Origin of the sequence: Leucobacter manosquensis (assembly GCF_018304845.1) — a bacterium.
In the GTDB taxonomy this organism is placed as follows: domain Bacteria; phylum Actinomycetota; class Actinomycetes; order Actinomycetales; family Microbacteriaceae; genus Leucobacter; species Leucobacter alluvii.
The window spans coordinates 512571-627913 of sequence record NZ_JAFEVO010000001.1 but is presented as its reverse complement, the minus strand read 5'-3'; the positions used below and the strand labels follow the sequence as shown (position 1 = coordinate 627913).

At 67.6% G+C, this 115343-nt stretch carries 103 protein-coding genes and 1 pseudogene (2 of these 104 cut by a window edge); 31 read left to right on the top strand and 73 right to left on the bottom strand.

Annotated features, from left to right (window positions below):
• From JSQ98_RS02875 to JSQ98_RS02860, 4 genes are all read left to right on the top strand, one after another.
• On the top strand, window positions 1-567 hold the 3' portion of the coding sequence (locus JSQ98_RS02875; protein ID WP_211648288.1) for an NAD(P)/FAD-dependent oxidoreductase. 477 nt of this gene lie to the left of the window's left edge; only the last 567 of its 1044 coding nucleotides appear in the window; the start codon falls outside the window, past its left edge; it ends in the stop codon at window positions 565-567.
• 465 nt (window positions 568-1032) lie between these two features.
• Window positions 1033-1260: a hypothetical protein gene (locus JSQ98_RS02870; protein ID WP_211648287.1), complete on the top strand. Its 228-nt coding sequence runs from the start codon at window positions 1033-1035 to the stop codon at window positions 1258-1260.
• A 51-nt stretch (window positions 1261-1311) separates the two neighbouring features.
• On the top strand, window positions 1312-2070 hold the full coding sequence (locus JSQ98_RS02865) for a hypothetical protein (protein WP_211648286.1): 759 nt from the start codon (window positions 1312-1314) through the stop codon (window positions 2068-2070).
• Between the two features lie 88 nt (window positions 2071-2158).
• The gene (locus tag JSQ98_RS02860) at window positions 2159-2755 is read left to right on the top strand and encodes a dihydrofolate reductase family protein (RefSeq protein WP_211648285.1); all 597 of its coding nucleotides are present in this window, start codon (window positions 2159-2161) and stop codon (window positions 2753-2755) included.
• 160 nt (window positions 2756-2915) lie between these two features.
• Here JSQ98_RS02860 and JSQ98_RS15485 read toward each other — a convergent pair whose 3' ends face one another.
• The 9 genes from JSQ98_RS15485 to JSQ98_RS02815 all read right to left on the bottom strand — a co-directional run bounded on the left by JSQ98_RS15485 (window position 2916) and on the right by JSQ98_RS02815 (window position 12536).
• Window positions 2916-3260: a universal stress protein gene (locus JSQ98_RS15485; RefSeq protein WP_211648284.1), complete on the bottom strand. Its 345-nt coding sequence runs from the start codon at window positions 3258-3260 to the stop codon at window positions 2916-2918.
• 28 nt (window positions 3261-3288) lie between these two features.
• Window positions 3289-4710, bottom strand: coding sequence for an MFS transporter (locus JSQ98_RS02850; protein WP_211648283.1), 1422 nt, complete (start codon window positions 4708-4710; stop codon window positions 3289-3291).
• Window positions 4711-4936: 226 nt separating this feature from the next.
• On the bottom strand, window positions 4937-5248 hold the full coding sequence (locus tag JSQ98_RS02845; protein ID WP_090148682.1) for a metal-sensitive transcriptional regulator: 312 nt from the start codon (window positions 5246-5248) through the stop codon (window positions 4937-4939).
• Window positions 5249-5259: 11 nt separating this feature from the next.
• The gene (locus JSQ98_RS02840; protein WP_211648282.1) at window positions 5260-7380 is read right to left on the bottom strand and encodes a heavy metal translocating P-type ATPase; all 2121 of its coding nucleotides are present in this window, start codon (window positions 7378-7380) and stop codon (window positions 5260-5262) included.
• Window positions 7381-7423: 43 nt separating this feature from the next.
• Window positions 7424-8575 carry an FAD-dependent oxidoreductase gene (locus JSQ98_RS02835; RefSeq protein ID WP_211648280.1) on the bottom strand — a complete coding sequence of 384 codons (1152 nt, stop codon included), beginning with the start codon at window positions 8573-8575 and terminating at the stop codon, window positions 7424-7426.
• 160 nt (window positions 8576-8735) lie between these two features.
• Window positions 8736-9008: a hypothetical protein gene (locus tag JSQ98_RS02830; RefSeq protein WP_211648278.1), complete on the bottom strand. Its 273-nt coding sequence runs from the start codon at window positions 9006-9008 to the stop codon at window positions 8736-8738.
• Window positions 9009-9057: 49 nt separating this feature from the next.
• Window positions 9058-11325 (bottom strand): heavy metal translocating P-type ATPase, encoded by a 2268-nt coding sequence (locus JSQ98_RS02825; RefSeq protein ID WP_211648276.1) that lies wholly within the window; start codon window positions 11323-11325, stop codon window positions 9058-9060.
• A gap of 48 nt (window positions 11326-11373) precedes the next feature.
• Window positions 11374-12201 carry a hypothetical protein gene (locus JSQ98_RS02820; RefSeq protein ID WP_249290710.1) on the bottom strand — a complete coding sequence of 276 codons (828 nt, stop codon included), beginning with the start codon at window positions 12199-12201 and terminating at the stop codon, window positions 11374-11376.
• Between the two features lie 125 nt (window positions 12202-12326).
• Window positions 12327-12536: a heavy-metal-associated domain-containing protein gene (locus tag JSQ98_RS02815; protein ID WP_211648274.1), complete on the bottom strand. Its 210-nt coding sequence runs from the start codon at window positions 12534-12536 to the stop codon at window positions 12327-12329.
• Between the two features lie 198 nt (window positions 12537-12734).
• Here JSQ98_RS02815 and JSQ98_RS02810 point away from each other — a divergent pair, with 198 nt between their 5' ends.
• The 6 genes from JSQ98_RS02810 (at window position 12735) to JSQ98_RS02785 (ending at window position 18590) form a co-directional block, all read left to right on the top strand.
• Complete coding sequence (locus JSQ98_RS02810; RefSeq protein WP_249290708.1) at window positions 12735-13412, top strand: ABC transporter ATP-binding protein; 678 nt, start codon at window positions 12735-12737, stop codon at window positions 13410-13412.
• Window positions 13409-14773, top strand: a complete 1365-nt coding sequence (locus JSQ98_RS02805; RefSeq protein WP_211648272.1) for an FtsX-like permease family protein — start codon at window positions 13409-13411, stop codon at window positions 14771-14773. Before JSQ98_RS02810 ends, JSQ98_RS02805 begins: the two co-directional genes overlap by 4 nt.
• A 97-nt stretch (window positions 14774-14870) precedes the next feature.
• A complete protein-coding gene (locus tag JSQ98_RS02800; RefSeq protein ID WP_211648271.1) occupies window positions 14871-15773 on the top strand; it encodes an ABC transporter ATP-binding protein in 903 nt (300 codons plus the stop codon).
• Between the two features lie 27 nt (window positions 15774-15800).
• On the top strand, window positions 15801-16622 hold the full coding sequence (locus JSQ98_RS02795) for an ABC transporter permease (RefSeq protein ID WP_211648270.1): 822 nt from the start codon (window positions 15801-15803) through the stop codon (window positions 16620-16622).
• 64 nt (window positions 16623-16686) lie between these two features.
• On the top strand, window positions 16687-17904 hold the full coding sequence (locus JSQ98_RS02790) for a sensor histidine kinase (RefSeq protein WP_211648269.1): 1218 nt from the start codon (window positions 16687-16689) through the stop codon (window positions 17902-17904).
• Window positions 17901-18590 carry a response regulator transcription factor gene (locus JSQ98_RS02785; RefSeq protein ID WP_211648268.1) on the top strand — a complete coding sequence of 230 codons (690 nt, stop codon included), beginning with the start codon at window positions 17901-17903 and terminating at the stop codon, window positions 18588-18590. Before JSQ98_RS02790 ends, JSQ98_RS02785 begins: the two co-directional genes overlap by 4 nt.
• Window positions 18591-18611: 21 nt before the next feature.
• Here JSQ98_RS02785 and JSQ98_RS02780 read toward each other — a convergent pair whose 3' ends face one another.
• A complete protein-coding gene (locus JSQ98_RS02780; RefSeq protein ID WP_211648267.1) occupies window positions 18612-19259 on the bottom strand; it encodes a LysE family translocator in 648 nt (215 codons plus the stop codon).
• A gap of 106 nt (window positions 19260-19365) precedes the next feature.
• A complete protein-coding gene (locus JSQ98_RS02775; protein WP_211648265.1) occupies window positions 19366-20400 on the bottom strand; it encodes a zinc-binding dehydrogenase in 1035 nt (344 codons plus the stop codon).
• A gap of 173 nt (window positions 20401-20573) precedes the next feature.
• Here JSQ98_RS02775 and JSQ98_RS02770 point away from each other — a divergent pair, with 173 nt between their 5' ends.
• Window positions 20574-21497, top strand: a complete 924-nt coding sequence (locus JSQ98_RS02770; protein ID WP_211648263.1) for an MmyB family transcriptional regulator — start codon at window positions 20574-20576, stop codon at window positions 21495-21497.
• Window positions 21494-22075 (top strand): DapH/DapD/GlmU-related protein, encoded by a 582-nt coding sequence (locus JSQ98_RS02765; protein WP_211648261.1) that lies wholly within the window; start codon window positions 21494-21496, stop codon window positions 22073-22075. The genes JSQ98_RS02770 and JSQ98_RS02765 overlap by 4 nt, the downstream gene beginning before the upstream one ends.
• Window positions 22076-22121: 46 nt before the next feature.
• On the opposite strand, the gene JSQ98_RS02760 is transcribed toward JSQ98_RS02765, so the two are convergent.
• The 3 genes from JSQ98_RS02760 to JSQ98_RS02750 form a co-directional block, all read right to left on the bottom strand.
• Window positions 22122-22541: an arsenate reductase ArsC gene (locus tag JSQ98_RS02760; protein ID WP_211648259.1), complete on the bottom strand. Its 420-nt coding sequence runs from the start codon at window positions 22539-22541 to the stop codon at window positions 22122-22124.
• Between the two features lie 105 nt (window positions 22542-22646).
• Window positions 22647-23060, bottom strand: coding sequence for a Rid family hydrolase (locus JSQ98_RS02755; protein ID WP_090148654.1), 414 nt, complete (start codon window positions 23058-23060; stop codon window positions 22647-22649).
• Between the two features lie 56 nt (window positions 23061-23116).
• Complete coding sequence (locus JSQ98_RS02750; RefSeq protein ID WP_211648257.1) at window positions 23117-23758, bottom strand: phosphatase PAP2 family protein; 642 nt, start codon at window positions 23756-23758, stop codon at window positions 23117-23119.
• A gap of 285 nt (window positions 23759-24043) precedes the next feature.
• Here JSQ98_RS02750 and JSQ98_RS02745 point away from each other — a divergent pair, with 285 nt between their 5' ends.
• Window positions 24044-25204: a Cmx/CmrA family chloramphenicol efflux MFS transporter gene (locus JSQ98_RS02745; protein WP_211648256.1), complete on the top strand. Its 1161-nt coding sequence runs from the start codon at window positions 24044-24046 to the stop codon at window positions 25202-25204.
• Here JSQ98_RS02745 and JSQ98_RS02740 read toward each other — a convergent pair.
• The 3 genes from JSQ98_RS02740 to ku form a co-directional block, all read right to left on the bottom strand.
• Window positions 25201-26901 carry an ABC1 kinase family protein gene (locus tag JSQ98_RS02740; protein WP_211648255.1) on the bottom strand — a complete coding sequence of 567 codons (1701 nt, stop codon included), beginning with the start codon at window positions 26899-26901 and terminating at the stop codon, window positions 25201-25203. The genes JSQ98_RS02745 and JSQ98_RS02740 overlap by 4 nt on opposite strands.
• A gap of 5 nt (window positions 26902-26906) precedes the next feature.
• Window positions 26907-27452 (bottom strand): PadR family transcriptional regulator, encoded by a 546-nt coding sequence (locus tag JSQ98_RS02735; protein WP_090148643.1) that lies wholly within the window; start codon window positions 27450-27452, stop codon window positions 26907-26909.
• Window positions 27453-27547: 95 nt separating this feature from the next.
• The gene (gene ku, locus JSQ98_RS02730) at window positions 27548-28573 is read right to left on the bottom strand and encodes a non-homologous end joining protein Ku (RefSeq protein ID WP_211648254.1); all 1026 of its coding nucleotides are present in this window, start codon (window positions 28571-28573) and stop codon (window positions 27548-27550) included.
• Between the two features lie 69 nt (window positions 28574-28642).
• Between ku and JSQ98_RS02725 the strand changes: the two genes are divergently transcribed.
• On the top strand, window positions 28643-31129 hold the full coding sequence (locus tag JSQ98_RS02725) for an ATP-dependent DNA ligase (RefSeq protein WP_211648253.1): 2487 nt from the start codon (window positions 28643-28645) through the stop codon (window positions 31127-31129).
• Between the two features lie 11 nt (window positions 31130-31140).
• Window positions 31141-31680 (top strand): YaeQ family protein, encoded by a 540-nt coding sequence (locus JSQ98_RS02720; RefSeq protein WP_211648252.1) that lies wholly within the window; start codon window positions 31141-31143, stop codon window positions 31678-31680.
• A 15-nt stretch (window positions 31681-31695) separates the two neighbouring features.
• Here JSQ98_RS02720 and JSQ98_RS02715 read toward each other — a convergent pair whose 3' ends face one another.
• Window positions 31696-32334: a DUF308 domain-containing protein gene (locus JSQ98_RS02715; RefSeq protein ID WP_249290706.1), complete on the bottom strand. Its 639-nt coding sequence runs from the start codon at window positions 32332-32334 to the stop codon at window positions 31696-31698.
• Between the two features lie 108 nt (window positions 32335-32442).
• Between JSQ98_RS02715 and JSQ98_RS02710 the strand changes: the two genes are divergently transcribed.
• Window positions 32443-33093, top strand: coding sequence for a DNA-3-methyladenine glycosylase (locus JSQ98_RS02710; RefSeq protein WP_430413590.1), 651 nt, complete (start codon window positions 32443-32445; stop codon window positions 33091-33093).
• On the opposite strand, the gene JSQ98_RS02705 is transcribed toward JSQ98_RS02710, so the two are convergent.
• The 9 genes from JSQ98_RS02705 to pyrR all read right to left on the bottom strand — a co-directional run bounded on the left by JSQ98_RS02705 (window position 33090) and on the right by pyrR (window position 44001).
• A complete protein-coding gene (locus JSQ98_RS02705) occupies window positions 33090-34091 on the bottom strand; it encodes a DMT family transporter (RefSeq protein WP_336661945.1) in 1002 nt (333 codons plus the stop codon). The two genes, JSQ98_RS02710 and JSQ98_RS02705, sit on opposite strands and share 4 nt — an antisense overlap.
• Window positions 34092-34118: 27 nt before the next feature.
• The gene (gene gmk / locus JSQ98_RS02700; RefSeq protein ID WP_200330954.1) at window positions 34119-35003 is read right to left on the bottom strand and encodes a guanylate kinase; all 885 of its coding nucleotides are present in this window, start codon (window positions 35001-35003) and stop codon (window positions 34119-34121) included.
• Window positions 35004-35074: 71 nt separating this feature from the next.
• Entirely contained in the window at window positions 35075-35944 is an 870-nt protein-coding gene (gene pyrF / locus JSQ98_RS02695) for an orotidine-5'-phosphate decarboxylase (RefSeq protein WP_211648250.1), read from the bottom strand.
• On the bottom strand, window positions 35941-39231 hold the full coding sequence (gene carB, locus JSQ98_RS02690; protein ID WP_211648248.1) for a carbamoyl-phosphate synthase large subunit: 3291 nt from the start codon (window positions 39229-39231) through the stop codon (window positions 35941-35943). The genes pyrF and carB overlap by 4 nt, the downstream gene beginning before the upstream one ends.
• A 4-nt stretch (window positions 39232-39235) precedes the next feature.
• Window positions 39236-40441, bottom strand: coding sequence for a glutamine-hydrolyzing carbamoyl-phosphate synthase small subunit (gene carA, locus JSQ98_RS02685; protein ID WP_211650383.1), 1206 nt, complete (start codon window positions 40439-40441; stop codon window positions 39236-39238).
• Between the two features lie 35 nt (window positions 40442-40476).
• Entirely contained in the window at window positions 40477-41031 is a 555-nt protein-coding gene (locus JSQ98_RS02680; RefSeq protein ID WP_211648246.1) for a PH-like domain-containing protein, read from the bottom strand.
• Window positions 41028-42428 (bottom strand): dihydroorotase, encoded by a 1401-nt coding sequence (locus tag JSQ98_RS02675; RefSeq protein WP_211648244.1) that lies wholly within the window; start codon window positions 42426-42428, stop codon window positions 41028-41030. Before JSQ98_RS02675 ends, JSQ98_RS02680 begins: the two co-directional genes overlap by 4 nt.
• Entirely contained in the window at window positions 42425-43396 is a 972-nt protein-coding gene (locus JSQ98_RS02670) for an aspartate carbamoyltransferase catalytic subunit (RefSeq protein ID WP_090148620.1), read from the bottom strand. Before JSQ98_RS02670 ends, JSQ98_RS02675 begins: the two co-directional genes overlap by 4 nt.
• Complete coding sequence (gene pyrR / locus JSQ98_RS02665; RefSeq protein WP_211648242.1) at window positions 43393-44001, bottom strand: bifunctional pyr operon transcriptional regulator/uracil phosphoribosyltransferase PyrR; 609 nt, start codon at window positions 43999-44001, stop codon at window positions 43393-43395. The genes JSQ98_RS02670 and pyrR overlap by 4 nt, the downstream gene beginning before the upstream one ends.
• Window positions 44002-44312: 311 nt before the next feature.
• Here pyrR and JSQ98_RS02660 point away from each other — a divergent pair, with 311 nt between their 5' ends.
• Window positions 44313-45143: an endonuclease domain-containing protein gene (locus JSQ98_RS02660; protein ID WP_211648240.1), complete on the top strand. Its 831-nt coding sequence runs from the start codon at window positions 44313-44315 to the stop codon at window positions 45141-45143.
• Window positions 45144-45251: 108 nt separating this feature from the next.
• Here JSQ98_RS02660 and nusB read toward each other — a convergent pair whose 3' ends face one another.
• Entirely contained in the window at window positions 45252-45668 is a 417-nt protein-coding gene (gene nusB / locus JSQ98_RS02655) for a transcription antitermination factor NusB (RefSeq protein ID WP_090148616.1), read from the bottom strand.
• A gap of 6 nt (window positions 45669-45674) precedes the next feature.
• The gene (gene efp, locus JSQ98_RS02650; protein WP_090148613.1) at window positions 45675-46238 is read right to left on the bottom strand and encodes an elongation factor P; all 564 of its coding nucleotides are present in this window, start codon (window positions 46236-46238) and stop codon (window positions 45675-45677) included.
• 131 nt (window positions 46239-46369) lie between these two features.
• Here efp and JSQ98_RS02645 point away from each other — a divergent pair, with 131 nt between their 5' ends.
• The gene (locus JSQ98_RS02645) at window positions 46370-46936 is read left to right on the top strand and encodes a thioesterase family protein (RefSeq protein ID WP_211648238.1); all 567 of its coding nucleotides are present in this window, start codon (window positions 46370-46372) and stop codon (window positions 46934-46936) included.
• A gap of 6 nt (window positions 46937-46942) precedes the next feature.
• Here the strand turns inward: JSQ98_RS02645 and JSQ98_RS02640 are convergent, their stop codons facing one another.
• Both JSQ98_RS02640 and JSQ98_RS02635 read right to left on the bottom strand, forming a co-directional pair.
• A complete protein-coding gene (locus tag JSQ98_RS02640) occupies window positions 46943-47806 on the bottom strand; it encodes a hypothetical protein (protein WP_346728706.1) in 864 nt (287 codons plus the stop codon).
• Window positions 47807-47904: 98 nt separating this feature from the next.
• The gene (locus JSQ98_RS02635; RefSeq protein WP_211648236.1) at window positions 47905-49896 is read right to left on the bottom strand and encodes a VWA domain-containing protein; all 1992 of its coding nucleotides are present in this window, start codon (window positions 49894-49896) and stop codon (window positions 47905-47907) included.
• A gap of 56 nt (window positions 49897-49952) precedes the next feature.
• Here JSQ98_RS02635 and JSQ98_RS02630 point away from each other — a divergent pair, with 56 nt between their 5' ends.
• Window positions 49953-51362 carry an AAA family ATPase gene (locus JSQ98_RS02630; protein WP_211648235.1) on the top strand — a complete coding sequence of 470 codons (1410 nt, stop codon included), beginning with the start codon at window positions 49953-49955 and terminating at the stop codon, window positions 51360-51362.
• Window positions 51363-51461: 99 nt separating this feature from the next.
• Here JSQ98_RS02630 and aroB read toward each other — a convergent pair whose 3' ends face one another.
• The 10 genes and pseudogenes from aroB to JSQ98_RS02580 all read right to left on the bottom strand — a co-directional run bounded on the left by aroB (window position 51462) and on the right by JSQ98_RS02580 (window position 62303).
• Window positions 51462-52541 carry a 3-dehydroquinate synthase gene (aroB, locus tag JSQ98_RS02625; protein WP_090148596.1) on the bottom strand — a complete coding sequence of 360 codons (1080 nt, stop codon included), beginning with the start codon at window positions 52539-52541 and terminating at the stop codon, window positions 51462-51464.
• Window positions 52538-53353 carry a shikimate kinase gene (locus JSQ98_RS02620; RefSeq protein WP_211648234.1) on the bottom strand — a complete coding sequence of 272 codons (816 nt, stop codon included), beginning with the start codon at window positions 53351-53353 and terminating at the stop codon, window positions 52538-52540. Before JSQ98_RS02620 ends, aroB begins: the two co-directional genes overlap by 4 nt.
• Window positions 53354-53366: 13 nt before the next feature.
• Window positions 53367-54562: pseudogene (gene aroC, locus JSQ98_RS02615) on the bottom strand (chorismate synthase).
• 32 nt (window positions 54563-54594) lie between these two features.
• Complete coding sequence (locus tag JSQ98_RS15335; RefSeq protein WP_211648233.1) at window positions 54595-55458, bottom strand: shikimate dehydrogenase family protein; 864 nt, start codon at window positions 55456-55458, stop codon at window positions 54595-54597.
• Window positions 55459-56556, bottom strand: coding sequence for an endolytic transglycosylase MltG (mltG, locus tag JSQ98_RS02605; RefSeq protein ID WP_090148585.1), 1098 nt, complete (start codon window positions 56554-56556; stop codon window positions 55459-55461).
• On the bottom strand, window positions 56553-57041 hold the full coding sequence (ruvX, locus tag JSQ98_RS02600) for a Holliday junction resolvase RuvX (protein WP_211648232.1): 489 nt from the start codon (window positions 57039-57041) through the stop codon (window positions 56553-56555). Before ruvX ends, mltG begins: the two co-directional genes overlap by 4 nt.
• A gap of 2 nt (window positions 57042-57043) precedes the next feature.
• Complete coding sequence (alaS, locus tag JSQ98_RS02595; RefSeq protein WP_211648230.1) at window positions 57044-59698, bottom strand: alanine--tRNA ligase; 2655 nt, start codon at window positions 59696-59698, stop codon at window positions 57044-57046.
• 53 nt (window positions 59699-59751) lie between these two features.
• Complete coding sequence (locus JSQ98_RS02590; protein ID WP_211648228.1) at window positions 59752-59961, bottom strand: hypothetical protein; 210 nt, start codon at window positions 59959-59961, stop codon at window positions 59752-59754.
• A 157-nt stretch (window positions 59962-60118) separates the two neighbouring features.
• Window positions 60119-60748: a 30S ribosomal protein S4 gene (rpsD, locus tag JSQ98_RS02585; RefSeq protein WP_090148577.1), complete on the bottom strand. Its 630-nt coding sequence runs from the start codon at window positions 60746-60748 to the stop codon at window positions 60119-60121.
• Between the two features lie 268 nt (window positions 60749-61016).
• Window positions 61017-62303 carry a replication-associated recombination protein A gene (locus tag JSQ98_RS02580; RefSeq protein ID WP_090149733.1) on the bottom strand — a complete coding sequence of 429 codons (1287 nt, stop codon included), beginning with the start codon at window positions 62301-62303 and terminating at the stop codon, window positions 61017-61019.
• 153 nt (window positions 62304-62456) lie between these two features.
• Here JSQ98_RS02580 and JSQ98_RS02575 point away from each other — a divergent pair, with 153 nt between their 5' ends.
• On the top strand, window positions 62457-63704 hold the full coding sequence (locus JSQ98_RS02575) for a DUF349 domain-containing protein (RefSeq protein ID WP_430413589.1): 1248 nt from the start codon (window positions 62457-62459) through the stop codon (window positions 63702-63704).
• 213 nt (window positions 63705-63917) lie between these two features.
• Window positions 63918-64487, top strand: coding sequence for a hypothetical protein (locus tag JSQ98_RS02570; RefSeq protein ID WP_211648226.1), 570 nt, complete (start codon window positions 63918-63920; stop codon window positions 64485-64487).
• Here the strand turns inward: JSQ98_RS02570 and JSQ98_RS02565 are convergent.
• The 7 genes from JSQ98_RS02565 to leuA form a co-directional block, all read right to left on the bottom strand.
• Window positions 64484-66730: a RelA/SpoT family protein gene (locus tag JSQ98_RS02565; protein WP_090148569.1), complete on the bottom strand. Its 2247-nt coding sequence runs from the start codon at window positions 66728-66730 to the stop codon at window positions 64484-64486. The two genes, JSQ98_RS02570 and JSQ98_RS02565, sit on opposite strands and share 4 nt — an antisense overlap.
• Before the next feature lie 159 nt (window positions 66731-66889).
• Window positions 66890-67936 carry a protein translocase subunit SecF gene (gene secF, locus JSQ98_RS02560; protein ID WP_090148566.1) on the bottom strand — a complete coding sequence of 349 codons (1047 nt, stop codon included), beginning with the start codon at window positions 67934-67936 and terminating at the stop codon, window positions 66890-66892.
• 2 nt (window positions 67937-67938) lie between these two features.
• Window positions 67939-69726, bottom strand: coding sequence for a protein translocase subunit SecD (gene secD, locus JSQ98_RS02555; protein ID WP_211648224.1), 1788 nt, complete (start codon window positions 69724-69726; stop codon window positions 67939-67941).
• Window positions 69727-69786: 60 nt separating this feature from the next.
• A complete protein-coding gene (gene yajC / locus JSQ98_RS02550; RefSeq protein ID WP_249290704.1) occupies window positions 69787-70233 on the bottom strand; it encodes a preprotein translocase subunit YajC in 447 nt (148 codons plus the stop codon).
• Between the two features lie 113 nt (window positions 70234-70346).
• Window positions 70347-71351 (bottom strand): Holliday junction branch migration DNA helicase RuvB, encoded by a 1005-nt coding sequence (gene ruvB, locus JSQ98_RS02545; protein WP_200329134.1) that lies wholly within the window; start codon window positions 71349-71351, stop codon window positions 70347-70349.
• A complete protein-coding gene (gene ruvA / locus JSQ98_RS02540) occupies window positions 71348-71980 on the bottom strand; it encodes a Holliday junction branch migration protein RuvA (protein WP_211648223.1) in 633 nt (210 codons plus the stop codon). The genes ruvB and ruvA overlap by 4 nt, the downstream gene beginning before the upstream one ends.
• 216 nt (window positions 71981-72196) lie before the next feature.
• A complete protein-coding gene (leuA, locus tag JSQ98_RS02535) occupies window positions 72197-73966 on the bottom strand; it encodes a 2-isopropylmalate synthase (RefSeq protein WP_211650381.1) in 1770 nt (589 codons plus the stop codon).
• 206 nt (window positions 73967-74172) lie between these two features.
• On the opposite strand from leuA, the gene JSQ98_RS02530 reads away from it, so the two are divergent.
• Window positions 74173-75993: a DUF2207 domain-containing protein gene (locus tag JSQ98_RS02530; protein ID WP_211648222.1), complete on the top strand. Its 1821-nt coding sequence runs from the start codon at window positions 74173-74175 to the stop codon at window positions 75991-75993.
• A gap of 50 nt (window positions 75994-76043) precedes the next feature.
• On the opposite strand, the gene era is transcribed toward JSQ98_RS02530, so the two are convergent.
• The 7 genes from era to JSQ98_RS02495 all read right to left on the bottom strand — a co-directional run bounded on the left by era (window position 76044) and on the right by JSQ98_RS02495 (window position 82221).
• Window positions 76044-76985, bottom strand: coding sequence for a GTPase Era (gene era / locus JSQ98_RS02525; RefSeq protein ID WP_090148546.1), 942 nt, complete (start codon window positions 76983-76985; stop codon window positions 76044-76046).
• A complete protein-coding gene (locus tag JSQ98_RS02520; RefSeq protein WP_090148544.1) occupies window positions 76982-78271 on the bottom strand; it encodes a hemolysin family protein in 1290 nt (429 codons plus the stop codon). Before JSQ98_RS02520 ends, era begins: the two co-directional genes overlap by 4 nt.
• Window positions 78268-78729: an rRNA maturation RNase YbeY gene (ybeY, locus tag JSQ98_RS02515; protein ID WP_211648221.1), complete on the bottom strand. Its 462-nt coding sequence runs from the start codon at window positions 78727-78729 to the stop codon at window positions 78268-78270. The genes JSQ98_RS02520 and ybeY overlap by 4 nt, the downstream gene beginning before the upstream one ends.
• Entirely contained in the window at window positions 78726-79682 is a 957-nt protein-coding gene (locus JSQ98_RS02510; RefSeq protein ID WP_211650379.1) for a PhoH family protein, read from the bottom strand. Before JSQ98_RS02510 ends, ybeY begins: the two co-directional genes overlap by 4 nt.
• A gap of 79 nt (window positions 79683-79761) precedes the next feature.
• Window positions 79762-80112 (bottom strand): HIT domain-containing protein, encoded by a 351-nt coding sequence (locus JSQ98_RS02505; protein WP_211648220.1) that lies wholly within the window; start codon window positions 80110-80112, stop codon window positions 79762-79764.
• Between the two features lie 31 nt (window positions 80113-80143).
• Window positions 80144-80866 (bottom strand): response regulator, encoded by a 723-nt coding sequence (locus JSQ98_RS02500; RefSeq protein ID WP_249290702.1) that lies wholly within the window; start codon window positions 80864-80866, stop codon window positions 80144-80146.
• A complete protein-coding gene (locus JSQ98_RS02495; protein WP_211648219.1) occupies window positions 80863-82221 on the bottom strand; it encodes a sensor histidine kinase in 1359 nt (452 codons plus the stop codon). The genes JSQ98_RS02500 and JSQ98_RS02495 overlap by 4 nt, the downstream gene beginning before the upstream one ends.
• Window positions 82222-82404: 183 nt before the next feature.
• Between JSQ98_RS02495 and JSQ98_RS02490 the strand changes: the two genes are divergently transcribed.
• Window positions 82405-83784, top strand: a complete 1380-nt coding sequence (locus JSQ98_RS02490; protein WP_211648218.1) for a cation:dicarboxylate symporter family transporter — start codon at window positions 82405-82407, stop codon at window positions 83782-83784.
• Between the two features lie 16 nt (window positions 83785-83800).
• On the opposite strand, the gene JSQ98_RS02485 is transcribed toward JSQ98_RS02490, so the two are convergent.
• The 6 genes from JSQ98_RS02485 to lepA form a co-directional block, all read right to left on the bottom strand.
• A complete protein-coding gene (locus JSQ98_RS02485; RefSeq protein ID WP_211648217.1) occupies window positions 83801-84577 on the bottom strand; it encodes a 16S rRNA (uracil(1498)-N(3))-methyltransferase in 777 nt (258 codons plus the stop codon).
• 2 nt (window positions 84578-84579) lie between these two features.
• Window positions 84580-85683, bottom strand: coding sequence for a molecular chaperone DnaJ (gene dnaJ, locus JSQ98_RS02480; RefSeq protein WP_090148524.1), 1104 nt, complete (start codon window positions 85681-85683; stop codon window positions 84580-84582).
• A 53-nt stretch (window positions 85684-85736) separates the two neighbouring features.
• Window positions 85737-86774 (bottom strand): heat-inducible transcriptional repressor HrcA, encoded by a 1038-nt coding sequence (gene hrcA, locus JSQ98_RS02475; RefSeq protein ID WP_090148521.1) that lies wholly within the window; start codon window positions 86772-86774, stop codon window positions 85737-85739.
• 143 nt (window positions 86775-86917) lie between these two features.
• Window positions 86918-88144, bottom strand: a complete 1227-nt coding sequence (hemW, locus tag JSQ98_RS02470; protein WP_211648216.1) for a radical SAM family heme chaperone HemW — start codon at window positions 88142-88144, stop codon at window positions 86918-86920.
• Between the two features lie 48 nt (window positions 88145-88192).
• Window positions 88193-89149, bottom strand: coding sequence for a DUF1990 domain-containing protein (locus JSQ98_RS02465; protein ID WP_211648215.1), 957 nt, complete (start codon window positions 89147-89149; stop codon window positions 88193-88195).
• Window positions 89146-90999, bottom strand: a complete 1854-nt coding sequence (lepA, locus tag JSQ98_RS02460) for a translation elongation factor 4 (protein WP_211648214.1) — start codon at window positions 90997-90999, stop codon at window positions 89146-89148. Before lepA ends, JSQ98_RS02465 begins: the two co-directional genes overlap by 4 nt.
• 92 nt (window positions 91000-91091) lie before the next feature.
• On the opposite strand from lepA, the gene JSQ98_RS02455 reads away from it, so the two are divergent.
• Together JSQ98_RS02455 and rpsT are read left to right on the top strand one after the other, a co-directional pair.
• On the top strand, window positions 91092-92009 hold the full coding sequence (locus JSQ98_RS02455; protein WP_211648213.1) for an MOSC domain-containing protein: 918 nt from the start codon (window positions 91092-91094) through the stop codon (window positions 92007-92009).
• A 170-nt stretch (window positions 92010-92179) separates the two neighbouring features.
• Window positions 92180-92440, top strand: coding sequence for a 30S ribosomal protein S20 (gene rpsT, locus JSQ98_RS02450; protein WP_200329152.1), 261 nt, complete (start codon window positions 92180-92182; stop codon window positions 92438-92440).
• Window positions 92441-92514: 74 nt separating this feature from the next.
• On the opposite strand, the gene holA is transcribed toward rpsT, so the two are convergent.
• From holA to leuS, 4 genes are all read right to left on the bottom strand, one after another.
• Complete coding sequence (gene holA / locus JSQ98_RS02445; protein WP_211648212.1) at window positions 92515-93546, bottom strand: DNA polymerase III subunit delta; 1032 nt, start codon at window positions 93544-93546, stop codon at window positions 92515-92517.
• A 9-nt stretch (window positions 93547-93555) separates the two neighbouring features.
• Window positions 93556-96111 carry a ComEC/Rec2 family competence protein gene (locus tag JSQ98_RS02440; protein ID WP_249290701.1) on the bottom strand — a complete coding sequence of 852 codons (2556 nt, stop codon included), beginning with the start codon at window positions 96109-96111 and terminating at the stop codon, window positions 93556-93558.
• Window positions 96108-97109 (bottom strand): ComEA family DNA-binding protein, encoded by a 1002-nt coding sequence (locus JSQ98_RS14935; protein ID WP_249290700.1) that lies wholly within the window; start codon window positions 97107-97109, stop codon window positions 96108-96110. Before JSQ98_RS14935 ends, JSQ98_RS02440 begins: the two co-directional genes overlap by 4 nt.
• A gap of 247 nt (window positions 97110-97356) precedes the next feature.
• The gene (gene leuS / locus JSQ98_RS02430; protein ID WP_211648210.1) at window positions 97357-99897 is read right to left on the bottom strand and encodes a leucine--tRNA ligase; all 2541 of its coding nucleotides are present in this window, start codon (window positions 99895-99897) and stop codon (window positions 97357-97359) included.
• Window positions 99898-100145: 248 nt separating this feature from the next.
• On the opposite strand from leuS, the gene JSQ98_RS02425 reads away from it, so the two are divergent.
• Window positions 100146-100685 (top strand): SRPBCC domain-containing protein, encoded by a 540-nt coding sequence (locus JSQ98_RS02425; RefSeq protein WP_211648208.1) that lies wholly within the window; start codon window positions 100146-100148, stop codon window positions 100683-100685.
• Between the two features lie 21 nt (window positions 100686-100706).
• Here the strand turns inward: JSQ98_RS02425 and JSQ98_RS02420 are convergent, their stop codons facing one another.
• Window positions 100707-102125 carry an anthranilate synthase component I family protein gene (locus JSQ98_RS02420; RefSeq protein WP_249290699.1) on the bottom strand — a complete coding sequence of 473 codons (1419 nt, stop codon included), beginning with the start codon at window positions 102123-102125 and terminating at the stop codon, window positions 100707-100709.
• 34 nt (window positions 102126-102159) lie between these two features.
• On the opposite strand from JSQ98_RS02420, the gene JSQ98_RS02415 reads away from it, so the two are divergent.
• Both JSQ98_RS02415 and JSQ98_RS02410 read left to right on the top strand, forming a co-directional pair.
• On the top strand, window positions 102160-102882 hold the full coding sequence (locus tag JSQ98_RS02415) for a maleylpyruvate isomerase N-terminal domain-containing protein (RefSeq protein ID WP_211648207.1): 723 nt from the start codon (window positions 102160-102162) through the stop codon (window positions 102880-102882).
• Window positions 102879-103697 carry an aminotransferase class IV gene (locus tag JSQ98_RS02410; RefSeq protein ID WP_211648206.1) on the top strand — a complete coding sequence of 273 codons (819 nt, stop codon included), beginning with the start codon at window positions 102879-102881 and terminating at the stop codon, window positions 103695-103697. The genes JSQ98_RS02415 and JSQ98_RS02410 overlap by 4 nt, the downstream gene beginning before the upstream one ends.
• On the opposite strand, the gene cydC is transcribed toward JSQ98_RS02410, so the two are convergent.
• From cydC to JSQ98_RS02390, 4 genes are all read right to left on the bottom strand, one after another.
• Window positions 103672-105384, bottom strand: coding sequence for a thiol reductant ABC exporter subunit CydC (gene cydC / locus JSQ98_RS02405; RefSeq protein WP_249290698.1), 1713 nt, complete (start codon window positions 105382-105384; stop codon window positions 103672-103674). The two genes, JSQ98_RS02410 and cydC, sit on opposite strands and share 26 nt — an antisense overlap.
• Complete coding sequence (gene cydD, locus JSQ98_RS02400) at window positions 105384-107090, bottom strand: thiol reductant ABC exporter subunit CydD (RefSeq protein WP_211648205.1); 1707 nt, start codon at window positions 107088-107090, stop codon at window positions 105384-105386. The genes cydC and cydD overlap by 1 nt, the downstream gene beginning before the upstream one ends.
• Window positions 107091-107195: 105 nt before the next feature.
• Window positions 107196-108224, bottom strand: coding sequence for a cytochrome d ubiquinol oxidase subunit II (gene cydB, locus JSQ98_RS02395; RefSeq protein WP_211648204.1), 1029 nt, complete (start codon window positions 108222-108224; stop codon window positions 107196-107198).
• A gap of 9 nt (window positions 108225-108233) precedes the next feature.
• Complete coding sequence (locus JSQ98_RS02390) at window positions 108234-109688, bottom strand: cytochrome ubiquinol oxidase subunit I (RefSeq protein ID WP_211648203.1); 1455 nt, start codon at window positions 109686-109688, stop codon at window positions 108234-108236.
• A 263-nt stretch (window positions 109689-109951) separates the two neighbouring features.
• Between JSQ98_RS02390 and JSQ98_RS02385 the strand changes: the two genes are divergently transcribed.
• From JSQ98_RS02385 to JSQ98_RS02375, 3 genes are read left to right on the top strand one after another with little or no spacing between them, the layout of a single operon-like run.
• The gene (locus JSQ98_RS02385) at window positions 109952-110635 is read left to right on the top strand and encodes a VTT domain-containing protein (protein WP_090148486.1); all 684 of its coding nucleotides are present in this window, start codon (window positions 109952-109954) and stop codon (window positions 110633-110635) included.
• Between the two features lie 9 nt (window positions 110636-110644).
• Window positions 110645-111694 (top strand): App1 family protein phosphatidate phosphatase, encoded by a 1050-nt coding sequence (locus JSQ98_RS02380; RefSeq protein WP_346728705.1) that lies wholly within the window; start codon window positions 110645-110647, stop codon window positions 111692-111694.
• On the top strand, window positions 111691-112764 hold the full coding sequence (locus tag JSQ98_RS02375) for an FUSC family protein (RefSeq protein ID WP_211648202.1): 1074 nt from the start codon (window positions 111691-111693) through the stop codon (window positions 112762-112764). The genes JSQ98_RS02380 and JSQ98_RS02375 overlap by 4 nt, the downstream gene beginning before the upstream one ends.
• Before the next feature lie 56 nt (window positions 112765-112820).
• On the opposite strand, the gene JSQ98_RS02370 is transcribed toward JSQ98_RS02375, so the two are convergent.
• From JSQ98_RS02370 to JSQ98_RS02360, 3 genes are all read right to left on the bottom strand, one after another.
• Complete coding sequence (locus tag JSQ98_RS02370; protein WP_090148477.1) at window positions 112821-113378, bottom strand: YceI family protein; 558 nt, start codon at window positions 113376-113378, stop codon at window positions 112821-112823.
• A 105-nt stretch (window positions 113379-113483) separates the two neighbouring features.
• A complete protein-coding gene (locus JSQ98_RS02365) occupies window positions 113484-114212 on the bottom strand; it encodes a type 1 glutamine amidotransferase (protein WP_211648200.1) in 729 nt (242 codons plus the stop codon).
• Window positions 114209-115343: the 3' portion of a Mur ligase family protein gene (locus tag JSQ98_RS02360; RefSeq protein WP_211648199.1), read on the bottom strand. Its footprint extends 200 nt past the window's final position; the window shows 1135 of its 1335 coding nt (coding positions 201-1335); its start codon lies off the right edge, out of view — the gene reads right to left on this strand; the stop codon is at window positions 114209-114211. Before JSQ98_RS02360 ends, JSQ98_RS02365 begins: the two co-directional genes overlap by 4 nt.

The following is a 115343-nucleotide window of genomic DNA, read 5'->3' as shown; positions in this document are numbered from 1 at the left end:
CGCCGCATCGGTATCGTCGCAAGCTGTGAGGACTCCATCAAGCAGGCACTGACCTTTCACCAGTGGAGTGACGACGTGACTTTTCTCGCGAACGGGCGAACAGTCGATGCTGAGGATCGCCTTCGCCTGCGTGCAGTGGGAATCTCGATTGTTGATGACGCCCTCGCAGAGGCAATTATCGACAGTGAGGGAATTCGATCGATGCGACTCGAGGATGGCAGCGAAATCGAATGTGACGCCTTAGGTGTGTCGCCGAGCTCCGACGCGCACCTCGACATGCTCGAAGAGCTCGGAGTGCATTGGGAAACGCACCCCCTCGGCCGCTTCATCGAAACCGACGCAGCCGGTCGCACGGCCGTTCACGGCGTCTGGGCTGCGGGCAACTGCGCGAATCTCTCCGCCCAAGTCGGATGGGCGGCGGCGCACGGTGCGCTCGTGGCGCAAGACATCAACGCCGACCTGATCAGGACAGACGTGGAGCACGCGGTGGAGAACCTCCGGGAGCGGGAGAGCTGGGCAGAAGAAGACGCTGGGCGCGGCGAGCATACGGGCCTTCTGCAGGAGTAGGCGACACCAGGCAGAGGAAGTTGGGAGCGGACAGGGGCGCGCGAAGCAGCAGAAGCTCAACTCCACGAAGCGTCATCATCAGCTTGCCGCCCCACGGCTTGTACTCATACTCAGGCGGAACTGGCCCAGCTCCTTGGTGTCTCCCGCGCTACCGTGTATCGCGAGTGGCAGCGCGCTCAGAAGCTCACCGCAATCTCGTGTTGCGAAAAGAGCGACCCGCCGACAAGCAACCGCGACGTCGACCTGTGCTGGCCCGCCGATGAGAGGAACCCCGGCGAGGAGCGCAGAACTCGACGCCGGATAACCGGTCGCACCGTCGAAATCAAGGCGAGTGGGTTCGGCCCGTGCAGACCGTACACTCGAAGCCCAGCCGCATCGGAATCCGGCGTTGGACAGCCGTCGCATCGTACGCTCCGCTGCGCGAACGACTCCCTGCAATGAAATGCCGAACGAAGGAGCCCGAGAATGAGTGACCAGCAACCGGCGGAAGACAGCGCGCCCGAGCTCGATGAGTCGAGTGCATCCGACGTCGATGCAATCGCGGGCATCGTCGTGGAGGTGCGCGACACCGCGGGCGCGTCTCACGCCGATGAAATCGAAGCGATGCTGCGACGGCGACTTGCGGAGTCGTCCGTAGAGGTGAGCGAAGACGATGTCCAGAACCTCGTACAGCAGATCCGCGAGGGCGACTGAGGCGACTGCCCACCTCGGGCTCGGCTGGGCGCGCGTTGGTAGGGTGACGGCATGGCTTCTGCGCGTACTCGAATCTGGTCCATCAGTGCTGCGGCACTCGTTCTCGGGCTGAGCGCCTGCTCCTCAGGAGCCCCGTCATCGAGCGAACAGCCCGCGGACGGCGGGGTCGATCCGATCGAGATCGTGTCGCAGCCTGAAAGAGTCGGTGAGCCGATCAGCCTCGACCTGCCGCTCGACGAATCGGGAGCGTTCGCGTTCGATCAGTGGCCGTCGGCATGCGCATTCGCTGACGAGACGACGCTCTCGGCGATCTTCCCGCAATCCGATGAGATCGCGCAGTCGGGCACCGATCGGTCGCTGTCGATCCTGCAGGTCGGTGCGGCGGGCACGCGGGAGGTCACCGTACCCCAGGCCGACTGCACCACAAAGGTCGGCTTCCCCGTGGACGAGCTCAGGGCTTCCGACCAGAGCGTCGTGTTCTTGCTCACCACGAGTGTCGAGGCGGCTGGCGATGCCGAATTCGTGGAGCGGAACGCGACCCCGAAGAGCGGTGACGAGGTGCAGGTCGGTGACGCGACCTGCGTCGTAGCTCCGAGCGGGCTCCGGTACGACTGCTCAACGCCGCAGATCGCATTCAGCGTGACGCTCGACGCGCGCCCGTACGGGCAGTACTTCGGTGAGAGCGAGAGCAGCTACGTGGTCGACGGCGAGGAGCAGGTGTACTCCGACGACGTGGATGCCTTCCTCACCATGGCTCAGGAGAAGATCCTGCTGCCAGTGGTGACGGCGAACGTCGACCGGCTGGCCTGATCGAGACCTCGCACCGTTCCGCATCGCGGTTTCGCCGGACGGGCACCCCCAGCCGGATGATGATTGCAGTGCGCGAGAGGAAGATGCCGTGAAGATCACCGTGAGTCTCCAAGTCACGCTCGACGGCGTCGCGCAGGCGAACGGCGGGAACAACGAGGTTGTCGATCCTGGTTTCACGCGCGGCGGCTGGGCGCTCCCGCTCGGTGATGCAGAGAGCACGCGATCCATTCTCGAGACATGGAGACGTCCCGACGCGTTCCTCCTGGGCCGCAAGACATTCGACATGTTTTCGGCCTACTGGGGTGAGCGCGGGGACGACGGCGGATTCGGGGAGGCGATCTGCTCGACGCCCAAGTACGTCGCCTCGAACACGCTGGTCGACCCCGGCTGGGGGCACACGACCGTCATCTCTGGCGATGTCGTCGCACAGTTGCGCGAGATGAAGGCCCAGCAGAGCGGAGAACTGCTCGTGGTCGGCAGCGTGCAACTTGCCCGTCACTTGCTCGAGAGCAAGCTCGTGGATGAGCTGAATCTGGTTCAGTTTCCCGTCATCGTCGGCGAGGGCGAGCGCCTGTTCCCACACGACGGGTCCGACTTCGGACTCGAACTCCTCGAGGCCCAGGTGTTCGGCACCGGAGTCATCGACCTGACATACCGCGTGCTGGGCCCGCCCGAGTACGCCTGAGCGGAGCCTCCAGCAAGTAGCAGTGCCGGATCGACAGGGTCAGTCATTCGAAGCGGGCCGGCCACCCGTCTCACACCGAGAATGATGTGAGAGGCCGACCGACCGAACTGCATCGACGCGATAGCCATGGAACACGTCACATGGCGCGCGAGGGTGGATGTCAGCTGGAAACGACTGGCACCCGTTGTGCTGAGCGTGCTCGCGCCACCGCTTCGGACGGAATCACCAGGGTCGGAATCGTGGCGTGGTGGAGCACATTCGACGAGGTGCTGCCGAGGACGGTGGCTGAGAAACCGCGCAGTCCGCGAGAACAGATGCTGATGAGGTCCGAATTGAGCCTGCCGGCTGTGTCAAGGATGGCTTCATAGGCACTCGAAGGCGCTGAAGGCCGTACGACCGCTTCTGCCGGGAAACTCCGGAAACGGATTCGACGGCGTACTTCGCATTGGGTGAGCCGTCGTAGGCGATCAGGAGTCGTGGTCTGGTCATGGAGCTCTTCTCTCATTCGGTGGTCGGATACAGGCGCAACTGCGTTATGAAACCGGCAGAGCACGGGCGGGGCGCTTGGTGCGGAAGAAGCTCGAAACGACGATCGCACCGGCGAGGGCGATGGTCCCGGCCGCTATGAATGCCGCCGAGTAGCCCTGAGTGAGCGCTTCCGGGTCCCCGATCTGACCAGCGCCGAACCCCGCAGCGACGGCAGACACCGCGGCGAGGCCGATCGCCGAACCGACCTGGTAGCTCGTGTTCACAATGCCGGATGCGAGACCGCCTTCCTCAGGCGGGGCTGCGGAGATCGCGACTTGCAGCGAGGGAATGAAGGCGAGCGCTTGCCCGAACGCGACGACGAGCGAGGGTCCGAATGCGTCGATCCAGTAATTTCCGTCGGGTCGGATGAATGCCATCCAGCCGAGCCCCGCGGAGAGGATGACGAGCCCGAGCACGATGGGCACCTTCGGGCCGACGGCTGCGATGATTCGAGGGGCGAGCATGATCATGCCGACCATGATCAGAATGGTCATCGGCAGAAGGGCGGCGCCAGCCGGGAATGCGGAGAACCCGAGGACCTGCTGCAGGTACAGGTTCAGGAAGAACCACATGGGAACCCATGCCCCTCCGAGCAGCACCTGAGCGAGGTTCGCGGCGCCCAGATTCGGCGAACGGAAGATCGAGAGTCGCATCAGAGGTTCACGCTTCACACGCTGGAGGATGATGAACGTCACGATCAGGACCACGCCGATCCCGATCGCCACCCACGTCTCCATGGATGCCCAGCCAGCGACTTCAGCGCGCACAATGCCGTAGACCAGCGCGGCAAGGCCCAGGGTCACGGTGAGCGCACCCAGAACGTCTACCGATCCGCGTGCGTCGAGCTTTCCGCCGGGAAGCACCTTCCACATGACCAGCAGAACGAGCGCAGCTATGGGCACGTTGATGAGGAATACCCACGGCCAGGAGGCGAATTCCGTGATCACGCCTCCCAGAAATACCCCTGCAGTGCCTCCGGCAGGAGCCGCTGCGCCGTAGAACGCCATTGCCTTCGTGAGATCTTTCGGGTTCGACCCGAACAGCATCATCAACAGTGTGAGGGCGGCTGGCGCGATGAGCGCAGATCCGGCGCCTTGGAGAACCCGGCCGATGAGCTCGACGGGCACATTGCCGGCGAGGCCTGCGACGAGGGATCCGATGGCGAGGATCACCCAGCCGATCGCGAAGATCCGGCGGGGGCCGAAGAGATCGGACAGCCGACCGCCGAGCAGCAGGAGACCGCCGAGTGCGATCACGTATGCGTTGAATACCCAGGAAAGATTGTTCGGGCTGAATCCCAGTTCGATCTGCATTCGCGGCAGGGCAACGCCGATGATCGAGGCATCCATGATGACCATGAACTGAGCGAGTGCGATGAGGAAGAGACCCCACCACCGGGCCCTGCTGGTCGGAGGTGACGAGGACATGGTGTACTCCATTCGAGATTGCGTTGGACGTGAGTGTCGAACGTCTCGAACCTATACCCTAGGGGGGTAGGGTAGCAACCTCGGTGCAGCCAGAAACTTGAGAGTGGCAGATCCACCGAAAACCGGAGCGCGGGACGCACTACACGGCGATTCCGGGCAGCGAGAAGTTGCCGGTCGCTCCAGGCAAAGCGGAGCGCGGGATCTCACATCTCGCGGAGCTTCAGCCTCAGGAACGAACGAGGCGGTTGATCGCGTCGGTGGCTTCCTTGATCTTCTCCAGGCCGGCGTCGTCGCTGAGCTTCGCTGCATCGAGGACGCAGTGCTTGAGGTGATCGTCGAGCAGGCCCGTTGCGACTCCTTGCAGGGCACGGGTGAGCGCGCTGACCTGCGTGAGGATATCGATGCAGTACTTCTCCTCATCGATCATCTTCGCGATGCCGCGCGCCTGGCCCTCGATGCGCTTCATGCGCTGCAGGTACTGATTCTTGTCGTCGATGTACCCGTGGTGACCGGCACTCAGGTCGTTCTCCGATGACATGGAACTCCTTCTTACTGCCGTTCCAGAATGGAACGTGTACTGGCTGCGGGGGTGAGGTCAGTGCGGCGCAGCAGTTGCGCGTTGAGCGCGACCACGATCGTCGACAGCGACATCAGAATCGCACCCACGGACATCGGGAGCACGAAACCGACCGAAGCCAGAATACCGGCCGCCAGCGGCACCGAGAGGAGGTTGTAACCGGCCGCCCACCACAGGTTCTGCTTCATCTTCCGATACGCAGCCCGGGACAGCCCTATCACTGAGAGCACGGCACGGGGATCGGAGCTTGCGAGGATGACTCCAGCGGATGCGATCGCGACATCGGTCCCCGCGCCGATGGCGATGCCGACGTCGGCCTGAGCCAGCGCAGGCGCATCGTTCACGCCATCGCCGACCATCGCCACCTTCTTCCCTTCTCGTTGCAACGAGGAAACTCTGGCCGCCTTGTCCTCGGGTCGCACCCCCGCGAAGACTCGGTCGATGCCGAGCTCGCGCCCGACGTCGGTCGCCACGGCCTCAGCGTCTCCCGTGATCAGGACGACCTCGATATCGAGCCGATGAAGTGCTTCGACGGCTTCACGGGACTCCGGTCGGATCTCATCGGCCAGGCGGAGTCCGCCGACCACGACCCCGTCGCGGAGGACGTGGAGGATGATCGCGCCCTCGGCCCGCCAAGTGTCGGCGTCAGGCACCTCGGGTTGTCCGGTCTCTTCGAGCAGTCGCGGCCCGCCCACTCGAATCTCGTGGCCCGCGACCATTGCGGTGACGCCCACCGCCGGAGACGACGCAAAACCGCTCGCCCGGGTTACCGAGAGGCCGCCTTCTTTCGCCGAAGCGACGATGGCTTTCGCGAGCGGATGCTCACTATCAGCCTCAGCCGACGCTGCGAGCGCAAGGACCTGATCCGCGGTGAGTTCGCCCACCGGCGCCACACGGGTGACCGTCGGGTCGCCCTTCGTCAGAGTGCCGGTCTTGTCGAAGAGCACCGCGTCGACCTCGCGCATGGATTCCAGCGCGAGACGATCCTTGATGAGCACTCCGCCGCGCGCGGCCCGCTCGGTCGCGATCGACACGACAAGCGGGATCGCCAGCCCGAGCGCGTGCGGGCAGGCGATCACGAGGACCGTGATGCTGCGCACGACGGCGGCGTCGGTGTCACCGACCAGTGCCCACACGGCCGCCGTGATGACGGCCGCCCCCAGGGCGAACCAGAACAGCATCGCCGCGGCGCGGTCAGCTATTCGCTGGGCGCGGGAGGACGAGTTCTGCGCCTGGGAGACGAGACGGTCGATCCCCGCGAGCGCGGTGTCGTCTCCGGTCGCGGTGATCTCCACGCGCACCCCGGAATCGGTCGCAACAGTGCCCGCAGTCACGAGGTCGCCGACGGTCCGCGTGACCGGTCGCGACTCGCCGGTGATCATGGATTCGTCCATGTCCGCCCTGCCGTCGACGATACGACCATCAGCGGGCACGCTCCCTCCGGGGCGGACGATAACGACGTCGCCGACCTGCAACGCTGCAGGTGCGACGGTGACCACTTCGTCGCCCTCGACGCGCTCTGCTGCATCGGGGAGCAGACCAGCCAGGGAGTCGAGGGCGGAGGTGGTCTGCGCGAGGGATCGCATCTCGATCCAATGCCCGAGCAGCATGATGACGACCAGCAGTGCGAGCTCCCACCAGAACTCGAGTTCATGATGCACGAGACCGAGCGTCGCCGCCCATGACGCGAAGAACGCCACCGTAATCGCGAGGGCGATCAGCAGCATCATCCCGGGTGTGCGGCTCTTGAGTTCACTCCATGCCCCAGCGAGGAACGGCCGTCCGCCCCATCCGTACATGACGGTGCCGAGCACGGGTGCGATCCACATCGCCCAAGCCGGCACCTCATAGTCGAGCAGCATCGCGAACATCGGAGAAGCGGTGACAACCGGTACCGCGATGACGAGGCTGATCCAGAACAGATTCCGGAACTGGCTCGCGTGGTCTGCGTGGCCGCCGTGGCCGGCGTGGTCTGCGTGGCCGCCGTGGCCGGCGTGGTCTCCGTGGCCGCCGTGGCCGCCGCGGTGATCCACCTGAACGTCGGCGCGGGCAGGGGAACGATCGTGATGCTGGTGCGCATGAGGTTCGGTCATGATCTGCTCCTTATTGTGCGAGTGGGCCGGTCTCGGAAAGATCTCAGGCGGGCGAGCCATGGAGTTGACTCCCCCACTGGTACACCGTTCCCACCGCATCGATGCCGGTCACTCCGGTCACCGTACCTCCGGCCTCGTGCCGGACGACGAACTCGTCGGTGTCCTCGAGATGACTTTCGGCACCGCCGATGTAGCCGACGCCGGAGACCATCCGACCATGGATCATCGCCATGTAGGGACTGCGCGGCAGATACGAGCCCGGGTCTTCCCCGAGACCGAGTTCGCTCGCAGCAGCTTTCGCGGCGTGAGTTCCTTGGGCGGCGGCATCTTCCCAGTGGTCGATGCGCCGCGGGTCGAACGATTCGTGATGGAGCGTGGCAACACCTCCGGCGGCGTATACACGGTCAGGTTCGGCGCGCAGACGCTCATCGACATCGACCCCTGCAGTCCACGGGGCGGGCGCTGCCGCGATGGTGCCCAGTGCCACCAGCAGGAAGTCTGCGACGAGGGGCGTGCCGTCGTCAAGGGTGATGGCAACCCCGAATTCGCTGCGATCCACGTACTGAACGATGCGACCGAAATGGGTGTGCACGGTAGCGGCATGATCGGCGGCGATGCGTTCGGCGACGAGGGCGCCGAACGCCCCAACGCCGGGTGTGTGACTGCGGGAGATCACCGCCACCTGGTGTCCGGCGGCGTGCAGGAGCGATGCCGTCTCGGCCGCGATCAGCCCGCCGCCGTAGATCGCCACGCGTGCAGGCCGCCCGCCGCGCGTCAGCAGTTCACGGATGCGCAGCGCATCCGCCAAGGAGTGCATCGTGCTGACCCGGCTCCCCGTTGCGGTGGTCGCACCTCGCACGACGCCAGCGGGGAGGGTCCGAGGCTTGCTGCCGGTGGCGACGATGAGCGCGTCGTATGGCAGCCGCGCACCAGTGGCGAGCTGCACCGTCCGGGCAGAGGGATGCACGTCGACGACGGTATCGGCGACGACTTCGACCTGTGGGAGAGGAAGCGCGATGAGATCCGGAGGCGTCGGCCCCAGTGCCACGCCGCTGATGAGCATCCGCGTGTAGGGAGCCTCACCCGTTTCCGTCACCAGCGTCACGCGTACGTCGTCTCGGGCGGCGAGACCGCGCGCGGCGGCGGACCCGGCAGCTCCTGCGCCGAGAATGAGAATGTGGGGCGTAGTGGTCATCTGGGGAGCTCCTGAGCGTCAGGCGGAACGGTGCCGGTGTCATGCGCGCAGGGCGGGCGACGGCATCCGTGGCTTCGGTGATCTTCACGTCGGCGGAGGGCCCCGGCGACGACGACGAGAACGCCGCGACGCCGGTGGCCGCCCCGCACGCGAGCGAGATCTATGCCATGTTCGCGGCGAACTTGGCGGGATCCGCGTCGAACGCGGGGCCGCAGCCGGCGCAGCAGAAGTAGTAGCGCTGACTTTCGAAGTCGCGGAACAAGCCGACGCTCTCGGCGGCCTGCTTGCTGACGGGGCTCCCGACCATGACCGGGCAGGTGGTCAGGTCGTCAGCGCCACCGCCGAGAAGGTTGTCGTGACCGGTGCTCGTCGCGGCCGGGTTCGGTGAGCTGGTGCTGCAGCAGCTGGAGGCCGCCTGAGTGTCGTTTGCCATGATGGATTGTCGCCTTTCGTATGAGTGCCGATTGGAATGGTTCCGGATGCTACTGCGCAGTGATGCTTCTGAACCCGCGCAGTCGGAGGCTGTTGCCGACGACGAAGACGCTGGAGAACGCCATCGCCGCACCGGCGAGCATGGGATTGAGCATGCCCAGGGCTGCAACCGGAATGGCCGCGATGTTGTAGGCGAACGCCCAGAACAGGTTCGTCTTGATGGTCGAGAGGGTCTTCCGAGACAGCCGGATCGCATCGACGGCGGCCCGCAGGTCGCCGCGCACGAGGGTGATGTCTGATGCCTCGATCGCCACGTCCGTGCCGGTGCCCATCGCCAACCCCAGATCGGCCTGAGCGAGCGCGGGGGCGTCGTTGACGCCGTCACCGACCATCGCCACCGTCCTCCCCTCCTGCTGCAGCCGGACGATGACGTCGACCTTGTCCTTCGGGAGGACTTCGGCGATGACTTCATCGATGCCGACCTCGGCCGCGATCTGTCGAGCGACAGCTTCGTTGTCACCGGTCAGCAGCACCGGGGTCAGGCCGATTTCCTTGAGGCCCCGGATCGCTTCAGCGCTGGTCGGTCTGACCGTGTCGGCGACGACGACGATGCCGCGAGCCTGCCCATCCCAGCCGACAGCGACAACCGTCTTGCCCTCGTTCTCCGCGCGCGCCTTCGCCCGCGCAACCTCTGGGGAGAGGTGCTGCGACCAATCCGCGAGCAGCGACTCGCGGCCGACCACAACCGGAATGCCGTCGACGATTCCCTGCACCCCCTTCCCCACGACGTTCGCGAAGTCCTCCGGAGTCGGCAGCGCGCCAACCTCCTGAGTGGCGGCCTTCGCGATCGCCTGCGCGATCGGGTGTTCGGAGGCGTCCTCGAGCGCGCCCGCAAAGCGGAGAAGATCCGCACGCTCCACGCCCGACTCGGTCGCGACGTCGACAAGAGCCATCTTGCCGATGGTGACGGTACCCGTCTTATCGAGCACTACCGTGTCTACCTTGCGCGTCGATTCCAGCACCTCCGGGCCCTTGATGAGAATGCCCAGTTGGGCGCCTCGTCCGGTGCCGACCAGCAGCGCGGTCGGGGTCGCGAGCCCGAGCGCGCACGGGCACGCGATGACGAGGACCGCGACAGCTGCGGTGAACGCGGCGGTGACCGGGAACCCGGCGCCCAACCATGCACCGAGAGCGACAACCGCGATGACGATGACGATGGGCACGAACACGCCGGAAATGCGATCGGCGAGGCGCTGAACCTCAGCCTTGCCGGTCTGGGCGTCCTCGACGAGCTTCGCCATCTGCGCGAGCTGCGTGTCCGCCCCGATGCGCGTCGCACGCACGACCAGACGACCGCCGGCATTCACCGTCGCGCCGGTCACCGGGTCGCCCTCGCCGACCTCGACGGGTACCGATTCTCCGGTGAGCATGGACGCGTCAACAGCGGAAGTGCCGGAAACGACGATGCCGTCGGTGGCGATCTTCTCTCCCGGACGAACGACGAACGCGTCGCCGACCTGCAGTTCGGAGGTCGGAATCTTCACCTCGGCACCGTCACGCAGCACCGCTACTTCTTTCGCACCAAGTTCCAGCAGGGCACGCAAGGCCGCCCCTGCTTGGCGCTTGGAGCGCTTCTCGAAGTAACGACCCGCGAGGATGAACATCGTGACACCCGCTCCGACTTCGAGATAGATGTTCGCCGCTCCGTCGGAGGGCGCGATCGTGAACTCGAACGGATGGGTCATGCCAGGAACGCCGGCGGTGCCGAAGAACAGCGCGTACAACGACCACAGGAGCGCGACGGAGGTGCCCATGGAGATGAGCGTGTCCATTGTGGCGGTCCCGTGTTTGAGGTTCGTCCAGGCCGCCCGATGGAAGGGCCAGGCCGCCCAGATGATGACCGGTGCAGCCAGCGCGAGCGATGCCCACTGCCAGTAGGTGAACTGCAAAGCAGGAATCATCGCCATCGCGATCACCGGCACCGTGAGCAGGATCGATCCGATGAGGCGGTGCCGCAGCTGGGTGAGCTCCGTGTCCTCCCCATCCGACGCGGGATCCGACGCACCCGCCGGTGCGTGCTTCAGCTTGGGCAGAGCGGCCGTGTAGCCGGTTTTTTCGACCTCAGCGATCAACAATGCCGGGTCGTACCCTTCGGGCACTGAGACTTTGGCCTTTTCCGTGGCGTAGTTAACCGTTGCCTCGACGCCGTCGAGCTTGTTCAGCTTCTTCTCGATCCGGTTCGCGCAGGAGGCGCAAGTCATCCCCCCGATCTCCAGTTCGAAGCCGGGCCCGCCTGTTGGGGGCGCTGATGTACTCATCGTCTTCCTTCCTTGAGCATTGTCGTCGCGGTGGCCGTACCCAACGGGTCAGTGGCTGTCGGCATCGTCCGAATGGGTTTCGTCACTCGCGCCGTGCATCTCCCCGCGGCCGGCGTCGACGACGAATTCGGCCGAGTGCACGGTTCCATCGACTTGGAAGTCGAAGTAGAGGAGATAGCGGCCAGCAGTGGGCGCCTCTGCCATGAATCCGATTTCAGGGCCTGCCGTGCTGCCAACGCGAGGCGCGTCGCCCTGAGCGTGGACGTGCAGATACGACAGATCCCCATCGCGAAGCGCGACCAAATGGCCGAATGCTCCGAGGTACGGCTCGAGCGCAGTGACCGGCTTCCCGTCGCGTGCTACGGAGACCGTGACATCACTCGTGGTTCCGGCGGTGAGATCTCCGTCGAGGGTGACGTCGAAGCCGTCGACCTCTGCAGTGCGCCGCACCTCTGACGTGACGGGAGCGAAGGTGCCGGCGACCTCTACCGTGCGCGTCAGCGTGACTCCCTCTGCTCCCTCCGTCGCGGGGGTGAAGTCGGCATAGACACGGTACGTGCCGGCAGAATCCCATGTCCACGGCAGAGACCAGGTCCCAGTGGCCTCATCGAGTTGCGGGTGGACGTGACGGAACTCGGCGCCGTCCGTGCGGACGACGATGAGGTGCAGGTCCTTTTCGTGCGCTTCAGCGAATTCTGTGGTCGCTTCACCCGAGAGTGTCTGCACCTGAAAGCTCAGCTCACCTCGTGCGCCGACGGCTCCTGGCGCGGCTATCGGCGCGAGCACGAAGCCGCCCGCTTCGATGGAGACGCCGTTCGGGGTGCGCTCTTCCGTCTGCGCCTCGTTCGTACTCTTGCCCGCATCATGCTGGTTCATTTCGCCTCTATCCGTCCACCCTGCAACAACACGGTCTGGAATGACGGCTCCGGCGGCCGCGAAAGCACCGCCGAAGGCCACTGCTAACCCCGCACCGTAGAGCGCGAGGCGTGCGCCGGCACGCATCAGGCTCTCACCGCCGTGTAACCGGCCTCCGCGACCGCAGCAAGCACCTGCGCGTCGTCGATCTCACCCCGACCGGACACGACGAGCTCGCCCGTCTGTGCGCTGATCGCGATCTCCGCGATGCCGGGGATCTCATCGACTTCTTCTCGAATCGACATCTCGCAGTGCCCGCAGGTCATGCCGGTCACTTGGAAACGGTTCACATTCATCGATTGCGCCTCCTCATTTTATACCCCCATGGGGTACCAATACGGCCCACAATATACCCCCTGTAGGTATATCGCAAGGTCAACCCCCGGTTGGCATCGTCCCGAGATCGACTCGCCTAGCGTCGAAGCATGACCGTGGATCCTCTCTCCCCCGCCCTTCCGGCGCCACAGCAATCCTCCCCTCTGGGAGCAGTCCGGTTGTCTGCCACGGGCCTCCGCGTCCGCTACGGCGAAGCGGTGGCGCTGGACGGCGTCGATGTGGAGGTGCGTGACGGCGAGTCCGTGGCGATCATGGGTCCCTCCGGATCGGGGAAGAGCACCCTGCTCTATGCGATGGCGGGAATCATCAGGCCAGCAGAGGGAACGGTGACGCTTCGCACACGCGAAGGGGCCGAAGAGCTCGGGAGCCTGTCGGATGCAGCTCGGTCGGCGGTGCGCCTGCGGGAGTTCGGCTTCGTGTTTCAGCAGGGCATGCTGATCCCCGAACTCACGGCGACGGAGAACGTCGCGATACCTCTGCTCCTGATCGGCATGGGGAAGCGGGCCGCGATGGAACGCGCGACATCCCTCTTGGAGGACCTGGGTCTCTCGGGCCTCGCCGGGCGCAGGATCGGCCAGCTTTCAGGCGGTCAGGCGCAACGCGTGGCAATCGCTCGGGCCCGCGCGACGAACGCTCAAGTCGTCTGCGCCGACGAGCCGACCGGCGCGCTCGACTCGAAGACGGCGTCGGAGGTCCTGGATGTACTGCTCGCCGAGACCACAGCACAGGGGCGGGCGCTGATCATCGTGACGCACGACGAGGACGTGGCACGCCGCTGCTCCCGGGTGGTTCGACTGCGGGACGGTCGCGTCGTCGTCGACGGCGAAACGCGATGAGCGCTCGTCGAGCCCGAGTGCACGCCCGACTGTCCGCGCTGTGGTTGCTGGTGAAGCCCGCTCGCCACGGTCTCCCGGCATTGCCGATCCTCGCGTATGCAGTGATCACTGCGGTGGCGCTGAGCGTCGTCGTGTTGGCCCGGGCCTACTGGAGCGCCCCGGACCCCGAAGGCGTTGGGCAGTACCGGATCCTCGCGGCGGCCATGATGGCGGCGCTCGTGGTGCCCATCGGGACTCTCGGCGCGACCGCGGCCCGACTCTCCGCCAGGCGCCGCGAAGATCGGCTTGCGACACTGCGGTTGATGGGCGCCTCATCGACCTGGGTGCGAGGAGTCGCGCTTGTGGAAGCTGCACTGATCGCGGGCGGGGGCGCTCTCGCAGGTCTCATGCTCTACGTGCCGCTGGTGCCGTTCCTCTCGCACATCGAGGTTACCGGCAGCCCGCTGGGTGCGGATCGCGCATGGCTCTCGTCGCCGCTCGTCGTAGCGCTCCTGCTCAGTGTCGTGGTGATCGCGATAACGAGCGCAGGTGCGAGTCTGAGACGAGCCTTGATCTCACCGCTCGGGGTACGCATGCGCCATGATGCGCCGCGGATGCACTGGCTGCGCGTCGTGATCGCGGCGCTCGTGGTGGGAGGCTCGGTGCTCGTACTGCAGTTGACGTCGGTGAGTTGGGGAGTCATCGGTATCACGGCGGCACTCGTCGCGGCATTCGTCGCAGTGATGGCCGCGCTTCACACTATGGGCCCCTACCTCGTGGCGCGGCTCGCTCGGCGCAGACTCGCACGTTCGCACGATGCAGCAACCCTGATTGCTCTGCGCGGTGTGCTCGAGTCGCCGCAGGCGGCGTGGAGACAGGTGTCAGGGGTGGCGTTAGCCAGCTTCATCGCTGTTCCCGCTGGATCCGCACTGGGCTTTCTCGATACCGTGCAGCGCCTCTCCGAGGCGGTGACGCCGGAGCAGATCCTCTTCTTCGGCGACATCCGCCTGGTGGTGGTGGCGGCGGTCGCCGTGTCGTATCTCCTCGTCGCCTGCTCAGTCGGTGTCATCCAGGTGGCCGCGGTGCTGGAACGAAGAACCCTGTACGTGAGTCTCGACCGCCTGGGCATGCCGCTCGCCGTGATGACGCGCTCGCGGCGCCTCTCGGTGAGCACCCCGCTGCTCGTGGCGGCCATCGTTCCGGCGTGCATCGCCGCCCTGCTCGTCGTCCCCGTCGTGGGGGTATCGGTGGTCACCGCCCCGCTCTTCATCGTCACGGTAGCCGGTTGCATCGCCGCCGGCACGGTGATGGTGCAGCTGGGAGTCGTCGCGACCACGTCGGTGCTGCGGCGCGTGCTCGCAGAGCCGGATCGCGAGCTGTGATCGGCTGCAGTTCAACCCAGGGTTGGCATCCACCCGCACCTGCGCGCCCGTAGCGTCGAGAGCACGAAGCACCCCAGACGAACAGGAGCACGACGCCATGACGATCGAAGTTGAGGCTTTGACCAAAACCTATGCGGGCACCCACGCCGTCCGTGAAGTGAGCTTCACGGTCCAGCCGGGGAAGGTCACGGGATTCCTGGGACCGAACGGAGCAGGCAAGTCCACGACGATGCGATCGATCGTCGGTCTCGACCGCCCCACCTCTGGCCGAGCCCTCATCGCAGGCACCGAGTACCGGGAGTTCGCGGCTCCGCTGCGGGAAGTGGGTGCGCTGCTCGACGCGAAGGCAGCGCACAGATCCCGCACGGCAGCGAACTACCTCGCGTCGATCGCAGCGACACATCGCATCCCGCGCTCACGGGTCGACGAGGTTCTCGAGGCGACGGGCCTCACTGCGGTCGCGAGAAAGAAGGTCGGCGCGTTCTCCCTCGGCATGGGCCAGCGCTTGGGCATCGCCGCGGCGCTGCTCGGTGACCCGGGCACGCTGATCCTCGACGAACCCGTGAACGGCTTGGATCCGGAGGGGGTGACGTGGGTACGCGAGCTACTGGCCCGTCTGGCGACCGAGGGCAGAACGGTCTTCCTCTCCTCCCATCTGCTGAGTGAGCTCGCGCTCATCGCGGACCATGTCATCATCATCGGTCGCGGCGAGATCATCGCGGACGCGCCGATCAACGCGCTCACCGAGCAGGGCGGCAGCCGCGTCCGCGTACGCACGACCGATGCCCCAGCTCTCACTCGCCGGATCAGCGCCCCGGGCGTGACCATCGTTTCGAACGAGCTGGGTCTGCTGGACGTGGAGGGCCTTACCGCCGAGCAAGTCGCCCGCGCCGCCCACGAGGCGGGCGTCCTGCTGACCGAGCTGACGCCGCTGCGCCAGACACTCGAAGAGGCGTACAACCAGCTCACCCGAGACTCCGTCGAGTATGTCTCAGCCTGATTCACCGCTTTCGAAAGGACGTTCCTCATGAGTACGACCACCGGCACCGCCGAAGCCCGCGCCGTGCGCGATTCAACGGTGCGCAATGTCAGCCTCGGCGGCGCGATCGCCTCCGAATGGATCAAGTTCCGCGGGCTGGCCTCGAACCACATCCTCGCAGGATTCACCCTCCTGCTCCTGCTCGCGAACGGAATTGCGATGCCCTGGGCGTACGTCTTCCGCGACCGCGGCTCACCTCAGGCGGACTACGACCCCTACCCCGAGATGATCGTCGACAAGACCGGTTATGTCGGCGTCGTCCTCGCCGTGCTCGCAGTCCTGATGATGGCGAACGAGTACCGTTCCGGGCAGATCAGCACCACGCTGCTCTCGGTCCCGCGCCGGACGCCGGCACTGGTCGCAAAGGCGGTGATCGTCGCGTCCATCGGTTTCGGCATCGGTGTCGTGAGCTCGGCCATCGGCTTCGCCATCGCACCGACCGTCCTCGGCGGTGGTGGCTACAGCTACGCCTTGGACACACCCGTCCTGCTCCGACTCGTCGTCGGGTCGGGCCTGTACTTGGCCGCCATCGGCATGATCGGTCTCGCGCTCGGCACCATCATTCGCAACGTCATCGCCGCGGTGCTTGCGACGCTCGTGCTCCTGCTGATCGTGCCCGTGATCCCGCAGATCTTCTCGGCACACGGCGCCGAGATCACCCGCTTCTTCCCGATTCAGGCCGGCTCGCTGCTCCTCGCCCCAGCCGGAACGGACCCGATGGGCCCGTGGGTCGGTTATGGCGTTCTGCTGATCTGGATGCTGGCGCTGTTCCTCGCCGCGGCGATCACGCTCAAACGCCGAGACGCCTGAACGGGTGCCCGGGCCGAGCGTGGGGAAGAATGAGAGCACAGCTCGGGAGGGAGTCGGCGAACGTATGAGTACTCATGCAACCCAGCCGTGGGTGGCTGCCGAGGAGGTCGACCGCGTCCTCGGTTCCCGGATGCTGCGCTGGCTCAGCGCACATCAGAGCGTGGTCGACGGCCTCGTCGCCGTGATGTGTCTCGTGGTTCAAGCGCTCGTGCTCGTGCTGCCGCGTGCGCAACCGCTTTGGCCGGGCCTGCTCCTGGCGATCGTCTCGAGCGCGATGCTGCTCGGTCGACGCCGGTATCCGCGGGCGGTCCTCGTGGCCATCGCGCTCGTCAGCACGGCGGGTGCCCTCGTCCCCACCCCGGTCGCACTGCTGGGACTGCCCGCGGCTGTGGCGCTCTACACCGTCGCCTCCCTGCTGCCCACCGGGACCGCACTCATGGGGTACGCGGTCCTCGTGGGCGTACCTGCACTCGGAGCCCTCGTTCGCTTCCTGATCACCGGCGCGCCTCAGACACCCTCATTGCTCGACCCGTTGGCGTTGCTCGCTCTCGCTCTGGGTATCGCCGCACGCAGCGCGGCAGGGCGCCGTGAGGCGCTCACGGAACTCGTCAACCAACGGCTCAGCACCGCGCGGATCGTCGAACGGCAGCGCATCTCCGCTGAGATGCACGACATCGTCGCCCACTCGCTGTCGACGATGATCGCCCTCGCGGACGGCGCATCAGACGCCTGGCAGAAGCACCCCGAGCGGTCAGCTGCGGCACTCCGCAGATTGGGCGACGTCGGGCGAAGCTCATTGTCCGACATGAAGCGAGTCCTGCAGGTACTCCGCGAGGAGGACGCGAAACTCGACGAGAGCCTGCATCGCTCAGGGCACAACGCTCCAGATCTGGAGGACGTCATCGAAGTCTTTCGCAGCACCGGAATGCCTGTCACGCTCTCACGCTCCGGAACGGCACTGCCCGATGATCCTGCCCTCTCGACGTCGGTGTACCGGATCGTCCAGGAAGCGCTCACGAACGTGCTGCGCTACGCCAACGGCGCCACACACGTCGAGGTCGGCATCGACGTCGCGGGCAGCACCGTGACGGTGCAGGTTGCCGACGACGGGCTCGCCGCCCCTCAAGCGGGCCGGGCTCCGAGTCAAGGCAGCGGCCGGGGGCTGCTCGGCATCGCTGAGCGGGCAGCGACGTACGGCGGCAGCAGCGCAGCTGGCCCGCGCCCTGGGGGTGGCTGGAAGGTGCATGCCACATTCATGATCGGCGAGGGAGCGCGTCCATGAGCGCAACCGGTTTGCCCAGGATCAGGGTCCTCTTGGTCGACGATCAAGAGTTCGTGCGGATGGGCACCGCGCTCGTGCTCGACTCCGCCGACGATATGGAGGTGGTCGGCGAGGCGGCCTCGGGAGAGGAGGCGATTCGCCGCTCCCGGGAGCTGAAGCCCGACGTCGCACTCATGGATGTGCGCATGCCCGGCATGGGTGGCATCGAAGCCACGAGGATCATCACTGCCATGCACGCCGCCACCCGGGTGCTGGTGCTCACCACGTTCGACATCGACGAGTACGCCTTCGGCGGCCTCGAGGCCGGCGCCAGCGCGTTCCTCCTCAAGAGCACCCCGCCGGACCGGCTCCGTGAAGCCGTTCGAACGGTGCATTCGGGTGAGGCTGTGGTCGAGCCGAGAATCACCCGGCAACTGATCGACCACTACGCATCCCGCGGGTCACTGCGTGAGCAAGCGCGAGCGACCGAGAAGAACGATCCGCTCGACCAGCTCAGTCCACGGGAACGCGACGTCTTCGCGTGCATCACCGCCGGCCTCTCGAACAGCGAGATCGGCGAGGCCCTCCACCTCTCTACGGCCACGGTGAAGACGCACGTGAACCGGATATTCGCCAAGCTGCATCTGCGTGACCGCGTCCATGCGGTGATCCTGGGGTATGAGCTGCGCGGGAGGCGAGCACCGTAGCGGCGAAACCCGGCGGGCGGGCTACGGTGCGGCAGCGGGGGCCGGGGCGTCGATCGCGAGCTTCACGCCGATGGCTCCCAGCAGGGTACCCGTGACCCATTTCTGCCATCGCATCCACGTGGGCTTGCGCTGCAGGACCGTGGCGACTGAGCCGGCGGCGACGATGATCGCGCCGTTGATCGCGACGCCGACGAGAATCTGGATCGCGCCGAGCTGGAAGCCCTGTGCGACGACGCTGCCGGCGCTGGGGTCGATGAACTGCGGGATGAGCGCGAGGTAGAGGATCGCGACCTTCGGGTTGAGGAGGTTCGTCAGCAGACCCATGCGGAAGAGCTTGCCGAATGAATCGCGTGGCAGGTCTGCGGTCTCGAACAGGGATCTGCCTCCCGGGCGAATCGTCTGGAAGGCGAGCCAGAGCAGGTACGCGGCTCCGGCGACCTTCAGCGCGATGAACAACCAGGGAACGACGAAGAACACTGCGGCCAACCCGAGATTCGCCATCATCATGTAGGCCACGAAGCCGACGGCAGTCCCCGAAAGCGACATCATCCCGGCACGCCAACCTTGGCTGATGCTGCGAGAGACCAGGTACATCATGTTCGGTCCGGGGGTCAGTGCAAGCCCGAGCTCGACGAGAGCTATTCCGGCAGCTGCCGACAACGAGATCATGCGCGATCCTCTCGTGACTCGGGCTGGGCGAGCGTTTCCTCCGTGCCGCACTGCGCCCAGTCTCCCATTCCCGAGCATGGGTCGCACGGGGACGGGGATATTTGCCTCACGGCCGGATGAGCACCTTCAGCGCCTCGCGCGAGTCCATCAGGCGGTACGCTTCGGCGATCTCATCGAGAGGCAGTTCCCGATCGAAGACTCTGCCGGGATCGATGGTCCCATCGAGAACCTGCGGGAGCGCCGCCTCGATATACGCCCGGACGGTCGCGGGCCCGCCCGTCAATGTCGCATTCTTGCCGAACAGCGATCTGAAGCCCACGGGCGCTTCTTCGTATTGGGGGACGCCGACGCGGGAGATCGTGCCGCCTGGGCGCACCACGCCGTAAGCCTGCTCATACGCCGGCAGGTGGCCGACGGCTTCGAGGACGACGTGCGCGCCCTCCCCGCCCGTGATCTCGATCACCTGTGCGATGCCCTCTGCTCCCCGTTCCGCGACGATGTGCGTCGCGCCGAACTCACGCCCGAGGGCGGTGCGGTCTTCGTGCCTGCCCATGAGGATGATCGTCGCTGCTCCCATGAGACGGGATGCGAGCACCGCGGAGAGACCGACGGCGCCGTCGCCGATGACGACGACCGTGTGTCCCGTCGCGACTCCGCCGGTGCGAGCGGCGTGGTACCCCGTGAGGTACACGTCGGAGAGCGTCAGCAGTGACGGCATCAGCGATTCTTCCGTTCCTTCGGGGATGACGACCGCGGTGCCGTCAGCTTGAGGAACGAGCAGCTTCTCCGCCTGCGTCGCCGAGGGTGCGCCGTCGAAGAAGCCGCCGTGCAGGCACGAGGTGGTCACGCCGTCGCGGCAGAAGGTACAGGTGTTGTCTGACCAGGCGAACGGGACGATCACCGTGTCGCCCACCCGCACATGTTCGACCGACGATCCGACCTGCTCGACAACGCCGATCGCCTCGTGCCCCATCCGCCGCCCCCCGGGAGTCTCCTCCAGAGAGTGATACGGATGGAGATCGGATCCGCACACGCAGGCATAGGTCACCCGGATGATGGCGTCGGTCGGGCGTTGCAGCGTGGGTTCGGGAACTTCGACGACACGGACGTCGCCGGCAGTGAACATCAGGGTGGCTCGCATGAGCGGTCCTCTCGTGTGGGTGGTGAGGCGGGGTGAGGCTGCGCCGCAGTCGCGGATGAGTCGTTGTGCAGCAGTGCCAGTGAAGCCTGCTCTCCGCCGCGGGGGAAGGCTCTGGCGAGAGGTGTACTACTGGTGCATCCTTCACTGCCTCCGGGCGTCCTACTGTGGACGGTATGGACAACAAGGCCGAAGTGCGCGAGTTCCTCATGTCGCGGCGTGCACGCCTCTCACCTGCGGATGTCGGGCTGACGGCTGGGTCGAATCGGCGAGTCGCCGGGCTTCGCCGGTCCGAAGTGGCGATGCTCGCCGATGTGAGCGTCGAGTACTACGCGAAGCTCGAACGTGGAGATATCGCCGGCGCGTCCTCCGCCGTGCTGGAGTCACTCGCCGAAGCCCTGCTTCTGGATGCCACTGAACGCAGGCATCTCCTCGATCTCGCTCGGGCGGCCGACGGCATTCCGGCGTCAGGACGCCCGCGCAGGCACACGGCCGCGCAGCAACCCGCTCGCCTCGCGCTCCAGCGCACGCTCGACGCGATCACCGGCGGCCCCGCTTTCATCCGCGACCGTCACCAGAACCTCATCGCGACGAACGACTTCGGCGCAGCGTTCTACTCACCTGTGATCGGAACCGGCGGGCGAACTCCGAATCTGGCGCGCTTCCAGTTCCTCGACCCGGCATCGCGCGACTTCTATCCGGACTGGGACCTGTTCGCAGAGATGTGTGTCGGGATCATGCGCGTCGAGGCCGGCCGCGACCCGCACGATCGAGCTCTGCAGGACCTGGTCGGAGAACTCTCCACGCGGAGCGAGGCCTTCGCCCAGCTCTGGTCGAGGCACGACGTGCGCACCCATGGGAGCGGCAGCAAACGCTTCCACCATCCGCTCGTCGGCGAGCTCACACTGCTCTACGAAGAGCTCGCGGTCACCTCCGACGAGGGCCTCAGCCTCATCGTCTACACCGCAGAACCCGGGTCGGCTTCCGATGAGCGGCTGCAACTCCTCTCGAATTGGAACGCCGTCCCTCCCGCTCCCCAAACGCCCAGCGACGCAGACGCCGGGCAGAGACCTGCTCACTGGTCTGGAGACCCCGAATGAATCTGAACGAACTCCTCAACGCACTCGATTCGGGCGAGATCATCGCCGGCGGTTCGCCCGGGCACGCGGCCATGCATGAGGCCAGTCAAGCGTCCCTCCGCATCGCAGGTGAGCTCAATACCGGCTACCACCCTCCAGCGCGCGTGAGAGCGCTGCTTGCCGAGCTGACCGGATCGCCCATTGACGAAACCGTGACGCTCTTTCCGCCGTTCACCGCTGATTTCGGCAGGAACATCAGGCTCGGCAAACGCGTGTTCATCAATTCGGGCTGCCGTTTTCAGGACCAGGGCGGGATTTCGATCGGAGATGACTGCCTGATCGGTCACAACGTCGTCATCGCAACCCTGCAGCATGACGTGGCGCCCAGTCGACGCAGCGATCTGATCCCGTCGCCCGTCATCATCGGGAGGAACGTGTGGTTGGGTGCCAACGTCACGGTCCTTCCAGGGGTCTCGATCGGCGACGATTCCGTCATCGGCGCCGGTTCTGTGGTGACCGCCGACGTGCCCGCGGGAGTCATCGCCCTGGGCTCCCCCGCGCGCGTCGTTCGCGCCGTCGACGAGCACGTGCAGGGGTAGCGGGTGCCGGTCGCGCGAGCGCCGTTGGCCGTGCTGCTGTGCAGCGCTACCGCTCGCTGGGGAGGAGTTCGGCGACGAGGGTTTCGATCCGTGCGCGGATCTCATCCCGAATCGGGCGCACCGCCTCGATTCCGCGGCCTGCTGGATCGTCGAGCTGCCAATCCTCATAGCGCTTGCCCGGAAAGATCGGACACGCGTCTCCGCAGCCCATGGTGATCACGACATCGGATTCCTGCACCGCTTCGGGGGTCAGCACCTTCGGAGTCGCCGTCGACATGTCGACACCGACTTCGCTCATCGCCGCAACAGCCGCCGGGTTGATGGAGTCGGCGGGCGCAGACCCAGCCGATCTCACCTCGATGCGCCCGCGCGCGAGGTGATCGAGGAAGGCGGCCGCCATCTGAGATCGCCCGGCGTTGTGCACGCACACGAACAGAACGGATGGCTTCGCTGGGGTGTGAATCATGCTGGCGCCTTCGGTCGAGTGGAGGTGGGAGACGGCGGAGCATACGCTCGGCGCGCGTCGTTCACGGCGTCTTCGGTCTCCGCCGGTGCGGTACCGAGGAGACGATCAGGATCCGTCCTGAACTGCCGCGACCGCTTCGATCTCGACGAGCTGATCGTCGTAGCCCAGAACGGTCACGCCGAGAAGAGTGCTCGGAACATCATGGTCTCCGAATGCGTCACGGACGACTTCCCACGCCGCGACCAGGTCGGACTGCTGCGCCGAAGCGACCAGGACGCGAGTGCTGATCACGTCTCGAATATCTGCACCGGCCTCGGCGAGCGCGACCTGCATGTTCTCGATGCACTTGGCGGCCTGCGCCGCAACGTCACCGATCCCTGCCGTCGTTCCGTCCGCCTGCAGCGGGCAGGAACCCGCGAGGAAGATCAATCGGGCATCTGCCGGTGCGGTCGCGGCGTATGCGTACTCAGCGGCATCGGAGAGCGAGGAGGATCGGATCAGGGTAACTGCTCGGGGCACGCCAGACCTTTCGGGTGGGAGACGGTTCGACCCATCTTCGCAGGTCCGAGCACTCGTCAGCGAACGGCGAAACGCCGATGCGCGATGCGCGCACGGGCGCCCCGCAGGAGTGACCACGCCCCGATGCTGCACGCCGGTACGACAATCCCGACCAGGGCACCAGCGGCAACGTCGTGCAGGTAGTGGACGCCCTCGAGAAGGCGCCCGGCTGAGACCACCGCGGCTATCGCTATCGCACTCAAGGCGCTGCTCACGCTGACGCTTGCCACCGCTATCACCCATACGGCGGCGAATGCGAGGGTCGCGTGGTTCGACGGGAAGGAGTAGTCGGTGACCTGGCACTCGCCCACGCTCATCCATCTCGTGCAGGGACGCGCTTGAGCGAACACGAGCTTGAGCAGCTCGCTCCCCGCGTATGCTGCCATCACTCCGGCCGCGCTCGCGACCACTGCACCGCGAGACGCCGGTCGCTTCATCCACGCCAACGCCATCGCCCCTGCGGTCGCGGCGGCCAGAACTGCAAGTGCGGCGTCTGAGACGAACACTGCCCCGGGGAGTGACGCACCCGCTTCAGCTGCCGTTCGGGTGACGACGACGCTGAGGCTCTCTCCGGATGTCGGGATCAGCAGTACGCATCCGGCAAGAACGGCTGTCAAGAGTATCGGAAGGATCGGTGTGCGAGCGGGCAAGGAGTGCATCACTCCACTGTCTTCGACGAGACGCTGGCAGGCATCGGTCCCGGGTGCCATGACAGTGGCACCCGCGTACCGGTTTCTGCAACCGCGCCTGGTTCATCGCATGTAGAGTCTGAGACATGTCGAGCCCGAAATCCGATGAGTCGGGGGTTGCCGGTCACCCCGCCAGCCCCGTGCACCACGAATAACGACGCCGACGCTGCGCGCAGGTGCATGTCTGCTCGACCCCGGGGCGCTGGCCGCGGTGACAAGAAGCCCATTTCTTGATCCCTCACCTCGGAGTCTTCATTGCCGTTCGCTCTCTACATGCTCGCCCTGGCCATCTTCGTCATGGGCACCTCAGAATTCATGCTGGCGGGGTTGCTCCCCGCCATTGCGACTGATCTCGACATCCCGGTCGGCACTGCTGGCCTCCTGACCTCCGCGTTCGCAGTCGGGATGGTGATCGGCGCGCCGCTGATGGCAGCCCTCGCTCGCCGCTGGCCGCCTCGACTCACCCTGCTCGTCTGCCTCCTCACCTTCGCCACGTGCCATGTCGTCGGAGCGTTGACGCCGCACTTCTCGCTGCTTGTGCTCACCCGAGTACTCAGCGCGCTCGCCAACGCTGGCTTTCTCGCCGTGGCGCTGGGCGCGGCTGCCGCGCTGGTGCCGAAGCATCGCACCGGACGCGCCGTATCGATCCTGCTCTCCGGTACAACGATCGCGACTGTGGCCGGAGTCCCCGCCGGAGCTCTGCTCGGCGCGGCACTGGGCTGGCGTGCGACGTTCTGGGCGGTCGCCATCCTCTGCGCTCCCGCGGCCGTGGGGGTCGCGCGAGGGATCGCGAATCGCCCGCCGCAGCCCACCGCTGCGTCGATCTCGCCCAGCCTCCGGGCGGAGCTCGCCCTGCTGTCGACGCCGCGACTCCTGCTGCCCATGGCGCTCGGGGCGTTGATCAATGGTGCGACGTTTGCGGTGTTCACGTTCCTCGCACCCCTGGTGACGGAGACGGCGCAGCTGTCCGAGATCTGGGTTCCCGTCACCCTCGTGATGTTCGGCATCGGATCGTTCATCGGGGTCGTGACCGCTGGACGCTTCTCGGATCAGCACCCCCGTGCCGTCCTCGCCATCGGCGGGCCGCTGCTGGTGATCGGGTGGGTCGCCATGGCATCGATGGCCACGCTCCCGGTGGTGCTGGTGTCTCTCGTGCTCGCGCAGGGGGCGCTCTCGTTCGCGGTCGGCAGTACGGTCATCGCGCGCGTTCTCTCCGCGGCCGCGCAAGCGCCGACGATGGGCGGCGCGTACGCGACTGCAGCGCTGAATATCGGTGCCGCAACGGGACCGATACTCGGCGGCGCTGCGCTCGCGGCAGGGACGGGCGCGCTTGGTCCCGTATGGATCGCCATAGCGCTGACCGGCAGCGCCCTCGTCATCTCCCTGCTGTGGACGCGCGGCCGCTTCGACCTCTAGCGCCGCCTGAAACCGTTTCCGATCATCCATGCGAGCGGCACGATCGATGCGAAGAGGAGAACCGTGCTCAGCGCAGCGTCGGCGTCGCGGATCAGCGCACCGCTGATGAGGACTGACCCGAACAGTATGGCGGGCGTCTGGCTCCGGCCCATCGTTCCGGCGCGGGTCAAGCGCTGTTCGAGCTGCGGCGCGTGTATTTCGAGGTCGCCACTGTCGATCCGGTCGAGTGTGGTACCGATTCTCGAGGGGAGCAGCATGAAGGCGCGTGCTGCGTCCAGCGCACGACTCGCAGCATCCGCGATGACGTTGCCGCGCTCCTCACGGATGAGCTGTTGCGCGTAGGGCTCGATGGCATCCCAGAGATTGAACTTCGGGTCGAGGGTGCTGCAGACGCCCGACGTGAGCGAGATCGCTCGGATGATGAGCAGAAAGTTCTCGGGCAGCTGGAACGGGAGCGTGCGGATCACATCGCTGAACTGATGGCCGAAGTCACGGAACTCGCGCGGGTCGACATCTCGGAGTTCGGCGAACCCCATACCTCCGAATCGCGCGAACAGCTGCGTCATGGCCCGCTCGAGCTCGGAGGCGTCGGCGTTGGGCAGCAGCACCCCCACCTCGCGCATCGCTGCCACGAGTCCGCGACCGTCTCTCGTCGCAGCTGCGATCAGCAGTGATCGCAGAGCGCCGCGCGTTCCCGCTGGCACTTCGCCCATCATGCCGAAATCGATGAACGTCAGTCGCCACTCCCCCGGCTCAGCGTCATCTCGCGGTGTGACGAAGACGTTGCCAGGGTGCGGGTCGGCGTGGAAGAAGGCATGCGTGAACAGCTGATCGAACATCACCGTCGCGAACCGCAGCGCGACGTCGTGCGGGTCGATGCCGGCCGCTCTGAGCGCGTCGACATCTGAGATCTTGATCGCAGAAACATCTTCGAGCGTGAGCACGCGTCGGCTCGTCCGCTCCCAGACGACTTCGGGAACGGCGACGCCGTCGTGCGCCGCGAAGTTCTGACGGAAGCGCTCAGCATTGGCGGCCTCCTGCAGGTAGTCGATCTCCTCGAGACTCGTCACTGCGAACTCTTCGACGAGCGCCGGCATATCGACCCGGCGGGAGACCAGCCGCACGTGACTCAGCCACCGACCGACTTTGCGGAGCGCCGCGAGGTCGACCGCGACGATGCCGTCGATCCCGGGACGCTGCACTTTGAGCACGGCTCGGGAGAATCCGACGTCGGCTGCGAGGGCGGGGGCAAGGATCGCGGCGTGGGCCTGGCCGAGCGAAGCTGCGGCGAGCGGCGCGGATTCGACCTCCGCGAACACTGTCGCGAGCGGCACGCCGAGCTCCCGCTCCGCGAGATCGCGGATGTCTGCGAACGCCTCGGCAGGCACCTCGTCTTGCAGTCCCTCCAGCTCAGCCGTGATCTCGGGCGGAAGAACGTCGAGCCGAGACGACATGAACTGACCCACCTTGATCATGAGTCCGCCGAGCTCCACGGCGAGGCCGTGGAATGCCCGGGCGAACCGGCGCATGCGGCGCGGGCGCGTGCGCTCGGTGATCCGCTGCAAGCCGATCCGCGGGAGCACCAGCTCGTACCACCACGCGTGAGCGAGATGCCGCGATGCGAAGCGGAGGATGCGTCGATAGCGGACCTGATCGATCTCGGTCGGAAGGTCGCCGCTCGAGGCCTCGAACGACACCCCGCTCAGCCCTGGGCGAGGATGCTGTACAGGCGTCGACGCGTCTCTTCGAGCGCCTCGACCGCTTCGGAGATCTGTTCCGTGCTCCCCGATCGACCGACCTGGGCCGCCGCCTGTGCAAGTTCGAATCCTGCTTGCGCGAGGGCTCCGTGGCGCTTGGGGGCGCTCTCCGAAGCCGTGTCCCACGGAGCTTTCGCCTCGCCTGCGGCCACGGCTTCGCCTCCCGCGTCCGTGAGCGCGTACGTCTTGCGACCGTTCGACTCCTCTGCGGAGATGAGGCCTTCATCGGCGAGCATCTGCAACGTCGGGTACACCGATCCAGCGCTCGGCTTCCAGGAGCCGCCGCTGCGCTGCTCGATTTCGCGGATGATCTGGTAGCCGTGCATCGGTTCCTCGGCGAGCAGCGACAGCACTGCGGCGCGCACGTCACCGCGCGCCATGCGTGATCCAGCGCGCTTCTCGAACCCGGTGCGGAGCTGATCCATCGCCTCCCACAGCGACTCCCCCGGTGATCCAGAGCCGAATCCGAATGAGTTGAATGACTGATGCATGGCGTCCTCCGTGTCTGTCGTGCGGCGTTCGTGAGCGATAGTCAACAACATACGCCGACATGCTGAACGATACATGTCAAGCTGCACATCGCAGGCTACGCCGCATCGCGCTTGGGCGACTTCCGGGGCGACGTGCGCTTCTTCGGGGCGCTCTTTCTCTCGGTCCGCTTCTTCGCCGTGGTCTGCTTTCCAGTCGTGGCCTTGCTCTCGCTCCGCTTCGGCGTCGCCTTCCTCGTCGTCTTCTTCGCCCCACCGCCGGCTTTCGCACCGGCACCGGCCGCCCCACCACTCGATTTCGCGCCGGCCGCCCCGCCGCGTCCGCGCTTCTTCGACGCCCGTGAGCGCTGCACGCTCTCCTTCAGCGCGGCCATGAGGTCGATGACCTCCGCGTCGCTCCCCTCGTCGTCCTCAGAAGTGCCGAACGTGGCATCGGTATCCAGCGCGTCTCCTTCGGCCAGCTTCGCCTGGACGAGTTTTCGCAGCTCTTCCTGATACTCATCGTGAAAGTCGGTGGCGTCGAAGTCTCCTGAGAAGCTCTTCACGAGCGCTGCAGACAGCTGCAGCTCTTTCGCCGTGATGCGGACCCGCTCGTCGAGCTCCGGGAAGTCGGCTTCTCGAACCTCATCGGGCCAGAGCAGATTCTGCACGACGAGCACATCGTCGCGGACTCGGAGAGCGGCGATGCGGGTCTTCTGACGCAGCGCGAACTGCACGATCGCAGTGCGATCGGTCTGCTCGAGCGTGCGCCGCAGGAGCACGTAGGCCTTCGACGACTTTCCGGCGGGTCTCAGAAAGTAGCTCTTCTCGAACATGATGGGGTCGAGCTGGTCGGTGGGCACGAACTCGACGACCGAGATCTCGCGGTTGCGCTCCTGCGGGATCGCATCGAGCTCGTCCTTCGTCAGGACCACCGTCTCATCGTCCTCGACATAAGCGCGATTGATATCGGCGTACTCGACGGTCTCGCCGCATACCTCGCAGCGCCGTTGATAGCGGATGCGTCCGCCGTCACGCGCGTGCACCTGGTGCAGTTCCACGTCGTGATCCTCGGTCGCACTGAACAGTTTCACCGGAACATTGACGAGCCCGAAGGTGATCGCCCCGGTCCATATGGCTCTCATACGTACAGTAGAGCCGAATCGAGTGTCAACGGGCTACGCCTTGTGCCTCGGCGGAGGAATGCTGTAGCCATGGCCGCTGCACAGCACACCGTGCGCATCGACGGGCGTTCGATTCGGTTGTCGAACCTCGACAAGGTGCTGTATCCGGCGAGCGGCACGACGAAGGGCGAAGTGCTCGGGTACGTCAGCGCGATCGCGGAGACGATGATCCCTCACTGCCGCGACCGCGCGGCGACGCGCAAGCGATGGCCGGACGGCGTGGGCGAGAACGGCGACGCCGGCAGCTTCTTCCAGAAAGACATCGGCGAAGACGCTCCCTCCTGGGTGGCGACTGGCAGCATCGATCATCGGGACCACCGCAACGCGTATCCGCTCGTGAACGACGAATCGACGCTCGTCTGGCTGACCCAGCTCGCAGCACTTGAGATCCATGTGCCCCAGTGGAGATTCACCTCGACTTCCTCCTCTCCGCGCGGCAAAGGGCCGAGCACCCGGAGCGACCCCGACCGCATGGTGCTCGATCTCGATCCCGGCCCGGGAGTCGATCTGCGGCAGTGCGCACGGGTGGCTGTTCTCGCCCGCGATATCCTCGCCGGGATGGGGCTCGATGCGGTGCCCGTCACCAGCGGCAGCAAAGGAATACACGTGTACGCGCCGCTGGATGGCACGCAGACCTCGGAGGATGTCTCGGCCGTGGCGCGCGAGCTCGCGCGCGCGCTCGAGAAGGATCATCCCGATGAGATCATCAGCAGCATGAAGCGGGACCTGCGCCGCGGCAAGGTCTTCGTCGATTGGAGTCAGAACAACGCCAATAAGACCACGATCGCACCGTATTCGCTCCGCGGGCGTGCCCGGCCCATGGTCGCCGCGCCGCGCACGTGGCGCGAGCTCGCGTCGCCGCACCTGCGCCACCTCGACTTCCGGGAGGTGCTCGATCGCGTCGAACGGCGGGGCGACCCGCTGGCAGACCTCACCCGGTCGAGTTCCTCGGTGCGCACATCCGAGCGTCTCGAGCTGTACCGTTCGAAACGAGACGCGAAGCGCACGCCTGAACCCGTACCGGAAGCGGTGCGCCGAGGCGAGCGGCAGGAGCGCGCAGCACGCGGCGACACCGGGGACGACGCCGGTGCATCGGTCTTCGTCATCCAGCGTCACGAGGCCAGGCGCCTGCACTTCGACTTCCGCCTCGAGCACGACGGCGTGCTGGTGAGCTGGGCGCTCCCGAAGGGAGTGCCGACCGACCCGAAGCAGAACCACCTCGCGGTGCCGACCGAGGATCATCCGATGGAGTACCGGCACTTCGAAGGCACGATCCCGAAAGGCGAGTACGGGGCGGGCACCGTTCGAATCTGGGACTCCGGAACCTTCGTCCTCGAGAAGTGGCGAGACGACGAAGTGATCGCGACCCTCACGGGCACTGCGGCGACGGGCATCGGCGGTACGCGCACCTACGTGCTGTTCCGCACGCAACTCGATCCCCCGCAGTGGATGATCCATCTGAAGGCAGACACCGGATCGGCGACGCCCCGTCCGACGCGGCGTCGCGCGCCCGTCAGCGCCCCGCTGCCCACCGCGGTGCATCCCATGCTCGCCACGCGATCCTCTGCCGCCGAACTCGACCGCCTCGACGCCGACGACTGGTCGTTCGAGATGAAGTGGGACGGGATGCGGGCCATCGTCACGATCGATGGCGGTGACGTGACCATCACCAGCCGTTCCGGACGGGACGTCACCGAGAGCTATCCGGAGCTCCTGGCGGTCGCCGACACCGTCGGGGCCGACTCAGCCGTCATCGACGGAGAAATCGTGGCTCTCGGCACGAGCGGGGCGCCGAGTTTCTCGAAACTGCAGGAGCGCATGGGCCTGACGGGCGCTCGCGAGATCGCAAGGGCGCGGCGCTCGGCGCCGACGCGGTATCTCGCCTTCGACGTGCTCGCGATCAACGGCACCAACTGCCGCGCGCTCCCCTACGAGGCGCGTCGTGAACTGCTCATCGACGCGCTCGGCCCCGAACCCGATGCCGCGGAGGACCAGGCTGACGCCGTCGTCGTGTCGGTACCGCCGGCGTTCGACGGGGACGCAGGCGCTGCGCTGCGCGCGAGCGAGCAATTCGGCCTCGAGGGTGTCATCGCGAAACGACGTTCGAGCCCGTACCGGACCGCGACGAGATCGCAGGACTGGCTCAAGGTGCCGCTCTTCGAGACCGCCGAGGTCGTCGTCATCGGGTGGCGGGAGAGCGAAGCCGACCCGACGGGCTTCGCGTCGCTCCTCATCGCCGTTCCGGAAGCGGGGGGTCTGCAGTACGCCGGCCGCGTCGCGAGTGGATTCACCGCCGCCGAGCGTCGCCGCGCGCGACGGCGGCTCGAGACGAGCGAACGACGGGACCCGGCGATCGACGTGCCGGGCGACGCTCGCCGCGAAGCGCACTGGGTCGCACCGGAGTCTGTCGGAGAGGTGACCTACAGGGAGCGCACGCCCGAGGGACGTCTCCGTCACGCGGTCTGGCGAGGATGGCGGCACGACCGCGACGCATCGGAGTTCGTCGCCGACCCGTAGACTCGTGCGTTATGGCAATGGGATCGACGATGCACACGTTCGAGGTGGACCTGGCCGACGTGGATCGGAGCGTCTACGAGCAGTTCACACTCCGCGTCGCGCGGCATCCCTCTGAGACCGAGTCATTCATGATGACGCGCATCCTGGCGTACTGCATGGAGTACACCGAAGGGATCGTATTCGGCGGTGGCGTGTCGACCACCGACGAACCGGCGGTGCTCGTGCGGGATCTCACGGGTGCGCTTTCCGCATGGATCGAGGTCGGAGCGCCCGACGCCGCGCGTGTGCACGGCGGGAGCAAATCGGCGGAGCGCGCGGTCGTTTACACGCATCGCGATCCCGAGAAGGTGCTTGCGAACTGGCGAGGCAAGATCATCCATCGCGGCGATGCGATCGATCTCTTCGCCGTGGACCCAGCCCTCGTCTCCGAATCGGTCTCGGCGCTCGAACGACGGAACACGCTGACGGTGTCGCGCACCGAGGGCCAGGTGTATCTCGACCTGAACGGCGTGAACATCGCAGGATCCATCGTGGCGCACCGCCTCGAATAGACGAGTCCCGCGCGCTCAGATAATTATCGTCGCGGAGCCCGGGTCGACCCGTCTCGGCTTCGACGCGCCCCAGATGATGGCGACGCCGACAGCGGTCAGCACGATTCCGGCGACGACCGCAGCGATCGAGAGCGCCACGCCCGGCCAGATCAGCGCGAGAACGCCACCGACGACGAGCACCGCGCCGGGCACGATGCCGATGCTCGGGCGACTCCGCGCGAACTTCATTCCGACGGCGAGCCAGAGCGCTCCGAAGGCGATCATGCCGAACCCGGCGAAACTGACGAGCGCGCGGGCCGTGGCACCCGTGAAGGCCATCGCAACCACGCCCGCGACGATCAGCAGTATGCCGCCGATCGTGCCGCCGCGGACGAGCAGGATCGCGCCATTGGCGATCAGAGCGGATCCGAAGAGCACGACGAGGATCCAGCTCGCCGAGAAGAACGGCCAGACGACGAGGCCGAGCCCGATGAGCGCCACGATCGCACCGATCGCGATGACCGTTCCCTTGGGAGAGGCGCGGCGGGCGCTGCCCGGCCCGCTCGAACCTGCGCCCGTCGGCACTGGCATGTGGGGCTGGGACACGGAGACCTCCGAGATCGACTGAGTGTGTGAGCGGGCGATCACCGGAGCTCGTGCCGGAACCGCATCCATCACTCCACTGTACGTCGCCCGCCTTCGGATTCTCCAGGCATATCGTCGGTGATCGCCAGCGGCGTAGGTCGTCGCGCAGCGGGAGGCGGCAACGGCAGAATGGTGATGATGATTCGTGAAGACTTCTCCCGGCCGGCCCTCGAGGTCGCCCCGCAGGTGCTCGGCGCCCGGCTGAGCGCGCACTCCGCCGACGGTTCGGTGACGATTCGAATCACCGAGGTGGAGGCGTATCACGGTTCGGGAATGCCTGGAGTGCACGATGCCGGTTCGCACGCGAGAAACGGGCGCACGGAGCGCAACGCTTCGATGTTCGGCCCACCGGCTCACGCATATGTGTACTTCAGCTACGGCATGCACTTCGCGCTGAACCTCGTGTGCTCTCCGGCGGGCATCGCCTCCGGAGTGCTCGTGCGCGCCGGGGAAGTCGTCGCCGGCGCGCAACTCGCCGCGCAGCGACGCACAGCCCGACGACCGGGAGCGGAGATTCGACCCGTGCATCTCGCACGCGGACCGGGCAATGTCGCCCAGGCGCTCGGCATTCGCCGAGAGTCGCACGACGGCCTGCAGCTCTTCGCAGACCCGTTCAGCCTCGAACTCCCCGAGCACCCGGCACCCGAGATAGACGCCGGCCCGCGCGTCGGCGTCGCCGGCGATGCCGGCGGTCCTGACTTCCCCTGGCGATTCTGGCTTCCCGGGGACCCCACCGTCTCCGCGTTTCGACCGGGCAGAGGCGCGCCGAAACCGACGAGACCGCTCTAGCGCGTCTCGTCCGGGTCGGGCTTCACCAGTGCTGCGAGTGCTGACGCGCCGGTCTGGGGGTGGAACTTCGCGAGCCCGACCACGCCGATGATGGCCACGGCACCGGACGCGATGAACGCGACGATGGCCCAGCCGGGCGCCCCGGCCGCTTCGTCGAGCACGACGATGCCGATGAGCACCGCGACGATCGGATCGATCACCGTGAGTCCCGCGACGACGAGATCGGGCGGCCCGGATGAGTAAGCGTTCTGCACGAAGACGAGGCCCAGCAGCGCACCCGCGAGCAGTGCGGCCACGCAGGCCCAGGTGAGCCATTCGAACTCGCCCTGCTGCAGCCGTCCGATCACGGACTTCGCGAATGTCGCCACGAATCCGTAGAGCACCCCGGCTCCCACGATGTAGATGAGCGCGACGCCTCGGTGGCGGAAGATGATGGTGAGCACGGCGATGACCCCGAACACCACCCCGAATGTGATGAGGATCTCGATGAGCTTGCTGTCGGTCACGGGCTGATCCGAGGCGGTGAAGGCCGCGATGCTCACGAAGACGACGATGCCGAGCACGGCGAGGCCGATCGACGATTTCACGCGCTTCCCGAGCTTCACCCCGCTGACTCGCGAATTGAGGATCGACGTGATCACGAGCCCGACCACGCCGATGGGCTGCACGATGATCAGCGGGGAAAGCGAGAGCGATCCGATCTGGAACACGACCGCGAGGCCGAGCAGGAGGGTTCCGACGACCCAGGACGGGCGTCGGAGGAGGCTCGCGACGTGATGCAACGACAGCCCCGCGCCGGCGCTCTGCCCGGTGATCCGCTCGACCTTGTTCAGACCGCGCGACTGATACTGCGCTCCGAATGCGAGCAGTGCGGCTCCGACGAGGGCGAGCGGAATGCCGATGAACTGCCTCGGGTCGAGCGAGGTCATTTCGGAGACTGCGTCGGTGAGACCGAGACCCCCCATGTGCCGGGCGATGTCAATCAGGCTCGAATGCACAGGTCCACCCTAGCGCTTGCGCGTCGGTTATCCGTCGTCGCCGCGCATCAGTTCGACGAGACGCGCCGCAGCGCGCGGCACTTCATCGTTGACGATCACCTCGTCGAACTCATCGGCCGCGGCGAGCTCCACCTTCGCGGTTTCGAGGCGCCGCTCTCGCTCCGCCTCGTCTTCGGTGCCGCGTCCCACCAGACGCTCGACGAGCTCGTCCCAGCTGGGAGGAGCGAGAAACACGAGCCGAGCTTCGGGCATGCTCGCGCGCACCTGTCGCGCCCCCTGCAGATCGATCTCGAGCAGCATGAGCGCTCCGCGCTCGGCGGCCTCGAGCACCGGTCGCCGCGGGGTGCCGTACCGCGACTGATTGTGCACCGTCGCCCACTCGAGCAGTTCGTCTGCGGCGAGCATCCGATCGAAGCCTTCGTCATCGACGAAGAAGTAGTGCCTGCCGTGCTCCTCGCCCGGGCGAGGAGCACGCGTCGTCGCGGAGACGGAGAGCTGCACCTCTGGGTAGTGCTCGCGAATGTAGGTGGCGACGGTCCCCTTGCCGACCGCCGTCGGCCCCGCGAGCACGGTCAGCGGTGGCCTGGGCCCGATGCGGCCACTGCCCGTGCGTTCCCGCACGAACGACTCGAGACGGTCGCGCTGCAGTTTGCCGAGGCCTCCGAGCCTCTTGCGTTCGGAGATGCCCAGTTCTTCCCGCACCCGTTCGGCTTTGACCGAGCCGATGGCCGGGAACGACAGCAGGAAATCGGTGATGCGCAGCGACGCAGCCGGTGTGTCGGGGAGGCGGGACTGCTCGAGCACGCGGAACGGCGACACCTCGCCCGAACGCAGTCGCCGCTTCAAGTCGGCACGCGCCTGTCGTGCTGCGATCGCAGCACGGTTCGCCGCCACACGATCCACCTCTGGCATCGTCCGAGCAGTCGTCACCGTGTCACTCCCTCGTCGTCTCCGTGTGCGTCCAGTGCGCAATGCGTCATAGCCTAGGCCGGTTCGCCGCTCAATGCGAAGCGAACCGCTGCTGCACGCTCGCGAATCCGCTCGCTCAGCCCGTTCGGCCCCCCGTTCAATATGCTGCGCGACTCGTTTGCGAGGAGCGCGTGCCCGATGCCCCCGAAGATGGCGCCGGCTGCTTCGATACGTGCCCCCTGATGCCCGAATCCGGGTGCGAGGACCGGGAGCGACGGTCCCGTTGGGCGCTCAGCCGTATCGATTCCGAACGCTGCGAGATCGAGCGTCGCGCCGAGCACGACGCCGACACTGCCCACTCCCCCTTCGCCGCCGTGCGCTGCGTTCCAAGCCGTCGCGTCTTCCACCATGGCCGCAGCGACGCTGCGACCATCGGCGCGTCGGGCCTGCTGCACCTCAGCCGCCTCCGCGTTCGAGGTGGCTGCGAGCACGAACAGGCCCTTCCCGTCACGCTCCACGCGTTCGAGCGCGGACGTGAGCGTCCCGAACCCCTGATACGCGACCACCGTCATGGCGTCCGCCTCGAGCGGCGACCCCGGTGCCAACCAGGCGTCGCCGTACGCCGCGAAGCTCGAGCCGATGTCGCCGCGCTTCACGTCGGCCACCACGAGCAGGCCGGCGGCTCGCGCGTCCTCGAATACGCGCTCGAGTGCCGCGAACCCCGCCGAGCCGAAGCGCTCGAAGAACGCGATCTGCGGCTTCACGCAGGCGGCGACGCCGGCGGCTGCCGCAACGACGTCGCGCCCCATGCGCTCGGCGCCTGCGGCGTCGTCACCGACTCCCCAATCAGCGAGCAGCGGGCCGTGCGGGTCGATGCCGGCGCACAGGTGCCGGCCCGCGGCGAACTCCGCCGCGAGCCGGTCCCCGAACGAACGGTGCGTCATCGAGCGGCCAGAGCAGCGTCGCGGTCGGTCTGGTACTCCTGCAGCGACTTCACATCGAACCCGCTCCGCTGCGCGGAGATCGCCCCGACGGCAGCTGAGAGCTCCGAGACGGTGGTGAAGATCGGCTTGTCCGCCGCCACCGCCGCCGCACGGATCTCATACCCGTCGGCCCGGGCCGAGCTGCCCGACGGCGTATTGATGATCATGTCGATCTCGCCGCGGTTGATGAGATCGACGATCGTGTCGCCCTCGGCGACCGCGCTGTGCTTGCGCACGACCTCAGAGGCGATGCCGTTGCGGCCGAGCACCACCTGGGTGCCCTGCGTGGCCAGGATGCGGTAGCCGAGCTCCTGCAGTCGGAGCGCTGGCAGCACGATCGAGCGCTTGTCACGATCGGCGACCGAGAGGAACACCGTCCCGCTCTCGGGCAGTGCACTGCCCGCAGCGGCCTGGCTCTTCGCGAACGCGGTCGGGAAGTCGCGGTCCATGCCCATGACCTCTCCCGTCGAGCGCATCTCGGGTCCGAGCAGCGAATCGACCACCAGTCCCTCGTGCGTGCGGAAGCGCTTGAATGGCAGCACCGCCTCCTTGACCGCGATGGGCGCGTCGATGGGCGCGCGCGAACCGTCGCGCTCCGGCAGCAGGCCCGATTCGATCAGTTCGGCGATCGTCTCGCCGGCCATGACCCGCGAGGCGGCCTTGGCCAGCGGAATGCCGAGCGCCTTCGAGACGAAGGGCACGGTACGCGATGCGCGCGGGTTCGCCTCGAGCACGTACAGCACGCCCTGGCCGATGGCGAACTGCACGTTGAGCAGCCCGCGCACGCCGATCCCCTCGGCGATGCCGAGCGTCGCCTCGCGCACGCGCGCGATCTGGTCGTGGCCGAGCGTCACGGGAGGCAGCGTGCAGCTGGAGTCTCCCGAGTGCACGCCGGCCTCCTCGATGTGCTCCATCACCCCGCCGACGTACAATTGCTCTCCGTCGAAGAGCGCGTCGACATCGATCTCGATCGCGTCGTCCAAGAACCGATCCACGAGCAGCGGATGGCCCGGTCCGACAAGAGCGTGGCCCTCGATCCGGCCGAAGTACCCGCGGAGCGATTCGGTGTCGTACACGATCTCCATGCCGCGGCCGCCGAGCACGAACGACGGGCGCACGAGCACGGGGTACCCGATCTCCTCGGCGATGCGGATCGCCCCCTCCTCGTCGATCGCGGTGCCGTTGCGCGGCGCGAGCAGACCGGCGCGGTCGAGGATGCGGGAGAACGCGCCGCGCTCCTCCGCGAGATCGATCGCTTCGGGGGTCGTGCCGAGGATCGGGATCCCCGCGTCCTTGAGCGGCTGCGCGAGACCCAGCGCCGTCTGGCCCCCGAGCTGCACGACGACGCCGAGCAGTTCTCCGGACGCCTGCTCGGCGTGGATGACCTCGAGCACGTCCTCGAGCGTCAGCGGCTCGAAGTAGAGGCGATCCGAGGTGTCGTAGTCGGTCGACACGGTCTCGGGATTGCAGTTGATCATGATCGTCTCGTACCCGGCTTCGGAGAGCGCGAACGAGGCGTGCACGCAGGAGTAGTCGAACTCGACCCCCTGCCCGATGCGGTTGGGCCCCGAGCCGAGAATGACGATCTTCTTGCGATCGCTCGCCGCGACCTCGGTCTCGAAGTCGTAGGACGAGTAGTGATACGGCGTCAGCGCGGGGAACTCGCCCGCGCAGGTATCGACGGTCTTGAACACGGGGCGCAGTCCGAGTCCATGGCGCAGGCCTCGGATCTCCGACTCGGAGACACCGCGAAGCGACGCGATCTGCACGTCGGAGAAGCCGTGATCCTTCGCCTCTCGCAGCACGTCGAGTGTGAGCTGCGGTGAGCGCTGCACCATCTCGGCGACCTCGTTGATCAGCTGGATCTGGTCGAGGAACCAGGGATCGATCGAGGTCGACTCGAAGACCTGCTCGATGGTCGCGCCGAGCCGCAGCGCCTGCTGCACGTCGACGATGCGGCCGTCGGTCGGGCGCTTGATCGTCTCGAGAATGTCATCGACGGTACGCGACTCATCCCCCCAGTGGAACGAGGAACCGCGCTTCTCCAGCGAGCGCAGCGACTTCTGCAGCGCCGTGGTGAAGTTGCGGCCGATCGCCATGGACTCGCCCACCGACTTCATGGTCGTCGTGAGCGTGTCGTCGGCGGCCGGGAACTTCTCGAATGCGAAGCGCGGCGTCTTCACCACGACGTAGTCGATCGACGGCTCGAAACTCGCCGGCGTCTTCTGCGTGATGTCGTTCGGGATTTCATCGAGACGGTACCCGAGGGCGAGCTTCGCGGCGATCTTCGCGATCGGGAATCCCGTGGCCTTCGACGCGAGCGCCGAGGAGCGGGAGACGCGCGGGTTCATCTCGATGACGATGATGCGGCCCGTCGCGGGGTCGACGGCGTACTGGATGTTGCAGCCGCCGGTGTCGACGCCGACGCGACGGATGATGTCGATGCCGATGTCCCGCAGCTTCTGGTACTCGCGGTCGGTCAGCGTGAGCGCGGGTGCGACGGTGATCGAGTCGCCGGTGTGCACGCCCACGGCATCGACGTTCTCGATGGAGCACACGACGACCGTGTTGTCGGCCGTATCGCGCATGAGCTCGAGCTCGTACTCCTTCCAGCCGAGGATCGACTCTTCGAGCAGCACCTCGCTGGTGGGGCTGTAGTGCAGGCCGTCGCCCGCGATGCGGATGAGGTCCTCTTCGTTGTAGGCGAATCCTGAACCGAGGCCGCCCATCGTGTACGACGGGCGCACGACCAGCGGGTAGCCGAGATCCTTCGCGAACTCCTTCGCTTCTTCGAGCGTGTGCGCGATGTGGGAGCGCGCAACCTCTGCCCCAGACTCGATGACGAGGTCCTTGAAGATCTGCCGATCCTCACCGCGCTGGATCGCCTCGACCTTCGCCCCGATGAGTTCGACGCCGTGCTTCTCGAGGATCCCGAGATCGTGCAACTGGATCGCGGCGTTGAGCGCGGTCTGGCCGCCCAGCGTCGGCAGGATCGCGTCGGGGCGCTCCTTGATGATGATCGATTCGATCACCTCAGGAGTGATGGGCTCCACGTAGGTGGCATCGGCGAAGTCGGGGTCCGTCATGATCGTCGCCGGGTTCGAGTTCACGAGGATGACGCGCACGCCCTCCTCGCGGAGCACGCGGCAGGCCTGGGTGCCGGAGTAGTCGAACTCGACCGCCTGGCCGATGACGATCGGGCCTGAGCCGATGACGAGTACTGAGTTGATGTCTGAACGCTTGGGCATCGGGTCAGGCCTCCTGGGCGTGTGCGCCGGTCGAACGGGTGGAGCGGCTCGAGACCAGCTCGCGGAAACGGTTGAAGAGGTAGAAGGCGTCGTGCGGGCCCGCGGCCGCCTCCGGGTGGTACTGCACCGAGAACGCCGGGATGTCGAGGCATTCGAGCCCCTCGACGACCTGATCGTTCAGGCTGAAGTGGCTCACCTGCACGCGGCCGAAGCCCTCAGGCGCGTCGATCTCGCCCTCGATGGGGGCGTCGACGGCGAAGCCGTGGTTCTGAGCGGTGATCTCGACGCGACCGGTGCGCTTGTCGAGGACGGGCTGGTTGATGCCGCGATGACCGAAGGGCAGCTTGTAGGTGCCGAACCCCAGCGCACGGCCCAACAGCTGGTTGCCGAAGCAGATGCCGAAGTACGGCACTCCGTCGCGCAGCAGCTCGCGGAGCACGTCCACCTGCAGATCGCTCGCGGCGGGGTCGCCCGGTCCGTTCGAGTAGAAGAGCGCGTCGGGAGCGATCGCGCGGATCTCCTCGAGCGACGTCGATGCCGGCAGCACCGTCACGTCGAAGCCGTGCTCGGAGAGGTAGTGCACGGTCGCGCGCTTGACGCCGAGATCGAGCACCGCGATCGATCCGACGCGATCCACCCCTGCTGCGGCCGGTACGTCGTAGCGCTGGGGCGTCGTGACGAGCTCCGACAGGTTCTTGCCGGCCATCGGTTCCTGAGCGCGCACCAGCGCGAGCTGCTCATCATCGGAGAGATCGAAGTCGGCGCCGGAGAACACCCCGGCGCGCATCGCGCCCGCGGATCGGATGTGACGGGTGATCGCGCGCGTGTCCACGCCCGAGATGCCGACGACTCCGTCCTCGACGAGGTCCTCGTCGAGTGAGCGCTCGGCTCGGAAGTTCGACACGCGGCGCGCGGGATCGCGCACGATGAATCCGGCGACCCAGATCTTGCGCGACTCCATGTCGTCGTCGTTCGCACCGGTGTTGCCGATGTGCGGGGCCGTCATGAGCACGATCTGCCCCGCGTAGGAGGGGTCGGTCAGCGTCTCCTGATACCCGGTCATTCCGGTCGAGAAGACGACCTCGCCGAGCGTGCGTCCGGTCGCCCCGTATGCGCGCCCCACGTATCGTCGCCCGTCTTCGAGCACCAGCACTGCCTTGCCCGTCGGCACTGCAGCGGCCGGGGGCGCGGTGACGCCCTGGGGCGCCACGGCGTCGTTCGCCGTCGCTTCGGTCGTGTTCGTAGTCACGCATCCTCCTGGGTGGTGTGGGAAATGGAATGGGTGTGCGGGCCGGTGGCGAGCGGAGTCTCACCGGCGGGGATGATCTGGGCGACGGCATCGGCGAACCTCAACTGGTCGGCGGCCTGCGAGAACCTGAAGCTCGACTCGACCTCCGACCCGTCGGCCGCGCGCCACTGGAGGAGCGAGAGGCCGTCGCGCTCGACGGCCTTCCCGACTCGTCGACTTGCGACGCCGCTGCCGAGCAGCCGCTCGGCCGGCAGGTGCACCTCCGGCTCGCCGGTGACGGCGATGGTGGCGCCGTCGGTGCGCAGTGTGAGGTCGGCGAAACCCTTGAACTGCAAGCCCGGGATCGACAGACGATCGAGCGGTGCGCCGACCGGCGTCGTCGAGACGTAGCTGACTCCCGGGAAGGTGCCGAGCACCATTCCCACGAGAGCATCGCCGTGCTCGGCGAAGGCGCGGTGCCGACGTGCTCGACCGCGCCAGCCGAGCCACATCGCCAGCAGTACGAGCGCGGCGATGGCGATCATCAGGAAGGCGAAGCCGGTGCGGCTCACTTCGCGCCTCCGAGCTGGCGTGCGGCAGCAGCGACGGTCTCCGGCGCCACCACCCGACCGTCGTCCACCGTGAGGTACCCGCGTCGCAGAGTGTATGCCACCCGCCCGGGCAGTTCCATGCCGAGGAACGGCGAGTTCACGCTCTGGCCGCGCAGATGGTCGGTCGAGAACGTACTCGTGCCGGACGGGTCGACGAGCACGATATCGGCTGGCTGCCCGACCTCGATCGCCGTCGGGTGCCCCTGGAGGCGTCCGATCCCCGCCGGACGCTGCGAGAGCAGCGCTTCGAGCTCGGCCCAGCTCGCGTTGGCCTCCTGCACGAGCGTGAGCAGCGCGATCGGCAGCGCCGACTCGAGGCCCACCATGCCGAAGGCCGCGGCATCCCATTCGCAGTCCTTCGCCTCGACGGGGTGCGGGGCGTGATCGGTCGCGATGATGTCGATGATGCCGTCGGCGACCGCAGCGCGGAGGGCAAGCACATCCTCCTCCCGACGGAGGGGAGGGTTCACCTTGTAGCGCGCGTCGTAGCTGCGAGCGAGTTCCTCGGTGAGGATCAGGTGGTGCGGCGTGACCTCGGCGGTGACCTGCACTCCGCGGGCCTTGGCCCAGCGGATCACCTCGACCGACCCGGCGGTCGAGAGATGGCAGATGTGGAGCCGCGCGCCGATGTGCTCGGCGAGGAGCACGTCTCGCGCGATGATCGACTCTTCGGCGACCGCCGGCCACCCCTTGAGACCGAGTTCGCTCGAGAGTGCCCCTTCGTTCATCTGGGCGCCTTCGGTGAGACGCGGATCCTGCGCGTGCTGGGCGATGACGCCGTCGAAGGTCTTCACGTACTCGAGCGCCCGTCGCATGAGCAGCGGATCGTGCACGCACTTGCCGTCGTCGGAGAAGACCCGCACCGCGGCACGCGAATCGGCCATCGCGCCGATCTCGCTGAGACGCTCGCCCGACAGATCTTCCGTCACGGCGCCGATCGGGCGCACCGTCGCGTATCCCGCCGCGTCTCCGAGCGCCTGCACCTGCTCGACCACGCCCGCCGTGTCCTGCACCGGCAGCGTGTTCGCCATTGCGAAGACGCTCGTGAATCCGCCTGCCGCGGCGGCGCGCGTGCCCGTGAGCACGGTCTCCGACTGCTCGAAACCCGGCTCACGAAGATGCGTGTGCAGGTCGACCAGGCCCGTCAGCGCGACGAATCCGTCGGCTTCGATGACGCGCTCCGCGTCTCGCGGCGCGAGCCCGCCGGCCGCCTGCGTCGCGCGCTCGACGATCACGCCGTCCGCGATGCGCAGATCGACAGCGGCGGCGTCACTCACCTGCTGCCCACGCTCGGTCAGCGCCGCGGCGAGGCGCGCCCCGCGGATGAGAATCCCGTTCGCCGGGTTCGTGTGCGTCATGCTTGCTCCGTTCGCTCGCCGGAAAGTAGAAGATACAGTGCCGCCATCCGCACGGAGACGCCGTTCGCCACCTGCTCGAGCACCGTCGAACGGTGCGAGTCGGCGGCGCCGGAGGAGATCTCGAGGCCTCGGTTCATAGGGCCCGGATGCATCACGATCGCGCGATCCTGCAGACCGGAGAGCCGGGTGTCGTCGAGTCCCCACACCCGGGCGTACTCGCGCTCATTCGGGAAGAACGCCGCGTGCATGCGCTCGCTCTGGATGCGGAGCATCATCACGACGTCCGGCTGCTCCTCGCGCAGCGCCGTATCGAAGGAGTGATGGACGGTGACCGGCCACGTGCGGGCGCCGTACGGCAGAAGCGTCTCGGGAGCGACGAAGCTCACGTGCGCGCCGAGGGCGTTGAGCAGCCAGAGATTCGATCGCGCCACTCGGGAATGGGCGATGTCTCCCACGATCACCACGGAGACGCCGTCGAGGTCGCGGCCGCGGCTCGCCTCACCGCTCTGCGACGCACCGAAGAGGCGGCGCCGCATCGTGAACGCGTCGAGCAGTGCCTGCGTCGGATGCTCGTGCGTACCATCGCCCGCATTCAGCACGCCGGCATCGATCCAGTTGCTCGCGGCGAGCTTGGCGGGTGCGCCGGAAGCGGGGTGGCGGATGACGACGCCATCAGCGCCGATCGCCTGCAGCGTCTGCGCCGTGTCTTTCAGCGACTCCCCCTTCGAGACGGAAGAACCCTTCGCGCTGAAGTTGATGACGTCGGCGCTGAGCCGCTTCGCCGCCGCTTCGAACGATATGCGGGTGCGCGTCGAATCCTCGAAGAAGAGGTTCACCACGGTCTTGCCCCGCAGCGTCGGCAGCTTCTTGATCTCGCGCTGCTGCGTCGCCGCCATCTCCTCAGCGGTGTCGAGGATCAGGATCGCCTCATCCCGAGAGAGGCTGCGCGTATCGAGCAGGTGCCTCATGCGATCGGCTCCGTGCTCGCTCCGGGCTCGGCGCTGGCATGGGCGTCGCCGCTCGCGTGGACGTCGACTCGGTCCTCCGAGGTGATCGTGACCTCGTCGCTCCCGTCGTGCTCTTCGAGACGCACCGCAATACGCTCGTGCTTCGCGCTCGGCAGATTCTTGCCGATGTAATCGGCGCGGATCGGAAGCTCGCGGTGGCCGCGATCGATGAGCGCCGCGAGGCGCACGGCCTGCGGGCGGCCGTGGTCGTTCAGCGCGTCGAGCGCGGCGCGCACGGTGCGACCGGAGTAGAGCACGTCGTCGACGAGTACCACCGTCGCTCCGTCGACGCCCGCCGCCGGCATCTCCGTCGGGCGCGGGGCCCGCGTGGGATGCTGGGCGAGGTCGTCGCGGTACATCGTGACGTCGAGGCTGCCGACGGGAACGTCATGGCCCTCGATGCGCGAGATGATGTCGCCGATGCGCCTGGCGAGCAGGCTTCCGCGAGTCGGAATGCCGACGAGAACGAGCCCGTCGACGCCCTTGTTCGCTTCGATGATTTCGTGCGAGATTCGAGTCAGCGCGCGCGAGATCTCAGCACGTTCGAGTACTGTTCGCGTTCCCATAACCGAGCCCCCCTTCCCCGCCTCACGGGACGGAACTTAAAGAAAAGCTTGCAACCGCTCCAGTCTATCGCATGCGAGGCGGTGCTTCGTCTCTGCTGCATCAGCCGACCCTCGGCGTTGTGCAGTGCACCCGCCATCAGCGTTCCGCAAGGACGGGTGGGTGGTCACCTGCTTGCCACACGCGGATAGCAGCGCGAACCGTTCCCACGGTTCGTCGCCCCCACATGCCTGAATGCCCCGGACGCGAGAGCTTATCCCCAGAGTTCGGGGCCCACCGTCGCTCGGCGCGCGCGAACGCACAAACTGTGCAGATGCCTCGTTCAGACACTCCGCGACTTCCCGCGGGCGGCGTAACACGCTCGTCGCTGCTGCTCAACGCCGGCTGGTCGCGGCATCAGCTGGACCGAGCTGTCGGTGCAGGGCTGCTCACTCGGCCGAAGAAGGGTCGGCTTGCGCGCCGAGATGCCGATCCGGCACTCGTCTACGCCGCGACTCATGGCGTCATCATCAGTTGCGTATCCCAGGCGAAACGGCGAGGCCTGTGGGTGCCTCACCACGATCGGTCGCATGCGGCCGTGCGCGTACCCGGGAGAACCGATGCCGGGAGCACTGTCCTCCATTGGCGGGCGCCCCTGCTGCAACGCGAACCGCACTCGCTCGAAGATCCCATCGAGAACGCGCTCGACCTCGTGGCGCATTGCCTGCCGTTCGAAGACGCGGTGGCTGTCTGGGACTCGGCCGCCAACCGCGGGATCATCACGAGGCAGCGAATGGCGCGTCTCCCCCTGCGGGGGTCGGCGCGCGCGGTGCTCGCCGCCCTCGACCCGTTCGCTGATTCAGGGCTCGAAACCTATGTGCGGCTGCGCACCCAGTGGCTTCGCGTCCGGTGTGTCTCGCAAGCCTGGATCGCGGGACATCGCGTCGATTTCCTGTTCGGGGATCGCCTCGTACTGCAGATCGACGGCGGCACTCACGTCGGACCGCAGCGGACCCGCGACAACGAGCACGACGCCCAGCTCCGATTGCTCGGATACACGGTCATCCGAGTGGGGTACTTCCAGGTAATCGATGACTGGCCCGCAGTCCAGCACCTGCTCGTGGAGGCGATTGCGCAGGGCCTTCACCGCGCCGCGGCGCACTGACAGCGGGCGCGCGACCCTCCGGACGCGAGGAATCCGCGTTCTGCAAGCTCGCTGCGTTGAACGATAGCTTGCGGAACGCGGAAATCTTGCGCAGCGCGGCGTCGGGCGTCAGGCGTCGGCGTGATCCGCGATCTTGCCGAGCACGCCGTTGACGAAGCGACCCGAATCGTCGGTCGAGTACTCCTTGGCGAGTTCCACCGCCTCGTCGATGGCGACCGCCGCCGGCACCTCCTCGTTGAAGAGGATCTCCCAGGATGCGAGCCGCAGCAGCGCACGGTCGACGTGCGGCATGCGCTCGAGCGTCCATCCCTGGGCGTAACTCATGATGAGCTCATCGATGCGATCACGATGATCGGTGACCCCGTCGACGATCTCACGCGCGTAGAGCCAGGATGCGGCGCGATCGGGTTCGCTCGACGCGCGCTGCGCCTCGGCGTTCACGATCACCGCGATCGACTCGTCACGCAGGTCGGCCTGGTACAACATGTCGAGGGCGCGCTTGCGCGCCTTAGTACGTGCAGACACCGAGGACTAGTCGTTGACACGGCCGAGGTAGTCACCCGTGCGGGTGTCGACCTTGACCTTCGTGCCGGTCTCGAGGAACAGCGGGACCTGGATCTCTGCACCGGTCTCGACGGTAGCGGGCTTCGTTCCGCCGGTCGAGCGATCGCCCTGCAGACCCGGCTCGGTGTACGTCACTTCGAGCACCACCGACGACGGGAGCTCGAGGTACAGCGGGTCGCCCTCGTGCAGCGCGATCTGCACCTGGAGGTTCTCGAGCATGAACTTCGCGGCGTCGCCGACGACGGCACCGGAAACGGTGAGCTGATCGTAGTCGGACTGGTCCATGAAGACGTAGTCTGCGCCATCCTGGTACAGGTACTGGTAATCACGACGGTCGACGTTCGCAGTCTCGATCTTCGCGCCAGCGTTGTAGGTCTTGTCGATGATCTTGCCCGAGACGACGTTCTTCTGCTTCGTGCGAACGAACGCGCCGCCCTTGCCCGGCTTCACGTGCTGGAACTCGACCACGCTCCAGAGCTGGCCGTTCTCTTTGATGACGGTGCCGTTCTTGATGTCGTTCGTACTGGCCATGCAGTGATTCTCCGGATTCTATAAAGTTCGAGCGCCTGAATACGCGCCGAACCAGCATACATGCCGCGCTTTTTGCATGCTTTGCACAATGGCGAGGTTTCAAGCTTGACGATCCCTCTAAGCTCTCCCCCATGCACATGTTCTTCCGCACGCTCTGGCACCAGTGGTTCGTGGGTCGGCGCGGCCCGAAGCTCGGCTTCGAGGGCGTCTCGCGTTCGCGTTTCCGCGTCTGGCCCACCGACCTCGACATCCTCCGCCATATGAACAACGGCAAGTACCTCTCGATCATGGACGTCGCACGCTTCGATCTGATCCAGCGCAACGGGGTCTGGCAGCTGTTCGCGCGCGAACGCTGGTACCCGGTGGTCGTCGGGCAGACGATCTCGTACCGCAAGTCGCTGAACCCGTGGCAGCGGTTCTGGATCGAGTCGCGCATTCTCGGCTTCGATGACCAGGCGGTGTACATGGAGCAGCGCTTCGTCCGTCCCGATACGCAGCGCCGGCCCGACATTCATGCTCGGGCCGTCGTGCGTGCCCGGATCCTTCGCCGATCGGGCGGCGTCGTGCCCGTCGCCGAGATCATCGAGAAGAGCGGGGCCGACCCGAGCAAGCTCATCGTCCCCGATGACGTGCTCGCCTGGGGGCGATCCACGCGACTTCCGTCCACTCGCGTCGACGCCATCAGCGTCTGGGAGTAGCGGCGCTCACGCCAACGGAGCGCGCGCACCGAGATGCGGCCCCTGGTTCCCGACCTCCCGGCAGGTGATCCGGATCGCCCGTTCGCTCTCGTCGTACACGTGGCGGGCCGCGAGACGCCCGCCGGCGAGCGATCCCTCCAACCAGGTGAAGCTCGCCGCGTCGAAGAGGGGAGATCCGCTCGCGACCAGCATCAGTTGGAGCATGAGCACCTCGGGCAGCGTCACATGCGGGCCGTGCGAGAACCCGAGCCCGAGCACCGGCGGCCGCGCACCCGAGGGCACCAACCGCAACGTCCACGCCCGCCCCTGCGCACGTGCCGCAGGGATGCCAGGCGGCGGGGTGTCGAGTGCGTCGAACTCCCGTTCGGCCTCTGTCGCGAGCAGCAGCGGCGAGTCCCCGGTCGAGCCGATGGCGAGCGGTGCGTTTCCGTCGTGCGGTGCGTCAGCGAGCGCCTCGGCCGCGCGTTGGAACGCGGTCTTCCAGACGGCAGCTCCGCATCCGAATGGCGTCGGCACCGCAGTGAGCGAGCGATCGGCCGCCAGCGCGCTCCCCAGTCGTCCAATATCGGTCCCGGCATCGACGAACGCCTCGATCTCCGGCATCTCGATGTCGAGCCACCCGCAGGCGATTCGGGCTGATGCGAAATGCTGCTCAGCGCGACGCGCTCCCTCCGTCTCCGCGACGTCCGCGAATCCCGCGTGCGGCATGAGCCTCGCCGCTGCAGCGTCGAGGCGCGCGTCGAGCGACGCCGCGGCGCTCGGCGCTGCGTGGCGGGTCGCGGCTGCGTCGAGTTCGCTCGCCAAGTCGGGAAACAGCGCGCGAATGAGCTCGACGCGATCGTTCGTTCCGTGCCGATCGAAAGGCTTCACGTCCATCTCCATTCACTGCGCTCCCGCATTTCTCGGCACCGATCCCCCGGTCTGACGCCCGGCGATTCAGAAGGGTGCGCGGGAGCCGCACCTTCACGCTAGCGGGTCCTGCGCTCCACTTCGTCGAGCACGAGGCTCTGCAGCACCTCGGGCAGCGTGCGCACGTCGAGCACGGTACGTCCGTTCGGGGCGTAGCGCGACTCGAGGTCGCCCGGCCCGATCCCGATGCCGTGCACCTCGACACCCGCCGACCGCAGGCGACGCAACGCGTGCTCAGCCGCGGTCGGATCGTTCGATCCTCCGTCGCTCACGAGGATCACGATGCGTCGGCGCTCCCTGCCGTCGGCTGCGCCCCCGTCCGAGTGCTCTGATTCGCCCAGGCCGAGCTGGTCCGCGGCTGCGCGCAGGGCTGCACCGTCGTTCGTGGACCCGCGCGGAACGCGAATCGCGCCGTGCACCGCGCGGCGCACCGAATCGTCGAGCCCGCTCGACAGCGGTTTGACCACATCGACGGCTGAGTCGAAGACGACGAGCGCGGTGCGAATGTCGAGATCGAGCGCAGCTCCCCCACCGCGTTCAGCGGCCTCGATGTCACGTGCCACCCCAGCGAGGGCCTCCGTCATGATCAGCATCGTGTCGGCCGCTGCTTCTGCCACGGCACCCTGCATCGAAGCGGAGCGGTCGACGAGCAGCACGTAATCGGTGCTTCCCGCGCGGCGCGTGCGGCGCGCGCGCATCGCCCGGTCACGGAAGGCGCGCGGCCGTGGCTGGCCAGCGCGAGACTCGGCGACTGCTGCGGCCAGCGAGTCCGCAGCGAGGTCATCGCCCTCCGGGCGAGGCCGGGCATCCGGCACGCGACGCGAGGTCACACGCTCGGCGATCACCTGCGCCCACACGGCGCGCATCCGCTCGATCGCGTCCGCGAGTGAGGCCGCTCGCCCGCGGTAGTCGGCGAGTTCGGTCTCGGCGAACCCGCCCGCCGATCCTCCGCTCGCTCCATGCAGCGGCTCTGCAGGCTGCGCGGAATCGTTCGCGGGTGGCGGCGCCTCGGGCATCAGCCCGCGATCATCAGTGCGCCCGCCGCCGGGCATCGGCGTCGACAGCATCCGTTCCACGAAGGCTGCCTGCTGGGACGCGAAGAGGTCGGCGCCCTCGGCTGTCTCGCGACCATCGCCGGCGCGAGCTCGCTCCTCCTCCGTCTCGCCTGCCTCGCCGTCCCCGTCAGATGCGTCGGGATCCTGGTCGGGCTCGTCACCATCCCGCTCATCTCCTTCTGCATCTGCGTCACCATCTCCCGCGTGCTGCCCCCTCGACGACAGCGCCGTCTCGGGTGCCGGTTCGTCGTCGGCGCCGCCCGCTCCGCTGTGGGCGTCGAGTCCGCGTTCAGCGGCGTCTCGTGCCGCGAGTTGCTCGTAGGCGCCGAGCAACCAGGCGACTGCGCGCTCAAACCTGAGCACCGCGCTCCGCTTCGAGTCGGGCGCCATCACGCGCCGGAACGTCCGGAGTTGATCCAGCATCTCGTGCTCAGCCCGCCCGCTCGCATCTCGGTGCGCGTCGATTGGCAGCAACTCGCTCCAGGCCCGCCGTACGTCGATGTGCGTGCCCGCCAACACCGTATGAGCGTCGGCGGCGCCTGCGACTCCAGCGCGCAGGACGACGGCGATCCACTGCAGGTGGCGCGGCCACGTCGTGACGTCCGACGGCACGCTCCGATGCGTCGCCGCGAGCAGTGGCGCGCGCAGACCAGGCATTGCGGTGAGCAGTTCACTCATCGCCTGCACACGGTACACCGCATCGAACAGGGGCGTTGCGTCGGGCCGAACGCGAGTGAATGACGCGCGTCGACGAGCGCGGGCGGGTTCGACGCGATTGTTCCGAGGCCCCTCCCAGAGATGCAGAAAGGCGAGCGCCACCGCCTCGGACTCCGAATGCCCGCGCACGCCGTACCAGCCGAGACCGACCCGGAGTTCCCGGTCCGTGAGTTCCCAGACCTCATCATCCGTGACATGCACCGGGATCCCGATCACCGCGCCGACCCCTTCGAGTCGGGCACGCAGCCCCGTGCCCATCAGGTGCTCGTTCACGGCCATGCTCACACCCTATCCGCGCCCTCAGTCGCCTGCGTGCCGCGTGATAGCGTGACGCCATGCTCTCCGTCGATTCAGACCCCGCACTCGGCGAAGCCGTCGCATTGCGAACGGAACTGCGGCGAATCCGTCGGGCGAGAGCGGCTGACGACGACGCCTCCGCATCGCATGCGGAAGACTTGGCGAGCGTCGAACAGCGCTTGACCGCCCTCGAGCAGGATCCGGCCAACCAGAGCCTGTTCGCGTCCGCGCTCGACGAACGGGCTGCCTCGCTGCGCATTGCGGCGCTGGCCCGTCGCGCAGAGGCGAAGGCGGAGCGCAGCCGCGCAGCCGCAGACGCCATCATCGCTCGCGCTGTGCGCGCCGCTCGACCCTTGACCTCGGCCGAATCGGATCGCGTGCGCGAGCTGCGCGCGCGTCGTCCCGATGCCGACTGGCAGCAGAGCATCGACAGCGTCGAGCGCAGGGATGCCGTGCTCGAGGCGCTCGGCAGCGTGCGTATCCGGGAAGCGCGCCGACAACTCCGCGAGGGTCTCCTGCAGACCCAGCAGATGCGCGGCATCATCAGCGAAGCCGTGCCAGCGCTCCGGCAGGGCGAGCCGGTCTTGCTCGTCGGCGAGACCGGCGGAGCGAAGACGGCGCTCGCGGAGCACCTGTCCCGGGTCGGCCTCGGTCGCGAGCCGGAGCTCATCTCGGGATACGGCGACATCACGAGTGCGCAAGTGATCGGCACGCACGAGCTCCGCACCGAAGCCGGCGCGACCGTCAGCGTCTTCACACCTGGCCCGTTGCTTCGCGCCATGCGAGAGGGCCGGCCGGTGATCCTCGATGAGGTGAACGCGATGCCGCCCGAGTTCCTCAAGCGCTTGAATCGCATTCTGCAGTTGCGCCCGGGAGACGTGCTGCACGTGCAGGAAGACGCGGGGCGTCCGGTGACCATCGCATCCGGTTTCGCCGTGCTCGCCACGGCGAACGAGCAGACGCCGCACCGCTACCGTGGGCTCGATCGCCTGAGCGCGGAGCTGGTGAACCGCTTCGGGGCGAACGCCTACCGTGTGCACTACCCCGATACCGGGTGCGACTATGCCGCGTTCCCGGCGGAGAACGGCCTGCTCGCGGTCGCCGCCGTGGCCGATCATCACGGCGGACTTCCGGACCACGTCCCGCCGGAGGAGGTGATCCGGGCCGCACGGGCGGCGTTCATCAGCCAGCAGGTCTTCGCCGGTGAGCATGGTTCCGGCTTCGGAGAGTACGTGAGCACGGAGCGTGAGATCGACGGGCGCCCGGGGCTGGAGGAATCCGTCATCGCCCCACGCACGCTTGTCGCCATTCTGCGGAAGGTGGCGGGAAGCGCGGGCGAGATCACCCTCGATCGTGCGTTCACGAGATTCGTCGAGGGCGTCATGCATCGTGAGGATCGACGCGTGCTGGCGTTGATTCTGGAAGGCCAGGGCTTCCGGATCGCCTGAGCCGAATTCTCGCGCAGACGATGCCAAGCGGGCAGCAGGCGCGCACGGCGTGCCGGATCGGTCCGTGCGACACCACCCGGCGATGTCAGCACGACGGTGCTAGTTCGCGATCTCCTGATACGCGAACTGCAGCATCGAGTCGTCGACTCCCGCCAGCACGCGCGGCTTGCCGATCTCGTCGAGCACGATGAAACGCAGCATGCCAGCACGAGCCTTCTTGTCGCGCTGCATCGCTGCGAGGAGCCCCGGCCAGCGGCCAGCCGGATACGAGAGCGGCAGGGTCAGGGAGGTGAGGATGCTCCGGTGCCGATCCACCGCCGCATCCGACAGCGCGCCGGCGAGGCGTCCGAGTTCGGCCGCGTACATCATCCCGATCGAGATCGCGACGCCGTGCCGCCACTGGTAGCGCTCCGCATGCTCGATCGCGTGCCCCAGGGTGTGTCCGTAGTTCAGGATCTCCCGCAGACCGCCCTCACGGAAATCCTCGGAGACGACCCGAGCCTTCACGCCGACGGAGAGCTCGACGAGGCGCTGGAACTCCGGCGTCGTCGGATCGGTGGCGCGGTCGACGTCGCGCTCGAGAATGTCGAGAATCTCCGGCTCCGCGATGAAGCCGCACTTGGCGATCTCGGCGAAGCCGGCGAGAATCTCGTTGCGCGGCAGCGTCTCGAGCAGGTCGAGGTCGCAGATGACGGCAGCGGGGGCGTAGAAGCTCCCGACGAGGTTCTTCCCCTCGGTGGTGTTGATGCCGGTCTTGCCGCCCACTGACGCGTCAACCATGCCGAGCACCGTCGTGGGGATCTGCACGAGGCGCACGCCGCGAAGCCAGGTCGCGGCGACGAATCCAGCGAGATCGGTCACAGCGCCGCCTCCGAGACCGATCACCGCGTCCGTGCGGGTGAAGTCCGACTGGCCGAGGATCTGCCAGCAGAACGCCGCGACCTCGACGCGCTTGGCGGATTCCGCATCGGGTACCTCGGCGAGGAGCACCTGCGTGTAGCGCTCCTGCAGCAGTTCGCGCAGGTCATTCGCGAACTTGCCGACGGTCGGCGTGTGCACGATCAGAACCTTCGCCACGCGCTCCCCGAGCGCTTCCGGCACACGATCGAGCACGCCTCGGCCGATCGTGACCGTGTACGAGGTCTCCCCGGTGACCGAGATCTCCGCTGCATCGCTCATGACTGCTCCTTCTCGCCTCGGCGGGCGCTCCGCTGGTGGCGTCCGCCGCCCCGCGCCCACTGGGCGACACGGCGGACGAGTTGTTCTTGGGTGGCGCGATCGGTGCGGTACGTCACATCCGCGACTTCCTCGTACAGTGGTCGCCGCTCGTTCAAGATGCGACCCCAGGCCTGCGGGTCATCGCGAAGCAACGGCCTCCGGGCGATGTTCGCCGTGCGGAGCACCGCCTCCTGCGTGGTCATGAGCAGCACCACCGGGTGATTCGCGAGCAGTGCACGCGTGGACTCGGTGAGCACGGCGCCGCCACCCAGCGCAACGATACGGCAGCCCTCGACCGCGAGCTCCTCGGCGATCACCTCGGCTTCGATGCGGCGGAACTCCGCCTCCCCGTGGGTCGCGAAGAACTCGGTGATCACCCCGTGGCGCCGCACGATCACGGCGTCCGTATCGACGAAGGGCACCCCGAGCTCCCGAGCGACGCGTTTGCCGAGGCTGGTCTTGCCGGCTGCCATCGGGCCGACGAAGACGATGGCCCGATCGGGAAGGCGCGTGCCCGGCCGCCGACGTCGCCGTCGACGTCCGCGTGCACGCGGCGCGGAAGCGGTCCCCGCCGTAGCGCCGCCGGCATCCGCAATCGGAGCGCCGTGCTTGGCGGGACCGGAGCGCCCGGGTACCGCGACGTTCTGCGCATCGGCCTTCGCCTGCTCCGCGACGGACTGCGGAATCACCTGGAGCGGACTCGTCGGAGGTGTCGGCTTCGGCTTCTGCGTTGGCGGCCCGACATCGCGGGCGACCCTGCGGTGCCCGGTCATCGTGCGCGATTCCTCACGACTCGATGACGGTCGAGAGGCGCTCCGGGATCGCCGCAACATACGCCTCGAGGTTCCGACGGGTCTCGGCGACGCTGTCGCCGCCGAACTTCTCGGTCACGGCGTCGGCCAGCACCAGCGCCGTCATGGCTTCAGCCACGACGCCAGCGGCGGGGACAGCTGACACATCGCTGCGCTGGTGGTGCGCCTTCGATTCCTCTCCGTGGAGACGTCGATCGTCGGCAACGCGTGCGGCACCGTCGCGATCGGCTTCATGCCTGCGCGCACGCGGAGCACCTGTCCGGTCGTCATGCCGCCTTCGATGCCGCCGGCGCGCGTGGTTCCACGAGCAATGCGGCCGTTCTCGAGGTGCAGCTCGTCGTGCGCCGCCGAACCGCGTCGCCGCGTGGTCTCGAAGCCGTCGCCGACCTCGACGCCCTTGATCGCCTGAATGCCCATGAGCGCACCGGCGAGTCGAGAATCGAGTCGCCGATCCCAGTGGACGTACGATCCGAGCCCCGGTGGCAGACCGTAGGCGAGCACCTCGACGATGCCGCCGAGCGTGTCGCCGGACTTCTTCGTATCGTCGACCTCTGCGACCATGCGAGCACTGGTCTCGGCATCGAAGCAGCGCAGCGGATCGGCGTCGAGAGCGATGACGTCCTCCGGGCGGGGCAGCGCCGATCCGGCGGGAACTGCGACGTCGCCCATGGAGATCGTGTGGCTGACGAGCCGAATGCCGAGTTCCGCGAGAAATGCGCGGGCGACGGCGCCGAGGGCGACGCGCGCGGCCGTCTCACGGGCGCTCGCGCGCTCGAGCACCGGGCGCGCCTCATCGAATCCGTACTTCTGCATGCCTGCGAGGTCGGCGTGGCCCGGGCGGGGGCGCGTCAACGGCGCACCACGGCCGCGCGACTTCTCGGACAGTTCGGTGGCCTCCGCGGACATCACTTCGGTCCACTTCGGCCACTCCGTGTTGCCGATGCGGATGGCGACGGGGCCGCCGATCGATACGCCCTGCACCACCCCTCCGGAGAGGTTCAGCTCGTCCTGCTCGAACTTCATCCGCGAGCCTCTGCCATAGCCGAGCTTGCGGCGCGCGAGATCTTCACGGATCCCGTCGAGCGATACGGGGACGCCAGCAGGCAGTCCCTCGAGGACGGCGATCAGTTCGGGGCCGTGAGATTCTCCGGCGGTCAGCCAACGCAGCATACCCGCTATCCTCCCACACCCGACCGCGTACGTCAGACGGCGCGGCGCATCGCGTCGCGCACGGACCCTTCGTCAGCGAGCGGAAGTGCCGGATCGCCGTGCGTGAAGATGCGCACCTGCAGGAGCGCCTGTTCGACGAGCATTTCAGTTCCCGGATGCGCTTCACCGGCCGATGCCCGCCACCGCGAGGCCAGCGGGGACGGCCACGGGTCGTACGCGACGTCGAAGAGGGGGATCCGCGCGAGCCACGCGGGGATCCCGATCTGAGCAGCGGCCGGACCGGGCAGGGTGGAGATCACCAGCGAGGGGGCCTCCTGTCCGGTTCCGACCGACGTCGCGGCGCCGTCGTCCGCACCGGAACCGCCGTACACGAGTCTCATCGGCGCGGTCGAGCCTGCGGCTCGAGTCCCATCGAATCGCGTGACGAGCGACCGCCCCGCCGTGGTGTTGCGCGCAAGCAGCGTCACATGCTCCGCGCCGAGTTCGCGAACGGCGAGAATCGCAGAGACCGCTGTGGCACCCGATCCGAGTACGACGGTCCGCCAGGCGTCCAGCCCGTTCCGAGCGATCGCTGCAGCCAGGCCGGGCACGTCGGTGTTCGCGCCGAACCACGCGCCGTCTTCGAGACGCCGCAGCGTGTTCACGACGCCGCTCTCCCTCGCCACCGGGTCGAGGGTGCTGGCGAGTCGGTGCGCCTCGCTCTTCAGGGGCATCGTGACGGAGAAACCGCGCCACTCATCGCCCCTTCCGTCGAGAAATGCCCGAAGACCCGCCTCGCCGCACCGTACGGCCGAATAGCGCCAATCGAGGCCCAGCGCACGGTACGCCGCTGCGTGGATCCGCGGGGATCGCGAGTGCGCGACCGGGGAGCCGAGCACCGCGAGCCGCACAACCACCTAGCAGCCCTGGTCGGGGTTGGCGGCACACCACTCGTTCAGCTGGCCGATCGCCGATTCGTGCTCCTCCTGGGTCGTGGAGAACACCGACTCCCCCGTCTCGAGGTTGACCGCGACGAAGTAGATCCAGTCTCCCGCCGGCGGGCTCAGCACCGCCGAGATGGCGTCGCGGCCGGGGTTCGCAATCGGTCCCTTCGGCAGTCCCTTGTGGACGTACGTGTTCCACGGGTTGTCATCCGCGAGCGCTTCATCCGTGGACCAGACACTGCCGTCGGCGTGCTGACCGTACCCGTACTGGGCGGTGGAGTCCATCTGCAGGAGCATGTCTTGCGCGAGGCGGTTCTCGATGACCCGTGCGACCTTCGGGAAGTCCTCGATCCGGCCGCCCTCCCGCTGCACGATGGACGCCTTGGTGAGCACGGCCTCACGGGACTCCGGAGCGACGCCCATCTCGTCCAGCACCTGGATCTGGGTGCTCACGAGCTCTGCAATGGCCTCAGCTCCGGTGGTGTCCTCCTCGAACTCGTACGTCGCCGGGAACAGCCAGCCTTCCAGACTGTCCACTCCCTCGGGGAGTCCGTACGCGGCGACGTCCTCCGTGGCCGCCTGCAGCTCCTCGATGGGGATGCTCGCGCCCGCAGCCACCAGTTCGAGCGTCTGCTCGACCGTCTTGCCCTCCGGGATGATCGCGGTGAAGGCCATGCGGTTGTCGGGGTTCTGCAGCGCGTCGAGCGCGGCTTGCGCGCTCATCTGCGACTTCACCTTGTACGAACCCGGCAGGAACGCCACCTCTTCGGGCTGTTCGAGCAGCAGGCTGTAGAAGGCGTCCGCGGTCTTCACCACGTCGGCTTCTTCCAGCGAAGCGGCGATGTCCTCACCGATCTCGCCCTCCGTGATCACTACGACGACCTCGCCCGAGCCTTCGCCCTCGTAATCGTTGGTGGTCCACCCGAGGGCCTGCGAGATCCCGTCACCGTAATGGGACCACAGATACGCTCCTGCGCCTGCCAGGCCTCCGAGGAGGAGCAGTGTCACGAGCAGCGAGATGAGTACTCGCCGGCCCGTGCGTCGCCGGTCGTCGCGCGTGCGTGCGTTCATTCGGTGGCCTCCCCGGTCCCCGTGCTCTTCACTTCCGCGGCGTGACCCGGTGCGTGCCCGCTCGATCGTTCGATGTCGAGAGCGTGCTGCAGGATCACCACCGCTGCTGCCTGATCGATGATCGATCGGCTCTGTTTCGTGCGTTTTCCGGCAGCCCGCAGATGCGCCTGTGCCGATACGGTCGACAGCCGTTCGTCGACGAGGCGCACAGGCACGCTCAATCGCGCGGCGAGTCGTTCGGCGAAGCGCGCGGCGTCATCCGTGGACGGCGTGCGCTCTCCGCGCAAGTTGAGAGGAAGCCCGACCACCGCTTCGAGGGCGTCGTGCTCCGCCACGATCTCGGCGATCCGCGCGATATCTGCGAGGTCATCGGCCGCGCGCGGCACGGTTTCGACGGGCGTCGCCAGCATCCCGTGAGGATCGCTGCGGGCGACGCCGATACGAGCCTTGCCCACGTCCACGCCGATGCGCACTCCGACCCGCACGCTCAGCCGCCCAGGCTGCGCCGGATCTCGGCAAGGGCAGCGTCGATCTGCGAGACGTCGGTGCCGCCTCCCTGAGCAAGGTCGTCTTTGCCTCCGCCGCCTCCGCCGAGCACCTGCGCTGCGGTGCGCACCAGGGCGCCCGCCTTCGCTCCGGCCTCGCGCCCCGCTGGGGTGGTCGCGGCGATGACGACCGGCTTCCCCCCGGTCTCGCCCGCCAGCACGACGACGCCCGGCTGCCCTCCGAGCTGCTCTCGGATCGTCAACGCGAGCCCGCGAATGTCGTCTGCGGAGCCCACGGAGCCGACGGATGCCAGCACCGCGCGCAGCCCGCCGAGCTGCAGGGCGTCGGCGAGCAACTGCGGAACGCGCTCGCGAAGCTTCTCCGCTTCGAGCGCCGCGATCTTCTTCTCGGCGGCGCGCAACTGCGCGCCCAGGTCCTGCACCTTCGTGACCAGCTCGCCGCGGGGCACCTTGAGCCCGCCCGTGAGCTGCTGCACGATCGCGCGTTCCGCAGCGAAGTTGCGGAACGCCTCGATCCCGACGAGCGACTCGACGCGTCGGTTCGTGGATCCCACTGAGCTCTCGGAGATGAGATTGATCATCCCGATCTCCGCGGAGCTGGTGACGTGGGTTCCCGCGCAGAGCTCTCGCGACCATGGGCCGCCGATGTCGACGACGCGCACGCGGTCGCCGTACTTCTCCCCGAACAGCGCCATGGCGCCGAGCGCCTTCGCCTCGTCGAGGGGCATCTCGCGCGTCACCACCTCGTAGTCCGATCGGATCGCGAGGTTCGAGATCTCCTCGATCTCGCTCTTCGTCTCGCTCGACAGTGCTTCGGTGTGCGAGAAGTCGAGGCGCAGGTACCCGGCCTTGTTGTAAGAGCCCGTCTGGTGGGCGCCTCGTCCGATGACGTCGCGAAGCGCGGCGTGCACGATGTGGGTGCCGGAGTGCGCCTGGGTGGCCCCCCGTCGGTAGTCGGCGTCGACTCGGGTCTCCGCACGCGCGTCGAGTCCGATCGTGCCGACTTCCACGCGCACCGTGTGCACGATCAGCCCGGCCACCGGTTTCTGCACGTCGAGCACTTCCGCTTCGAAGCCATCGCCGACGATGTGCCCCTGATCCGCGTCCTGACCACCGGACTCCGCGAACAGCGACGTCTCGGAGAGCACGAGCTCGGCGATATCGCCCTCATTGGCCTCACGTGCGGGCGCGCCGTCCACCACGATGCCGAGCACACGGCTCTCGTGCACGAGCTCGTCGTACCCCGTGAACAGCGTCTCGCCCAGACCGCGCAGCTCCTTGTAGATGGAGAGGTCGGCTCGCTGGCCCTTCTTCGCCTTCGCATCAGCCTTCGCGCGGTCGCGCTGCTCCTGCATCAGCGATGTGAACACCTCGGCGTCGACCGGCACTCCGGCCTCTTCCGCGATCTCGAGCGTGAGCTCGATCGGGAAGCCGTGCGTGTCGTGCAGCAGGAACGCGGTGTCGCCCGGCACCGCTGCGCCGGCCGTCTTCGCCGAGTCGACCGCGGAGTCGAGGATCTGAATGCCGGACGCGAGCGTTCGCAGGAAGGTCTTCTCCTCCGCGTACGCCGCACGGGCGATGAAGTCGAAATCCTCGGCGACTGCGGGGTACGCCTCTCGCATCGCGTCGCGGGAGACCGGGAAGAGCTCCGAGAAGCTCGGCCCCTCGACCCCGAGCAGTCGCATCGAGAGCGTCACGCGCCGCAGGAGTCGTCGCAGAATGTAGCCGCGCCCCTCGTTCGAGGGCGTGACGCCGTCTGCGATGAGCATGAGCCCGCTGCGCACGTGATCGGCGATGACACGCAGGCGCACATCGTCTGAGTGGTGCTCGCCGTAAGTCTTGCCCGCGATCTCGGCCGCGCGATCCAGCACCGGGCGCACCTGATCGATCTCGTACATGTTCTGCACGCCCTGCTTGATGAAGGCGACGCGCTCGAGACCGAGTCCGGTGTCGATGTTCTTCTTGGGCAGCTCGCCCACGATGGTGAAATCGGTCTTCGACTGCACATCTGCGACCTGGTACTGCATGAAGACGAGATTCCAGATCTCGACGTAGCGATCGTCATCGGTCGCCGGACCGCCGTCGATGCCGTATTCGGGCCCGAGGTCGAAGAAGATCTCGGAGCAGGGGCCGGCAGGGCCCGGCTGGCCGGTCGACCAGTAGTTCGTGTCCTTGCCGAGGCGCTGAATCCGCTCATCGGGCAGTGTGGAATGCTCGCGCCACAGCGCGATCGCCTCTTCGTCCTCCTCGTAGACGGTGACCCAGAGATCCTTCGGGTCGAACCCGAGCCCGCCGTCGGCCTCGCTGGTGGTCAGCAGTTCCCAGGCGAAGCGGATCGCTCCCTCTTTGAAGTAATCGCCGAAGGAAAAGTTGCCGCACATCTGGAAGAACGTGCCGTGCCGCGGGGTCTTGCCGACCTCTTCGATGTCATTGGTGCGAATGCACTTCTGCACGCTCGTCGCACGAGCGAACGGCGCAGGCACGAGGCCGGTGAGGTACGGCACGAACGGCACCATTCCCGCCACCGTGAACATCAGGCTCGGGTCGTCGCTCACGAGCGACGCGGAGGGGACGACGGTGTGCCCCTTCTTCTCGAAGAAGTCAAGCCAACGACGGTGGATTTCGGCAGTCTTCATCCGTGGTCTTTCTCTGGAGATCGATGTGGTGGGTGCGTGAGATGGGGCGAGGATCAGGCGCGTTCGCGGAATGCTGCGCGCAGCGCCTCGGCCTCATCGTCGGCATCGGCGTCGCGGTACCCGGAGGCGAACGCGCGGCCCAGTTCATCCACGCCGCGGTTCACCCGCGCGAAGAATCGGCGCCCCTCGGCCGTCTGATTGACGAAGTGCGCACCGACGAACCCCAGTACGACTCCGGTGACCAGCCAGAATAGCTTGCCCATGTTTCGATCCTCCCGTCTGCGTCGATGCATGGCCGCACGGCCACGCATGCTCGAGCACTCGACAAGCTTAGCGGGTGGCCCCTGTCGCACATCGTGCCCCGAACACAGCAAACGGGGCGCCGGATGGAATCCGACGCCCCGTTTCGCTTTCGAGTGCTTAGCGACCCGAGTAGTACTCGACCACGAGCTGCACTTCACAGGTCACGGGGACCTCAGCGCGCTTCGGGCGACGCACCAGGCGAGCCTGGAGCTTGTCGAGCTCGACCTCGAGGTAGCTCGGAACGTTCGGGAGCACCTCGGCGTGACCGCCGGCAGCTGCGACCTGGAACGGCTCGATCGCTTCCGAACGCGCCTTGACGTGGATGAGCTGACCCGGCTTCACGCGGAAGGAGGGGCGGTCGACGATCTTGCCGTCGACGAGGATGTGACGGTGCACGACCATCTGACGGGCCTGCGCCGTGGTGCGGGCGAAGCCGGCACGCAGCACGAGCGCGTCGAGACGCATCTCGAGCAGCTCGACCAGGTTCTCACCGGTCAGTCCGTCCTGACGACGGGCTTCCTTGAAGGCGATGGTGAGCTGCTTCTCGCGGATGCCGTACTGGGCGCGGAGACGCTGCTTCTCACGCAGACGGACAGCGTAGTCGCTGTCGCTCTTGCGCTTGGTGCGACCGTGCTGGCCGGGGCCGTAGGGGCGCTTCTCGAGGTAGCGAGCTGCCTTCGGGGTCAGCGCGATGCCGAGCGAGCGCGACAGGCGGGTCTGGGAACGGGTACGCGACGTAGTCGACACGTGGATCCTTTCGGGTTTCTGAATTGCGACAGCGCGATCTGCAGTTCGGATCGCGCAGGTTCTCTCGGCCAGGCTGCGCCCGCATCAACCAGTGATGCACGCGACGCAACGAACCGTTGTTCGGTGAGGGAACGACCAGTGCAGAAACCCGGCTACAGGGCGACTGCCATCCGATCCCCGCGTGCAGCCAGCAGCGGGGGCGGTGTTGGCCAGCGGCTAGCTTATCACCTTCCGGGCCCTGATGCGCGTCGCGACCCGCTTCGAGGCTTCACTCGTCCCCGCCCCGTGTGATTCGGCGGATCTTCTCGAGACGATCCGACACCTCGCGCTCGTTCCCGTGCTGCGTCGGCTGGTAGTACACCTTGCCGCGCAGCTCGTCGGGCAGGTACTGCTGCTGCGACACCCCGCGCGGATCGCTGTGCGGATACCGATAGCCCTTCCCGTGGCCCATGCGCTTCGCCCCCGGGTAGTGGGCGTCGCGCAGATGCGTGGGCACGAGCCCGAATCGTCCCGCCTTCACGTCCGCGATCGCCGCATCGATCGCAGTGATCACCGCGTTCGACTTCGGCGCCGTCGCAATGTAGATCGTCGCCTCCGCGAGCGGGATCCGGGCTTCCGGAAGCCCGATCAGCTGCGTGGCCTCGGCAGCGGCGACCGCGACGCGGAGCGCCTGGGGATCCGCCATGCCGACGTCTTCGGCCGCGTGCACCATGAGCCTGCGAGCGATGAAGCGGGGATCTTCGCCTGCTTCGATCATGCGGGCCAGGTAGTGAATCGCCGCATCGGGATCGGACCCGCGCATGGATTTGATGAAGGCGCTGATCACGTCGTAGTGCTGGTCGCCGTTCTTGTCGTATCTGAGCAGCGCACGATCGATCGAGATCGCCACCGTCTCCCCCGTCACCACCGGGGTCGCGTCGTCTTCAGCACTCGCCGTAGCCGACGCTCCAGCGGCTTCGAGGCCGGTGAGAGCGCGCCTCGCGTCACCGGAGGCGACCTGCACGAGGGCCTCGTACGCGTCATCGGTCACTTCCACCCGAGCCCCGAGGCCGCGTGGATCCTCGACCGCACGCTCGAGGAGGCGCCGCAGGTCGGGATCGGCGAGCGGCTCGAGCGTCAGCAAGAGGGATCGCGAGAGCAGCGGACTGATCACTGAGAATGATGGATTCTCGGTCGTCGCCGCCACGAGCGTCACCCAGCCGTTCTCGACGCCGGGCAGTAGCGCGTCCTGCTGAGCCTTCGTGAACCGGTGAATCTCGTCCAGGAAGAGGACGGTGGCGATGTCGTAGAGATCCCGGTCGTTGAGCGCGCGCTCCATCACCGTGCGCACATCCTTGATCCCGGCGGTGACGGCCGAGAGCTCGACGAAACGCCGGCCGCTCGAGTGCGCGATCGCCTGAGCGAGCGTGGTCTTGCCCGTTCCCGGCGGACCCCAGAGTATGACGGAGACCGCTCCCCCGCCCCCGGCGGCATCCGAGGCGAGCGTGCGCAGCGGCGAGCCGGGCTTCAGCAGATGCTGCTGCCCCACGACTTCGTCGAGCGATTGCGGCCGCATCCGCACCGCGAGCGGGGCGGTGTGCGCGGGCGCAGGTCTCGAATCCACACCTCCATCGTACTGACCCAGGATCCCCGGGCCCGAAGCCCGGCACTGTGGCATAGTGGTGGTGACAATTCCGTCCGGTCGGTTCGCCGACCCCACACACGACAGGTGAGCACAATCGTGAGCGAAGCGAGCAACGAAACGTCCTGGGGACGAGTCGACGAGGACCGCACCGTCTACGTGCGCGACGGCGATGCGGAGCGCGTCGTCGGGTCCTTCCCCGACGGCACCCCGGAAGAGGCGCTCGCGTACTTCACGCGCAAGTTCGCGGATCTCGCCGGTCAGGTCACGCTCCTCGAAGCACGCATCGCACGTGGAACTGCCGACGCCTCAGCCGCCGACACGGTCGCCAAGCTCCGCGAGCAGCTCGTCGAGCCCGCAGCTGTGGGCAACATCGCGGCGCTCCGCGAGCGAGTGGAGAAGCTCGGATCGAAGACGGCGGAACTCAGCGAGAAGCAGAACGCGGAGCGCGAAGCGGCCCGGGCTGAGGCGTTCGCGCAGCGCGAAGCCATCGCGGTGGAGGCCGAGCGACTCGCGGCCCAGCCGGAAGCCTCGATCCGCTGGAAGGATACGAGCCAGGCGTTCGAGCAGCTCTTCACCGACTGGCAGACGGCCCAGCGAAGCGGTCCGCAGATTCCGAAGTCGCAGGCCGACGCTCTCTGGAAGCGATTCCGCTCCGCTCGTCAGACCTTCGATTCGGCGCGCCGGGCGCACTTCGCGCAGATGGACGCCACGAACAAGGACGTCAAGCAGCGCAAAGAGCGCATCATCGCAGCTGCCGAAGCCCTCGCACCTCGCGGGGTCGAGGGAATCCCCGCCTACCGCGCTCTGCTCGACGAGTGGAAAGCTGCCGGTCGCGCGAGTCGCAAGCTCGACGATCAGCTGTGGGCGCGATTCAAGGCCGCCGGCGACCTGCTGTACGAGGCCAAGGCAGCGGAAGCCGCCCAGACGAATGAGGAGTACGCCGAGAACCTGACGGCGAAGCAGGCTCTGCTCGAGGAGGCCGCACCCATTCTCGATGTGCAGGACCACGCTGCAGCGCGCAAGCAGCTGACGGCGATCCAGCTGCGCTGGGACGAACTCGGGCGCGTGCCGCGTGAGGCGCTTCGCGACATCGAGGGACGTCTCCGCAAGATCGAGGATCACGTCAAACATCTCGAGGACGAGCACTGGAGCAAGACGAACCCGGAGACGAAGGCTCGCAGCGAGGGCCTGCGCGGTCAGCTCGAGGCCTCGATCGCTGAGCTCTCGGCGGAGCTCGAGGCTGCACGAGCAGCGGGTGACGCGCGTCAGGTGAAGGATGCTGAGGAGAAGCTCGCGATGCAGCAGTCGTGGCTCGCAGCGATCGGCGACTGAACTTCGGTCAGCCCGTCTTCACGGACCGGATCGGGCGAGTTATCCACAGATCGAGCAGCGCCCGGGGCGCATCGAGCAGCGGTCCGCAACGATGGAGGCATGACGCGCCCTCACGCGTGTGAGCACTGTTCGCCCGATGCGGCAGCTTCGTCACACGAACCTCCGGTCTCCCTCTCGTGGACGGCGCCCGCTGGGCGCCGTCCACGACTCGCCGTGCCGCGCACATACGAGTGGGCGCAGGCCATTCGTTCCGCCGAGCGGCTTCGGGGCTCCCTCGTGCCCTGCGGCCCGGGGCTGCGCCCCGTCGCCTGGCCGGAGACTCCGCGGGTGCGACTCACCGCGCTCGCGCCCTGGCTGGGAGAGAAGTACGTCGCGATCGGGCTCGTCGCTGCGTGGGTCTGGGGAACGGCGCGACACCCGGGAAGTCCGTTGAGATGCTCGACGATCGGGCGCAGACGTCCGCCCGCGAACCCCGCGCCCGGCATCGCCGTGCACGAGCACTCGCTCACACCCGACGACTTCTTCCGCATCGGCGACGGGCACGTGACGACACGGACGCGGACTCTGTGCGATCTCCTGCGTTCGCCCACCCCGCTCACTCACGCCGAACGCGTCGCGTGTCGGCTCCTCCTCCTCCAGCATCCGGGCGGCATCCCTGCCGCGCGAGCAGCCCTCGACGCGGGCGGCAGGCGATATCGGCGCATCTCCACCGCGCGACTGCACGACCTCACCGGCTGCGATATCGGCGGAGGCGCACCGGCGCGCGCACCTGGATCGGACTAGTTCGTGATGCGGTACACGTCGTAGACGCCGTCGATGCGCCGCACGGCGTTCAGCACGTGGTCGAGATGCGTCGCGTTCGCCATCTCGAAGACGAACTTGCTGATCGCCAGTCGCGAGCTCGACGTGTTCACCGACGCGGAGAGGATGTTGACGTGGTGCTCGGACAGGGTCCGTGTGAGGTCCGAGAGCAATCCGGAGCGGTCGAGCGCCTCCACCTGGATCTGCACGAGGAACACGCTCTTCGACGTCGGCGCCCACTGCACGCCCACCACGCGATCCTCCTGCTCCCGGAGCGTGATGAAGTTATGGCAATCGACGCGGTGCACCGAGACGCCCTGCCCCTTGGTCACGTACCCGAGGATCTCGTCGCCCGGAACCGGGGTGCAGCACTTCGCGAGCTTCGCAAGCACGTCCGATGCGCCGGCGACCACGACGCCGCTCGAGTCCGTGGTTTTCGGAGCGCGCGGCGCCTCGATGATCGGGAGCGTCGCGAGCGCCGGTTCGGTGGACGTCTGCTCGTCGAATACGAGCGCCGTCACCTTCTCCACGACCGACTGCGCAGATACGTGCCCCTCGCCGACCGCGGCGTAGAGCGCTGTCACGTCGAGGTAGCGCAGCTGCAGAGCGATCTGCTGCAGCGCCGATGAGTTCATCACCCGGTGCAGCGGAAGACCCTGCTTGCGCAGCGCCTTCGTGATCTCGACCTTGCCGGTCTCGGCGGCTTCCTCGCGGCGCTCCTTGGTGAACCACTGCCGGATCTTGTTCTGCGCACGCTTGCTCTGCACGAAGCTGAGCCAGTCCTGATTGGGCCCGGCGTTCGGATCCTTCGAGGTGAACACCTCGACCACGTCGCCGTTCTGCAGAGCGGTCTCGAGCGGCACCAGCCGACCATTGACCCGCGCTCCCATGGTGCGGTGTCCCACTTCGGTGTGCACGGCGTAGGCGAAATCGACCGTCGTTCCGCCTTCGGGGAGACCGATCACCCGACCCTTCGGCGTGAAGACATAGACCTCTTTCGCGCCGATTTCGTAGCGCAGCGCGTCGAGGAACTCGCTCGGATCCTCCGTCTCGGCCTGCCAATCGGAGATGTGCGCCAGCCAGGCCATGTCGTTCGACGACTGGCTCTGATTCTGCTGTCGCTGCTTGTACTTCCAGTGCGCGGCGACGCCGTACTCTGCACGCTGGTGCATTTCGACCGTGCGAATCTGGATCTCCACTGCACGGCCGTCCGGACCGATCACCGTCGTGTGGAGCGATTGGTACAGGTTGAACTTCGGCGTCGCGATGTAATCCTTGAAGCGACCGGGAATCGGCGTCCACCGTGCGTGCACGGCGCCCAGCACCGCATAGCAGTCTCGGATCGAGTTCACGAGGACGCGGATCCCGACGAGGTCGTAGATGTCGTCGAACTCGCGCCCGCGCACGATCATCTTCTGATAGATCGAGTACAGCTCCTTCGGCCGCCCCGTCACCTCGCCCCGAATCTTGGACTCGCGAAGGTCACCCTCGATCGAACCGATCACCATGCCGACGAGCTCGTCGCGCTGCGGGTTCCGCTGCTCGACGAGGTTCTGGATCTCGGCGTACAGCTTGGGTTTGAGGACTGCGAAGGACAGGTCTTCGAGCTCGGTCTTCATCGACTGGATGCCGAGTCGATGCGCGAGCGGCGCGTAGATCTCGATCGTCTCCTGCGCCTTGCGCTTCGCGGAGTCGCCCGAGACGAAGCCCCAGGTACGCGCGTTGTGCAGACGGTCTGCGAGTTTGATGACGAGCACCCTGATGTCTTTCGACATCGCCACGACCATCTTTCGCACGGTCTCCGCCTGCGCCGAGTCGCCGTACTTGACCTTGTCGAGCTTCGTGACGCCGTCGACGAGCATGGCGATCTCGTCGCCGAATTCCTCGGTGAGCTGGTCGAGCGTGTACTCCGTGTCCTCGACCGTGTCGTGGAGCAGCGCTGCCGCGATCACATTGGGTGCGATGCCGAGATCAGCGAGAATCTGCGCCACCGCGATCGGGTGGGTGATGTACGGCTCGCCGCTCCGCCGCTTCTGCCCGCGGTGCGCGCGCTCGGCCACGGCGTAGGCGCGCTCGATGACCGTGAGGTCGGCGCGGGGATGGTTGCCGCGCACCGTGCGAATCAGTTGATCGACTGCGCCCGGAGCGCTCCCGCGGGAGAAAATTCTCGGCACGAGGCGCCGAAGCGCTGTCGTGCCGCTCGTCGTCGTATCTTGCGTTGCCACGGATCACCTCACTCGAATGGTTGAACGCTACACCCGGCGCGAGGCGCAGAGCAAAGCGAGTGGAACGGCCCTCGAGTACCACGAAGGCCGGAGCCCCTCGAAGCGGACGCAATGCGTCTCCTCGAAGGTCTCCGGCCTCATCTCTCGCGCTCCGGAAATCTACCGCGTGGAAGCGGCATCCGCCTCGTCGACGGCCGCCTCCGCCTCGGACGGTGCGCCGTCGCGCTCGCGCACGCGCAGCACCTTGGCGTCCCGCTTCTTGATGCCCGGCTCGCTCTCGCGAAGATGGGCATAGGCCGGAGATGCGATGAAGATCGTCGAGTACGCACCGACGAAAATACCGATGAAGAGCGCCAACGAGATGTCTCGCAGCGTTCCAGCGCCGAGCACGAAGGCGCCGATGAAGAGGATCGACGCCACCGGGAGCAGCGCGACGACCGACGTGTTGATCGAGCGCACGAGGGTCTGATTGATGCCGAGATTCACCGACTCGGCGAACGTTCGCCGATCATTCAGCTCGCCCGGCGCGGTATTCTCACGAATCTTGTCGAACACCACGACAGTGTCGTAGAGGGAGTACCCGAGAATCGTGAGGAAGCCGATCATCGCCGCCGGCGTGATCTCGAACCCGGAGATGCCGTAGATGCCCGCGGTGATCACCAGGTCGTGCAGCAGCGCGATGATCGCGGCCAGCGACATCTTCCAGGTTCTGAAGTAGATCGCCATCACCAGCGCCGCGAAGACGATGAAGACCAGCAGCGCGATCACCGCTTGACGCGTAATGTCTTGCCCCCACGCAGGGCCGATGTACGAAGTCGTCACCTCCTCGACCGGCACGTCGTAGCTCCCGGCGATGGCCTCAGCCACGGCCCGGTCCTCGCCGTCGGAGAGGGCCTCCGTCTGCACCCGAATGTCGGTGGGTCCCACCTGCGACACACGGGGCACGCTCGTCGGCAGCACCTCCTGCACGGCGGCCTCGGCGATTGCGGGATCGCGATCCTGCTCCTCCGAGAGGTGCACCTGGAACTGGCTGCCTCCGGTGAACTCGATGCCGAACGTGAACCCGCCGCGCAGCAACGGGCCCGCAATCGAGATGATGATCAGCACGATCGAGATGACGTACCACGTCTTGCGGCGTCCGACGAAGTCGATCGACTTCTCACCGGTGTAGAGCGCGTTGCCGAACTCGGCGAATGAGCGAGCCATGGTCAGCTCTCCTTTCCGGCTGAAGCATCGGCCATGAGGGCTTTGCGTTCGGCGATGGTCTGTCGTCGTGCGGCCTCGGCCTGGCTGCGGGAGTTCTTCTTCCCGGCGCCTCGAGTCGAGACCTCGGGCTCACGGAACTGCAGGCGACCTCGGTACACGGCGCCGAGCTTCTGCGGATCGAGACCGGAGAAGGGATGCCCGCCCTGGTAGAAGCGGGTCCTCGCGAGCAGCGTCATCACGGGGTGCGTGAAGAATGCGATGACGATGACGTCGACGAGTGTGGTCAGGCCGAGCGTGAACGCGAAGCCCTTCACATTGCCGACGGCAAGAATGAAAAGGATGACTGCGGCGAGGAAGTTCACGCCGTCTGAGGCGAGGACGGTGCGGAACGCCTTCTTCCACCCGTGCTCGACCGCGCTCTCGATCGAGAAGCCATCGCGCAGCGCATCTCGAATGCGTTCGAAGTACACGATGAAGGAGTCCGCTGTGAATCCGACGGCGACGATGATGCCCGCGACGCCCGCGAGCGACAAGCGGTATCCCTGACGCCAGGAGAAGAACGTCAGGAGCAGATACGTCAGGATGCCGGCTACGACGAGCGAGGCGATCGTGAGCGAACCGAGCGCCCGGTATTGGAACGCCGAGTAGACGACGACCAGCAGCAGCCCGATCAGTCCCGCGAGCAGACCCGCGGAGAGCTGACTCGTGCCGAGGGTCGCCGAGATGTCTTCCTGGCTCTGCACGGTGAAGTCGATCGGCAGTGCGCCGAACTTCAGCTGGTCGGCCAGCGCGCTCGCGGATTCCTGCGTGAACTGCCCGCTGATCGAGGGGCGGCCGTCGAGGATCTGCGCCTGCATCGTCGGGGCGGAGAGCACTCGGCCGTCGAGCACGAAGGCGAACTGATTCTGCGGCTCGGGCGCGCCGAACAGACGGGTGCTGATCTTGCCGAAGGCCTCGGTGCCCTTCTTGTTCATCGTGATCTGGACGACCCACTCGCCGGTCGATGCGCCCGTCGATGTCGTGCCGACCTGAGCGACCGCGTCGGTGATCACGGAGCCGTCGAGCTCGACGGGTCCGAGGATGTACTTGGCGGCTCCCGAATCGTCGCACGTGATCAGGGGGCGATCCTCCGGGGCGTTGCCCGCGTCGAGCGCGGCATCCGAGGAGCAGGTGAACGCGTCGAACTTCTCCTGCAGTGCCGGCGTGATCCAGGCGACGTCGCCCGCGCTCTCCGGAATCGACTCGGGGTCGAGGCTCTCGTCGTACGGCACCTCGTCATCGGCCGCAGCGTCCTGCGAGGCGGCGTCCTCCGACGCGGCGTCCTCGGAACCCGCGTCTTCGGCGGTGTCGCCGCCCTCCGCGCCCGGCTCCGCCGTCGCTTCATCGACATTCGCGCCGATGCCGTAGGTGAGCACGGGTCGGAAATCCAGGTTCGCAGACGCTTCGATGCGCTGCAGCGTCGCCTCGTCGGCCTTGCCCGGGATCGAAACCGAGATGTTCTGGCTCCCCTGCGTCGTGATCTCCGCCTCGGAGACGCCTGCCGCATCGACGCGCTGCCGGATGATCGACACCGCCTGCTGCAGCTGGTCACCGGCCACCGCATCGCCACCGGTCTGCTCAGCTGCGAGCAGTACCTGCGTGCCGCCCTGCAGATCGAGCGCGAGCTTCGGTGTCCACGTCGCGTTGCTGTTGAACACTCCGTACGCGATCAACCCAGCGAGACCGACGATGAAGACAAGAAGGAGGATGAGGGAACGACGTGCCCTTCGGACGGCGGGTGAAGACGCCAAGACAGACTGCTTTCTCTAAACGTGGAAGGGGATGGCCGCGGCGACGCCGCGGCCATCGGTTCAGGCCTTCGGGGCCGAGCCGTTTCCCTGTCCATCGACGTCGGTGTCATTGTCGCCTTCGCGACGGGGATCGGCTTCGGGCGCCGGTGCCACGTCGCCGGGTGCGAACGGGTCGGCGACCGGAGCCGCGTCGGTCGAGCTGAAGCGCTCCCCGAATGCGGGGTCGTCGTCGGGCGCGAGCGCAGAGGATTCCGCCTCGACGGGCGCGTCGACCGGCGTGACGACCTGCGATACCGCGTTGCGGTGGACGACGAACGTCGAGGTGCCGCTGCGCAGCGTGACCTTGTTGTCCTCTTCGTCGATCGAATCGATCGTGCCGAAGATGCCCGACTGCAGCATGACCTCCGCACCGGGGCGAACGCTGTTCTGCAGCTCGAGCTGGGCGGCCTGGCGCTTCTTGCCGTTCCGGAACATGAAGAAGATCAAGAGCGCGATCAGCGCGAACATCACAATTGTGATCGGGTCCAGAGGCACAAGGGTCCTTTCAACAGGCGAATTCGTGCCTCTCCTGAGGCACAGATTCGATCAGTTTACCGGGTCTCCGCTGAGAACACCCCTCGTTATTCTGCGGGGAGCCCGGGAGGCACCTTGCCCAGGTGCTCCCACCCCGCTCGAGTGGCCACCCGCCCGCGGGGAGTGCGGGAGAGCAGACCGGTGCGCACGAGGAACGGCTCCACGACCGCCTCGATGGTCTCGGCCTCCTCGCCGACGGAGACTGCGAGCGTCGAGAGCCCGACGGGGCCGCCGTTGAATCGCTCGACCACGGCGCTGAGCACTTCGCGATCCAGTCGGTCCAGCCCGTGATCGTCGACGTCGTACAGGGCGAGCGCCGCCTGCACGGTCGAGGTGTCCCCGGGCAGGTCGTGCACGAGGCCGTAGTCGCGCACACGTCGCAGAAGCCGATTCGCGATGCGCGGGGTGCCCCGCGACCGTCGCGCGATTTCATCGACGCCGCTCTCCGAGAGCGCGAATTCGATGAGCTTCGAGGCGCGGCCCACCACCTTCGCGAGCTCATCATCCGAGTAGAACTCGAGGTGCGCGGTGAATCCGAATCGGTCGCGGAGCGGGTTCGGGAGCAGACCGGCTCGCGTCGTCGCCCCCACGAGCGTGAACGGCGAGAGTTCCAGCGGCACCGACGTCGCACCGGCCCCCTTGCCGACCATGATGTCGACCTTGAAGTCCTCCATCGCGAGGTAGAGCATCTCCTCGGCGCTGCGAGCCATCCGATGGATCTCGTCGATGAAGAGCACCTCGCCCGGCGTCAACGCCGAGAGCACTGCCGCGAGATCGCCAGCATGCTGAATCGCCGGCCCCGACGTCTGATGCAGCGGCTTCTCGAGCTCCGTGGCGACGATCATGGACAGCGTGGTCTTACCGAGACCCGGGGGGCCGGCGAGCAGAATGTGGTCGGGCGTGTGCCGTCGCATGGTCGCCGCATCGAGCAGCAGCCCGAGCTGACGCCGCACCTTCGACTGACCGACGAACTCGGCCAGGCTCGTCGGTCGGAGCGCGCCTTCGTATCCCTGTTCGGCCGCCGTGGCCTGCGCGGAGAGCTCTCCGGTCACCGAACGCCTCGCGATCCTCGCCCGCTGCGACCCGCCTGCAGGAGCGCCAGTGCCGCCCTGAGCAGGCCTGCACTGTCATCCGACGCACCGGCATCTCGTGCGTCTTGCACGGCCTGGCCGGCCTCCGCCTCCCCCCACCCGAGGCCGACGAGTCCAGCGCGCACGCCGTCTGCGATGGCATCAGAGGGCGAGACGATGCCGGCAGCGGCCGGGCCGGATTCGAAAGCGAGGTGCGAGAGCTTGCCCGAGAGTGAGAGCGTGATGAGTTTCGCCGTCTTCGGGCCGATGCCCGACACCTTGCGAAACGGCTTCTCGTCGTCAGCGGCCACGGCCGCCGCGATCTCAGCCGGAGTGAGGGCCGAGAGCACGCCGAGCGCGCTGCGAGGGCCGACGCCCGAGACGGCGATGAGATGCCCGAACACGTCGAGTTCCGCCTCGGTGGCGAATCCGAACAGCGTCAGCGAGTCCTCGCGCACGATGAGCGAGGTCTGCAGGCGCAACTCGTCTCCGGGAAGAGCCGCGGCGACCCGACCGCTCGGCACTTCGACGCGCATGCCGAGCCCTCCGAGCTCCACGACGACCCAGCCGGCACCCGCAGCGAGCACGGGCCCGCGAATCGAAGCAATCACATGATCACCCTAGAAGACGGGCGCCGGTCACGGGACTCGCCACACCGAGGATTCGAACATATCTACGAAACTGCCCTCCGCGCCGTGCGAGCGGGGTCACTCTTCGTGCGTGTCTCACCTGCAACACGCACGAAGAGTGACCCCGCTCGCAGCGGTCGACGGCGGCCGGCATCGATCGACGACGGCCGGCGACGACCGGCAGCGACCGGCAGCGCGTCAGGCGGTGGCCGACGCGGCCACGCCTTCGCGGGCCCGGTTGCGAACCGCGCGGTTGACCGCGCTCACGATCGCCTCCAGCGTCGCTCGGCTCGTATCCGCGTCGATGCCGACGCCCCACAGGCGCTGCCCGTCGACCTCGAGATCGACGTAGGACGCCGCGACGGCGTCGCCGCCAGAGCTCATGGCATGCTCGACGTAGTCGAAGAGCGTCACGGAGTGCCCGGCCTCGTTCAGCGCGTTGAGGAACGCGTCGACCGGTCCGTTGCCGCGCGCGGTGAGTCGCTGATCCTCTGAGCCGACGCGGTAGTCCACGACGAGTTCGGTGACGCCGTCGCCGGCGCTCGTCGCCGATGTGCGGAACAGCTTGTACCGCCCCCACGTTTCGGCATCGTCGACCTGCGCCGGCAGATACTCGTCCTGGAAGATGCGCCAGATCTCGTCGCTCGACATCTCGCCGCCGGCCGAATCGGTCACGCTCTGCACGACCGAGCTGAACTCGATCTGCAGTCGCCGCGGCAGGTCGAGATGGTGGTCCGTCTTGAGCAGATAGGCGACGCCTCCCTTGCCCGACTGCGAGTTCACCCGGATCACGGCTTCGTATGACCGCCCGAGGTCCTTCGGGTCGACGGGCAGGTAGGGCACGGCCCACTCGATCTCGTCGACGCTCGTGCCGGCCGCCTCGGCGTCCTGCGCCATGCGCTCGAAGCCCTTCTTGATCGCGTCCTGATGCGATCCGGAGAATGCGGTGTACACCAGGTCTCCGGCCCACGGACTGCGCTCCGGCACCCGCAACTGGTTGCAGTACTCGGCGGTGCGACGCACTTCGTCGAGGCGCGAGAAGTCGATCTGCGGATCGATGCCCTGCGTGAACAGGTTGATGCCGAGCGCGACGAGGTCGACGTTGCCGGTGCGCTCGCCATTGCCGAAGAGGCACCCCTCGATGCGATCGGCGCCCGCTTGGTAGCCGAGCTCGGCTGCTGCGACCGCGGTGCCGCGGTCGTTGTGCGGGTGCAGCGAGAGAATGACGTTCTCGCGATGCGCGAGGTGGCGGCTCATCCACTCGATCGAATCGGCGTACACGTTCGGTGTCGCCATCTCCACGGTGGCGGGGAGATTGATGATGACCTTGCGCTCCGGAGCCGGCTCGAGCACCTCGAGGACCTCGTTGCACACCTCGACGGCGTACTCGAGCTCGGTACCCGTGTACGACTCCGGCGAGTACTCGTAAAAGACCTCGGTGTCGGCGCAGATGTGCTCGCTCGACCGGCAGAGCTTCGCACCGTCGACGGCGATCTGCTTGATGCCTGCACGATCGGACCGGAACACGACGTCGCGCTGCAGGATGCTCGTGGAGTTGTAGAGGTGCACGATGGCGCGTTTGGCGCCGATGAGCGACTCGTACGTCCGCGTGATGAGGTGCTCGCGCGCCTGCGTCAGCACCTGGATGGTGACATCGCCCGGAATCGCGTCGTCTTCGATGAGGTGCCGCACGAAGTCGAAGTCGGTCTGGCTCGCCGACGGGAAGCCGACCTCGATCTCCTTGTACCCCATCTTGACGAGTAGATCGAACATGATGCGCTTGCGCTCGGGGCTCATCGGGTCGATCAGGGCCTGGTTGCCGTCGCGCAGGTCGACGGCGCACCAGCGCGGCGCCTCCGTGATGCGCTTCGACGGCCACGTGCGATCGGGGAGATCGACAGAGATGATCTCGTGGAACGGGCGGTACCGGTGGGTCGGCATCCCGGAGGGCTGCTGCAGGTTCTGCATGGACTCGTCTTTCTCGTCGTGGTCTTGCTCAGCCAAACACGAACACCGCGACGAGGGAGGCCAGAGACTGATTAGTTCGAAGTCGAGGACTCGTCGCGGCAGCTAAGGAGAAGCGAGCCGAACAGCATGTCGCTCACTCTAGCAGCTGCCGCGCCGGTTCGTGCGGCGCTGTGCGCGGCGCACGGGCGTGCCCTAGCCTGATGCTCATGACCTCAGGCACTCGCACCTCCCGTCGCGTCATCGGCACCCTCGCGATCCTGTCGGCGGCTGCAGCATGGGCGCTCCCTCATGCTGCGACTCCCGCGGCCGCAGACGTCTCCGACTTCTCGTATCGCAGTTGGGACGTCGCCTACGAGATCGACACGGACTCCGAGGGCCGCGCGGTCGCGGAGGTGACCGAGACGCTGGTGGCGGAGTTCCCCGACTTCGACCAGAATCGAGGGATCGTACGAGGGCTGCCAGAGGATTACGAGGGCAGCCCGACCGACCCGTCCGATTTCTCGGTCACCGACGCGTCGGGTGCGCCGGTGCCCTTCGAGATCGAAGAGGACGATGGCTTCGTGGCGGTGCTCACCGGCGACGACCGGTTCGTCCGAGGCGAGCAGACGTATGTGATCTCGTACACGCTCCGAGACGTTGTGCTCGCTCGAGAGGACGGCGCCGCAGACGAATTCAACTGGGACCTCGTCGACTTCGAGCACGAGCAGCCGATCGACAGCTTCAGCGCGACGGTCGAGTTCGGTCCCGGCCTCGCGGATCGCGTCAACGGCAACGCCCGCTGCTATGTTGGCGCGCCGGGGTCGACCGACGAGTGCGAGATCAGCCGGGCAGCGAGCGGTTCGGAGTACTCGGTCAGCGGAGTCGAACTCGGCGCCCGCGAGGGCGTGACCGTCGCCATCGGACTCGAATCGGGCGCGGTCGTGCAGCCGTCGAGCCGTTTGCCGAACTTCGCGCTCGACACGCTTCCTCTCCTCATCGGAGGCGGCGCCCTCGCTGCGGCAGGCGTCGCCGCCGGTTCGGCGATCCGCATGCGCAGTCGGCGAAAGTCGGGGCGAGGCACGGTGGTGGCGCAATACGACGTGCCCGACGCGCTCCCGCCGCTCCTGGCCGGCCCGATCGCGGGAGTCACGACGCCCTCGGCGCCTGCCCAGCTCGTGCATCTCGCGGTGCGCGGCGCCCTGCGCATCGAGGACGGGGAGCCGGAGCAGGGGCTGTTCGGACCGAAAGATGCGCAGCCGGTGCTGCGTCTCGTCGAACCGGCCCGCACGGCGGATCCGCTCGATGCCCGCGCTCTGAACGCGCTGTTCTCCGAGCCGACGCCCGGGGCCGCGTTTCCGCTGCCGAAGAGCGACGAGAAATTCGGCAAGCGCATGCAGGAGTTGCAGACCGAGGGGCGCAAGGCGGCGGAGGATCGCGGGTACTTCGAAAAGGTGCACAGCCGCGCCGCCCGCCGATGGGGCTGGATCGCCGTCGCGCTCGTACTCGTGCTCGGCGGGTTCACGGTCGCGGCCTTCGCGTTGCGCGGGAACGCGCTCCCCGCGGTCTTCATCCTGATGGGCGTCGTGGCGCTCATCACGGCGCTGGCATCGATCGTCAAGCAGCGCGTGTACACGCCGCTCGGCGCCGAGACGCGCGAATACCTGCTGGGAGTCCGTGAGTTCATCAGAGTCGCCGAGGCCGATCGGCTGCGCGTGCTGCAGTCGCACAGCGGCGCCGAGCGTCAGGTCGACGGCTCCGTCGATGTCGTGCACCTCTACGAACGGCTTCTGCCGTACGCGATGATCTTCGGCCTCGAGAAGGAATGGACTCGCGTGCTCCAGGTCGCGTACGAGGAGCGCAGCGGATACGTGCCGCTCTGGTACCCCGGGCTCGGACTCGCCGGCGTCTCGTCGTTCAGCAGCACGATCTCGCAGTTCACGAACTCGTTGAGTTCATCGGTCAGTTACACGTCGAGCAGTTCGGGCGGGTCGACCGGTGGCGGATTCGCCGGCGGCGGTGGCGGCGGCGGATTCTCGGGCGGCAGGTGACCGGACGGGCTGGCAGTCTGCCGGCTCGGTCGCCTGCCAGCCCGAGCGGATCAGTTGAAGCCGAGTTTGCCCAGCGCTTTCGGATCCCGCTGCCATTCCTTGAGCACCTTCACTCGCAGTGAGAGGTAGATGCGACGACCGAGCAGCGCTTCGATTTCATGTCGCGCCCGCTCCCCCACGTCGCGCAGGCGCGAGCCGCGGTGGCCGATGATGATGCCCTTCTGGCTATCGCGCTCGACGTACAGATTCGCGTAGATCTCGAGCAGGCCGTCTTCCCGCTCTTCGCGATCCTCGACGGTGGCCGCCAGCGAGTGCGGGAGCTCGTCGCGAACCCCTTCGAGCGCCGCCTCGCGGATGAGTTCCGCGATCCGGTCGTCTTCGCCTTCATCGGTCGTCTGCTCGGCCTCGTAGAGCGGAGGCGAGATCGGCATCAGTCCGAGCAGCACGTCTGCGAGGACGTCCAGCTGCTCGCGCGTCACCGACGAGATCGGTACGACCGCATCCCATTCGCGCAGCTCTCCGAGTCGCGTCAACTGATCGATGATCTCGCTGCTCGACGCTTCGTCGACTTTCGTCAGCACGGCCACCTTCTTGGCGCGGGGGAAATCGTTCAGTCGCGCATCGATGAAGCGATCTCCCGGCCCCAGTTTCTCATTCGCCGGGACGCAGAACCCGATCACATCGACGTCACCGAGGGTCGCCTCGACCAGAGCGTTGAGACGCTCGCCGAGGAGGGTGCGCGGCCGGTGCAGCCCTGGAGTATCGACGATGATCAGCTGCCCATCCTCGCGGTGGGCGATGCCACGTATGGCACGACGCGTCGTCTGCGGTTTCGGGCTTGTGATCGCGATCTTCTCACCGACGAGGGCGTTCGTCAGCGTCGACTTGCCGACGTTGGGTCTCCCGACGAACGAGACGAACCCCGCGCGGTACCCGCTCTCCTGGGCATCGCCCTGCTCGGTACCGCCGTCGATGTGCTCCTGCTGGCTCATGCGCCGTCCTCTCCTTCGGTTTCCCCGATCCAACGCGCCTCGACCGTGAGCAGTCGCTGCCGACGGCGCTCCGTGTCGATCGCGGTCAATTCAATGCCCGCCACGACGACTGCGTCCCCCGGCTCTGGCAGACGTCCGAGGGTCTTGGCCACAAGACCGCCGACGGTGTCGACGTCCTCGTCTTCCAGTTCCAGGCCGAACAATTCGCCGAGTTCCCCGACCGATAGGCGCGCCCCGACGACGAACGACCCGTCTGCACGCATCGTCATCTCCGGTACATCACGATCGTGCTCGTCCGAGATGTCGCCGAGCAGCTCCTCGATGAGATCCTCGAGGGTGACGAGGCCTGAGATTCCGCCGTACTCGTCCACCACCAGCGCGAGATGATTGGACTCCCGCTGCATCTGACGCAGGAGATCGTCGGCTCGCTGGACCTCCGGCACGAAGATCGCAGGCTTCGCGATCCGCGTGATCGGCGCCTGCTCGGATTCCTCCGGCCGGCGCAGGACGAAGCCGCTCGCGTCGCGCAGATAGGCGATGCCGACGACGTCGTCGACGTCGCCGTCGACCACGGGCACCCGGGAGTGCCGCGAGGCGAGCAACTGCTCCAGCGCTTCGCGGACACTCTGATCAGCGTCTACCGTGATCATGTCGATGCGCGGAACCATGATCTCGCGTACCAGGGTCTCGCCGAATTCGACGAGGGAGTGGATGTAGTCGCGATCGTCGCTCTCGAGCACCGCTTGCTCCGCGGCCTGATCGACCATCGAGAGCAGCTGCTGTTCGTCTCGGATACGGCGGTTCGCACCGCGGCCCGGTGTCACACGATCGCCGAATCGCATGAGCCCGGATGCCAGCGGGCCGAGCAGCAGGCGGAGTCCGCGCAAGAGGGGCGCGGCGAAGCGGATGACGGCATCGGCGTGATGCGAGCCGACCGTGCGCGGGCTCGACCCGACGAGCACGAACGTCACCGCCGTCATCACGAGGGTGGCGATGACGAGTTCGAGCCAGAGCGTTTCGAGCGAGTATGCGAGCACGAGGGTGATGAGCACGGCGGACAGCGTCTCCGCGAAGACGCGGGTGAACCCGAGCGCGTTGGCGTGACGGCCCTCATCCTCGGCGATGGCCCGGATCGCCGCCCCCGAGCGCGGAGACTCGTCGGCCAATGCCATCAGTTCGGCCCGCGAGCGCACGCCGAGCGCGGCGTCGGTGGCAGCGAGCAGCCCGCCGACGGAGAGCAGTACGACGGCTGCCGCGAGAAAGAGCAGTGCCAGGGGCAGGCTCATCGAGAGCGCTCGCGCATGGCGAAGGAGAGCAGCAGATCGCGCTGGAGACCGAACATCTCGGCTTCCTCCTCCGGCGTTCCGTGGTCGTACCCGAGCACATGCAGCATGCCGTGCGTGAGCAGCACGGAGATCTCCTGCTGCAGATCATGCCCAGCTGCCTCCGCCTGCACCTCCGCCACCTGCGGGCAGATGACGATGTCGCCGAGGAGGCCGGCCGGCGTCTGCGCATCGACCCGGCCGGGCCGCAGCTCATCCATCGGAAAGCTCAGCACGTCGGTCGGGCCGGGTTCGTCCATCCACTGCACGTGCAACCGCTCGATAGACGCCTCGTCCACGAACATCACGCCCACTTCGGTCTCGGGGTGCACGTAGAGCGACTCCAGCACGAACGCCGCGAGTCGCTGCACGCGGCCGACCTCGACCTCGATACCCGACTCGTTGTTGATCTCGACGCTCACGAGGCGTCTCCCTTCTGCCGCTGCGCGGACTGGTCGAACGCGCTGTAGGCGTCGACGATGCGACTCACCAGGTTGTGCCGGACGATGTCGTCGGAGCCGAGTTCGGCGAAGTGAATGTCTTCCACGTCGCCGAGGATGCGCTTGACGGCGCGCAGACCGCTGGTGGCGATCGGCAGGTCGACTTGCGTGACATCCCCGGTCACGACCATCTTGGACCCGTAGCCCAGTCGCGTCAGGAACATCTTCATCTGCTCGGGCGTGGTGTTCTGCGCCTCGTCGAGCACCACGAACGATTCGTTGAGCGTACGGCCGCGCATGTAGGCGAGGGGCGCGACCTCGATCGTTCCGCTCGCGAGCAGCTTCGGCACGACATCGGCGTCCATCATGGATCCGATCGCGTCGAAGAGCGGCCGAAGGTACGGGTCGATCTTGTCTTCGAGCGTTCCGGGCAGGTATCCGAGTCGCTCGCCGGCCTCGACGGCGGGGCGGGTCAGGATGATCTTGGCCACTTCGCGTCGCTGCAGCGCCTGCACGGCCTTCGCCATCGCGAGGTACGTCTTCCCCGTTCCGGCCGGCCCGACGCCGAACACGATCGTGTGCGAGTCGATCGCATCGACGTACGCTCGCTGGCCACGGGTCTGCGCCCGAACCGCATGCCCTCGCACGCTGACGATCGGCTCGCTCAGCATCTGCGCCGCCGTCGGCCCCTGTCCGTCATGCACCATTCGTGTCACTTCCTGCACATCGCGTCGCGTGACCGCACCGCTGCGCCTCGCGAGTTCGAGAATCTCTCCGACCACCTCTTCAGCCGAGCGCACGGCGCCGGCCGGGCCGCGCAGGGTCAGCACCTGATCTCGCGCATGGAACGTCACTTCCGGGTGCTGAGCCTCGAGGTCGGCGATCAGCTGATCCCGGTGCCCGAGGAACGAGGCGAGGTCGACCCCCGCGAGCATCACCGTCCGCTGGAGCTCGGGATCGCCCGTGCGTGCGCCGGCACTCGACCCCGTGGCGGACTCGGCATCATTCGGAAGTTCAGGAGGCACCGAGCGATCGCTCCTCGAGGTCGCCTGCCAGCACGTGGGCGTGCACGTGGAACACCGTCTGGCCGGCGGTCGCCCCGCTGTTGAAGATCAGGCGGTACTCGCCGTTGGCGTGCTCCTCCGCCAGACTCCGGGCGACGGCGACCATCTCGGCCAGTGTCTCCGGCTCGGCGGCGGCCAGTTCGGCGACGTTCGCGTACGCCGTCGATTTCGGAATCACGAGGATGTGCACCGGTGCCTGCGGGCTGATATCGGGGAACGCGAGCACCCGATCGGTTTCCGCGAGGATCTCGACGGGGATCTCGCCGGAAACGATCTTCGCGAACACGGTGTCTGCTGCCATGGTTCCAGTGTAGACGCTGGCGGCCGCTGGGTCAGTGCCGCTCGACCTCGGCGTTCCAGAGGTACTCGGTTTGCGGGCGGCCCCGAGCGCCGTACCGGGCGCGCCGCTCGGCTCGGCGGATCTCCGCGAGGTACTCCAGATACCGTCGGCTGACTTCTCGCGAGATCCCGAGTCGCCGTGAGATCTCGTGGGCGGTGCAGGTCCCGCAGGCGCGAAGCGCGGAAGAGACCTGCTCCAGGGTGTGCGTCGCGAGCCCTTTCGGCAACGGCGTGGTCTGGGCCGTGCGCAATGAGGCGAACATCCCGTCGACGTCGTGCTGCGTCGCCGTGCGACCGGCCGCGAGAGAGCGACGATGATACTCGCGGAACGCCTCGATCCTGGCTTTGAAGAGCGGGTAGGTGTAGGGCTTGATCAGATACTGCACGGCGCCCAGCGCCACCATCTCCCGCACCACCTCGACGTCGCGCACCCCGCTGACCGCGATGACGTCCGTGCGAACGCCTCGCGCACGGACGTGGCGGAGTACATCGAGACCGGTGCCATCGGGCATCGTGACATCGAGCAGTGCGAGATCCGCGCGATTTGTCGAACGTGTGAGAGCGACGACGGCGGCGCGCGCACCGGAGCACTGTGCGACGACTTCGAACCCGCCCGCTCGCGCCAGGTGCGCACGATGGAGTTCGAGTGCGAGCGGATCATCGTCGACGGTGATGACGCGAATCGGGTCGCACCCGTCGCGCACGCCGCTCGTCAAAGGCGTGCTTCCGGCGGGGAACCCGGGGGCGTCGCGGGCGCTGCGGTCGATGACGCGCGTCGGGGCGAGCGCTCCGTGCGCACTGCCGGCAACCGCACGGTGAACGTCGTCGGAGATTCACGGGCGATGATGGTGCCACCGCATTCATGCACGATGCGAGCGACGAGCGCGAGCCCGACGCCCCTCCCCTCCACCTCGCGGTCGGTCGATGACCGCTTCGTCGAGACGCCCCACTCGAACATGCCGCTTCGAGCTTCACCGGAGAAGCCATCACCCGAATCCGAGACGTCGATCACTCCCTCGCCAGGAGCGCCCGCGCGCATCCGCAGCGCGACCTCTCGGGAGCGGGTGCTGCTCGTCGCGGCCGCGTCGATCGCATTGTCCAGCAGGTTGCCGATGACGGATACGAGTTCCATCGCCTCGATCGGAAGATCCGGGAGTTCCGGGTCGATATCGACGGCGATGGAGACGCCCCGCTCGGCGGCCTGCGCCGTTTTGCCGACGATCAGTGCGCTGACGGCCGGTTCGAGCGCGTCAGGCGCCGCCACGAGGTCGGCCAGTTCCTGGCTGCGATGCGCCGTCGCCGCGAGCATCTCGACGGCCTCGTCCTTCCGCCCCAGTTCGAGCAGGGCGATCGCGGCGTGCAGGCGGTTCGCGTGCTCGTGGGTCTGCGCCCTGAGCGACTCGCTGAGCGTCCGCAGCGAATCGTGAGAGATGATCGCGTCGCGCACCGCTTCGGCCGACAGGTCGCCGGTGATGCGGCGTGTGATTCTTCCGGCTCCGAATGCTGCGACGCCGCCGGTCACGGCGAAGGCTCCGCTCACGGCAAGGGCGAGGGGAATCTCGCGCGAGATCTCCTGAGCGACCGAGGTCACGGTGATTCCGACCGATACCCATCCGATCGTCAACCCGGATGGCCCGGCGACCGGAGCGATCGTGCGGATCGACGGGCCGAGCGTCCCCGTCCAGCGCTCGGTGAAGCGCTCCGGCTCGTCCGGTATGGTGCCGAGGTACCGTTTCCCGATCTCCTCCGCATCGGGGTGCGTGAACCGTCTTCCCCTGGCATCCATCACCGTGACGTAGCTCACTCCGACGTCCTGCCGGAGCTCCGACATCCGCTGCTGCAAGGCTGTCACTCGTTCTGATTCGATCGGCCCTGCCAGTGCCTCAACAGTTTCGGGCGCCGCGGCGATTGCGACTGCCAGAGCCTGGGTGGCGCGCTCGGTGCGCCGGTACTCGGCCCGCCGGCTATCCCACATGAGGACTGCGGTGACGATGACGCTCACGGTGAGCGCTCCGCCGAGCAGGATGACGAAGACGCGCGAGGTCGCGCTCGATGGTCGGCCGTGACTCATGGGTCACATTATCGCACGGTCACGTCGGGCCGGGCACGCGCTGCCGCTCGATTGCGGGTCCGATAAGCCCGAAACGCCCGGGCACCGCGCGAGCGGCTTAGCGTGATCAGCGCATCGCGGTGCTGCCGGAGCGGCACGCCGGATGCGATCGACATGGACAACGGCGTTCTCAGAAGGAGCAGCATGGCCGCGACAGCACTCACCGGATCCCGATCGGCACCGCGCAAACCCCGCCGGAGGGGGTGGGACAAACACACTTGGCTCTACGTCGCCGTGGTCATCGCGGTCGTGCTCGGAGCCGTGATCGGGCTCGTGGCGCCCGATTTCGCCGTCGGTCTCGAACCGCTCGGCAAGGCGTTCGTCGGACTCATCAAGATGATGATCGCGCCGATCATCTTCTGCACCATCGTCATCGGCGTCGGCTCCATCGCCACGGCCGCGACGGTCGGAAAGATCGGCGGGCTCGCCCTCGCCTACTTCATGACCATGTCCACATTCGCTCTGGCGATCGGCCTGGTCGTCGGCAACCTGCTCCACCCGGGAACAGGCCTCGACATGCAGGGAGCGGAGTACACGGTCACGGGCGAAAGCAGCAGCACACAGGATTTCGTGCTCGGCATCATCCCGACGACGTTCTTCTCCGCGTTCACGGGCGAGAGCGTGCTCCAGGTCCTCTTCATCGCTCTCCTCACGGGCTTCGCACTCCAGGGCCTCGGCGAACGCGCGACGCCCATCATGGACGCCATCAAGCACCTGCAGACGCTGGTCTTCCGCGTTCTCAGCATGATCCTCTGGCTCGCCCCGCTCGGAGCATTCGGGGCCATCGCGGCTGTCGTCGGGAAAACCGGGATCGCAGCGATCTGGAGTCTCGGAGTGCTCATGCTCGGCTTCTACATCACCTGCATCGTCTTCATCGTCGGAGTGCTCGGCACCCTGCTCTATGCGGTCACGCGCGTCAACATCTTCGCAGTCATGAAGTACCTCGGACGCGAGTACCTGCTCATCGTGGGCACGTCGTCATCCGAATCGGCCCTGCCGCGGTTGATCGCGAAGATGGAACACCTCGGAGTCTCGAAACCCGTCGTCGGCATCACGGTGCCCACGGGGTACTCGTTCAACCTCGACGGCACCGCGATCTACCTGACCATGGCCTCGCTCTTCATCGCCGCCGGAATGGGAGACCCCATGAGCCTCAGCGAGCAGATCGGGCTGCTCGTCTTCATGATCATCGCTTCGAAGGGAGCCGCCGGTGTGACGGGCGCGGGACTCGCGACACTCGCGGGCGGACTGCAGGCGTACCGGCCTGAGCTCGTCGACGGGGTCGGCGTGATCGTCGGCATCGACCGCTTCATGTCGGAAGGGCGGGCGCTCACCAACTTCACCGGCAACGCTGTTGCGACGCTGCTCCTCGGATCATGGACGAAGCAGGTCGATATGCAGCGCGTGCATCGAGTGCTCCGCGGGGAGGCGCCATTCGATGAGACGACCCTCACCGGCGACAATCACGGCGACTCGGATTCCCACGCACGCGTCGAGGCGGATCCTCGCTTCCGGCGGCGCTGATCAGCGGCAGCCCGGCTCACCAGCGCTGGAACGCCGCATTCAGCACCGCGAGCGCAGCGGGACCGGCGGAGGAGGTCCGGAGCACCGTGTCGCCGAGGAGCAGAATCGATGCTCCGGCTTCCTCCAACCCGTCGAGCTCGTCGCCGGCGAACCCGCCCTCCGGTCCGACGACGAGCAGCAGCTCATCAGCCGGGTGCGCGGATTCGGCTGCGGACCGCGCCCACGTCGAGACCCGAGAGGTGCCGCGCGGGTGCAGCACGACGACCGTCTCCTGCTCGCGGCTCGCGATCTCGCGCAACCCGTCGAGCGAAACCGGCTCGCGCACTTCGGGAATGCGCGCGCGCATCGATTGCTTCGACGCCTCTCGCGCGACGCGCCTCCACTTCGCGAGCCCCTTCGCGATCCTCTCCTGGGCACCGGAGCCATCCCAGCGGGAGACGGAACGCGCGGCCTGCCACGGCACGATGGCATCGACGCCGAACTCGGTCGCCTGCTCCACGGCTCGCTCGTCTCGGTCGCCCTTCGCGAGCGCCTGCACGAGCACCAGACGCGGACCGGCGGGCGGCGCTGACGGAATGACGCGATCGATGCGCACGGTGAAGCGATCCTTCGCGACCGACTCGACCGCGCCGTCCCCCAGTGCGCCGGCACCGTCGCCGATCGCCGTCCGCTCGCCGACGCGCAGGCGGCTCACGCGTACGGCGTGACGTCCCTCATCACCGCTCACCTCGACGAGCGACCCCGGAACGATGTCGGAAGCGTCGAGGTCTTCGCGGTAGTAGAGGTTGGCCACGCTCAGCCCTGACGGAAGAAGCGGTCGCGAATCTTGCCGAAGAAGCCCTGATGGAATTCGCCGAGGTGCGGAGCATCGTCCTTGCGCAGCGAGGCGAGCTGCCGCACCAGATCCTTCTCCCGATTCGAGAGCTTCGTCGGCGTGGCGACCTGCACGGCGATCTTCAGATCACCGCGCGTCGTGCTGCGCAGTCCCTGGATCCCGCGACCGCGAACCGTGAGCATGTCTCCGGATTGCACCCCCGGCTCGACCTCGACCTCGACCTCGCCGTCGAGGCCCGCGAGCTTCGCATCGGCGCCGAGAATCGCATCGGTCATGGAGAGCTGCATCGTGCACAGCAGGTCATTGCCGTCACGGCTGAAAATGTCGTGATGCATCACGCGGAACTCGATGAACAGGTCGCCGTTCGGCCCGCCGCCGGGGCCCACCTCGCCGCCGCCGCGCATCTGCAGGCGCGTGCCGGTGTCGATGCCGGAGGGAACCTCGATGGGGAAGGTGCGGCGCTCGCGCACGCGCCCCTTGCCCGCGCACTGCACGCAGGGATGCTCGATGATGGTGCCGTACCCCTGGCAGCTGCCGCACGGGTGCATGGTGACCACATTGCCGAAGAGCGACCGTACCTGGCGCTGCACCTGCCCCTGGCCACCGCAGACGTCGCAGGTGACGGGATGCGTGCCCGGCTGGCAGCAACTGCCCTGGCAGACTTCGCAGAGCACCGCCGTATTCACGGTGATCTCGCGCTGCGTGCCGAAGATGACGTCTTCAAGCGAGACGTCGACCCGGATCATCGCGTCGTCCCCGCGCTCCGAGCGCGAACGCGGACCGCGCTGACCCGCACCGCCGAATCCGGCGCCGCCGAAGAAGGTCTCGAAGATGTCGCCGAACCCGGCGGCGCCCCCCTGCGAGCCGCCCATGTCGTAGTGCTGCCGCTGCTCGGGGTCGCTCAGCACGTCGTACGCATGCGTCACGCTCTTGAACTGCTCGGCCGCGTCCTCGCTCGGGTTCACGTCCGGGTGCAACTGGCGTGCCAGCCGCCGGTAGGCCTTCTTGATCTCTTCGGCGCTCGCTTCGCGGGAGACGCCGAGGGTCTCGTAATGATCGGCCACGCTATATCGCTCCTCAGGTAGGGGTGTCGTCGGGTGGGCAGGAGGAGCGGCGGCTACCGCTCCTCCCCCAAGAATCGGTTGAGGTAGCGCGCGATCGCGCGCACTGTGGCGATGTTGCCGGCGTAGTCCATACGCAGCGGCCCCAATACGCCGAGTTTCGAGATCGCGATGCCGTCCTCGTACTTCGACGCGATGATCGAGGTCTCTGAGAGCCCGTAGGCCTCGTTCTCACGACCGATCGACGCCGAGACATCGCGGTCGTCGTGCACCAGCTCGCCGAGAAGTCGAAGCAGGGTGACCTGCTCCTCAATGGCTTCGAGCACGACGGGCAGCGATCCGGCGAACTCGCCATCCGGTCGGGAGAGGTTCGCGGCGCCAGCAACGGCGATGCGGTCATTGCGGTTGGCCTGCAATTGCCCCGACACCACCGCGAGCACGCGGCGCACGAGATCGGACTCGTCTGGTTGCGACCAGAGCGGCAGATCCTCCACGAGACGCGTCACCGCACCCGCAGCCGTCTCGACGTCGCTGCCCACCGCCGCATCGGCGATGCGCTGCCGGAGGCCGTGCACCCACGCCTCCGTGACGCGCGAGGCTGGAAGGAGGGCCACCTGCTGCTCCACCACTCCGCTGCCGAGAATCAGGACGCTGAGCACCCGATCCTCGCCGATCGCGACGAGGTCGATGTGACGCACGACCGTGCGGCGCAGCGACGGGTACTGCGCGACCGCGACCTGGTTGGTGAGCTGGGAGAGCATGCGCACCGTGCGCGCCATGACGTCGTCGAGGTCCGACGACTCGCCGAGGAAGCGCTCGATCGCGGATCGCTGCGCCGAACTCAACGGACGAATGCGTGCGAGCGTGTCGACGTAGAGCCGGTACCCCTTGTCGGTGGGCACGCGGCCCGAGGACGTGTGCGGCTGCGCAATGAGCTCGTCTTCCTCGAGCAGGGCCATGTCATTGCGAATGGTCGCTGCGGAGACGCCGAAGCTGTGGCGGTCGACGATCGCCTTCGACCCGACGGGCTCGTTCGACGACACGTAATCGCCCACGATCGCGTGCAATACCGCGAGGCTGCGCTCCGAAACCATCGCCCCTCCTGACCCTGGCACTCACTTGTTCCGAGTGCCAAGTCTAGCGCAGGCACGGTGGCATGCGACCGCTACCGCTCCCAGCGAACACGGTCGTGCGAGGGGTCCACGAGCGGCGTCCCGCAGCCCCGACGGGGATGGGATCAGCCGCCCAGCAGTCGGTGCACGACGGTGTCGGCGAGCAGTCGCCCGCGCAGCGTGGGAACGAGGCGTCCGGCGATCGCGGCCCGCCCGTCGAGGAGCCCGTCCGCGATGAGCTGCGGGATCGAGCGACGTTCGTCGGCGCTCAGCACGTCAGCGGGAAGCCCGTCGACGATCCTGGTCTCGAGCAGGATGCGCTCCTCTCGCCGAGCCGCCTCCGACAGGGTCTCGCGCGAATGCGCGGGCGAGACGCCCTGCGCCATGCGCTGCGCGTATGCGCCCGGATGCTTCACGTTCCACCACCGCACTCCGCCCACGTGGCTGTGGGCTCCGGGGCCGGCCGCCCACCAGTCCTCACCCGTCCAGTACGAGAGGTTGTGGCGCGACCGCGTCTCCGGCGAGCGCGACCAGTTGCTGATCTCGTACCAGGAGAAACCCGCCTCCGCGAAGCGGGCGTCGGCGAGCTCGTACATGTCGGCGTGCAGGTCCTCGTCGGGGGCGGCGACCTCCCCGCGTCGGATCTGCGCGGCGAGCTTCGTGCCGCGCTCGATGATCAGCGCGTAGGCCGAGATATGGTCGGGTTCGCAGGCGAGCGCTGCATCGATCGAGCGCTCCCAATCGGCGAGGCTCTCGCCCGGCGTGCCGTAGATGAGATCGACGCTCACCTGGAGCCCGGCATCGCGCGCCCACTGCGTGACCAGCGGCACGCGCTCAGGGGTGTGCGTGCGGTCGAGCGTCGCGAGCACGTGCGGTACGGCGGACTGCATGCCGAAACTCACGCGCGTGAATCCCGCGTCGGCCAGCGTTCGCAGGTACTCGGCGTCGACCGAGTCGGGATTCGCCTCCGTCGTCACCTCAGCCCCGTCGGCCAGCCCCCACTCAGCCCGGATGCGCCCGAGCATGCGAGCGAGATCGTCGGCCGGCAGCAGCGTCGGCGTGCCCCCGCCGAAGAACACGGTCGATACCTGCCGTTCCGGAAGCCCGGCGAGTCGCAGCACGCGGCCGCCCAGGGTCAGCTCCTGCTCCACCTGCGCGGCGTAGTCGCCCCGCGAGGTGCCGCCGAGCTCACTGGCCGTGTACGTGTTGAAATCGCAGTATCCGCAGCGCACTCGGCAGTACGGCACGTGCACGTACACGCCGAAGTTGCGGGCATGCGCGCCGACCGCGACCTCGGGTGGGAGCGCGCCGTCCTCCGGGGCGGGGTCTCCCTCAGGCAGCGCGCTCGGCACGGCGGTCTCCTGATCCTGCGTTCCACTCGGGGCAGAACAGCCCCCTCATCACGACCGTCTACTGGGTCGGCGCTGGTGAGTCGGGCCGTTCGCGTCGGCGCCCGGCAGATGGCCGGGGGCGTCGTCTTGCTCCGCGATGCCGTCGGACGCCTGCACAGGCTCGACCTCGGGCTCGGCCACAACCACAGGCTCGGGCACAACCTCAGGCTCGGGCTCGGGCTCGGGCTCGGGCGGAGCCTCGGGCTCGGTCGCCTGTACGGGCTCGGGCGCAGCCTCAGGCTCGGCATCCGGCGCCGCATCGACAGCTGGCTCCGCCGCGGGGGTCTCCGCCTGCGCGGCCGGGCCGAGATCCGGAACGGGCTGAGCACCGGGAGCGAGCGCGGCGATCCCGCGCTTGACGGCATCGAGCGCGGCACGGACGTCGGCGCGGCCGCGCAGGCCGAGCAACCCGTTCTTCGGCGCTGCGACGAACCCGCGGGCGACGGCCCACACCGTATCGTCGGCGCGGAACTCGATCAGGAAGAGCTGCTCGCCGACAGCGCCGGCTTCGTCACCGGTCCCCCACGCGAACCCGACCCGGCGCTCCTCGTCCACGGTGTACACCACGAGCACGTTTCGGGGATCCTGCCCCTCGAAGTGCAGCACCGCGGTGGTTCCCGCGACGATGTACGGTTCGCCGTCTGGGCCGAACTGCTCCTCGACCTCACCAGCGGCCTCCGGCATTCCGTCACCGTTGAAGCTCGGGCCCACGTATTCCGAACCAGCGCCTCGAACGATGTCGGTCACACGCACGCCGGATCCGCGCTGCGCGCCCCAGGTCATCAGCAGGCTGGACGCGATCAAGAATCGCTCCTGGCCGCTTCCGAGGCGGAGTTCCTCCTCGTACGGGGTCATGCCCTCGGGCGGGAACCGAACGATGTCGGGGTCTTTCGAAGCTCCGACGGCCGCATAAGCGACCGGCATCTCCACGTGGCTGCTGCGGCGGGCCGGCTGATCCTTGCTCATCGCTTGCCCCCTTCCTTCCCCTCCACATCCCCGGAGAGCGCGGCGATGAAGGCCTCCTGCGGCACCTCGACGCGGCCCACCATCTTCATGCGCTTCTTGCCCTCTTTCTGCTTCTCGAGCAGCTTGCGCTTGCGACTGATGTCGCCGCCGTAGCACTTCGCCAGCACGTCCTTGCGGATCGCGCGAATCGTCTCGCGGGCGATCACGCGCGCGCCGATCGCGGCCTGGATCGGCACCTCGAACTGCTGGCGCGGGATGAGCTTGCGCAGGCGTTCGGCCATCATGGTGCCGTACGAGTATGCGTTGTCGCGGTGCACGATCGCGCTGAAGGCGTCGACGGCTTCGCCCTGCAGCAGAATGTCCACCTTCACCAAGTCCGCCTCCTGCTCGCCCATGGGCTCGTAGTCGAGGCTCGCGTAGCCCTGGGTGCGACTCTTCAGGTGGTCGAAGAAGTCGAAGACGATCTCGCCGAGCGGAATGCTGTAGCGCAGCTCGACGCGCTCGCCCAGGTACTCCATTCCCATCAGATTGCCACGGCGGCTCTGGCAGAGCTCCATGATCGCGCCGACGTAGTCCTTGGGCGCCAGAATGGCGGTCTTCACGACGGGCTCGCGCACGCTCGAGATCTTGCCATCGGGGTACTCCGACGGATTCGTCACGGTGATCTCGCGCCCGTCGTCGGTCGTGACCTGGTAGATCACGCTCGGAGCCGTCGCGATGAGGTCGAGATCGAACTCCCGCCGCAGGCGCTCGGAGATGATCTCGAGGTGGAGGAGCCCGAGGAAACCGCAGCGGAATCCGAAGCCGAGAGCCACTGAGGTCTCCGGCTCGTACTGCAGCGCAGCGTCTTCGAGCTTCAGCTTGTCGAGCGCCTCGCGCAGCACGGGGTAGTCGCTCCCGTCGAGCGGGTAGAGCCCCGAGAAGACCATCGGCTTCGGGTCGGTGTACCCGGGCAGCGCCTCGGTCGCCGGCTTGCGCTTCGCGGTGACCGTGTCCCCCACCTTGGAGAGCCGCACGTCTTTCACACCCGTGATGAGGTAGCCCACCTCGCCGACGGCGAGTCCCTTCGTCGGCGTGGGCTCGGGTGCCGAGACGCCCACTTCGAGGGCTTCGTGCTCCGAGCCGGTCGACATCATCTGCACCTTCTCGCGCGGCGACAGATTGCCATCGATCATGCGCACATAGGTGACGACACCGCGATACGGGTCGTAGACGGAGTCGAAGATCATCGCGCGCGGCGGCCCATCGGCGCTGCCGACCGGAGCCGGGATCCGATGCACCACGCTGTCGAGCAGTTCTTCGACACCGGCGCCGGTCTTCCCCGACACCTTCAGGATGTCTTCGGGACGGCCGCCGATGAGGTCGGCGATCTCACGCGAGACGCGCTCAGGATCGGCCGCAGGCAGGTCGATCTTGTTGAGCACCGGGATGATCTCGAGATCGTTCTCCATGGCGAGGTAGAGATTCGCGAGCGTCTGCGCTTCGATGCCCTGCGCGGCGTCCACGAGCAGGATCGCCCCTTCGCACGCCGCGAGCGAGCGCGAGACCTCGTAGCTGAAGTCGACGTGCCCCGGGGTGTCGATCATGTTGAGCGCGAAGTCGCCCGCATCGGTCGCCCAGTGCATGCGCACCGCCTGCGACTTGATGGTGATGCCGCGCTCGCGCTCGATATCCATGCGGTCGAGGTACTGCGCGCGCATCTCGCGATCGGGAACGGTGCCCGTCACCTGAAGCATGCGGTCGGCCAGGGTCGACTTCCCGTGGTCGATGTGCGCGATGATGCAGAAGTTGCGAATCTTCGCGGGGTCGGTCGACGCCGGTACTGGAGGGTTCAGGCTGCGTGGAGACATTGTTCGCAATTATCGCACGCGCGGGAGCGGGTTCGTGCGCCGGACACGACGCCGCATTCCCCGAGTCCGGTCGTTCCTGCGAGAATATGCAAATGCCTCGCGTCGTCGCCCTGTATCGCTACCCCGTCAAAGGATTCACTCCGGAACGCCGCGAACGACTCACCGTGCAGCGCGACGGGCGCATCGTCGGCGACCGGGTGCTCGCCTTCCGCTTCGCAGAGGCAGCGCTTCCCGAACAGCGCGACGGGCTCGACTACTGGCCGAAGGCGCACGGCCTGGCGCTCCAGGACTTCCCGGCCCTCGCCGCATTGCGACTCGAGTTCGACGCTGCCGAGCGCCATGTCACCATCTTCAGCGGCACCTCCGTCATGGTCTCCGCCGCGCTCGATGACGCCGGCCGCAAGCACCTCTCCGATGCGGTGACCGAGTTCGTGCTCGGTACGCGTGAGGGGAAGCGGTTGCAGCGCCCCGGCAGGCTGCCGCTCGCACTCGTCGGCGACGGCGAGCACGCGCGGTTCCAGGATCGCGAACAGGGCTACGTGTCGCTGCACGGCCGCGCCAGCGTACTCGCACTCAGCGCAGTGATCGAGCGAACCGACGGCGGCACTCCCGAACTCACCGCCTCCGGGGGCGATCCCGATCCTTCCAGCGCGACAGACCCCGCACTCGATGACCGCCGCTTCCGTTCGAACATCGTCATCGACGGCGTCGAGGCCTGGGAGGAGCTCGAGTGGCGCGGGGCGGTGCGCATCGGCGAACTCGAGTTCCGCACGGCAGAGCCCATCGTCCGGTGTCTCGCCACCCATGCGAACCCGGAGACGGGCGCACGCGACGCACGGGTGCTCACCACCCTGACCCAGCGCATTGGGCAACGGGAGCCGACGCTCGGCACGCTCCTGCTCCCCCGCGAGCTTCCGGCCCCCATGCCTGCCGGAACCGAGCTCGGGAGCGCCGCCTGGGGCGACATCCGGGTCGGCGACGACGTCGAGCTGATCGCGGGCGCGCTGTAGTCCCGCCGCGGCGCGCCGATGCCGCGACCGCACGGCCACTGGGATCGACGCCGAGCTTCTGCTAGACTCGGTTCTTGGCTTGCGTGTGGTTCTTACCACACCACCCGTAAGGTGCCCTCTCTCACCGCGCGGAACAACCCGTCAACCGGATCTAAAGGACACATCTCAACGTGGCAAATATCAAGTCGCAGATCAAGCGCATCAAGACCAACCGCAAGGCGACCGAGCGCAACAAGGCGTACAAGAGCGAACTCCGCACCGTCGTGCGCGCAGCTCGCGAGGCGATCGCAGCCGGCGACAAGTCGGTAGCCGAGGCCAAGCTGAAGACCGCCGGCCGCAAGCTGGACAAGGCCGCCTCGAAGGGCGTCATCCACAAGAACCAGGCCGCGAACCGCAAGTCGAAGCTCGCCGCTCAGGTGGCATCGCTCTAACTCGCATTCGCGATCGATTCAGGCCCTGCTTCGGCGGGGCCTTTTTCGTGCACTGGCGCACTGCACTGGCAGTGCTACACGCGCCCGCGTTTCGCTACGAACAAGAGATACTTCTCGAGCGCGTACTCGGGGTCCCGACTCCCGCCTTTCAACCGCCACTCGGTTTCTGCGGCGAGATCGATCGCACGAGCGAGATCTTCTTCGCGCCAGCCACGCACTTCGCGCAGCGCTCGATCGACCTGCCACGGAGCCATGCCGAGCTCCTTCGCGAGCTGTCCCCCGGATCCGCCGGCGCCGTAGACGCGGGCCATCGCGCGCACCTTCATATTGAGTGCGGCGAGCATCGGGATCGGATCGGTTCCCGTCGAGAACGCCTGGCGGAGCAGCACGAGAGCGTCAGCCGCACGACCGGCCGTCGCGGCGTCGGCCACTCTGAACGCATTCGTCTCGACGCGGCCCTCGGTGGCGCGTGAGACCTGATCTTCGGAGATTCTGGTGCCGACGTCCGAGACGAGTTGCCCGATCGCGCCGGCGAGCTCGCCGATCCCACCCGAGAACGCAGCTGCGAGCTGGCGGGCCGCCCCCGGGGTGACCTGGGCGCCCAGTCGGCGAAACTCGGCCTGCACGAACGCGAGGCGATCCTGATCCTTCTTCACCTCGGCGCAGACCACCTCGATACCGCCGCCGGTTCCGCCGCGCACGAGATCGAGCAGCGCTTTGCCGCGCTGACCGCCGACGTGGCGCAGCACCAGTGTCGTGCCATCCGCCGGCCCTGCGACGTACCGTTTCGTGTCTTCGAGGAAGGCGTCGGAGCACTTCTCGACGCCCTCGACGCGAATCAACCGCGGCTCTGCGAACAGTGACGGGCTCGCGATCGTGAACAGCTCGCCCGCCGTGTACGAGGCGGCGTCGACGTCGTGCACCTCGAGATCGCTGTTCACCTCGAGCAGTGCGGCGCGGATCGCTTGCGTCGCTCGATCCGCGAGAAACGCCTCGGGGCCGGAGATCAGCACGACCGCAGCCGGCTGCGCCTCGCTCCAATCGAGCTGCGGGATCTTCGTCTTCGCAGACGCCGCTCGCGGAGCTGCCTTCCGTGCCTGTGCCACCCGTCCAGACTACCGTTCACTCTGCTCCTCGCTCGACGCTCCACGCTCGGCCCAGACGTCGAGCGTGCCTGGATCGCCGCTCACGGCGATCGACCCCAGCTCGTCGGTCCGCAGAACCGTGGTGCTGGTGCGGCGGAGACCCTCGATGACGGACGCGGTCGGATGCCCGTACCCGTTGTCCGCACCGACCGAGATCAGTGCGACCTCGGCAGAAGCCGCGGTGAAGATGTCGGAATCGTGATCCGAAGAGCCGTGATGCGCCACCTTGACCACGTCGACGTCGAGATTAGCGCCCGTCCGTTGCAGCGCGAGCTGCTCATCCTCTCCCGTATCGGCGAGCAGGAGCACCGACGTCGCACCCGCCTTCACGCGCAGGACGAGACTCGCGCTGTTCGTATCGGCGGGAGTCGCCCCCGACTCCGGCGCCAGCACCTCCCAGTGCAGACCGCCGAGCGCATCGATCATGCCGCTTCCACCCACCTGCGTGCTCACACCTGCCGTCTGCAGCGAGGCGCGTACTGGGCGCACGTCGCCGTCCTCGCGATTGCTCGGTGCGATGAGCGCGCGATCCACCCGATCGACGATCGCGCTCAGCGCGCCCACGTGGTCCCGGTCGTCATGCGTGAGCACGAGGATCGCGATGCGGCGCACTCCGAATCGCTCCAGGCACGAGTTGAGCCGCTCGGGGTTGTCGCCGGTGTCCACCAGCATCACAGTGTCGGGGGCCCGTGGGTCTCGCAGCAGCAGCGCGTCACCCTGACCGACGTCGCACGCGACCACGCTCCAGGTATGCGGAGTCGTGAGCCGCGCGGTCGTCGGGGCGATGAGCGTCGGCCCGAGAAATGCTCCGAGCGCACCGCAGAGCAGCGCCGCAATCCAGACGATGGTGCGGCGCGGGCGCGGCACGTTCCACCCCCACGGGGTTCTCCCGCTCGTCACTGGTGCGCCAGGGGAAGGCGCACCCGGATCCCGGTCCGCGTGCTCGCCGAATCGACGCTCGAGGAGCCACCAGGCGACGAGTACGGCGATTTCGACGCCTGCGAGCAGCGCGGCGCCTCCCCACCCGCCTGGCCACGCCCACCTCGCTCCCGGGAGCGCAGCCGTGACCTCTGCGGTTGCGACGACCCAGCTGGCAGGCATGCTGGCGAGCCACACGCAGGCGTGCGACACCTCGGGGAAAAGCGGCGCCGCGAGGAGGGCGAGCAGCCCGAGCCCCGTACTCCAGGGGGCAGCCGGGGCTGCGAGCACGTTTGCGACGAGCCCAGCTGCGGGAAAGCCGGACTGCACGAGCAGCAACAGCGGCCCGCACGCGAACTGCGCGGCGATCGCGACGGCAACGGGAAGCCTGACCCACTGAGGGCTCGGGAACACGCGTCCCAGCAGCAGCATCACGTCGGGAACCCACAGCAGAATTCCCGCGGTCGCCGCGACGGAGAGCGCGAATCCCGGCTGGAGCGCCTGCCACGGATCGTGCACGAGCAGCGCGAGGACGGCGAGCCCGAGACCGGGAAGCGCGATGGCGCGCTTCCCCCCGAACGATGAGAGCAGCACGACCGCGGCCATCACTCCCGCCCGCTGCACGCTCGGATCCGGCCCGACGACGGCCACGAAGCCGGCCAACGCCGAGCCTGCCAGCGCGATCCGGGCGCGACGCGGCACGCCGAGCCAGCCCGACACCGTGAAGACGGCGGCCACGACCAGCGCGCAGTTGGCGCCCGACACCGCCACGAGGTGAGTGAGCGAGCTCTCCCGCATCTGCTGATCGAGGTGCTCCGGCACGAGCGACGTGTCGCCGACGGCGAACCCCGGCACCAGTTCGGCGCCGGGCACGGCGGCCGCCGCTTCGCGCAGGCCGGCGCGGAGACGGGCTGCAGCGTGCGTCGTGACGGCGCGAATCGTCGCCGATGCGCTGTCTGCGCCGTCCGTCGCGACGGCATCGAAGGATGTGACACGGACTCCGTACCTGGCAGACGAACCGGCGTCGAGTGAGACGAGCGTGCCAGACGCCAGCGCGAGCGTCCCCGGCCCCCAGAGGTTCGCGTCACCACTGCGGTCACCCGGTTCATCAGCACCGGAGGGGGGCGAGCCGGAGCGGGGCGAGTCGGAGCGGGGCGAGTCGGAGCGGAGCGAGTCGGCTGCGAACCAGAGCACGACGGGCATGTCGCCGCTGGCCGACCGCGCGACCGCGGGCGCCCACGACGACCGTCGACCGCGCTCGTCGATCGATGTCTTCGGGAAACCTCGCAGCTCGATGTCGAGCGTCGTCGCACGCGCGCTCGTTGCGGTACGCGCGAATTGCGGATCCTCGCGCACCTGCTCGAGCGCATCGATCCGCGCCCCGAGCACGACGAGCATCGCACAGGCGATCCCAGCACAGCGAAGGACGACCGCGCGCCCGCGTGCACGGACGCAGCCGATCGCGACGACGCCGATGCCGAACGCCGCGACTGCGAGCCACCGGCCACAGCCCGGGACCAAGATGGCGCTCGCCACGAGTGCCCATGCCAGGACCGCGGGGGCGAGTATGCGCCAACGGCCCGACGGTGATCGAGATGCGTCGTTCATAGCACCACGAGGTCTCGCAGCCCGTCGAGCGTCTTCGCCCCGATACCGGGCACTTCGAGCAGCTGATCCACCGAGGTGAACCCGCCGTTCGCATCGCGCCAGTCGATGATGCGCTGCGCGAGGGCCGGACCGATACGGGGAAGGGTCTCCAGATCGGCGACCGCGGCAGTATTCAGGGCGATCGCGCCCGCTCCAGTTCCAGCTCCACTGCCGCCCGTCGTCGCGCCAGGCACCCCTCCTGGGCTCGGGCCAGCAGCGCTCGTGTCAGCCTCGCCCGCGGCGGCGCCGTTCCCGGCCGCGCCCGATGGGTTCGCCCTCCAAGCCGCGGCCAGCGCGGCGTCGGGCACGATCAGCTGCTCGCCGTCTGCAACCGTCCGAGCGAGATTGAGGACGTCGAGCACCGCAGCATCGGTCGCTCCGCCAGCCTTGTCGATCGCATCGGCAACCCGGGATCCCGCGGCGAGCTCGACGACCCCGGCGGTGTGCACCTCTCCCACCACATGCACCAGCACACGCGCCCGCGAAGCATCTGGGCCGTCGCCGTCGCCGTGCTCGGGCACCGGCCCGGATTGGGCTCCGCTCGTCGACCCGCCGTCCGCTTGCTCGCCCGCAGTCTCAGACGAGCTCGCCGCAGCGTCCGCGCCCGCGGTGGCCACCACGTGGCCTCGAGCCATCGTGATGCCGATAGCCACCGCGACGGCCGCGACGAACACCAGCGCTCCGACGGTCACGGGCACTGCGATCCCGCGGCGTATCCGCTCCCCGATCCTCGTGCTCGGCTCCCACCGGAGCGCCGGCGCGGCCCGCGCGTTCGTCCGGTCGCTCGCCTGCCAATGCCCCCGCGACAGCACTGCCTCACTGGTGAGGAGTGGGCGCGTGTTCAGGTCGGCGTCGCCGCGCGCTTCACTGGCCACTTCACCGACTGCTTCGCGGGGCTCGCCCGACTCGCCGGGCTCGGCGGGCCCGCCAGTGCCATCGGGTGCTTCGTGCTTCCGCATGCGAACACGCTAGGTCGCGAGGGCGCCCGCGCTGCCGCTTCGTCGCCAGCAGTGGAAAGGTCAGCACCTACGGCCACTGGCGCTCCCTTGTGAGCGGAGTACGCGCTCCATCCTTCACCCCACGCACCCATCCATCCCATCCCCTCCCCTGCGAGCGGGGTCACTGTTGGTGCGTGTCATGGGTCCGACACGCACCAACAGTGACCCCGCTCGCAGGGCGAAGGAGGAAAGAGAGCGGGAGCCCGCGCTAGGCGGCCGGCTTCGTCGCGATGCTGACGATCTTCGGCACGCGCACGATCACGTTGACGACCTGTCGATCACCGATCGCGCGCTGCACCGCGGCCGACGCACGGGCAGCCGCTTCGGCCTCGGCCTCCGACACCGACGCTGGGAGCGTCAGGCGATCCCGCACCTTGCCGTCCACCTGCACGACCATCGTGACCTCGTCTTCGACGAGCAGTGCCGCATCGGCGACCGGCCACTCCACGAGCGCAACGCTCGGCTCGAACCCGAGCTTCGCCCACATGTCCTCGGCGGCGTAGGGCGCGAAGAGCGAGAGGATGACGGTGATCGCCTCGGCCGACTCGCGCACCGCGGGATTCGCGGCGCCGACGCCCGAGTCGATCGCCTTGCGGGTCACGTTCACCTGCTCCATGAGGCGCGCGACGACCACGTTGAATTTGTAGGCCTCGATGAGCCCCGGCGCATCGGCGAGCAGGCGGTGCGTGGCTCGCCGGAGCCCGGCGTCCCCCTCGGAGAACGCTGCCCCGCGCGGCGCCCCCGCCGTCTGCACGTCGTCGACGACGCGCCAAGCCCGGGCGAGGAACTTCGCCGACCCCTGCACCGACACGTCCGCCCAGTCGATGTCGTCTTCTGGCGGCCCCGCGAACGCGAGCGTCACGCGCAACGCGTCGGCCCCGTGCGCCTTGAGCTCGCTCGCGAACTCGACGAGATTGCCCTTCGACTTCGACATCTTCGCACCGTCCTGCAGCACCATGCCCTGGTTCAGCAGCGCGGTGAACGGCTCGTCGAAGTCGAGGTAACCGAGATCGTGCAGCACCTTCGTGATGAAGCGCGAGTACAGCAGGTGCAGAATCGCGTGCTCGACACCGCCCGCGTACTGGTCGATCGGCCCCCAGGCATTGACGAGCTCCGGGTCGAACGCCTGCGTCGCATCGTTCGCCGACAGGAAGCGCAGGTAGTACCACGAGCTGTCGACGAAGGTGTCCATCGTGTCAGGGTCGCGCGTCCAGGTCTCGCCGGTCTCGGGATCGACGACCGTCGCCCACTCCGTGGCGGCACCGAGCGGTGACGCTCCCTTCGGCTTGAGGTCCAGCCCCTCGGAGGCCGGCAGCTGTACGGGCAGCGCCTCGGAATCGACCGGGCGCATCTCGCCGCTCTCGTGATGGAGAATCGGGATCGGCGTGCCCCAGTAGCGCTGCCGCGAGATCAGCCAGTCGCGCAACCGGTACGTGGTCGACGCGCGACCGGTGCCGCGCTCCTCGAGCACCTCGACCGCGCGGGCGATCGCCTCGTTCTTCGGCAGCCCGTCGAGCTCGCCCGAGTTGACGAGCACCCCTTCGCCGGCCGTCGCGACGCCGCTCTCCGCGGGGTCGGGCAGGGCGGCGCCGTCGGCGTCGCGCACGTCGACGACCACGCGCACTGGCAGGTCGAACTTCAGCGCGAAATCGAGGTCTCGCTGATCGTGCGCCGGTACCGCCATGATCGCGCCGTGCCCGTAATCGGCGAGCACGTAGTCGGAGGCCCACACGGGAATGCGCTCCCCGTTGACCGGGTTCACCGCGAAGTGGTCCAGGAAGACGCCGGTCTTCTCACGATCCGCGCTCTGCCGCTCGATCTCCGTCTGCTTCTGCGTCTGGGCCAGGTAGTCCTGGAAATTCCTGCGCACCTCTTCCGAGGCGCCCGCCGCGAGCTCCGCCGCCAGGTCGGCGTCGGGGGCGACCACCATGAAGGTCGCGCCGTGCAGCGTATCGGGGCGCGTCGTGAAGACCGGAACCTTCTCCTCACGGCCCTCGATCTCGAACTCGACCTCGGCCCCCCGCGAGCGCCCGATCCAGTTGCGCTGCATGTTGAGCACCTTGGTGGGCCACTGACCCTCGAGCGCGTCGAGATCGTCGAGCAGGCGATCCGCGTAGTCGGTGATGCGGAAGTACCACTGCGTCAGCTTCTTCTTCACGACCATGGCGCCCGAGCGCTCGGAGGTGCCGTCCGCGAGCACCTGCTCGTTCGCGAGCACGGTCTGATCGACCGGATCCCAGTTGACCCAGCTCGCCTTGCGGTAGGCGAGACCCTTCTCGTACATCTTCAAGAAGAGCCACTGGTTCCACTTGTAGTACTCGGGGTCGCTCGTGTGGAGCACGCGGCTCCAATCGAAGGAGGGCGCGTAGAGGCGGAACGAGGCCTTCTGCTGCGCGATGTTGGCGTACGTCCACTCCCGGGGATCCACCCCGCGCTTGATGGCCGCATTCTCGGCGGGCAGCCCGAAGGAGTCCCAGCCGATCGGGTGCAGCACATCGTAGCCGCGTCCGCGCCAATAGCGTGCGAGCACGTCGCCGAAGCAGAACGCTTCTGCGTGCCCCATGTGGAGATCGCCCGATGGGTACGGGAACATGTCGAGCACGTACTTCTTGGGGCGCGCTGCCCCGGGCGCGGAGGCTCCCTCGGTGTCGACCTCGAACGGCTTCAGCTCGTCCCACACGGGAAGCCAGCGGTCCTGGATCGCCTGGAAGTCATAGCCCTCGGCGTCGCGCTCCTGCTGCTCGGTCACACATACCTCGATCTCGGTTCGAATCGCCCGCGTTCGCGAGCGCACACTTCCGACCAGAATACCCGGTACCGAGCGGGTGGAGCGCCCAGCTCCCGCGCGCTGAGCGGCACGGCGCCGACGGCGGAGCGGCGAGGCGTCGCGCGCCGGCGAGGTGGCGGGGTCACCGCGCTGGGCGCATACTGGGCAGCACCCCGGCGATCCGCCGCCCATTCGGGTGCGCGAGCCGGGCGCGCAGCAGAGGAGCTCGCATGTCACTCTCGCCACAGCCCGATGAGACGATCGAGCCGTCGCCCGTCGAGACGCCGTTCGCCGCCGCATTCGATCCGGAGCGCGATCTCTCGATCACGCGCATCATCCGCGCTCCCCGTGCGATCGTGTGGCGCGCGTGGACGGATCCGGATCGCCTGGCCCGCTGGTGGATCCCCGCCCCTATGACGGCACGCGTCGAACGGCTCGAACTCGTGCCGGGCGGCGCGCTCATCACGAGCATGAGCGAGGACGGAAAGACCTTCGAGCCGCACATGAATGCCGTATTCGTGACCGTCGAGGCCTCGAGGCGCATCGTCTTCACGAACGCGCTCGACGCCCAGTGGCGGCCCGCCTCTCCGGCACCCGTTGCCGTGACCGCCGAGTTCACCCTCACCGACCACCCGGAGGGCACGGCGTACCGGGCCACGGCGCGTCATGCGAGCGCGGACGACCGCGCGAGGCATGAGGAGCTCGGCTTCGTCGACGGCTGGACGATGGTGACCGCGGCACTCGCGGCACTGGTCGAGCGCGAGGTCTGAGCGGGCCGCGCCCGAGTCCGATCAGCGGGTGAGCGCAGAGAGCAGCGCGGCGGCCTTGAGGTGCTTCTCCGCGACCTCGTCGGCGGCGACTGAATCGATGGTGATGCCTCCCCCGGCGCCGACAGCGACCGCAGGTCGATCGCCCCGCCGCATCTCGACGCTGCGAATCGTCATCGCGAGCTCCGCGTCGCCCCGGCGATCGATCCACCCGAAGCACCCCGAGTAGAACCCGCGCGGCCCGCCCTCCAACCGCTGCAGCAGCTGCACGGCCCGGAGCTTCGGGGCACCCGTCATGGAACCGCCGGGAAACGCGGCGACGATGGCGTCCCAGATGCCCTGGCCGCCCGCCAAGGTGCCGGAGACCGTGCTCACGAGCTGATGCACATGAGCGTGGGTCTCGATATCGAGAAACCGGTCGACGCGCACCGAGCCCGGCTCGCACACGCGATTCAGGTCGTTGCGCATCAGGTCGACGATCATCAGGTTCTCCGCGCGCTCCTTCGGATCGGCCGCGAGTGCTGCCGCGAGCGCACGATCGCTGCTCGGCGACCCTCCTCGACGACGGGTGCCCTTGATCGGGTGCGTCGAGACCGTCGCACCGCGGACCGAGAGAAACCGCTCCGGGCTCGCGCTGACGAGCACGTGCGAGCCCGCGTCGACGATTCCGCCCCGCACCGGCGCTCCTGACGCGCTCAGGCGTCGGTACACCTCGATGGCGTCGAACACTCCCGTGGCCTCGGCGGTGTCGGTCAGGCAGAGCACGTAGGCGTCGCCCGCCCGGATGGCGTCCCGGCAGCGTTCGACCGCCGCGGCGTAGTCGGCATCCCCGCTGCGCCACTGGGCCGGGGAGGCTTCGGGATCAGACGCCGGCGCCGACATCTCCGCTCCTCGCTCCCGGGCGCGCAGATGCTCTCCGTGCTCCGCGAGCCACGCATCGACCGCGGCGGTGCTCGGTCCGCGCAATTCGACGGCTCCGGAGTCGTGATCGACGGCCACGACCACATCGCACCGGAGCGCAACGGCGGCAGGGTCGGCGGGGGTCCCGGGCTCCACGTCCGACGCCACGGGCGGCCCGAGGAGCGCGACGCCGAATTCGTAGGTGAGCGCGATCACCCATCCCCCTGCGAAACCGACGGCTGCCCGACGAGCGCCGCATACCGGCGCGTCTCCAGCAGTGTCCGAGGCGTGGTCACCGGCGGGCGACACGGCGTCCGACGCGTCCCGCAGATCCGAGAGGAAGGCGCGTTCGCCTCCCGGGGCGGCGAGGCGCACCTCGCCCGCGATCCCGAGCGTCGACACCCGCGGCTCCCCCGGTGCTGCCCCGGCTCCGTCGAACCAGAACCAGGGCGACCCGGTGTCGGCGAAGCGACGTGCGATCTCGACGGCGCTCACGCGCGCACGCACGGCGCGAGCGACCGGTTCACGCATCGGATCGGGCATCGTCTCAGCGTACCGCCGGTGCTACGCTCACGACATGCACGAGGGAGACGGGATCGTTGAGTCGCGCACGGAGTTCGCTGCTGCCACCGCGTGGGCCGTGAGCGTGGTCGACGGCGTGCCGGATACTCACTGGCGTGCCCCTGGTCTCGGCGATTGGGATCTGCGCGCGCTCGTCGGGCACACGAGTCGCGCGCTCCTCACGGTCGAGCGGGGGCTCGCCGCACCGCTCGAGGTCGATGCCGTCGGGGGCGCGGAGCAGTACTTCGCCCGTGCGTCCGGCGCGACTGCGGCGAGCGGCGCTTCGGTGAGCGCCCGCGGAGTCGAGGCGGGCACGGCGCTCGGCGAGGACCCGGCTCTGCGCTTCGCCGAGATCGCTGCTCGCGTACTCGGCGCCGTGCGAGACGCCGGAGACCCGATCGTCAGCACGGTCGTCGGCGGGATGCGATTGAGCGCGTACCTGCGGACTCGCACCTTCGAGCTGATCGTGCACGGTCTCGACATCTGCGAGGCGGTGCGTGCCGCGTCTGACACCGCGAGCACCCGAACGGGCCCGCCCGACGAGTTCGCCGAGCCTCCGACCGCTCCGCTTCTGAGCGCGATGCGGCTCGCCGGAGCCCTCGCGGTCGGCAACGGAGACGGCCGGGAGGTGCTGCGCGCCCTCACGGGACGCGGGGAGCTTCGATCGGGCTATTCCGTGCTCGCGCGCGCGCGTGAAGATCGCAGCACGAGTGCCCAGAGTCGGGACCGGGATCGGTGACCCCGGAGAGCGGCACCGACGGGGCCACGGGCAGGCTTCTCGCCGCCGACTCGTTCCGCGTGCGCGGAGCGGTCAGGGGCGGTGAAGCAGGCGCACACGTCGACGCAGCGGTGCGCGGTTTCGCGCGCCACCTCGAGCGCTTCGCGCAGACGGCCCACGCCGCCTGGCTCGACGCGTCGCCAGAGGCTAACCCCGCGGAGGTCAGAGGTCGCGTCTCCGCGTTTCTCGATTCGGCGCGGAGCCGACTCGCGAGAAGCGGTGACGGGTTTCCTCGGTTCGAACTGTGGGAACCCGGCCCGAGCGACAGCATTCGCGAACCCCGACTCGCTCTCGCGATCCGGAAACTGCCGCAGTTGCAGCTCACGATCGCACTCCGATCGTGTCCGAGCGGGCCGCTGCCGCGCGCTCGCCGCAAGGGGCCCAACATCGCCAGCTACGCCGCACTCAGGCACGAGCTCGGGGCCGAGCCGCTCCTCCTCGATCGCGACGGTCGCGTGCTCGAGGGAGCGACGACCAGCCTGATCTGGTGGAACCGCGAAACGCACCGGGGCGCCGTTTCTGCACTCCCCGACCGCGTCCCGTCGGTTACGGAAGCGCTCATCCGCGAAGCTGCCGAGCTCGAGCCGCGGGTCGCGACGCTGAACGAGCTGCTGCACCACGAGGTCTGGGCGGTCAACGCCCTCCACGGCATCCGACCGGTGTCGCACCTCGACGGTGCCCGTTGCGCACCGCACGATCAGGAACGACTGGCGCACTTCCGCGAGATGCTCGATCGCCGCTGGGAGCCGATCACAGATCCACGCGCGAGGCGCTGATCTCCTGCGGCAGCTCGGTATGGGTGATGAGGATCACCGCCCGATCATCGGGCACTGCCCCCAGCAGGTCGAGCACCAGTCGGTCGGCGAGCTCGCGATCGACGCCCGCGGTCGGCTCGTCGAGCACGACGACCGGGAAATCGGCCAGGATGGCGCGAGCGAGCGCGATCCGCTGCGCCTGGCCGCCGGAGATCCAGGCTCCGTCCGCACCCAGCCGCGCATCGAGGCCGCCGCGCTCGAGCGCCCACTCGGCGAGACCGACGCGATCCAGCACCGCCCAGAGATCGTCGTCACTCGCGGTACCGCGCTCCTCGCTGTCGCGGGCGAACTTGAGATTCTGGCGCAGATCGGAGTCGAAGAGATAGGGCCGCTGCTCGCAGAGACCGACGATCTCGCGAACGGCGTCGGCGGGCAGCGCCCGTGCATCGAGGCCTCGCACGCGGTACTCCCCGCGCGATTCGAGGAATCTCACGAGGGCGAGCGCGAGGGTGCTCTTGCCCGCTCCGCTCGCGCCGCGAACGACGAGCGTCTCGCCCGCATCGAGAACGAAATCGACGCCGCTGATCGCATCACTCGCGGCCCCCGGGTACCTGGCGGCGAGCCCGCGCACTTCGATCAGCGGCGCTCCGACGGGGGCGCGAACCGCTTCGCGCCCCACCGGAGACGGTTCATCGGCATCTCCCGTGTCGGCGACGAGTTCGCTCGGCAGCGCGCCCTCCGTGAGATCGGCGACGCGATCGGCGCTCGCCTGCACCGTGCGCCTGGCAGACAGAGCTGCGGGAACCTGCGCGAAGACCTCGAAGACGGCGGCGGGAACGACGACGGCAGCAGCGAAGAGCGGCGCGGAGAGCCCGTCGCCCAACGTCGGCAGCATCGCGACGATTGCGAGGAGCGAGGCCGCTCCGGCAGCGCACCCGAGGACGGCGGCCGTGAGGCCGGCCGAGCGCGCGCGGCGGAGCTGGAGGGTCGCGAGGCGCTGCTCGGCAGCGGCGATCCGCGCACGCTGCATCTCGACGGCGTCGAAGGCCAGGAGCACCTCGCCCGCGGAGAAGCGCTCGAGCAGCGCGTCGACGACTGCGGCTCGTGCGGCGCTCAGCTCCCGATCCTGCGCGCCCGAGAGCCGGTTCGCCAGCGCGACTGCCACGCCGCCGCCGATCACGAGCGCGCCGAGCAGCACGAGCGCGGCCGGCACCGATATGAGTGCGACGACCATCACGCTCAGACCTGTGACGATGCCGCTCACGATGAGCGGCTGGCGCACCCGCAGCGCTTCGTCCTGCAGCTGGTCGACGTCATCGACGAACGCTGCGAGCACTTCTCCCCGCCGGTGCGACTCCAGCGCGCCCGGCACCCGCGGCACGAGTGACGCGAAGGTGCGCGACCGCAGCACGGCGAGCTGAGCGAGCGCCGCATCGTGGCTCGTGAGCCGCTCGGCGTACCGGAAGGCGGCGCGACCGATCGCGAGCGCTCGCACGCCGACGATCGCGAACGTGAGATGGAGGATCGGGGGCTGCTCCCCCGCCCGCACGATCAGCCACATGCTCAGCCCGAGCAGGCCGACGACGCTCGCATCTGCCAGCACTCCGAGCAGAATGCCGGGAAGACGCCGCGACCGGCTCGGCATGGCCCGATCGAGTACCGCTCGCCGCTGCCGATGGGTGACCGGTTCGGTCTGCATCGCGCGCATCAGGCGTCCACCCCCGCAATGCTCGGCTCCGGATGACTCGCATCGATGCGCACCACGCGATCGGCTGCCCGGTGCACCGCTTCCCGGTGACTGACGACGAGCACGGCCCGCCCGGCATCCGCCTCCGCGCGAAGAGCGGCGCACACCAACGCCTCGCTCGACGAGTCCAAGGCAGAGCTGGGCTCATCGAGCACGAGCGCGCCGCAGTCGAGCCGCCATGCTCGATACAGCGCCCTGGCCACGGCGATGCGCTGGGCCTGACCACCGGACACGCCGGCGCCTGCGACGCCCAGTTCGAGGCCGAGGTCGAGGTGCTCGAGACCGACGGCGTCGAGCGCGCGCCGCGCGAGCGCGCGATCGGGTTCGTCCGACCCGAGCGCCACGTTCTCGGCGATGCTGCCGTGCAGCAGGCCGGGACGCTGGCCCGACCACGCGAGCGCACCGGGTGCGACGATACGCCCGCGGATCGGCTCGACGAAGCCGAGCAGCACCGCGACCAACGTCGATTTTCCGGCGCCGGATGGTCCGGACATCGCCACCATCTCTCCTGGAGCGACATCGAACGACACGGGACCGACGACGCGCCGGCCTCCCCTGGCGACGCTGACCGCGTCGAAACTCAGTCCGGGCTGTCGCCCGTCGGCCGAGCGCCGCGCGTCGCGAGCGTCACCGCCCTCAGGGGATGCTGTCCCGTTCGGGCGCGAATCAGCCGTCTCGATGATCGCGAAGACCCGCGACGCAGCCGCCAGGCCTTCGGTCGATGCGTGGAACGCAGCACCGACCTGCCGGATCGGCACGAAGGTCTCGGGGAGCAGCAGCAGCACGAAGAGGCCGAGCCCGAGGGGGAACTCGCCGCTCACCAGCCGGGTTCCGACCGTCACCGCGACGAGCGCGATCGAGAAGGTGCCGGCGAGATCGAGCACGAACCCCGAGAGGAAGGTGACGCGCAGCACGCTCATGGTGCGCGAGCGGTACTCATCGGTCTCGCGGGTGATGCGCGCGACCTGCCGGCCCTGCCTGCCGAAGATCCGCAGAGTGGCGAGGCCGGCAACGACGTCCAGGAATGACGATGAGAGGCGCTGCAACTGCTCCCACTGCCGATCCTGCACTGCCTGCGTCGCAAGACCGATGAGGATCATGAAGACCGGGATGATCGGGAACACCACGACCACGATCAGGCCACTGAGCGGATCTGCGAGCAGGACGGCGAGGATGAGGATGGGAGTGGCGACACCCGTGAGCAGGAGCTGCGGGATGTACCCGGAGAAGTAGCCGTCGAGCGCGTCCAGCCCGCGGCCGAGCGACGTCGCCAGTTCGGCGTCGCCCGGCCCGTCATCCCGCTGGGGCGAGCGGGCGTCGAGCGCATCGAGCGCCGCCGCTCGGAGCTGAGCTTTCACGCGGACCGCACCGCGCGCCGCGACGGCGTCCATGCCCCAACCGGCGATGGAACGCACGCACACGGCGGCCAGCGCGCCGAGCATGAGCCAGGGAAGCTGACCGGTATCGAACGCCCCCTCGTCGATTCTGCCCCGCACCCCGGGAATGCCGTCCATCACGGGAAGGGCTGCAGCGGTGACTGCCTGCGCCAGGCACCACGCCCAGGCCAGCACCGCGCAGGTGCGCAGCAGACCGAGCCCGGCGCCGATGATCAGCACGCCGCGCGCAGCGCGCGCATACCGGAGCAATCTCGGGTCGAAGGGTTTCACGAGGTTCCTGAGTGTCGATGGGCGGCGGAAGTCACAACCGCTCGAGGCAGTCTACGGGAGCCCGGGGAGTCACATCAGATGAAACCCCGGGCCCTGCGCACCGACTCAGTGCGCACCTACGGGAATCGCCTCCCGGGTCAACCGCTTCCGGAAGATCCAGTACGTCCACGCTTGGTACGCGAGCACGAGCGGAAGGGTGAAGACCGCGACCCACGTCATGAGCTCGAGCGTCTTCTGCGAACTCGCGGCGCCGACGATCGACATGGAGTACGAGGGGTCGATGCTCGATGCCATGAGATTCGGGAACATCGCCATGAAGATCGCGAGCAGAGCGAACGCGATGGCGATCGCGTTGCCGGTGAAGGCCCACCCTTCTCGTCCGACGAGATTCGTGGCCCAACCTCCGATGAGCGCGAGTGCGGCGACCGCTGAGCAGAGCACGATCACCCACAGCGTCGGGCTATCGGTGTGCTGCATGATCGTCCATCCGAGGAACGTCGCTCCCGCGATGATCGCCGCGGCACCGACCTTCGTGGCGAGCGAGCGAGCTCGCACTCGCATGTCACCCGCGGTCTTCAGCGAGATGAACACCAGACCGTGCGCGAACGTGATGAGGAGCATCGTGAGTCCGCCGAGCAGCCCGTAGGGGTTCAGCAGAGTGAGCAGTGTGCCCTGGTAGATCCAGCCGCCGTTCTCCATCGGCGCTATCGGGAGCCCCTGGGCGAGGTTCGCGAACGCGACGCCCCAGAGGAGCGGCGGCACCACCGAACCCCAGAAGATGAACTGATCGAACCACCGTGTCCATTCGCGACCCTTGCCCTGGTGCCGGTATTCGAACGAGACCCCGCGCAGAATCAGGGCGACGAGGATCACGAGGAGCGCCAGGTAGAAGCCGGAGAACATCGTCGCGTACCACTCGGGGAACGCGGCGAAGAGCGAGGCGCCCGCGACGATGAGCCACGTCTCGTTGAGATCCCAGACGGGACCGATCGTGTTGATGATGAGACGCCGGTCGCGGTCGTCCCTCCCGAGGAACGGCAGCGACATGCCAACGCCGAAATCGAATCCGTCGAGCACGAAGTAGCCGATGAGCATCGCCCCGACGATGAAGAACCAGAGTGTGGTGAGTTCCATGTCCGTCTCCTAGTAGACCGTGGCGAGCTGCTGGTGGTCAGCGTCGCCCGGCTTGCCGTCGGCATCCGAGCTCAGCGCGATCTCGGGCGGGCCCTCTTTCGCCGCCTTCGTGATGAGCTTGAATTCGACGACGGCGAGGGCGCCGTACACGATCGTGAAGACGAGCAGGGAGATCAGCACCGCCCATCCGGGAACTCCGGGCGACACGCCCTGTTCGGTCGTCATCACGCCGAAGACGATCCATGGCTGGCGGCCCATCTCGGTGAAGACCCACCCCACCAGCGAGGCGAGCATCGGGAGCGGCGCGGTCCAGATCGCGACCTTCCACACCCAGTCGGGAAGGTCCATGCTCTTCCGGGTGATCCAGAGCCCGACGACCGAGACGAGCGCCGCGAGTGCGCCGAGGCCGATCATCCAGCGGAACGCCCAATAGGTGACCCAGATGATGGGTGCGAACTGACCGTCGGTCGGGCACGTGAGCAGCGAATCGGCGCCGCAGTACTGCGCGGTGTATTCGGCCTGCAGATCGCGGATGCCCTCGACGGACCCGTTGAACGTGCCGTTCGAGAGGAAGGACAGCAGATAGGGGATGCGGATCGAGAAGATCTCGTGGGCCCCGTCGGGGGTGCCGAGGCTGAACACGGAGAACGACGCATCGGCGCCGGAGGCGTTCTCGTAGAGCGCTTCCGCAGCGGCCATCTTCATCGGCTGCGTCTCGGTCATGACCATGCCGAGCGAGTGGCCCGTGAGCCCGACGCCCATGAAGGCGGCGATGTTGGTCCACGCGCCGAAGCGGAGCGCTGTCCGCATCTCGTCGAGGTACTGCCCACGACGCAGGTGCCAGGCGGCGGTCGAGACGACGACGACTCCCGCGAACATCACGGCGGCGAAGATGGTGTGCGGGAACTGCGTCACGGCGACCGGGTTCGTGAGCACGGCGCCGATGCTGTCGAGTTCGGCTCGCCCGCGCTCCTCGTTGATGGTGAATCCATCAGGATTCTGCATGAATGCGTTCGCAGCAAGGATGAAATAGGCCGAGGCGACGGTGCCGAGCCAGACGAACCAGATCGTCATCAGATGGATCTTCTTCGGCAGCTTGTCCCACCCGAAGATCCACAGCCCGATGAAGGTCGCTTCGAAGAAGAAGGCGATGAGTCCTTCCATCGCCAAGGGGGCGCCGAAGATGTCGCCGACGAAGCGGGAGTAGTTCGACCAGTTCATGCCGAACTGGAACTCCTGCACGATGCCGGTCACGACGCCCATCGCGAAGTTGATGAGGAAGATCTTGCCGAACAGACGGGTGAGGCGCAGGTACTTGAACTTGCCCGTCTTCACCCACGCGGTCTGCAGGATGGCGACGAGCAGGCACATGCCGATCGTCAGCGGAACGAAGATGAAGTGGTACAGCGTCGTCAACCCGAACTGCCATCGCGATAGCGTCAGGGGATCAAAGAACTCGTTCATGTAACGCTCCAGAACGAAGGTCGCGCGCCCCACCAAGGGTGCACTCCCTTAGTGAGGTCCGCTACGAGATGTAATTCTCGCCGGAGCCATCGGCCGGATGCCGACTGACTCGATTTTACCGTTTCTGTGAGTTTCCTGCGAATCTGGTTCGGCTTCGAAGCATATTTCACTCGGCGCCGAACGGTATATCTCTCGACGTCGAAACGACCTCGCACCCGCCCGTGCCCGATGTTCCTTGCGACGTCGTCGTTACACTCGGTGGCGTGACCGACTTCCTGAGCACGTTGATCGAATGGATCCGCGACCTCGACCCGGTCCTGCGCACGCTGCTCGCAGGCGTCGGCATGATGCTCGAGACGTCGATCTTCGTCGGCCTCATCGTGCCTGGAGACACCATCGCACTGGTGTCCGCCATCGGAGTGACCACGCCCGCTCAGTTCATCTGGCTCGTCATCGCCCTGATCCTCGGCGCCGTTGCCGGAGAGAGCATCGGCTTCTTCCTCGGCAGATGGATCGGACCCCGAATCCGGGCCAGCCGTGCCGGACGGAGACTCGGCGAGCGCAACTGGCGCATCGCCGAGCACTACCTCGGAGAACGCGGAGGGGTCGCGGTGTTCCTCTCGAGATTCCTGCCGGTGCTGCACTCGCTCGTGCCGTTGACCGCCGGCATGGCGGGAATGCGCTATCGCCGGTTCCTGGTCTGGACCGCAGCGGCCAGCATCGTCTGGTCGCTGATCGTCGTCTCGCTCGGCGTCGGCGCCGCCGCCGGATACGACCAACTCGCAGCACGCGTCAAAGGCGCCGGGTTCGTCTTCGCCGGTCTCGCCGCCGCTGTCGCACTCGCCATCTGGGGAATCAAGAAGTGGTTCCTGCGCCGCGAGCAACGCCACCTCGACGTCGCCGGCGCAGACGAATCGTCTGAGGATCCGCACACCCCGACGCCCTAGACTGTCCTGGTGACTTCGCCACCCCAGCCAGACCCTCGACCCCGCTTCGCGGCTCGCCTGGAGGATTGGCTGCACGGGCGCCGCGCCCGCCGAGCGATCTCGCGCGGGAAGAAACCCTCCGTGATTCCGTACATCGGCTACGGCACGACCGAATGGGTGCGCGTGCTCGGACGCGTGCTGTACCTGAAGCCGGAGAGTCGCGAGCACACCCGCTTCCGGCCGGACGTGGCCGAGGTATCGCGCGTGCGCGGCTGGCGCACCTTCACGAGCCTCTCGGTGCCGCATCAGACGGTGCGCGTACTCATCGACGGCGAGCCCGTCACCGAAGTGACGGCGGATCGCGGCGGGGTCATCGATGCCATCGTGCCGGTGCAGCTCGAACGGGGCTGGCACACCGTGACCCTACAAGCCGGCGACAGCGAGGCGGCCGATGCCCCCGTGAACGTGGTGGCGCCGGAGGCCGAGTTCGGGGTGATCTCCGACATCGACGACACCATCCTGCTCACCGCTCTCCCCCGCCCGTTCGTAGCGGCGTGGAACAGCTTCGTGCTCGACGAGCATGCGCGTTCGGCGACACCCGGCATGGCGGTGATGCTCGATCACCTGATGGCCGAGCATCCCGGCGCCCCCGTCGTCTACCTCTCGACCGGGGCCTGGAACGCAGCGCCCGCGCTCAGCCGCTTCCTGGCGCGCAATCTCTATCCGATGGGGCCGCTCCTGCTCACCGATTGGGGCCCGACGCATGATCGTTGGTTCCGGAGCGGCCGAGAGCACAAACGACGCGAACTGCGACGCATCGTGAGAGAGTTCCCCGGGATCCGTTGGATCTTGATCGGCGACGACGGGCAGCACGACGAGGCGCTGTACCACGAATTCGCGACCGCCCACCCCGAGAGCGTCGCGGCGGTGCTCATCCGACAGCTCTCCGTCGGCGAAGCGGTGCTCGCCGGCGGGCGCTCGAAGGCGCGGCTGCACCGGAGCACGAGCGGCGTGCCCTGGGTGTACGGCCCAGACGGAGCAACACTGCGCGAGGAGCTGCGCAAGCTGGGACTTCTGTGACCGGACCCGCGACCCGCCCGTGGCGCCGGTTCGAGCGCGATCTCACCGGCCGGTTCACGGTGTCGGTGCGGCCCGCCTGGTGGCAGCTGGCCAAGGGCGCCGCCGCGGCGATCCTGACCTGGTTCATCTGCCTCGCGATCTTTCCGGAGCAGCTGCCGATCTTCGGAGCGATCGCCGCGCTGATCGTCATGCAGGACAACGTCGATCAGTCGCTCACCCGCGGAATCGAGCGCGTCGTCGGCGTGCTCGTCGGCGTGGGCGTCGCCATCGGCGCGGGCGCGCTCTTCGGTCCGCAGTCGTGGTTGTTCATCGCGGCCATCATCGTCGCGATGGGCGTCGGGTGGCTGCTGCGCATGACGCCTTCGGCCGCGAATCAGGTCGCGATCAGCGCTCTGCTCATGATCGCGCTCGGCGGCCTCGAACTGCACTACGGCGCCGAGCGCCTCATCGAGACAGCGATCGGAGCCGCGATCGGCGTGGCCTTGAATGCGCTCGTCGTCGCCCCGGTGCGCACGTCTTCGGTGCATCTCGCGATCGTCGACCTCACGCAGCACTCGGCCGAGGTGCTGCGTCGCATCGCCGACGCGCTCGACGAACCGCGCAACCGGCCCTGGCTCGCCGAGATGCTCGCCGACGCCAGGGGGCTGCAAGAGGAGCGCACCCGCGTCCACGCCCTCCTGCGCCAGGCCCGCGAGAGCCTCAGATTCAATCCTCGCAGTCGGCGCTATCGCGAGGGTCTCGCGGAGGACGACGCACAGTTCGAGCGCCTGCAGCGCATCGTCACGCAGATCGTCGGCATGGCTCGCGCGCTCGCCGATCTCTACGCCCCCGAGCTCACCGACGACCCCTTCGTCATCGGCATGGCGGAGGAGATGCGACGTGCCGCGCACGATCTCGAGCTCCTCGTCGAGGGCGGCACGAGGGGCGAGGGCGAGGGCGCGGTCGAGCCACCCGCGCTGACCACTCCCCTCACCATCCCGAGGCCGAATGAGCAGCACTGGGTACTCATCGGCTCTCTGCTGGAGGATCTGCGCCGCGTGCGCGGGCGCATCACCGGCGAACTCGATTGAAACGACGAATCGCCGCCCCGCTTCCGCGGTGACGGCGATTCCAGCAGTGTCGTCGGCTACTTGACGAGCGCCGCCTGCACATCGAGCGTGATCGTCACATCGGACCCGAGCAGCAGCCCGCCCTTTTCGAGGGGAGCGTTCCAGGTCAGCCCGAAGTCCTCGCGCTTGATCCGCGTGGTCGCGGTGAAACCGGCCTTGTAATTGCCGTAGGCGTCCTCGCCGAAGCCGCCGAACTCGAAGTCGAAGGTCACCGGCTTCGTCACCCCGCGGAGCGTCAGATCGCCGTCGACGAAGAAGTTGCCGTTCTCCTCGCGCACGCCCGTCGACACGAAGGTCAGCTTCGGGAACTCATCGGCGGCGAAGAAATCACCGGTGGCCAGGTGTCCGTCGCGGTTCTTCTCGTTCGTGTTCACGGAGGCGACGTCGGCGCTCGCGGTGACGCTCGACTCGAGGGGGTTCTCCGCCGTCGTGAAGGTGGCTTCGAAGGACTCGAACTTGCCCTTGACCTTGCTGATGGCGAGGTGGCGAACGGAGAAGCCGACCTCGGAGTGCGTGGGGTCGACGGCCCACGTTCCGACGCGGTACCCGGGGATCTGCTCTGCGGTGATGGTCATGTCATGCCTTTCGATTGAGTGTGCGAGGTCCGATGAGCACAACTATTACATGCAGACGAATATTCCCGGGTACGAGCAGAAACTTTTCCGCGCGCGGCTCCGGGGCTATCGGGGGCGTCGCTTCGCGCTTTCGCGCGCACGGAGCACGGTGTCGGGCGTCGCCGCGACCGGCGTGAAGGAGCCGTAGCGCCTGCGCGCGGCTTCCCCGATGAGGAAATCGCTGAGCGCGGGATTCTTGGGCAGCAGGGATCCGTGCAGGTAGCTGCCGATCACATTCGCCGTGCGCGCTCCCTCCACACCGGCGCCGGGGGCATTGCCGGCTCCCTGCACCACTCGGCCCAGGGGCGCAGAGCCGGGCCCGAGCTGCGTGCTGCCGCTGTGGTTCTCATAGCCGATGATCTCGCCGAACGCCTCCGTGTCGAGCACGACGTTCCCGATCATCCGTTCCGTCCCGCCGAGGGTCTCGACGTCGAGCACGCCGATCCCCGTGAGCTCGTCACCCGCATGCGTGATGAAGCGGTGGCCGAACAATTGATAGAGCCCGCAGATCATGAGCATCGGCACACCGTCGTCGGCGAGGGTGCGCATCTGATCCGCCCGCTGCGCGAGGTCGAGCGCGACCCTGCCCTGACCAGAGTCCTGCCCGCCCCCGCCGACGATGATGTCGATGGTGTCCGGAAGCGGGTCGCCGGGGTTCACATCGACCACCCGCGGCGAGAAACCATGGGCGGCGGCTCGGCGCGAGAGCGAGAGCACATTGCCACGGTCACCGTAGATGTTCATGTCTCGCGGGTAGAGCGAGACGATGGCGAGTTCGCGATCGGTATCGTTCACCAGACGTCCTCCACATCGGTCAGATCGGCGAGGGCGCGACGCAGGTCGAGCATCGCGGTGTACGTGCAGTAGATGCGCCGCGGGCGACCGAGCGTGCGCTCACGGAAGGTCGCCAGCGCGCGACGGGGGTCTTCCTCGACGTGCCCGACCGGGACGTCGTCGTGCTCGAGACGCAGTGCCATGTCCCAGGCACGCGTACCGCACACCGTATCGACGCCGGACTCCGCGAGAGAGGTGAAATCGACATCCCAGAGCCACGACATGTCCCGGCCGTCCGCGTACTGATCGTTGATCGCGATCATCGCGGCGACGCCCTCGGCCTGGAACGACGCGAGCCCCAGTCGGAATCCAGCCGGATTCTTCACGAGGACGAGTTCGAGCGGCTCCCCGTCGAGCACCAGCTGCTCGCCTCGCCCGAATGCCGGGCGGATCTCCGAGAGCGCCGTCACAAGTTCGCCGGTCGTGGCTGCCCCGCGTTGCCCCGGGGCCTCCGGAGCGATCGGCCCGGCATCCAGAATCTGACGCACGAGGGCGAGCGCAGCCGCCGCGTTGAAGGTGTTGTACAGCCCTTCCAGCTTGAGCGAGGTCCGGTACTGACCGCCGTCGATGCCGAACACCGCTTCATGGTCCCCGACCTCGAGCAGCATCACGTCAGCCGGCGTGCGCTGTTCCCGCGCTGCCTCTGCCGGCGTCGCCGAAAGATGGAAATCGTCGTCACTCGGGAACATGGCGAGGAGCGCATCGGAGAGACCGAACTCGCGCACGTCGACGTGCGCGCCGGTGCGGGCTCGAGTGAGCTCGCCGATGGCTGCGATCAGTCGATCTTCACGATTCACCACCAGGCCCTCGGTCGTGGCATCTGCGATCCGCTGCAGAAGTTTGGCGGTCGTATCGATCTCACCGAAACGGTCGAGCTGATCGCGCAGCACGTTCAACAGCAGTGTGAACCGAGGAGCCACTCGGTCGATGAAGTACATCGCGTGGGCTTCATCGAGTTCGAGCACGGCGACATCCGCATCGAGCCGACCGCGCAGATCGCTCTCCTGAATCGCTGCGGCGACAACCCCGCGGGAGAAATTCGAACCCGTCCGATTCGTGAAGACGCGCAGCCCACGGGCCTCGAGCAGTTCG

Bases quoted from the DNA above. Each gene is read 5' to 3' on its own strand.
- JSQ98_RS02870 (WP_211648287.1), top strand. From the start codon at position 1,033: ATGAGTGACCAGCAACCGGCGGAAGACAGCGCGCCCGAGCTCGATGAG.
- JSQ98_RS02865 (WP_211648286.1), top strand. From the start codon at position 1,312: ATGGCTTCTGCGCGTACTCGAATCTGGTCCATCAGTGCTGCGGCACTC.
- JSQ98_RS15485 (WP_211648284.1), bottom strand. From the start codon at position 3,260: ATGAGAGAAGAGCTCCATGACCAGACCACGACTCCTGATCGCCTACGA.
- JSQ98_RS02850 (WP_211648283.1), bottom strand. From the start codon at position 4,710: ATGTCCTCGTCACCTCCGACCAGCAGGGCCCGGTGGTGGGGTCTCTTC.
- JSQ98_RS02845 (WP_090148682.1), bottom strand. From the start codon at position 5,248: ATGTCATCGGAGAACGACCTGAGTGCCGGTCACCACGGGTACATCGAC.
- JSQ98_RS02840 (WP_211648282.1), bottom strand. From the start codon at position 7,380: ATGACCGAACCTCATGCGCACCAGCATCACGATCGTTCCCCTGCCCGC.
- JSQ98_RS02835 (WP_211648280.1), bottom strand. From the start codon at position 8,575: ATGACCACTACGCCCCACATTCTCATTCTCGGCGCAGGAGCTGCCGGG.
- JSQ98_RS02830 (WP_211648278.1), bottom strand. From the start codon at position 9,008: ATGGCAAACGACACTCAGGCGGCCTCCAGCTGCTGCAGCACCAGCTCA.
- JSQ98_RS02825 (WP_211648276.1), bottom strand. From the start codon at position 11,325: ATGAGTACATCAGCGCCCCCAACAGGCGGGCCCGGCTTCGAACTGGAG.
- JSQ98_RS02820 (WP_249290710.1), bottom strand. From the start codon at position 12,201: ATGAACCAGCATGATGCGGGCAAGAGTACGAACGAGGCGCAGACGGAA.
- JSQ98_RS02815 (WP_211648274.1), bottom strand. From the start codon at position 12,536: ATGAATGTGAACCGTTTCCAAGTGACCGGCATGACCTGCGGGCACTGC.
- JSQ98_RS02805 (WP_211648272.1), top strand. From the start codon at position 13,409: ATGAGCGCTCGTCGAGCCCGAGTGCACGCCCGACTGTCCGCGCTGTGG.
- JSQ98_RS02800 (WP_211648271.1), top strand. From the start codon at position 14,871: ATGACGATCGAAGTTGAGGCTTTGACCAAAACCTATGCGGGCACCCAC.
- JSQ98_RS02795 (WP_211648270.1), top strand. From the start codon at position 15,801: ATGAGTACGACCACCGGCACCGCCGAAGCCCGCGCCGTGCGCGATTCA.
- JSQ98_RS02790 (WP_211648269.1), top strand. From the start codon at position 16,687: ATGAGTACTCATGCAACCCAGCCGTGGGTGGCTGCCGAGGAGGTCGAC.
- JSQ98_RS02785 (WP_211648268.1), top strand. From the start codon at position 17,901: ATGAGCGCAACCGGTTTGCCCAGGATCAGGGTCCTCTTGGTCGACGAT.
- JSQ98_RS02780 (WP_211648267.1), bottom strand. From the start codon at position 19,259: ATGATCTCGTTGTCGGCAGCTGCCGGAATAGCTCTCGTCGAGCTCGGG.
- JSQ98_RS02775 (WP_211648265.1), bottom strand. From the start codon at position 20,400: ATGCGAGCCACCCTGATGTTCACTGCCGGCGACGTCCGTGTCGTCGAA.
- JSQ98_RS02770 (WP_211648263.1), top strand. From the start codon at position 20,574: ATGGACAACAAGGCCGAAGTGCGCGAGTTCCTCATGTCGCGGCGTGCA.
- JSQ98_RS02765 (WP_211648261.1), top strand. From the start codon at position 21,494: ATGAATCTGAACGAACTCCTCAACGCACTCGATTCGGGCGAGATCATC.
- JSQ98_RS02760 (WP_211648259.1), bottom strand. From the start codon at position 22,541: ATGATTCACACCCCAGCGAAGCCATCCGTTCTGTTCGTGTGCGTGCAC.
- JSQ98_RS02750 (WP_211648257.1), bottom strand. From the start codon at position 23,758: ATGCACTCCTTGCCCGCTCGCACACCGATCCTTCCGATACTCTTGACA.
- JSQ98_RS02735 (WP_090148643.1), bottom strand. From the start codon at position 27,452: ATGCATCAGTCATTCAACTCATTCGGATTCGGCTCTGGATCACCGGGG.
- ku (WP_211648254.1), bottom strand. From the start codon at position 28,573: ATGAGAGCCATATGGACCGGGGCGATCACCTTCGGGCTCGTCAATGTT.
- JSQ98_RS02725 (WP_211648253.1), top strand. From the start codon at position 28,643: ATGGCCGCTGCACAGCACACCGTGCGCATCGACGGGCGTTCGATTCGG.
- JSQ98_RS02720 (WP_211648252.1), top strand. From the start codon at position 31,141: ATGGCAATGGGATCGACGATGCACACGTTCGAGGTGGACCTGGCCGAC.
- JSQ98_RS02715 (WP_249290706.1), bottom strand. From the start codon at position 32,334: ATGGATGCGGTTCCGGCACGAGCTCCGGTGATCGCCCGCTCACACACT.
- JSQ98_RS02710 (WP_430413590.1), top strand. From the start codon at position 32,443: ATGATTCGTGAAGACTTCTCCCGGCCGGCCCTCGAGGTCGCCCCGCAG.
- gmk (WP_200330954.1), bottom strand. From the start codon at position 35,003: ATGCCAGAGGTGGATCGTGTGGCGGCGAACCGTGCTGCGATCGCAGCA.
- pyrF (WP_211648250.1), bottom strand. From the start codon at position 35,944: ATGACGCACCGTTCGTTCGGGGACCGGCTCGCGGCGGAGTTCGCCGCG.
- carB (WP_211648248.1), bottom strand. From the start codon at position 39,231: ATGCCCAAGCGTTCAGACATCAACTCAGTACTCGTCATCGGCTCAGGC.
- JSQ98_RS02675 (WP_211648244.1), bottom strand. From the start codon at position 42,428: ATGACGCACACGAACCCGGCGAACGGGATTCTCATCCGCGGGGCGCGC.
- JSQ98_RS02670 (WP_090148620.1), bottom strand. From the start codon at position 43,396: ATGAGGCACCTGCTCGATACGCGCAGCCTCTCTCGGGATGAGGCGATC.
- pyrR (WP_211648242.1), bottom strand. From the start codon at position 44,001: ATGGGAACGCGAACAGTACTCGAACGTGCTGAGATCTCGCGCGCGCTG.
- JSQ98_RS02660 (WP_211648240.1), top strand. From the start codon at position 44,313: ATGCCTCGTTCAGACACTCCGCGACTTCCCGCGGGCGGCGTAACACGC.
- efp (WP_090148613.1), bottom strand. From the start codon at position 46,238: ATGGCCAGTACGAACGACATCAAGAACGGCACCGTCATCAAAGAGAAC.
- JSQ98_RS02645 (WP_211648238.1), top strand. From the start codon at position 46,370: ATGCACATGTTCTTCCGCACGCTCTGGCACCAGTGGTTCGTGGGTCGG.
- JSQ98_RS02635 (WP_211648236.1), bottom strand. From the start codon at position 49,896: ATGGCCGTGAACGAGCACCTGATGGGCACGGGGCTGCGTGCCCGACTC.
- JSQ98_RS02630 (WP_211648235.1), top strand. From the start codon at position 49,953: ATGCTCTCCGTCGATTCAGACCCCGCACTCGGCGAAGCCGTCGCATTG.
- aroB (WP_090148596.1), bottom strand. From the start codon at position 52,541: ATGAGCGATGCAGCGGAGATCTCGGTCACCGGGGAGACCTCGTACACG.
- JSQ98_RS02620 (WP_211648234.1), bottom strand. From the start codon at position 53,353: ATGACCGGGCACCGCAGGGTCGCCCGCGATGTCGGGCCGCCAACGCAG.
- mltG (WP_090148585.1), bottom strand. From the start codon at position 56,556: ATGAACGCACGCACGCGCGACGACCGGCGACGCACGGGCCGGCGAGTA.
- alaS (WP_211648230.1), bottom strand. From the start codon at position 59,698: ATGAAGACTGCCGAAATCCACCGTCGTTGGCTTGACTTCTTCGAGAAG.
- JSQ98_RS02590 (WP_211648228.1), bottom strand. From the start codon at position 59,961: ATGGGCAAGCTATTCTGGCTGGTCACCGGAGTCGTACTGGGGTTCGTC.
- JSQ98_RS02580 (WP_090149733.1), bottom strand. From the start codon at position 62,303: ATGCGGCCGCAATCGCTCGACGAAGTCGTGGGGCAGCAGCATCTGCTG.
- secF (WP_090148566.1), bottom strand. From the start codon at position 67,936: ATGGCTCGCTCATTCGCCGAGTTCGGCAACGCGCTCTACACCGGTGAG.
- yajC (WP_249290704.1), bottom strand. From the start codon at position 70,233: ATGTTCGCGCTGATCGCGCTCTTGATCTTCTTCATGTTCCGGAACGGC.
- leuA (WP_211650381.1), bottom strand. From the start codon at position 73,966: ATGCAGAACCTGCAGCAGCCCTCCGGGATGCCGACCCACCGGTACCGC.
- JSQ98_RS02530 (WP_211648222.1), top strand. From the start codon at position 74,173: ATGACCTCAGGCACTCGCACCTCCCGTCGCGTCATCGGCACCCTCGCG.
- era (WP_090148546.1), bottom strand. From the start codon at position 76,985: ATGAGCCAGCAGGAGCACATCGACGGCGGTACCGAGCAGGGCGATGCC.
- JSQ98_RS02520 (WP_090148544.1), bottom strand. From the start codon at position 78,271: ATGAGCCTGCCCCTGGCACTGCTCTTTCTCGCGGCAGCCGTCGTACTG.
- JSQ98_RS02510 (WP_211650379.1), bottom strand. From the start codon at position 79,682: ATGCTCGCGGGGGTCGACCTCGCCTCGTTCCTCGGGCACCGGGATCAG.
- JSQ98_RS02505 (WP_211648220.1), bottom strand. From the start codon at position 80,112: ATGGCAGCAGACACCGTGTTCGCGAAGATCGTTTCCGGCGAGATCCCC.
- JSQ98_RS02495 (WP_211648219.1), bottom strand. From the start codon at position 82,221: ATGAGTCACGGCCGACCATCGAGCGCGACCTCGCGCGTCTTCGTCATC.
- JSQ98_RS02490 (WP_211648218.1), top strand. From the start codon at position 82,405: ATGGCCGCGACAGCACTCACCGGATCCCGATCGGCACCGCGCAAACCC.
- hrcA (WP_090148521.1), bottom strand. From the start codon at position 86,774: ATGGTTTCGGAGCGCAGCCTCGCGGTATTGCACGCGATCGTGGGCGAT.
- JSQ98_RS02465 (WP_211648215.1), bottom strand. From the start codon at position 89,149: ATGAGCAAGGATCAGCCGGCCCGCCGCAGCAGCCACGTGGAGATGCCG.
- lepA (WP_211648214.1), bottom strand. From the start codon at position 90,999: ATGTCTCCACGCAGCCTGAACCCTCCAGTACCGGCGTCGACCGACCCC.
- JSQ98_RS02455 (WP_211648213.1), top strand. From the start codon at position 91,092: ATGCCTCGCGTCGTCGCCCTGTATCGCTACCCCGTCAAAGGATTCACT.
- JSQ98_RS02440 (WP_249290701.1), bottom strand. From the start codon at position 96,111: ATGAACGACGCATCTCGATCACCGTCGGGCCGTTGGCGCATACTCGCC.
- JSQ98_RS14935 (WP_249290700.1), bottom strand. From the start codon at position 97,109: ATGCGGAAGCACGAAGCACCCGATGGCACTGGCGGGCCCGCCGAGCCC.
- JSQ98_RS02425 (WP_211648208.1), top strand. From the start codon at position 100,146: ATGTCACTCTCGCCACAGCCCGATGAGACGATCGAGCCGTCGCCCGTC.
- JSQ98_RS02420 (WP_249290699.1), bottom strand. From the start codon at position 102,125: ATGCCCGATCCGATGCGTGAACCGGTCGCTCGCGCCGTGCGTGCGCGC.
- JSQ98_RS02415 (WP_211648207.1), top strand. From the start codon at position 102,160: ATGCACGAGGGAGACGGGATCGTTGAGTCGCGCACGGAGTTCGCTGCT.
- cydC (WP_249290698.1), bottom strand. From the start codon at position 105,384: ATGCGCGCGATGCAGACCGAACCGGTCACCCATCGGCAGCGGCGAGCG.
- cydB (WP_211648204.1), bottom strand. From the start codon at position 108,224: ATGGAACTCACCACACTCTGGTTCTTCATCGTCGGGGCGATGCTCATC.
- JSQ98_RS02390 (WP_211648203.1), bottom strand. From the start codon at position 109,688: ATGAACGAGTTCTTTGATCCCCTGACGCTATCGCGATGGCAGTTCGGG.
- JSQ98_RS02370 (WP_090148477.1), bottom strand. From the start codon at position 113,378: ATGACCATCACCGCAGAGCAGATCCCCGGGTACCGCGTCGGAACGTGG.